The organism is Mangrovimonas sp. CR14 (assembly GCF_011764015.1).
GTDB classification, from domain to species: Bacteria; Bacteroidota; Bacteroidia; order Flavobacteriales; family Flavobacteriaceae; genus Mangrovimonas; species Mangrovimonas futianensis.
Genome location: NZ_JAAFZY010000003.1, coordinates 57,672 through 173,014 on the forward strand (window position 1 = coordinate 57,672; position 115,343 = coordinate 173,014).

Consider the following 115,343-nt stretch of genomic DNA (forward strand, 5'->3'; position numbering starts at 1 on the left):
GTTTAAGTAATTGAAAGCTGTCTCTAAAAGAAATTCTTTGCCCTTTTTTCCCTGAAAATTATGACCATCATGTTTATGATTCAAAAGTGATAAACCGTTTAAGGTCGATCCCATTGGGATTGGGTAAAGCTGGTCATTTGAATCTTGTACAAATTCTACCAAATCAGTTGAAAGGATAGAAGCTTCCGATTTTAGCTTGAGGTAATCCTCTTCCAAAATTTCAAGATATTGCTTGTTGTCAATCCAACCTTCATATTTATCATAAGAAATACGGATTCTGCTCCATTCTTTCCTTTGTTCGAGAACTTTAAAAAATTCACCGTACAAGACTTGTGATACCAATTCAGTTTTATCTGAAGGCTCCAATCTTAAAGGAACAATACCAAGGTTACAGATTCCGTACTTCATTCAATATAATGGCTTAATTTCTTTCTATAACCATTGCTGATGCACCACCACCGCCATTACAGATAGCAGCCGCACCAATTTTAGCATTATTTTGTTCTAATACATTCAATAAGGTTATCAGAATACGTACCCCAGAACATCCTAATGGGTGTCCTAATGATACCGCACCACCGTTCACATTGACTTTATCATCTGATAGACCTAAAATTTTCATATTTGCCAATCCAACAACTGAAAATGCTTCATTAAACTCAAAGTAATCTACATCATCTATAGATATTCCAGCTTTGGCAAGTGCTTTTGGCAATGCTTTAGCGGGAGCAGTTGTAAACCATTCAGGTTCATGAGCTGCATCAGCATAACTTTTTATGGTAGCTAATATTTTCAATCCTAATTCTTCAGCTTTTTCCTTACTCATTAGCACCATGGCTCCAGCACCATCATTAATGGTAGAGGCATTTGCAGCTGTTACAGTACCATCCTTTGAAAAGGCTGGTCTTAAAGCAGGGATTTTATCCAATTTGACATTAGTGAATTCTTCATCTTTAGAGACTACTAATGCGTCACCTCTTCGTTGCGGTACTTCAACAGGAACTACCTCATTATCAAATTTTCCAGTTTCCCATGCATCAGCCGATCTCTTATACGATTGAATTGCGAACGCATCTTGGTCTTCCCTTGAAAATTCATACTTCACAGCGCAAGCATCTGCACATACACCCATGGCATTATTATCGTAAGCATCTACCAATCCATCTTTTTGTAATCCATCTTCCAAAGTAGCTGGTCCGAATTTTGTCCCTGTTCTTGCATGATAATAATGTGGAATCATACTCATGTTTTCCATACCTCCTGCAACCACAATATCAGCATCACCTAAAGCAATAGCTTGCGCAGCATGCATAACACTTTTCATTCCAGAAGAACATACTTTGTTTATAGTGGTACATGGAACGGTATTTGGTATTCCTGCGTAAATAGCAGCTTGTCTCGCTGGTGCTTGTCCGGCACCTGCTTGAACCACATGGCCCATAAAAACTTCATCAACCATTTCTGGTTTTAATTGTATTTTATCCAAGGCTCCTTTAATGGCAACAGCCCCAAGTCTTGGCGCAGGTATAGTGGATAACGATCCTAAAAAACTTCCTATCGGTGTTCTAGCAGCAGAAACAATAACTACTTGTTTACTCATAATTAGTGATTTTTTTGTGTTGAGCAAAATTAATCAAATTTTACAAGAATATAGAACAAATCAGATTTTAGGACTTCTGACATTGGACAATATTTTTATTACATTTGAAACTCTGAATGTTATCAATGAAAGACCTTGTAAATTTCTTCTATAAGAACCATTCCTTACTGTATAAAGTTCTTCTTTTTGTATGTACCACATTTATAATCGTTTACCTATTTCCCAAGAGTGGAAAATTTAAATACGATTTTGAAAGAGGGAAACCTTGGCAATCAGAAAATCTTTATGCCCCTTTTGATTTTGCCATTAAAAAATCTGAAACGGAAATAGACCAAGAAAAGAAGCAAATTCAATCAGAGTCTTATTTGTATTTTAATTTAGATTCCAGTGTTAAAGAGTCTGTTTTAAACATTTATGATGAGGAATTTAAAGTAGATTTTCCAGATTCAATTTTGGTTGGTAGAAAAAGGGATGTTTACCAATTTGGAATGGACTTTTTAAACAATCTCTATGCTCATGGGGTCTTGAGTGAAGATTATGATTTTGCAGAAGAAAAACAAGCAATAATACTAGACGACAACGTAGAAAAGAAAACAGTAAACTATTCTGAATTGATTAAGCAAAGCCAGATAAAGGCAATGTTAAACAATCAATTAAATAAGAAAGGTTTATCACAGTTTACCACACAGTATGTAGCCTTGTTCTTTGATATCATTGAGCCTAACCTAACCTTCAATAAAAATTTGACGGAAAAGTCGCTTCAAAACGAACTCGATAAAATATCCTACACACGTGGCAGTGTGGAACGAGGTACTTTACTTATTTCTAAAGGTGAGGTCGTTGAGGGTGACAAGTTTCAGAAATTAAAATCTCTAGAAGCTGAATATGAATCGCAAGTATGGACGAAAGCCAATTATAACTGGGTTTTGGTGGCATACACCTTATTGGTCTCATTAGCCTTACTAATGTTATTACTCTTTTTGCGTAAATACCGGTTTGAGGTCTATGAAAACAACACTAAGGTTACTTTTATCTTTTTCAATATTTTATTGATGGTATTCCTTACCACCTTGGTAGTTAATTATAATTCACAGTATATCTATGTAGTGCCTATATGTATCCTTCCCTTGGTTTTAAAAGCTTTTTTTGATGCCCGCCTAGGTTTGTTTTCACATGTCTTGACGGTTTTGCTTTTAGGTTTTATAGTTCCCAATAGTTACGAATATATGTTTTTGCAAATTATTGCAGGAATAGTAACTATTTTAACGGTTTCTGAACTTTATAAAAGGGCCAATCTGTTTATTTCTGTAGGACAGATTACCTTAATATATTTAATAGCTTATTTCGCTTTTTATGTGATTCATGAAGGAAGTGTAGACGGTATTCAGTTGGTGACCTTTGGAATGTTTGTGTTATGTGGATTGGCGACACTATTTGCTCAACCCCTTATTTATGCCTATGAGAAGTTGTTTGGTTTGGTTTCTGACGTTTCACTATTGGAATTGTCTGACACCAATTCTAAGTTATTAAAAGAACTTTCTAACAAAGCGCCAGGGACTTTCCATCACTCCTTGAATGTTGCCAATTTGTGTGAAGCTGCAGCCAGTGAAATAGGGGCTAATGCTATGTTAGTAAGAGTAGGGGCGTTGTATCACGATATAGGTAAAATGTCCAATCCCACTTATTTTACCGAAAATCAGTCGACGGGAATCAATCCACATGATGAATTATCGGCTAGGGAAAGTGCAAAAATCATTATTGATCACGTCATCAATGGCATTGAAATAGCCAAAAAGAATAACCTTCCTGATCGTATTATTGATTTTATAAGAACCCACCACGGAACCAGTGTCGTTTATTTCTTTTATAAGAAAGAAAAAGAAGCTTTAATGCTGGATGAATTGGAGGTAGATGAATTTTCCTATCCAGGTCCTAAACCATTCAGTAAAGAAACAGCTATTTTAATGATGTGTGATAGTGTTGAAGCTGCTTCCAAAAGCTTAAAAGAACCGACTTCTACAAAAATTGATGCCTTTGTAGAAAACATTATTGATAAACAAATGGCTGACGGACAGTTTTTGAATGCCAATATTACCTTTAAAGAGATACAGTCCATTAAAAAGGTTTTAAAACGGAAACTGGCGAATATTTACCATCTTAGGATTGAATATCCTGAATAAAACAAAAAAGCCATATCAAATGATATGGCTTTTTATTGTGATCGCGACAGGATTCGAACCTGTGACCGTCTGCTTAGAAGGCAGATGCTCTATCCAGCTGAGCTACGCGACCCCTCAATCACGCTAGGGCGTGATGAAAATTTTAACTGTCGGGGTGGCAGGATTCGAACCTGCGGCCTCCACGTCCCAAACGTGGCGCGATAACCGGGCTACGCTACACCCCGAATCAGCGGAGAGACAGGGATTCGAACCCTGGCAACACTTACGCGTTGACAGATTAGCAATCTGCTCCATTACCACTCTGGCACCTCTCCTTAAAAACAAATAAAAGAACGTTCTTTAATTGCGGATGCAAATGTAACTTTTCATGCTTAAGAACGCAACTATTTTTTGCTTTTTTTCGTAAAAAATATTTAAAGTGCTGATATCATATTTTTTAGCCCTCTTGAATAATTAATGAAATTCCTTTTGAATCAAATCATGGTGTATTTCAGAATAATCTTTTATCACTTTATCAGCTTGTGTGTAATCTTGATCTTTTGAGTGGAAACTATCATAAGCTACGCAAAATAGTCCAGCCGCCTTAGCTGCTTTTATTCCGTTTGTAGAATCCTCAATAACCATACATTCCTGTTTTTGAAATAAAGTCGATTCATAGGCTTTAAGGAATATTTCTGGATGCGGTTTGGAGGCTTTTAATTCGGCACCACTAAACTTTTCTGTAAAATACTGGTTGAGTTCAAACCGGTCAAATACGCTGTTGATTGTGCTTCTATGTGCCGAAGAGGCCAAAACCAACTTAAGACCTTGAGCATGATAATTCTGAATTAGCTCTAAAACACCATCAATGAGACTCAATTCCTTATCTGTTACAAACAATTCTTTAAAACTATCCCTTTTGATTTGCACCAATTCTTGAGGGGCATGACTTAAATTAAAATCTCTGCAAACTCCCTTACAGGTATCTAGGGTTGAGCTTCCTGTCCAGGTGCGGTAATAATCGTCAGAAACTTCAATGCCTATTTTTTTGAACATGGAAAAATAAGCTTTGTGATGTAAAGGTTCAGTGTTTACAATAACACCATCCATATCAAAAAGTACAGCTTTTAGCATATAAATTGTTTTGTCGCGAAGATACAAAGTGCTGACTTATCTTGATGTTAAAAAGATTTAAAGCTTTTAAATGGAACCTACGAGGGTTTTTGACAAACAAGAATTATTTTATCACCTTCACAATTGGTGGTGAAAAATAAATAAGTTTCACCGCCATCTTTTATCTTAAACTTTTTACGCAATTGCTCTACGCTTTCAGGAAAATTTCTAGTGGTGATATTGGCCTTGGTTATTTTCAGTTGCTTCAAGGCCTTTTTATTATAGGTTAAAATTTGAAGGATTTTAAACGACCTACCAGGGAATTTTAATAAGGAATCTGAAGTGTATAAATGACTATGTTGGTGAAGTTTTTTTACGTTGAAGTATTTGGTCAATACTTTAAAACCACCGGATTTTAAAATGGCAGAATTAGGCTCATATACAAATGTTTTGGGCATTCCATAAAGAACTTCTTGTTCCGTTTCCTCGGACGGAAAGAATGAAAATGGAGAATTTTCATGACCTAAATTGATGGTTTGTATTTTTGGTTCATTTGTAAACCCTTTTTCTAATATCCAAAGGAGCTCTTTTACTTCATTGTTTACAGCCACTACATGTATTTCCTTGACATATTGTAATTCACTTAAGCCAATGGATATATCAAGTAGCGGTGAGGTTTTAATGAGTATTTGATTTGTTTTTGAAAAGAGTAAATCTAAATTCTTTGGGACGTTGGGTAGACAATCATCTAAAAGAAATACCTTGCCTTTAATCTCACTACGCCTAGAAGGATCAATGTAGACCCAATCATAAGTTTCATCTATTTTATCAAGGAAATCTAAGCCATCTCCACAAAAAGGTTGAATATTTGAAACATGGAGCTTTTCAAAATTATAGCGAGCTAGTTCTGATAAATATGGATTCATCTCACAATGAACAACTTGATTAATTTTTTTTGAGAAATAATAATCATCAACTCCGAGACCTCCAGTAATATCAATTAAGGAATCTCCTTCAATAATTTTAGATTTATACTCTGCTGTGACTTCTGAAGAGGTTTGTTCTACATTGAGTTTGTTAGGGTAGTAGATACCTGGTGTTTTAAACCAAGTAGGAAGTTTATTTTGACATTTTTTCTTGGCTTCAATTTGCTCTGCTAATTCTTTGATATCAACATCACTAAAAGGAGACCCTTTTAATATCAACTCATTAATGTTAGAGCTAATGTTATTTTTAATAAAGTCTTGTTTTTCAGTATGTAATATTGCTTTATTCAAACCATTACTAGATGTCTTTGGTAAGTTCTTTTACAATTTTATTATCAGCTAAAAACTCTTTTAAAATAACCTTGATACTTGAATAGGCAGGAACCGCAACAATTAAACCAATAACCCCAAAAAGGACACCTGCTATAAGAATAACCAAAAAGATTTCTAAAGGATGTGATTTCACACTTTTCCCGAGAATAATAGGCTGACTGAAGAAATTATCAACCACTTGTCCGATACCAACAACGATGAGTACATACAAAGCTTTTGGTAAAATAACCTCACTAAAACTGCTGTCCAAATAATTGGTCATGGTCAGTAAAATCATTAGTCCGCCACCTATCAAAGGTCCCACATAAGGAATCAAATTCAATAAGGCGCACAGAAAGGCAATTACTATGGCATTGTTGACCCCAATTATGAGTAAACCAATCATGTAAATTACAAAGAGTACCGATATCTGAGCAAAAAGACCAATAAAATATCTGGATAAAAGGTCCTTTATCTTGACTGAAGAATTTTTATAATGATCCTCCCAGTCGTCAGGAAGAATGATCAAAATAATGCGATCAAACATTTTACTATCCCTTAAAAAGAAAAAGGCTATAAACAGTACTGAAAATAGGCCAATCCCAAAACTCCCTAATCCTGAAACTAAGGCATTAAAAAAATCAGGAAGAAAGGTATAATCAATTTTATTCAAAAGCTGTGATTTTTCCAATTCTTCTTCTAGGGTAGTGGAACCAATATGGAAATGATCTGAAGTATAAGAATAAATCGTTTCAACTTTACTTCGTAATTGGTCAATGTCCAAAAGAGATAAATTACTTCCCTGTTCTGCAATCAATGGAATAAATAGACTAACCAACCCTAAAAAAAAGCCCAAAAAAATACAAATGGTAATGACAACAGCCACCGTATTATTAAACTTTAATTTCCGTTTCATGAAAATTATTAGGGGCCTACCCAAAAGGGAAAGCACCACGGCAATCACCAAATAGACGATAATGGAACTAATTTGGTATAAAACAAATAAAATCAAAGCTATGGCGCCAATGGTTCCAACCGCTCTTAATATACCTTTGGAAATGGTTTTTGCATTCATATTTGTAAATATATAAAATGCTTTACATTAATTGCTTAGTGATTTCATATAAAGCGATAGATGTCGCTTGAACCACATTCATACTGCTGTTTTGGCCAAACATGTCTATGTGTATGACGCTATCTGAAAGGTTAAGTCCTTCATTTGAAACCCCAAAATTTTCATCTCCAACAATTAAAGCCAAAGGGTGTTTGTGAAACTTTGAAGAAGATAAAGGTCTACTATTGTCTGTGATTTCCAATGAAATTATTTCATAGCCTGACGATTTTAAAATTTGAACCGTCTCTTCAATGTTCTCTCTAATTTCATAAGGAACCACTTTTTCTGTCGATCTGGAAGTTTTGGTCATTTTCCTTCCATTCGGTATAGGTCCTCCTATGAAAATAATCTTTTCAATTCCAAATGCATCAGCTGTTCTGAAAAGGCTTCCAATATTTGGAGCATTAGAAATATGATCGCAAACCAAAACAATAGGATGGGATTTCTTTTTAAACGTGGTGTTGTAATGCGTTAATTGCACTTTAAAGGTGTAGATTATTAATTGTCAAAAGCATATTTAATGATGTTGGCACCCATTTTCAGCGCCTTTTCCCTAACGTTTGAAGGATCATTATGCACTATTTCATCTTCCCAGCCATCACCAAGGTCACATTCCAAAGTAAATAAGAGAATTAGTCTTCCTTCATGGAAAATACCAAAGGCTTGAGGTCTTTTTCCATCGTGTTCATGGATTTTTGGCAATCCGTCAGGAAAAGCAAAGGCCGTTGAAAAAATAGGGTGGTTAGCAGGTATTTCTACCAAATCCTTATCAGGAAATACTTTTTTCAATTCTTTTGTTATGTATGGCTGCATTCCATAATTATCATCTATATGCAAAAAACCTCCAGAATAAAGATAATTTCTTAGGTTCTCAGAATCTTCCTCACTAAAGAAAACATTGCCATGGCCAGTCATATGAATGAATGGATACTGGAAAATATCCATACTCCCCACTTCAACGGTCTCTGGTTTTGTCTCTATAGTCGTATTGATGTTATTGTTGCAATAAGTAATAAGATTTGGAAGTGCTGTTGGATTGGCATACCAATCACCACCACCTTTATATTTTAAAAGAGCAATTTGCTGGGAATGACCTAAAAGAGCGCAACTAAATAATATTAAAAATAGATATTTTTTCATGCTATTCATTGACAAATGCAACCGAGTGACAAGCAACAATAGCAGCTGTTTCGGTGCGTAAACGAGTGTTCCCCAAAGTTACAGGAATAAATTGGTTTTGGATGGCCATTTCAATTTCATTAACACTGAAATCTCCCTCAGGACCAATAAGAATAAGAATATCTTCCTTGGGATTAAGTTCCTGTTTTAGGGATTTTTTATCCAATTCTTCACAATGTGCAATGTATTTCTTTTCTGAATAATCCTGAGATACAAACGTAGAATAGGGTATAGGAGGATTGAGTTTAGGTAGATAGCAGGATAGAGATTGTTTCATCGCCGATTGCAAAATCTTCTCAAAACGATCTGTTTTTACAACTTTACGTTCACTATGGTCACAAATAATGGGTGTGATCTCATCGATACCAATTTCTGTAGATTTTTCCAAAAACCACTCATAGCGATCATTCATTTTTGTAGGAGCAACCGCTAAATGCAATTTATAAGCTCTTGGAGCCTGTAAGGTGCTTTTAACAATATTGGCAACACAATTTTTTAAATCGGCCACAGAGATTTCTGCCTCAAATAAATAACCATTACCGTTGGTGATATGTAATGTATCACCAACGGATTTTCTTAAAACTCTTACAATATGTTTACTTTCTTCTTTATCAAAGAAGATTTGAGAAGCATTTTCTGAAATGTTTGATTGATAAAATAGTTGCATTAATCTTTTGGTTCAATCACGCGTAATACTTTTATTTCTGTAAGTTCCTTTGGTGCTTGAGTCATAAAAACCATATAGTATTTATCTTCCGCAGGAATATCGACTATAAAGATATCATTTTTAGCGTGACCACCATAAATAATAGCTTCTTCCAATTTGGGATGAAGTGAGCCTTCAGTAAACCAACCGGTGTCGCCCCCTTGGCTGGCATTTCTATCCATGGAATAGACTTGGGCCATTTTCACAAACGGGATGCCATTTTCGTAGGAGGTAAGGATACGTTGTCTCAAATCGTTCATTTTATCATAAGAAATCTGCTTGCCATCAAAAAATATGTAATTGACGCGATAGTTAGGCACAATGTTTTTCTCTAAAACTTTATAGTGTATAGACTCAAAACCTTGATCATCTGTTAAGGAGCCACCAATAGATTTGTCAAACAGTTGTTTGGCTAAGCTTGTTTGATGTTTGGCTTCATTAAAAGTGATGATTTTGCCTTTAAAGGCTTTTGTTTCTAAAAATGCTTCGGCTTGATTCATGTCAAAAATGGAATCCAATTGTTTGGTAGCATTTTGTGCCTGTAGCATGGAAGTGCCCACAAGTAGGGTGAGTAATGTTTTTTTCATTTGGGATTTAGTTTAGATTTTAAAATAAAGAAACTAAAAAATGGGGTGCCGTTTTACGACTCCTCAAAAGTTATCAACAGAGGTTTTAACAACTGAATTTATTGTATGGGTAATCGAGCTGCCGCAACAACCTCTTGAGAAGCAAAGTCAGCTTCCAAATATTTTAAATATCCTACTATGGCAATCATGGCAGCGTTATCTGTAGTAAATTCAAATTTAGGTACATAGGTTTTCCATCCAAATTTGGATTCAGCATTTTTAAGGGCAGCTCTAATCCCTGAATTAGCAGAAACACCACCCCCAATGGCAATATGCTTAATCCCTGTTTCTTTTGAAGCCTTTTTTAGCTTGTCCATGAGAATTCCAATAATAGTATACTGTATGGAAGCGCAAATGTCATTAAGGTTTTCTTCGATGAAATTTGGATTGGCTTTAATTTCCTTTTGAATGAAATAAAGTATGGCTGTCTTCAATCCGGAAAAACTAAAATTCAAACCATCAACTTTAGGTTTTGTAAATTGAAATGCTTTAGGATTTCCCAATTGAGCATATTTATCAATTAATGGTCCGGCAGGATAACCTAAGCCCAATATCTTACCACTTTTATCATAGGCTTCACCTACAGCGTCATCAATGGTTTCTCCTATGACTTCCATATCAAAATATCCTGACACTTTAACGATTTGAGTATGTCCTCCAGAGATGGTCATAGCTAAAAAGGGGAAGGGAGGTTTATCAAACCCTTCTTCATCAATATAATGTGCCAAAATATGACCCTGCATGTGATTGACATCTATGAGAGGAATGTCTAAACCAAAGGCTAAAGATTTTGCAAAGGAAGTACCTACTAATAAAGACCCCATTAAACCAGGACCACGAGTAAATGCTACAGCATGTAATTGATCGGCAGTCAAGCCAGCTTTCTTAATGGCACGGTCTACAACCGGAACGATATTCTGCTGATGGGCTCTTGAAGCTAATTCAGGAACCACACCACCATATTCTTCGTGTATTTTTTGACTGGCTACAACATTACTTAAAATTTTGCCGTTATGAATCACGGCTGCAGCCGTGTCGTCACACGAAGACTCAATACCTAGTATGTAAATATTTTCCGATTCCATTAATTAAAAATAGGCACAATAATTGTTAATTTTGACTCCAAAGTTATAACTTTAAAACGTATCAAAAAATATTTAAAAATACTCGCAAAGATTGCAGGCATTATTGTACTGCTATTTATCATATTAGTTTTGATACTTTCTATTCCCCCCGTACAGACCGCTTTAGGAAATTATGCAACCAATAGACTTAATGAAGATTTCGGAACAGACATTCATATTGGTAAAGTAGGGCTTCAATTTAATGGTGACGTTGAATTAAAAGAGGTTTTAGTAAAAGATTATACGAAGGACACACTTTTTGGAGCAGACGAAATCAATACCTCCATTATTAATTTCAAAAATGTAATGGATTCTAAATTGGCATTTGGGGACATTGATGTTTATGGCTTGGTGTTTAATTTAAAGACTTATCAAGGGGAAGTGGAAACCAATCTCGACCGATTTGTAGCTCTTTTTGACGAGGATCCACCTAGTGAAGAACCTAGCCATTTTTTGATGTCTTCTAGCGATGTGAGTATTTATGATGGTGTTTTTAGGTTGATTGATGAGAACAAGGAAACTCCTGAAATATTGGAATTCACAAATATTGGAATCAATACAACCAATTTCTTAATTAATGGGAGTAATGTAAGTATGCGTATCAATCAACTTACTTGCGATGATAGCAGAGGTTTACATATAGACAATTTAATAAGTGATTTCACATATACACCTTCCAATATTTTACTTGAAAATTTGAGTATCAAAACAACTAATTCTGAGTTAGAGGGTGAAGTTAAATTCCTATATAATAGAGAAGATTTAGCTTATTTTACTGATAAGGTCCAAGTCGATGCTACATTTGAAAAAGCAGATATTGCTTTAAATGAACTTAATCACTTCTATAATGAGTTTGGAATCAATCAAAGAGCTAAGCTGAGCGCCAAAATATCAGGAACCTTAAATGATATGCAGGTCCGTGATTTAAGAACTACAACTAGTTCAAGGAGTAAAATCTATGGGGATATAAATTTTAAAAATTTATTTAACGCCGCTGCTGACAATTTTTACATGAATGGTGACTTTACCAATTTAACTTCTAATTATAGAGATTTAAAGGCTCTTTTGCCTAATGTCTTGGGAGAAGCCATTCCATCGTCTTTTGATCGTCTTGGAGATTTTAGAATTGAAGGACAAACAGAAATTACTTCTACCATGGTCAAAGCTGACGTTGAGATTTTGACTGATTTGGGATTGATAGTTTCTGATTTAGAATTGCAAAAAATAAATGATATTGATAATGCATCTTATATAGGTAATGTGGTTTTTGATGAGTTTGATTTAGGTGTTTTTGTAGAAGATAGGTCCTTGGGAGTAACTTCATTTAATTTGGACATAGACGGAAAAGGATTTACGAGAGAGAATTTAAATACACACATCGATGGAGAAATTTTTAATCTTAATTATAACGATTACTCCTATAAAAAAGTTGCAGTTGCAGGAGACTTAACAAGTGACTTTTATAATGGATCTCTGGTTTCGCGTGACGAAAATCTAAATCTGGAATTTAACGGTTTAATTAGTTTTCAGGAAAAATCTAATTCCTATGATTTTGTAGCTGATGTTCAATATGCAAACCTTAAGGCCCTGAATTTTGCTAAAAATGATAGCATTTCCATATTCAAGGGATATATCGATATGCAAATGAATGGTTATGGGATCAATGATGCCGAGGGTGTTATTTATTTCTCAAACACGGTATATAAAAATGAAACTGATGAATATGTCTTTAATGATTTTGAAATCTCTTCAAGGTTCAATGGGCAAGAGCGTGTCATAACTGTTAACTCGCCAGATATCATTCAAGGAAAATTAAGTGGTGTTTTTGTTTTTGAAGAGATTCCCAAGCTTTTCAAAAATGCTATAGGTAGTAATTATTCAAATTTTAAACCCTACAAGGTAAAACCTAATCAGCATATTGATTTCAACTTTAATATTTATAACAAGATTATTGAAGTTTTTATACCTGATTTGAATCTAGGGAAGGATACCTTTATAAAGGGGCGTGTTGAAAGCAATCAGGAGGAGTTTCAATTGGTGTTCAAATCTCCCGAAATTAAGTTGTTTGACTATTTTGCCGAAGGTTTGGAACTGCAGTTGGATAACAAAAACCCAATCTATAACGCCTACATTGAGGTAGATAGCTTAAACACAAAATATTATAATTTATCTGAGTTTAGTTTGATAAATAAAACATTCCGAGATACTCTGCATATACGAACAGAGTTCAAGGGAGGGCAAAACAACAAGGATGAGTATAACATAAACTTCTACCATACAATTAATGAGGAGAACCGTTCAGTAATAGGTTTTAAACATTCTGATGTTACTTTTAGAAACAATAAATGGATCATCAATAAGGAAAATAATAATTTAAATAGGTTTGAGTTTGACCACGATTTTAAAGAGTTTCAAGTGGATCGTTTAAAAATGGTTCATGAAGAAGAGGAGATCATGCTAACAGGGAGCTCAAAAGATTCTACATTTAAGGATATTCAGCTGCATTTTAAAGATGTTTATTTAAGTCATATAACACCAGAAGTTGAAGATCTTTCCTTAGAAGGGAAAGTAAACGGTAGCTTGGATATTGATCAAATAAAGGGAAAATACTTGCCTTCTTCTTCGATAACTGTAGATGATTTGGTGGTTAATGAAATGTTTTTAGGTGCTTTTAATGCGAACATTGTTGGTAATGAAGACCTAAGTAAATACAACGTGCATGTAACCATAAAAGATGATATTAAAAAAACTTTTGAAATAATAGGGGTCATTAATTCAGATCAGAGGGATACCTCCATGGAGTTGGATTTGATATTTAATAAGTTTAAACTAGACCTATTAAATCCATTTTTAGATGATGTCATCAATAATATAAGGGGAGAAGTAACGGGTACAGCTATAGCCCGTGGAAGTTTAAGTGATCCTGATTTCTTTGGAGATTTAATCCTTAATAAAGGAGGAATGAATATCGTTGAATTGAACACCGATTTTCAATTTGCAGATCAATCAGAAGTGACGTTGGCTAAACAGAGTTTTATGTTTAATTCATTGGATGTTACAGATTCTGTTTATCAAACCAAGGGCAAGATAGATGGTTCCATTTCTCATACCAATTTTTCGGACTGGAGGCTTGATTTGGCTATTTCAAGTGACAATTTATTGGTTCTTAATACAGAAGCAAAAGAAGATGCACTCTATTACGGAACGGCTTTTATCGATGGATCTGCAACCATTAAAGGGCCATCTGATGAATTGGTTATTGATGTCATTGCAGAAACCAATCCTGGAACCGTATTTGTCATTCCTTTAAGTGAAACTGAAACAATTGGTGACAATTCCTATATTCACTTTTTATCTCCAGAAGAAAAGGCGGCCAAATTGAAGGGGGAAGAATTTATAGCTAGGGATGTAAAAGGTTTGGAACTGGATTTTGATTTGGATATTACTCGAGATGCCGAAATTGAAATAGTGATTGATCCTGTTTCCAAAAGTACTATAAGGGGTAGAGGAGAAGGAGCCCTTTTGATTGATATCAATACCAACGGAAAGTTTAATATGTATGGAGATTTTGTAGTGATTGACGGGGTATATAACTTTAGATACGGTGGTGTGGTTCAAAAAACATTTAATGTACTAGAAGGAAATTTAATATGGGAAGGGGACCCTTTAGACGCAAGAGTAGATATCAAAGCCTTGTACAAAACTAGAGCCAATCCTTCACCCCTATTAGATAATCCTATTAATAGAAGTATCGATGTCAATCTAGTCACAGCTTTATCAGGTAAATTAGAACGTCCTGATATCAATTTTGATTTCCAATTTCCAAATGTAAATTCTACCGTAAAATCAGAGTTGAATTATAGACTGGAAGCTAAAGAGGAAAGGGATAACCAAGCTTTATTTTTATTGGCAACAGGTTCTTTCTCTAGTAGAGGGGCTAACGTTAATTTCACTGGTACATTTGCAGAACGGCTTAATGGTATTGTCAATAATATATTGTCAAGTGATGGTGGTAAATTAAATGTAGGTGTTAATTATGAAGCGGGCCAAGTTACTCCAGAATATCAATCGGATGATAGGGTAGGGTTAACACTTCAAACCAATATTAGTGACCGCATTGTCCTTAATAGTAAAGTGGGGGTGCCGGTAGGTGGTGCGGAACAATCTGTTATCGCTGGTGATGTACAAATTGATTTTTTACTCAATGAAGAAGGAACTCTAACAGCTACGGTATTTAATAGAGAAAACAGTATTCGTAATTTAGGTGAAGAAATAGGGTATACACAAGGACTGGGAATTACCTACAGTGTCGATTTTGATACATTTAGGGAATTGCTTCAAAAAATCTTCACTGGCAAAGTAAAAACTCCAAAAGTTGAAGAGGAGAAAAAAGAGGAAGAAATTCAAGATAATGAAGTACTTCCTGACTACATGGGATTCAAAAAAGACAACGACGAATAATACCCCAATTTTGTTTTTTTGATCAATTTTTATAACAATTTCTAAAAAATTATTAACGAAAACGATTGAATTCAAAGAATGCTCTAAATAAATGATAAAGAGCATGTTTTAATTCCATTTTGTTTAGTAGTTTTACTTTCCGAAAGATAAAAATCATGTCAAAAAGCATAAAAAAAATTGGTGTTTTCACCTCTGGAGGAGATTCTCCAGGAATGAATGCCGCTATCAGGTCGGTAGTAAGAACCTGTGCCTACCATCAGATTGAAAGTGTAGGAATTTATCGAGGGTATCAGGGGATGATTGAGGGTGATTTTAAACCCATGAATGCTAGAAGTGTAAAAGATATCATCAATAAAGGAGGAACGATTTTAAAGTCAGCAAGATCCGATGAATTTCGTACTCCAGAAGGTCGAAAAAAGGCCTATGAACAACTTAAAAAAGAGAATATCGATGCCTTAGTGGCTATTGGAGGAGATGGAACTTTTACTGGTTCATTAATTTTCAATAGTGAATACAATTTTCCAGTAATTGGAATTCCGGGAACCATTGATAATGATATTTTCGGAACTTCACACACTTTAGGATACGATACCGCTTTAAATACAGTGGTTGATGCAATTGACAAAATTAGGGATACAGCTAGTTCTCACAACCGTTTATTCTTTATTGAAGTTATGGGACGTGATGCTGGTCATATTGCCTTAAATGTGGGAGTAGGTGCTGGAGCAGAAGAAATATTGATTCCTGAGGAAGATTTAGGATTAGATAGACTTTTGGAATCTCTTAGAAGAAGTAGACGTACGGGAAAAACTTCTAGTATCGTAATCGTAGCTGAAGGAGATAAAATTGGTAAGAGTGTCTTTGAACTAAGAGATTATGTAGAAGAAAATCTTACCGAATATGAGGTGCGTGTCTCTGTTTTAGGCCACATGCAGCGTGGTGGTTCACCGTCTTGTTTTGACCGTGTACTAGCAAGTAGAATGGGAGTAAAAGCAGTAGAGAGCCTATTGGAAGGAAAAAGCAATTTCATGGTTGGTCTTAATGATGATAAAATGTCATTGACTCCATTAGATCAAGCCATAAAAGGACAATCAAAAATAAACTTAGAACTGTTACGTGTGTCAGATATCATGACCACATAAAATTTAATTAAATAATATGTCAACACTAAAATTAGGAATTAACGGATTCGGAAGAATAGGAAGAATAGTTTTTAGAGCTACCGTTAACAGACCAGATGTAGAAGTAGTAGCTATCAATGATTTACTTGATGTAGATCACTTAGCATACTTATTAGAATATGATTCGGTTCATGGAAAATTCGATGGAACGATAGAAGTAAAAGACGGCCATTTAGTAGTTAATGGAAAAACCATCAGAATTACTGCTGAAAGAGATCCAAAAGCTCTTAAATGGGATGAAGTAGGTGCCGATGTAGTTGCAGAATGTACAGGTATTTTTACTACTTTGGATACAGCACAATACCATATTGATGCGGGTGCTAAAAAAGTTGTAATCTCTGCTCCAAGTAAAGATGCACCTATGTTTGTAATGGGTGTAAACCATAAAGAAGCTAAAGCATCTGATACGATTGTATCTAATGCATCTTGTACTACAAACTGTTTGGCTCCAGTTGCCAAAGTATTAAATGACAACTTTGGAATTGTTGAAGCTTTAATGACTACTGTTCATGCTACTACAGCTACACAGTTGACAGTAGATGGACCATCAAGAAAAGATTTTAGAGGTGGAAGAAGTGCTTTATTGAACATCATTCCAGCTTCTACCGGTGCTGCTAAAGCGGTAGGCAAAGTAATTCCAGAATTGAATGGTAAATTAACAGGTATGGCGTTCCGTGTTCCTACCGCAGATGTGTCTGTTGTTGATTTAACAGTGAAATTGGAAAAAGAAACTTCTTTAGAAGAAATCAAAAAGGCATTCAAGGCTGCTTCTGAAGGAGACATGGAAGGTGTATTAGGATATACAGATGAATTGGTAGTTTCACAAGACTTTGTGAGTGATGCTAGAACAAGTATTTTTGATGCTGATGCAGCAATCGAATTGAACTCTACTTTCTTTAAAGTAGTATCTTGGTATGATAACGAATTTGGATATTCCAACAAATTAGTGGATTTAGCCCTTTACGTTAATAAACTATAATTTAATTTATATACGAATTAAGGCCGCAGTAACATTTGGGCGACTGAACTTCTTACTGCGGTTTTTTTGTATCTTTATATAATTATGATTTTAATAGTTGATAGCGGTTCCACTAAGTGCGATTGGATGCCAGTTGACCTTAATGGAAACCAAATTTCCGAGAAAATCAGGACTAAAGGTTTAAATCCTGCCATTCTTGAACAAGATCAGCTTCGTGAACGAATTTTAGAGAGCGAAGAGCTGATGGCGTTTAGGGATAAAGCCACCCATTTATATTTTTATGGAGCAGGTTGTGGCACAGAGAAACCTAAGCAAGCGCTTAGAGAAGTTCTGAATGAAATTTTTCTTTCTACTCATGTAGAAATAGAAGAGGATACAATGGCAGCGGTTCGATCTACCATTAATCATGATGACGAAGCCGCAGTGGTTTGCATTATGGGTACGGGATCTAATTGTAGCTATTATGATGGAACTAAACTACATCAAAGAGTAAAGTCCTTAGGGTATAGCTTAATGGATGAAGCAAGTGGAAATTACTATGGTAAAGAGCTGATTAAGGACTATTACTATAACCACATGCCATCAAACTTAAGTGTGGCCTTTGAGCACAAGTATAATTTGGAAGCGGATCACATTAAGTACAATTTATACAAACAACCTAATCCTAATGCTTATTTGGCTGGTTTTGCTGAATTCATGATTTTGAATAAAGAGTCAGAATACATGAAGGAGCTTATTAAAAGAGGATTTAGATCTTTTGCAAGAAACATGATTATGCAATTCAAGGAGGAGCTTAAAACGGCACCAGTTCATTTTGCAGGATCCATTGCATTTTTTGCTAAGGATGAGATTATAGAAGTCGCTGAAGAAATGGGCTTTAAACCAGGAAATTTTATTAGAAGACCAATTGAAGGTTTAGTAGAATACCACGTAAGGAGTCTAAAGCACGCTTAATATAAAAAGCCTTGAGAAATCAAGGCTTTATTTTTATGTGTAAATTTGATTTTCCTGTTCAGAAACCCTTATAAAGGTTGTTCGCTTAGTAAGCTCTTTTAATCGTTGTGCACCAACATAAGTACAGGTGCTTCTAAGCCCACCTAAAATATCTTGCAAGGTGTTTTCTACCTCTCCGCGATAAGGAACTTCTACAGTTTTTCCTTCACTGGCCCGATATTCGGCTACACCACCCACGTGTTTCTCCATGGCAGTTGAAGAACTCATACCATAGAATTGTTTAAAAACTTTCCCATCCTTTCGAATAATTTCTCCGCCACTTTCATCATGTCCAGCCAACATACCCCCAAGCATGACAAAATCAGCACCAGCACCAAACGCTTTTGCTACATCACCAGGTGACGTGCATCCACCATCACTTATAATTTGTCCTCCCAAACCATGTGCGGCATCAGCACATTCTATGATAGCTGATAATTGCGGATATCCTACACCTGTTTTTACACGTGTCGTACAAACAGATCCTGGTCCAATTCCTACTTTTACCAAATCTGCGCCAGAGAGTAATAATTCTTCAACCATTTCGCCTGTAACGACATTGCCAGCTATAATGACCTTATCGGGGTACTGTTCTCGTGTTTTTTTGACAAATTCCACAAAATGCTCAGAATAACCATTAGCCACATCAATACAGATAAACCTTAACTCAGGAAGTGTATGAAATAATTTCTTAAGTTTGTCCGAATCCATTTGCCCTGTTCCCGTGCTGACAGCAATATGGTCGTAGATAGTAGTATGAGATGTTTGAATGAAAGACTGCCATTGCTCTAAAGAATAATGTTTATGAATAGCGGTGAACAAATTCTTCTTTGCCAAGGCTTGAGCCATTTCAAAGGTGCCAACAGTATCCATATTGGCTCCCATAATGGGTATGCCTTTCCATTTATATCCACTGTTTAGAAATGTGAATTCTCTTTCTAAATCTACTTCAGACCGACTTTTTAGTGTAGATCTTTTAGGGCGAAACATGACATCTTTGAATCCCAGCTTAATTTCATATTCAATACGCATATCTTCATAGGTTTATAGTACCTTTAAAAATACGAGTTATCAACCTCAAATGTTAGGTCTGAATAAAAAATTAAAGATTTTTTATCAACAATAAAGCTGATAAATAATAGCGTTGAAAATGTTATTCGGTTTTGATTGAAAAGATAAAGGACGTTCCTTGACCCAATTGGGATTTAACTCTTATTTTGCCACCCAAACTATTCACTAATTTCTTTACCGTTGAGAGTCCTATACCATGGCCTTTGTTGCCAAACCGGTCTACGTGCTCCAAGGTTGAGAATAACTCAAAAATCTGTTTCTTTTTTTCCTTGGGGATACCCATTCCATTATCAGTTACACTAATAATCACATGAGAATCCTTTCGTTCTTGATCTATAATAATTTCTGGATCGTCCTTATCATTGTATTTCAGACTATTGGTCAAAAGGTTTATGAGAATTTGCTCCAAAGCAGCCTTATTTGTATGTAATTCAATGTCTTCTTTGGGAATTTCAATACTGCAATTGATCTTAATATTTAAAATATCAATGACCTCTTCAATAAGTTGGTTTAAGGAGAAGGTCTCAGAAGGGAAAGTACTTTCAAAAGTATTACTCTCGTAATAACCCAATAGATTGTTGATATAATCACTCAAAGAGAGGGAAGAAGATTTTAAGTTGTTTAAATAACCTACTCCCTGACTATCCAATTGAGATTTGTATTTAGATTTTATGATGTCTGAGGTAACAATCATATTAGCCAAAGGCATTTTCATATCATGAGCCACCTGGCCAGCAAAATCTTTAAGTTGCTTGTTTTTCTCTGACAGTTTTTTTCTGGTACGTTTTAACCTTTTATTGTATCTGTTTAGTTCAATAAGTTTAACCGTTTGTTTAGCCAATAGCATCAAAACATCTTTTTGTTCCTTGCTAATTCTATTGGGTTTGCTATCCACGACACAAAGCGTACCAATTCGGTAATTATTTTTATCAATTAAACTTACTCCTGCATAAAAGATAACAGGGTTAGTTCCAGTTTGTGTAAATGGATTATTCAAGAATCGGGGATCGATGGTAGCGTCTTCAACAATAAAGATGTCCTCTGGATCTCCAATGGCATGATTGCAAAATGAAAACTCCTTTTGCGTACTGCAAATATTCATTCCTTTTGCGGATTTTATCCACACATCATTCTCATCGACAATGGAAATTAATGAAATGGGTAAATTGGTGGCTGCAATAGCCAAATCTGTGATATTATTGAAATCAGAGCTATTTTGGCTTCTACTTAATTGATAACTTTTAACGGCTTTCAGACGTTTTTTTTCATCAAAATTAACGATTGAGGTTTGCATGGTTTTTTTTAAGGGATCTAATTTTCTAAGATAGTGATTATAAAGTAATAAACACTATAAACCGTAGAAAACTAAGAAATTATATTTCCATCCACCATTGTCAATTTTCTGTCGGCCATATCAGCCAATTCTTCATTATGGGTTACGATCACAAAAGTTTGTCCGAATTCATCTCGAAGTTTAAAAAATAGATTGTGAAGATTTTCTGCTGATTCACTATCTAAATTACCCGAAGGTTCGTCCGCAAAAATAAGCCCAGGATTATTGATTAAAGCCCTGGCAACCGCAACACGTTGTTGTTCTCCCCCTGATAATTCGTTTGGTTTGTGGCCGTATCTGTGTTGCAAGCCTAAGAAGGATAATAATTCTTTAGCTCTTTTTTCAGCTTCTTCCTTCTTTGTTTTTTTAATAAAAGCCGGAATACATACATTTTCAAGCGCTGTAAATTCTGGCAATAATTGATGAAACTGAAAAATAAAACCTATATGTTCGTTTCTAAATCGCGCCAAAGCTCTTTCTTTCATTAAATGGACATTTTCTCCATTGATAATCAATTCGTAAGGATCTTTAGACGAACCTTTATCTAAAGTACCCAAAATTTGGAGCAAAGTAGTTTTTCCAGCCCCAGAAGCACCCACTATAGAAACAACAGATCCTTTATCAATATGTAGATCAACTCCCTTTAAAACATGTAATCCATCAAAATATTTATGGATATTTTTTGCCTGAATCATATTACTTTTAGTATGAGTGTGAAAATACCATTTTATGTTGATTTGGTGGTCAACTTTACTGAAATTTTAGGAATTTTCATTCTTTTTAAAAGCTTGCTTCAAATCGTTATAATCGATAAAATAAATGAGTTTAAGGGAAAAAACATGTTGGAAGGGCTCATCAAATAAATCCTTCATACTACGTCCATAGGTTTTTAAGGATTCTGAAGTGTAGCTAAACAATTGGTTTCTATAAAGAGCTGATAACTGACTACCAGGAGCAAACTGCCAAGAATAACCGAAATCTAAATTCCATGTGTTGAAGTTAATATCTGGGTCATTGATGTCTGATTTTCGCAGTCCCAATTCCTTGGATAAATGCCCATTGTCCTGCAAAGTAAATAATTCATCATTGTAGTTGACGGTTGACCAATAATTTCTAAAGGTGAGTGTCAAAGCATGGTAAGCATTGAAATTATAACTCCCAGAAAGACTGTTTACAATGGTGCGTTGGTCTCTTTGTCCAAAAACTATTTCTTCTTGATATTTGGTTGTGTAACCTCGATCACCATTAACATTGTCAAATTGAAAGTCGTAAACGATTAATAGTCGATCACTTAATTTAAATCTAGGACTAACACCAAACCAATAATTAAACATATCCCTTCCTGTCTCTATAAGGCCCGCACCACCAAAATTAGTGTCTAGCGCAAAGGTTTTGTTGTAATTTGATGAGTACCACAAATTGAAATTGTACCAGTTTTCATAGATAAAGTATTTCCCTTTGGTTCTGGCTTCAAAATAATCGTATTGTTTTCCTGGTTCAAAATTGATGTTGGCACCGTAAGAATTAATTTTTTTGTTTGTAGCATTAAAACTAGCACCCAAATTCATCCCTGTGTAGGTACCCGGGTCGTAAAGCCTATTGTAATTGGCCCATACACCAACGTAGAAATTATTGAGCTTTTCTGTTGGTTCAAATATGCGATAAGAAGCATCAGCTGAGAAATTGTTATAGTTATTTCTTAGGTTCACACCAAGATCATTAATGTCAAAATCATCATCTGCCATGGTATTGTATAGGCTGAACCTATAATTACCACTTATCTCACTAATTCCCAAAATGGAACTCCAACCCGTTTTCGTACCGTCTTCTTCATTGATATTGCTCATTTTAAATTGAGCGTCCACATTATATGTATTGCTTTTATTGGTATAGTTAAGGAGACCAGCAGTAACATTACCATCCCTAAAATGACCATTTCTAGTTACATTGGTGTTGATCAAGCTCACGGTTGAGTTTTTATTGAATTGTTGGTCTAGTACAAAGATGTTGTAATTAGCCAAAGGTTCTATCAATTCTTTTCTGGTTTCTCCATTCAGCACATTTTCGATTGTGGCATAAGTTTTTTCAGTGATGGCATTGAAGACTCCTATTCCCAAACCTTTTTTTGTTCTTCCTGATACCTTGAGGGCATTTAAGGTTTTAATTTTAGTTGGATACTCTCTTATTTGTTCGTTCTCTTCCAATTCTACATTTCCTACCGGAGCTCCACCAACACGACGGGAATAAAATAGATTCCCTTTATTGAATAAATCCACACCTTCTGTAAAGAATTGTCTTTGTTCGGCAAAGGTTTGCTCAAATGGCCCTAAGTTTAGAACGACATCATCAAAGGCGGCTTGACTAAAATCCGGAATCAATGTGGCATCCAATGTGAAATTCTCACTTATGCCATATTTTAAATCCAATCCTATATTATAAGTATCTTCAAATTCACCATCATAACTTTCTAAAATGGTAGAGGCAAAGGGGTAAAAACTAAGACGGGTAGGAGGACTAATGTTCTCAATACCGATAATCTCACCATGGTATAAACCTATGTTTCCTTTAGTAGGATCAACAGGATTCCAAGTGTACTGCTCCCTAGTAGTTCTAAAATGCCTATGAAATTGTAACCCCCAAGTTTGTACTTCTTTGTTGGCAAAACGCAAACATCTATAGGGAATTTTTATTTCGACAATCCAACCATCATCTACTAACTTTACGGCACTATCCCATACAGAATTCCAACTAAAATCTTCACCATTATATGGAGAGTAGGAGGCATCTGCTTGGTTTCCTGTTGGAAAAACAAAAAATTCAGCATCGTTTTGTGCATCATTGTTTGGGTTTAATACCACTCCAAAGAAATCCTGTTGTCCAAAATTATCCCTTTGATTAAATTGTTTCATTATTTCATCAGGGTGATCATACAGGTAGGCCGCAAAATAGATGGCGTGGTCATCATAAGTAACCTTGACTTGAGTTGTTTGGTAATCTTTTGGAGCATTACCTACATCAGGCCTAAATTGCACAAAATCTGTGGCTGCTTCAGCATTTACCCATGCAACATCATCCAAAACACCATCAATTTTAGGAGCAGTTTCAGTTCTTTGAATGTGCAATTGCTTTTTATCCTTGTTTTGAGCTTGGATGGTTAGTACTCCCAAAAAAAAGAGTACCCAAAGAAGGTTGGTTTTCATTGATTTGTAATTCGTCTTTTTGATTGATATTATAAAGACAAGTAACCAGTTTAATTGTTACAAAAATTTTGACAAAACTATAGGGTCATCCTCCTTCATGGTCTTAAAAAAAAGTTAAAACCTTCCATGCAACTGTTAAGGCAAATGGATTTCTGCGGGTTTCATTTTTTTGACTAATTTTAACCTATAATAACACACAGCTATGCTATACAAACATTTTGAAGAATATAATATGCAAGTCACAGATGATGTGAAGGCACGATATAAAAGTATTATTGCTGATTTGGGGGAAGATGTCACTAGGGATGGACTTGTAAAGACTCCTGAACGGGCTTCCAAAGCAATGCAATTCCTTACACAAGGTTACCATCAAGATGCTGCTGAAATCTTAAAGAGTGCCATGTTTGAAGAATCTTATAATGAGATGGTTATTGTTAAGGATATTGAGTTATATTCCTTGTGTGAACATCATATGTTGCCTTTTTTTGGAAAAGCACACATCGCTTACATTCCTAATGGCAGGATTGTAGGTTTAAGTAAGATTCCTAGGGTGGTTGATGTTTTTGCTCGACGACTTCAAGTACAAGAGCGTCTAACAGAACAAATTCTGGATTGTATTAATAACACCCTTGAACCACAAGGGGTTGCCGTGGTGATTGAAGCGTCTCATATGTGTATGATGATGCGTGGGGTGCAAAAGCAAAATTCTGTTACTACAACTTCTGGCTTTAGAGGTCAGTTTGAAAAGATTGAAACTCGAAGTGAGTTTTTAAAGCTCATTAGTGAAAAATTGTCCTAATCTATTTTGGTACACTTCTTGTTATAATAATAGTAACCTTTTAAACTGAAAATGATGAATTTAAGCAATTTAAGCAAGCATAAAAAATTAGCCTTAAGCATTCTTTTTGATGCTATTGGTATGGTTACATTATTTGATATTATTTGGGCTCCTATATCTGGTTATTTAATGGCCAATATGTACAAAGGAACCAAAGGTAAAGTAGCAGGGGTGATTTCCTTTATTGAGGAAGCGCTACCAGGGTTTGATATCATTCCTACGTTTACCCTTATGTGGCTTTACACCTATGTTATCAAAAAAGAATCTAATGAGGTTCAACCCATTAAAGTAAGGTCCAACAATTAAAGAAAAAAGCTCAGTAAAACTGAGCTTTTTTTTGTTTTATATTCTGTAAGATAAACCAAAGGTTAGGTTTCTTCCCATATTATAAATACCATCGGGTTTTAATCTTGAAAGATGGTTGATATAGGATTCATCAAGGAGATTGCTTCCAGAAATGGTTACATCCAAATCCCTTTTGAACACCTGTATGGTGCCTCCAAAACCAGCACTTAACAGTTGGTATCCTGCTGTTGTGGTTTCAAACGGACTTACATGGTTTTGATCAAAGGTCGTTTTTAATCTAACAAAAGCAAACCCTTTTTGAAGCCAACCTGTATTGTATTCTACACGAATGGTGTTGTTTAAAGAATTGGCTGGAATCAATGGTAGGTAGTTATCGTTCTGTTGTTTACCGGTTACGGTTTCAAAACTACTTTCAACATGCAACCAATCAAGTGGGTGTGGATGAAAATGGAAGCCAAATTCTCCTCCATATAAAGCAGCATCATCTTGAACATATTGATAAGCTGCAAACTCTTGTATTTCTTCTCCTAATGGAGATAAGAAAATGTAATTGTTGATTGTGTTATAGAAACCATTGGCAAATACCTCCCAGTGGTCATTTTTATATTCCAAATTAAGGTCAAACTGAATGTTTTGTTCATTCTTTAAATCTACATTACCAATCTCATAGCGGTAAGAACCATGGTGAACGCCATCAGAAGTAAGCTCTGCTAAATTAGGGGCTCTAAATCCAGAGGCTACATTGAATCTGGCTGTCACGTTTTTTGCCAAATTGGTTTTGGCACCAATAGCACCATTAAAACTATTAAATTCACGTTGCAAACCTTCTGGTAATTCGATAGATCGGTGGTCAAATCTGGCGCCCACTTGCACATCTACTTTTTCAAAATGAATGTGGGTCATTCCTAAAACGCCTACATCATTGGTAGTGGCATCTGGGATTAATTGTTCCTCTCCATAATTTGTATTGGTTTGGTGCATCCCTTGAACCCCAACAATGGTTTCCGTTCTTCCTATTTTGGGAAGATGATACTTAACATCATAATTAAAGGTTTTTAATTTCATTTGAAGTGCAGGATGTAGCTCTTCGTTTTCCTCATGCTCGTCATGTTCCTCTTCTTCATGGTGGTCTTCCTCTTCCTCGCCATGTTCCTCGTGGTGGTGCTCATCTTCAAATTCTTGACGGTTGTTATAAATGTAGCCTAGATTAAATTCTAAGCTCGATTTGTCAAAGAAAACCGTTGATTTGGAACTGAACACATGGTTTGTTAAATCTTGATAGGGTAGCATGGGGTATTTTGCTTTAGACTGTAACGTCAATTCTTCTGGGATACCCAATTTGCTGTGGTTGACATTGTATCTAAATTCAGTTTTGAAATTGGAATCCTGAAAGCCGACACCTCCTTTAAAATCCTTTTCATTCCATCGGGTATTCGTTACTCGATAGTTTGGTGTTTCATAATCGGAATGCTCTGCCAAACTTCCTCTGAACAAGAATTTGAACTTGTCACCAGACGCTTTATAAGCTGCAGTAGTGTTATAACCCAGTGTATTGCTAAAGTAAGTGGCACCCAAATGTCCTTCTGAACTGTTTTGAGAAGCAAATCTTTCTGGGTTAAGGTAAAGGACTCCTCCTAAAGCATCGCTTCCATATAAAAGTGAAGAAGGGCCTTTAATAACTTCTACACTTTCTATTCCAGCATCACTAACGCCCAGTCCATGTTCGCTACCAAACTGTTGGTTTTCTAATCGAACTCCTTGGGTATATACCAAAACCCGATTTGAACTAAGCCCTCTGATGACCGGTTTCCCTATTCCTGTTCCTGTGGTAACGCTTTCTACACCAGCTATGTTGGTAATCCCATCTGCAAGTGTTACGGCTCCCTGACTTTTTAAATCGGAAACATTTTGACGTTCCACCTTCATAACATTCTCACTTTGGAGTTTGTGAAAGGGTGTCGAAATGATTACTTCTTCCATTTCAATTGCCGACGATTTTAAACGTATTACTAAAGTTTCAGGAATTGGAATCTCAATGGTTTGGGAATAGGTTTCATAACCAACAATGGAGACAACGATTTTGTAATTACCTGTGGGTAGATTGTCTATTTTAAAAACTCCTTGTTCATCTGTGGCAGCTCCTTTTTCAAGTTGAGGAACATACACAGAGGCGTAAGGAATGGGTTCTTGGGTATCTGTATCGGTAATAATTCCTTGGACGGAATTTTGAGCATAGATTGATGGAATAACCATCATAATCAATGCTTTAAATAAAAATTTCATTTAAATAATTGGGTTTAATAGTAAATAATGATTCAAATTGATTTGAGGCGAATATTAACTATTAAAAGGTGGGCCGCGTAGGCTGATATGTGATTTCTGAAACTCACTTATGAACTGGTATTGCGAAAGAATCAGTTCGTGGTTGTGCTCTTCTTTAAGAAGATCATATTCAAATACTGAAAGGGTGAAAGTAGGAGTGATTTTAAACTTTTGAAAATCACAATCTACGTCCCAAGTATGAAAGTGCGCTTGTGGTTCTCCTTGACAAACTTCATGTTTGTGCTTAGATTCCAAACTGTGGTGTAACTTAATAGCAGCTGGCATCATCACCAAAAGGATCAGACCTAGGGCTGCTATTCTAAACATGATATGTTGCTTTAGTTTTACCACTTAATCCACAAATCGTTTTAAACCAAATCGTCTAAGCATTTTCTTTTCAAATTCCCAGAAGAATTTAAACTGGCCTAAGGCCCATCCAAAGAAAACCAACAGTATTTGGTAAAAAATGAGCCCAATGATAAGGTATAGTACCCAATACAGCAAGGGATTTAAGTTTTCTTTAGTAATTCCCATGAATTTGATAAGGGGTCGGCTAACAAAGACAGAAGAGGTTCCGGTCATGGCAAAGATGATAAACACCCTAATCATTTCCCAACGGTACTGCAAGATCCATTTTTTTTCCAATTTTTTAAATAAGAATAGGGTGACTCCTAGTAGTATGAAAAAGATAACTACAGTTGTACAAATAAACAAAAGAAGGTTTAAATGCTTAAAGAGTGCTGCAGCCAATTTATAGGAGCTATAGCCCAAACCAACCAAACCCAAAAACGGAAAAATGAGTTGCCAGTTCTTTTGAATTTCCCAATTTTTCTTGAATGTTTCCATAGGCTATATTGCGGTGCAAATATAGTCTAAATACGTGGAACTATTCCTGTTAATTGTTGTTTGTATTTTAATTGAAAGTAAATGAAATAATTATAAAGTTTGTAGTTTACATCATAGCCATAATCAATGCCTGGACTGTAATTGATTTGCATTTCATAAAGACTGGGATTATAAACTTGAGGTTGAAGTACCCTTTGGTTCCAAGCGGTCACATATTGAATGTTCCGACCTTCTAAGAAAGACTGCGTGTAAAAACCTTCAGGTCTGGCAGTAGATTGCAACCAAGTATTAAAACCGGGTTCAATAATAATGATTTCATATTCTACTTCCTCATTAGCAATTCTTACCGTATCATTATCAATAGTTTTTATGGAATCCTTGGTTACTTGGCCATTTGACTGATTAGAATTGGATTTGGTTGAACTACAAGCCCAAATGCACATAACAAGTATTCCTATGAGATACAATTGTTTCATAAGTTTAAAAATACGAAAATTAAATTTGATTTGAAGTAGTCAAATATAGTTTGAAAAATGATCTACCTTATGAATAAGTTGTTTGTGGCTAATTAAAAAAATTCAACACGTTACGTACTTCAAGAAAAATGGAGCTACCTAGGGTAGCTCAATAATGCAATAACTTTCTAATTGGAATTGGCACCTGGATAAAATGTTAAGGTACCTGTAAATACATGATCTGTTTGATGTTCAGCAATGAAACCATCAGGAAAATTGCTCCACCCTCCATCAATTAAATTCACCCAACTATCTGTGGTACCACTACCAGTTGCTCCAGCAAAGCGACCAGTACCTCCTGTAAATTCAAAGTCATCCCCAAACCATAATTCGTAGAGAGGGTCATCAAATACTTGGTAAATTTGTCCGATAACGTCTGTTGGTGGAATATTGAAATACAATTCATCCCCATTGGCCGCAACAAAAACACCTTCTCCTGCGCGATACTGGAAATTAGGTCCACCACAAAAAGAGATGGTTGTCATAAATTCACCTAAATGCGTTCCATTTCCACCACCGACTTGATAATTTCCGGGAGCACCAAAATCTTCATCTGGATTTTCAGACCCATAGGCAGAACAGTCAAGTGCAAACGAATAATCTCTAAGCGTATAGAATGTTGCCTTAAATGATACCGTGACGGCTCTAGGTTCAGCCTTTCTCAAGGATTCATTAGTTGCAACTTCATAAGAATCTAATTGTTCATGAGAACAAGAAAAGAAAATCAACAATAAGATAGGGGCCATCCAAATTAAATTTAAACGCTTCATTTTTTGAAAAATTTAAAATTGATAAATCGAATAGTACCAATAATGGTGATCGGGAAGGTAGTTGGTTAAGATTTATTCGGTACATAAAATACCTAGCCATTTTATACTCTAAATAAGGAGTAAAGCTTGTGCTTAAAGCATTTGAATTTAAGCTTTTAATTATGATTTTCGGATGATGGAAATCATAAGATATTAAGATAAAATTTTGTAACTTATAAGGTTAGTTTTAATAATTAGCTCTAATTCGAAGTACGATACCTCTAGAAATATTTTCCTGCTTAAAATTATATTAGTTTCCCTCTAAATGCATCCATAATATATTAGTAGTTAAAATGTGATAAATTAATGTATTTTTAGAGACAGAGAATGACTTCCTCCTATTTTGAGATTTTTTTTATCATATTATTGAGTCTGGTTATACCACAGTTCCTTTTTTCACAAAGGGAAATTGTTGGTAAGGTTGAATTTTATAAGTCGGCGGAAAGCGAATACAAAATTTTAGAATCCTTTCCAGACGGGACAATTCAAAATTTGACCAACCGAAAACACAAGATTAGGATAAAACAAAAAAACAGACTCTTTGAATTAGAAACAGACTCCAGTGGAATTTTCAAATTTAGAACGGATTTGAATGATTCCATTCATATTAATGTAAACCCCCATTCAACTATTTTTAATAAAGCTTTTAAGTTCGATTCATATGAACTTAACGATACTTTAAAACTTCGGATATCTGATAGAAAATTAGCTGTTTATCGCGATTCTATAGTTGAACCGGAGTTCTATAATAAGTACAGTGAGAAGCAGGCATATATAGACTTCAACAACGGAATCCGACGTCTTTTCAGTACAGGCGGTTTTTTATCCGACGATACCATTCAAAAAAATAAACTGTTAGCTGAAAAATACGATTTGAATTACGAATACCTTTTTGGTTGTATAGTAAACAGAACTGAAATAAGGATTGTATATCGATACAATCAAGTAATGAAAAAGTTAATGGGTATTAACGAAAAGGTTTGGTAGAAATCCTGATAATTGGTCTAAAGAAATCCCTAATAAATTGCAACTGTAACCATGAGTTATAAAAATGATATGACTTTCAAAGCCTATGTATTTCGTATTATGAAACATGAAATTTCCAATACGAAAATCTTAGCCTGGTCTGGATTTGTTTTCCTTGTCTTTGGAGTGATTTTTTATTACCTGTTTAAAAACACCTATTACTTCATACCTGGAATTCCTCCAGTTTGGACTTTAATTCTCATTGGGAGTTTGATTATGGTCTTTAGTCAGTTTTATCAGTTTTATGATTTTGAGAAAATCATACATGAGAAAGTTGGGTTTTTGGAATTGGGTTCAGATGAATTGATTTTAAACGATACAGAGAAAATAAAATATGAAGAGTTGACTGATTTTGAAATGTTTATTGATGCCTATTACAATGAAAAAATTAATATAGCCAATCGAGCTCCTGCGGAGAAACGAAGTTTAGGAATCAGTAATACTTTGAAAATTACCCACCTATCAAAAACACGAATGTTTAATTTTAAACTTGAGAATGAATCTCATAAAAATGTTTTGGAGCGAAATATTTATGAATTGGTCATTCATGAAAAATTGAAATATATTGATGCTAAAAAGTCCATCAAATTAATTCCAGAACGCTACAGGAAATATGAAGAGTATCGGGAATATGTTGGCAAACAACTGAAGGCTAGTAGAGTAAATTGTACGGAAGGTTTACTGCTAATTGGGTATAACACCTATGAGCAAGCCCAAGAATTAAAAAAGAAGTATTGCAATTAAATAGATTAGGTTTTAAACATTTAAAACAAAACAATTAAATGGGACTATTTGACATCTTTAAAAAGAAGAAAACTGGAAGCAGTTTTCCTGATAATGAATTAGAAAATACCTTAATGGAAGCTGCTACAAAAGCATCGGCTAGACCGCAGTTTTATCAAAAGTTACTATGGAATGACCTTATTGTTTTAACCAATGGCAACTATGGTATTTCAGAGGGAATGCAGACATTGGAAAAAGATAGCACCGTGGCTTTAGTTACATTTGAAAATGGACAAATTCCAGTGTTTACATCAACGAATCGTATTTTTGATAAAGACATCATTAAAGAGGAGGTGCCTTATTTAGCCATTAGAGGTCAGGATTTGTTTGGAATGACCAAAGGTGCCACCTTGATTCTAAATCCTTATTCTGACTATGGTAAGGAACTTATTCCTCAAGAAATCGAAAAATTGATGGATGGTTCCATTTTTGAAGAAAGTAACGATAAAGTGATTGAAGAGGATACCCAGATCCAAATTGGTCAACCAGCAGCCTATCCAACAGAATTGGTAAATGCTATGAGTGATTTGTTCAGGAGACAAGGCCTTGTTAAAGCGGCATTTTTGGCCGCCATACGCATGGGGCAAAGCGAAACGCGCCCACATTTAATGATTGCACTTGATATGGAAGGAACTATGAAGGCTGTTACCAATGAAGCTGGTCCTTTGGCTGAAAGAATTTTTAAAGAAGGGATTATTGACTTTATTCAATTGGATACTAATAATGATTTGTCTCAATATTTTTTAACCGAAACACAACCTTTTTACAAGAGATAGAAAACATGACCCTTTCAGAAGTCTATTTTTACATGATAATTTTCATTTGTATCGGTCTTACCTTTTTCGTGATTTTTACTTCAGAAGACTTAAAGGATGAAAAACGATACAATTGGTATAGGAAATATTTCTTATTTATAGGGTTTGGAGGTGTTACTATGGAATTATTGGGCTGGAATTATTTATGTCCTATCAATTGCGCCCTTCTCACTTTTTCACCGTTCCTGACGATAAACATTATAAAAGGGACTGCCATGATATTTAGAAAACTATTTGGTAATGAGCCGTATCAAACATATCGTCATGAATTGTCAGATGGGATTTGGGTTGATAACAAAGGTGATTTGAAGCATAAAAATTATTATATTATTTATAGTGTCTTTCTTAACTTTCTACCAGTGGCAACGGTCCTGTTAGCTTATAGTTTAATTAGAAATCACTTTTGTTGAAGTTAAAATTTTTATCTAAGTAAATATTAGCACCAATAAGAGGTTAAAATGATTTTTTATTAATCTTGTGATAAAGTAAAATAAAGAATATGAAAGTTTTCGGAAAGTGCCAATCGTGTCAATCTGAAATACCCTTTATCACTCAAGCTTATACTCGAGTTGAATTTGCTATGCGGATTGGAGAGTTTGTTACCTTGAAGTGTAAGAGTTGTAAAACTGAAACAAAGTTCCACGTCGATGAATTATTTGCTAACCCCTCTAAGTTAGCACAGATTTCTTCAGGTTTGGTTTTGTTGATAGGGACTCCATTAATATTTTTAGTGGTTAATCCTTTTTTGAAAACGGGAACAAGTCATTATTTAATTTATTCAGTAGGAGGGTTTTTACTAATTCCAGTATTCATATACGTCATTTTAAACCGCCAAGATCAGAATCGAGTAAGTAATTTTAATAGGCATAAATTGAAAGGAAGAATACATAATATTGGAAGCTAATTATAGGTTTCATTAAAATCAGCTAATTATCAAGCAATTCCTTTTCTTATAGAAAATTATTGGCTAGTTTTAAGCCTAACTCCCTAGAATAAAAAGTAGCTTTTTTGATTATGTATTGAATACACATTTTTTAAAGAACATTCAATACCGAAGCATTAATTCTCAAAACCATTACAAAAATGAAATACCTATTATTAATTCCTATTTTGGCATTTTTGTCGTGTAACAACCCAACACATAAGGCAGAAAACATAACACTTGATGATGATACTTATGCGACTCGTGAAACAGATTCGGTTGCAGTAACCCAGATGGTTGGTACTTTTTTCAAAGCCTTTGATGCTAGAGATTACGATCAGATGGAGGCAATGATGACACCTCAAACCAAATTGGTGCACCATAATGGCGTAACAACAAGTGCCAAGGAAATGTTGGATATCATTAAAACAACCGAACCTTGGTATCCCAGAGAACGGAAGTTGTCACAGTATGAGTATGAAGGCGGTGAAGATTGGGCTCTGGTAGGTGTGGTCAATGAGGCAACCTTTTTATTGCCAGAAGGGGAGGAGCTTTATGCTCCGTATAAGGAAACTTGGTTCTTTCAAAAAACAGATGGGAAGTGGCATTTGTTAAGATGTCATTATTCAAAGATCACTAAAGAAACACACACTGAAAGTGTAGAATAAACCTATTCTGAACTGAGTTTATGATGCAATTATTTATAATAATTTACTTGATTTTAAAAGTCTAATCAAACATGAGAGAAATCATTTTTGAAGTAATAGTATATGCGTTGTTTCAATATCCTGGTGCTGCGATAAGGTGGGCAATTTCAAGATTATGGGGTTCAGATAAAAGTTTCAAAGAATTTCTAAATGAGAGTATGGAGTTCAATGGTGCCATCGGTATTCTAGCAGCCGTGATAATTGGTGCCTCTTTAGCAATTATATTTTCTTAAGCTCAAGAACACCACATTCATTATTACATATAAAAAAGGAGACTCATAAGAGCCTCCTTTTTAACTTTAAATAGAGTAATGTTTATTTTCCAAATAAACCACCTAGAAGGCCACCAAGCCCACCTTTGTTTTTACTAGATCCCAAAACCATACCGGCTACATCATCAACCACACTGCCATCACCATCTGCATCTAAGATGGCTTCCAAGAAGGATTGTTCGTTATCACCAGAATTACCTTTTATCATGCCGCCTAATAAATCATCCAAACCATCCGCACTAGATACGTTGTTTTGCCGTGTTTGTTTTCCTAATAATCCCAATAGGATAGGGGCGGCCACTTTAAGGATTTCAGCTACTTGGTTGGCATCCATTCCTGATTTATCGCCAATCAATTTATTGACACCTTGTTGCTTGCTTCCCAAAACATGGTTCAGAATCTTGCTACCGTCTTCCAACATGTTATCATTGACGCCTCCTTCAAAAAAGCCTCCCAAGTTGTCCAATAAACTTCCGTCGTGTTTACTATTGTTAAGGGCACCTAACAAATTGGCAGCGCCTTCAGGAGAAGAAGCATTTCGTTTCATGGCCTGCATCATGACCGGTAGGGCCATGGTAAGCACGCTGGCGGTTTTATCTTGAGGTTGATTGGTTTGGTTGGCAGCACCACTGATGATGGATTGGCCTAAATCGCTATTCAGTATATCGAGTATTCCTGACATGTGTTTAAATTTTTGGTTATGAGAAAATAAGGTACAAAAAAAAGTCCATAAGCAGTTGTTATGGACTTTAAGATATAGTCAATTTTATTTTAAGCTTCCTGCCCTTTGAAAATGGCTATGATTTGACTTGCCAATTCTGTTCCAATACGGTCTTGAGCCTCATTGGTTGCCGCACCTGTATGAGGAGTTAACGACAAGGAAGGATTCATCAATAATTGGATTTCTGGAGTAGGTTCTTTTTCAAAAACATCCAATGCCGCTCTAGCAACTTTACCAGAGTCAATAGCATTAACCAAAGCCACTTCATCAATCACACCACCACGTGCTGCATTAACCAAAATAACCCCATCTTTCATGGTTTCAAATTCTGGTGCACCAATTACATAATCGTCTTGCGCTGGTACGTGAAGGGTAATAAAATCAGATTGCTTTAAAAGCTCTTCTTTAGAAATGGTTTTGATATTGAAGGTTACTGTTTGTCCGTCAAAAAACTCTAATCCCAAAGAAGCTTCTTCCATAAACGGGTCAAAAGCCACAACTTTCATCCCTAATCCTAAGGCCACTTTGGCAGTCGCTTGACCGATTCTTCCAAATCCTAATATACCTATGGTTTTGCCTTTAAGTTCGATTCCTTTGGAATAGCTCTTTTTAAGGGCTTTGAATTTAGTTTCTCCTTCCAAAGGCATATCTCTGTTGGCATTGTGTAAGAAGCGTGCTAGTCCCAACATGTGTGCAAAAACCAATTCTGCCACAGAGTGGGAAGAAGCCGCAGGTGTATTAATCACGTGAACTCCTTTATTTCTAGCATAATCCACATCGATATTATCCATACCAACACCGCCACGTCCAATCACTTTAAGATTCTTACATGCATCAATCAAGTCTTTTCTAACTTGGGTTGCACTTCGAACTAAAAGAACATCAATATCATTTTCGTTGATATAATCGATTAATTGTTCTTGAGCAACCGTTGTGGTGTTTACATTAAATCCGCCAGCTTCGAGTGCCTCGATACCGCTTTTTGAAATACCATCATTTGCTAATACTTTCATGCCTGTTTGTTTCTATATTTTAAATGTATATTATTATGCTTTTCTCTCTAATTCACTCATGACTTCCACCAATACCTTGACGCTATCAAGCGATAGGGCATTGTACATGGAAGCGCGATATCCACCCACACTTCTGTGACCGTTTAAGCCATTGATACCGGCTTCTTTCCACATGGTGTCAAAAGTCTCTTTAAGGTCTTCGTTTGCCAAAGTGAATGTGGCGTTCATGTTTGATCTATCGGCTTTTACAGCAAATCCATTAAACAATGGATTTAAGTCAATTTCAGAATAGATAAGCTGTGCTTTTTTCTCGTTTTCCTTTTCAATAGCAGCAATTCCACCAAGGTTTTTAAGCCATTCCATAGTCAACATAGACGTATAAACAGCAAACACAGGAGGTGTATTGAACATACTGCTTTTATCAATATGTACTTTATAATCCATCATGGAAGGAATCTTGCGAGATACCTTTCCTAGAATGTCTTCTTTAACCACTACCAAGGTTACTCCTGCAGGTCCCATGTTCTTTTGGGCACCGGCATAAATCAGATCGAATTTTGAGAAATCCAATTGTCTTGAAAAGATATCACTACTCATATCACAAACCATTGGGATTGGTGAGTTAGGGAATTCTTTTATCTGGGTTCCAAAAATGGTATTGTTTGAAGTACAGTGGAAATAGTCATACTCCTCTGGAATGTCGTATCCTTTTGGGATGTAGTTATAGTTGGCATCCTTAGAGGAAGCTACTTCATAAATATCGTCATAAATTTGAGCCTCTTTAATAGCTTTGGCGGCCCAAGTTCCTGTATTTAAATATCCTGCTCTTTTTTCTAAAAGGTTAAGAGCTACCATCAAAAATTGGGTACTAGCTCCTCCCTGTAAGAACAGAGCTTTATATCCCTTACCTTCCAAACCTAGCAATTCTAGGGCTAAGGCTCGAGCATTTTCCATTACATCAACGAATGCCTTACTACGATGGGATATTTCAATTAGCGATAAACCATTATCAAAGTCTAAAACTGCTTGAGCAGATTTTTCAATAACCTCTTGTGGAAGCACACATGGTCCGGCGCTAAAATTGTGTCTTTTCATGGATTAAATAGTTTTAAATTATGTGTTGAAACCGTTTATTTTCAACTGTTTTTTGAAATGAAATGAATACAAATTTGCTAATTAATTATGACAAACTTGTCACTTCTATGATAATTTTAAGAAGATATTGTCAACAAGAACTTCAAGGTATCCACTCCGTCGGCATAGTCTGTTAATGCTGGTCTTTGGGTCTGTCCGAAAGCGATATCGTTTGAATTCTGGCCTTTTGAAACAATGCATTGAATTTTCTCAGCGTCTGTATCCAATTTTCTTCTCAGGTCTTCCATACTTTCGTAGTGTTCATAAAAAACCGTAGCAATGGGGGAGGCGTAGCTTGTATCTTCCTTAATCATCAAAAAACCGTTCTCCAACATATCAAACTCGCTCATCAAATATACGGCCTTGTTATAGTCGTAATTGTTGGCATATTTGGTTTCATTGATAATGGGATGCCATTCATAGACACCTTGAAAAAAGGCATCAAAGTTATACTCTTTAGGTACAAACAATTTAGACACATTTCTGCAGCCCAATCCATAATACCTAAAAATATCTTCTGCCAGTTTTTCCAATTCTTCAGGGGATTCTTCACCTGTAAGAACCGCTACTGAATTTCTATTTTTTCTGATGATGGCTGGTTTGTCCTTAAAGTAATATTCAAAATATCGAGCTGTATTGTTACTTCCAGTAGCAATTACCGCATCAAAGTCTGATAATTTTTCTTCGGTAAAAGTGATTTTTCCTTTGAATTCAGGCTCAACGAATTCAAGATATTTTGCCAAAAAAGGCAACAATTGTTTATCATTTGAAGATTGTTTGACCAGCACATCATGACCACTAATTAAAACGGCTAAAAAATCGTGAAACCCAACCAGAGGAATATTTCCGGCCATGATGATAGCAATGCACTTGGGATCTACGGCTTGAAGGTCATAAGACGAAACCCAATTATTTAGGTTTTCTTCAGTGAGCAAATGTGACCAACCAGAAAGGGCATAGATTAAATTAGCACGGTTAAACCAACCGTTGTGTTCTTCGGCCAATTTCATTTGGTGCTTAAAGCCATCAAAAAACAGGTCATTATGTGGAATCTCCTCTTTATTAATAGGGGTTTCCTGAATAAATTGACTCATAAAGTCTCCCAATAATGTAAAAGCTTTAATTCTTTGATGTAAATCCATTCTGTGTTTGGTTATGAATTGTTTTGGCTTTATTTTTGCGCAACAAAGTTAGAAAAATGAACTTGAACACGGGTCTTTTTTATATAGAATAAAGACCTGTCTAAAATCTAAAATTCGCTATGGCAATTATTATAACAGACGAATGTATTAACTGCGGTGCTTGTGAGCCTGAATGCCCAAACACGGCTATTTATGAAGGGGCCGACGACTGGAGATACAATGATGGTACCAGTCTATCTGGTGATATTGTTTTGCCTAACGGCAAGCAAGTGAACGCAGAGGAAGCACAAGAACCAATCAGTGATGAAATTTATTATATCGTACCCGATAAATGTACTGAATGTAAAGGATTCCATGAGGAACCACAATGTGCTGCGGTTTGTCCGGTAGATTGTTGTATCCCAGATGATGACCATGTAGAAACCGAAGATGTGTTATTGGGAAAACAACGTTTTATGCATCCGGAGGATTAATATTCCGACAAAATAAACTTTAAGAACCCCAAGCAATCACTTGGGGTTTTTTATTCGTTTGAAATAGTTTAAATTAGACCATTATCAAAAACTGGATTATGTTCAAAAAGTTTGTGTTGTTTGTTTGTGTTGTTATGGTATTTGCAAGTTGCCAAAACCCTAAGAAGGTGAATAGCTCAGTAGATCCCGTGAACTGGAAAAAAAGACAAGCCTTTTCTCATTCTGGTTTGGACTCGTTGCAAACCGGAACTACCTATTTGTCTGTTTATTCGGAAATATATAGCCAGACCGAACATATTACACATGAATTAACCGTTACAGTAAGCATGCGTAATGTAAACAGGAAGGATTCCATATTTGTTGCAAGTGCCCAATATTTTGATACGCATGGGGAGTTAATCCATTCTTATTTTGAACAGCCCATTTTTATAGCACCCATGGAAACCGTTGAAATTGTTATTGATGAAAAGGATACCCAAGGAGGTACAGGAGGTAATTTTTTGTTTGACTGGAAACAACAAAGCGGTGTATTAGAACCTCTATTTGATGCTGTGATGATCTCCACCTCTGGGCAACAAGGACTTTCTTTCTCAACCCAAGGAAAGCGTATACAATAGTATGATAGCAAGTATTCTTTCAACCATTTTTTTTCTTATAGCTGTTATTGATCCTCTAGGGAGTATCCCAGTTTATCTTGAGGCAACTAAACATTTTGATGGTAAACACAAAAAGAAAGTAGCGATCATTGCCTCCTTTGTAGCTTTTGGTATTTTGTTGTTTTTTATCCTTTTGGGGCAACTGATTTTGGAAGGGATGAATGTTTCTTTAGATGCTTTTCAAATATCAGGAGGTGTCATTCTATTTCTGTTTGCTTTGACCATGATTTTTGGAGAAGGAAAGCCTGAGTCAGAGAAGCATTTAATAAAAGATTACAAACATGTGACTATATTCCCAGTAGCGATTCCATCTATTGCGTCACCTGGAGCTATTATGGCTGTAGTATTGATGACCGATAATCACATTTATGGTTTTCAGCATCAAGCTTTAACTACTGTTTTGGTATTTGTAGTGGTCATGCTAACTATGTTTTTACTTCTTGCTGCCAACCTTGTTCAAAAGCGTATAGGTGATTATGGTATTACCGTAATCAGTAAGATTATGGGCTTAATACTGGCAGCATATGCGGTTCAAAGTATCCTTACTGGATTAAAGGATTTCTTTCAGGTTCTGCGATAAGTAATTCTTCCAATTTTAATAAGAAATAACTTTAAATAACCTTTAGAGAAATAATTGATTTTCAGGAACGTTTAAAGACTGACTCCTTTTTTTAAAAAATTATGTACCTTAAAGTCATGAGATTAGCTAGTTGGTTATTATTAATACTTCTTTTTAGTTGTTCTAAAAGACAGAGTGATTCTGTAATTATAGGCGTACAGGCTTATGGGGAGGTCAATCCTGCTTTTTTAGATTCTATATCAGATGCATTAGAAACATCTTTTGCCAATGAGGTGGTTGTCTTAAATCAATTGTCTCTACCTGACCATGCTTTTGTTCATATCAAGAACCCCAGATACCGTGCTGATTCTTTGTTGCGCGATTTAGTAAGGAACAAACCGTGGTATGTAGACCATGTAATAGGCGTCACCAATCACGACATTTCTACCACTAAAAAGAACGACTTAGGAGAAATCAAAAAACCAGTTTATAAATATATGGATTGGGGCGTATATGGCTTGGGATATGTGGATGGGCCAAGTTGTGTGGTTTCAACCTACAGACTAGGAAAAACCTGCGAACCCCAATTTTATGCACGTCTCAAAAAAATAGCTATTCATGAAATAGGACATAATTTGGGATTGAATCATTGTGAGAATAAACTTTGCGTGATGCAAGACGCCGCCGAAACCATTGCAACCATTGATCGCGTGGGTTTCAACATATGTTCTGATTGTAAACGGATTATTAAATAAAAGAGCTGCCCATAAAGACAGCTCCAAAAATTATATTCTTTTGTTTCGTTTTAAGGTTGAATTACTGACATCTCAAACACAAAAAATTCCATAATTCGATCGACGTCACTGAATTCAGGATCGTAGTTTTCAGTATGAAAGGATGAATAAAAAACAGCACCATCTCCATGTAAAAAGGTGAATGCTAAATCCTTAGTTTCTGTAATAATATTATTTCCTGAATCTCTATAACTAACTTCTCCTTCAAGCCATGAAATAGTTGTTGTAGTGTCATAACTGTCAACTACCTGCCAAGAACTTAAAAATTCTTCTATTTCAATTGTATCTTCTAATACAATATCAAAATTCAATTCCAACCAATCGCTTAATGTAGTGTCTAAAAGGGTAGCCGTTGTAGTCAAAGATGTTCCGCTTTTTTCAGGATCATAGAATGTCATATAATCAGCACCGCCATTGGTAATATCATTTAAGTATCCAGCGGCCCAGTCTGTAGCATATAAAATTCCTCCGTTGTAAACATAATCCATCAAGACATCTCCCATATCTTCTAATGATTCATTCAAACCACAATTTAAAAACAGAATGTCATAACTGCCTAAAAGTGCCGGATCATTCATTAAATCTTCAAAATTGAAATCGACATTAGGCTCCAGTAAAATTTCATCCATCATACCCTTATTTTGGGACATATGAAGCGATTCCCTGTGGCCATGTGCGCCTGAAGGTCTTCCAAAATTGTTCCCTTCAATGATATCAAATAAAGGCTCTTGAGTTATTGGATCAACCAATCCAATATTAAGAAGAACATGCTCAATATGATCAAAATGTCCTGTAACAACCCCAATAGTTGGTAAAATATCCAATAAGGCATCTTCATTGGTTTTAGCTCCTTCTACATCAATTTGTAAAACGCCAGAAAATTTCCCCTTTGTGAATGTTAATTCGTAATTACCTTTTGGAAGTGATAAAGCATATTGACCTTGAACATCTGTAAAAGACTCAGCTACAACTGTGTTGTTGGAGCGAGCACTAACCATAGCATTGGGAATCGGGTCCGTGCCATTTGGAGCCAACAAACGACCGTTTATTGCAAATCCAGTAAGGTCATCGGTAGTTTTATCATCAGAACAAGAATAAATGAGCGTTAAAATAAGAAAGAGGCGTAAAATGTTTTTCATGAAATCTGTTAGTTTAAGTTTAGTGAAGTTTTAAATATATGGATATTCAATTATTTATGTTAAGGTTTTCGATAAAATACTGATTGAAAGCGGTTAATTGATATTTTATTGATGATTTTTGGGGTTGAACTAAGAATTATACAATATTCATAAAGTATTTAAGGAATAAGAACTCCTGTTCATTTATAGATTTTTAAATCATTGTAAAAATATTCTGATATTTTAATATATTTATGCTTCTCTCTATCAGAATGTTATAAACTTTAAAATATTCAAAATTATGATTCACACCTTCAAATGTTATTTCACCTGTTGTCTTGTTATAATGGGGGGCTTGTTATTTGGTTATTCCCAAACCATACCTGCGGATATCTATGTGCCGCTGGAATTTCAAAAAGCTTATCAACAAGGAACACGAATGGCCAATGGAACGGTTTCGCCTAAATATTGGCAAAACCATTCAGTATACAATATTAAGGCTACCTTAGAGCCATCAACCCGATTACTCACTGGAGAGGCCATCATTACTTATTATAATGAAAGCCCAGATAGTTTAAAAAGTATCACATTTCATACCTATCACGATTATTACAAACCGGATTCCAAAAAAGCAGGTTTTTTTAGGGCAGCAGATGCAAATGAAAAGCCACATGAGGGAATGGTATTGGGTCAAGTTTTGGTGGGAGGCACCCCCATTGATTTAAAAGACAGAAAACAGGCAAGGTATGGCGGTACTAATTACAGCATTGTTTTGGGCGATAACCCTGTTCCTCCTGGCGGACAAGTGAATCTAAGAGTTGATTGGCATTATGTCATTCCAGGAGAAGGATTTGAACGCAGTGGCGCCATAGACCCAACATCAATGTTTGTAGCATATTGGTACCCTGAAATGGCTGTGTATGATGATATTGATGGATGGGATCGGGTTGTTTATGATGCAGCCACCGAATTTTATCATGATTATTCCGATTATCACGTGGAGTTGACAATTCCTGATAATTTTATGGTTTGGGCCTCTGTAGCACCAGACAATCCCACTGAGGTTTATTCAGAAGAAGTGCAGAAACGTTTGGAAAAAGCTTCAAAAAGTACTGAAGCAGTATCTATAATTGGAGAATCAGATTTTAAAACCACGTCTACCAAAAATCTGACTTGGAAGTATACCGCTAAAAACTTCCCTGACTTTTCTTTTGCCTTGAGTGATCACTTTGTTTGGGATGCGGCTCATTATTCAGATAAAATGGGTGATTATTTCATCCAAGTAGCGTATCCAACCAGTCATCCAGAATTTGCTGCTGTTTTGGAAACTATTGGAATGTCTTTAGAGGTGTTTCATAACCAATTCCCGGTCTATGAATTTCCATTTCACTATTTCACCATTTTTAATGGGTTAGTAGGAGGAGGTATGGAGTTTGCCGGAATGGCCAATGACCAAGAAACCTCTGCAGAAAAATTAAAAACTTATGGGTATGAAGTGCTAAATGACACCGAAGCGCAATTTGGTTTGTCCTTGCATGAGATGTGCCATATGTATTTTCCATTTATGATGGGAATTAATGAAAAAAAATATGCTTGGATGGATGAAGGTTTTGCTTCATTTTCTAGCTTTTTTATGGACAACCCATTTAAGATGCCTGAAAGGGATTTACCATATCTTGGATCTCAAGAAGTGTTACCTATAATGGCTCCTTCTCATTTATTTGAAGGTAGCGGACTTAATTCCTATACCATAGGATCCCATTCCTACAAGAGCCTTTATGAGCTTTTGGGAGAAGAAACTTTCACCAAATGTATGAAAACCTATATGGATGCATGGAAGCATAAGCATCCAACACCGTATGATTTTATGATGACCTTTAATCGGGTATCAGGTGAGAATTTGAATTGGTTTTGGAAAGCATGGTATTTTGATTGGGGCTATATGGATATGGGCATAGAGCAGGTCAATGGGCAGCAGGTAACGCTTAAGAATTTAGGTGGTAGACCCATGGCAATGACCATTAAAGCAACTCTTGATGACGGAAGTGTCTTAGAAGAAAAAATTAATCCTAAGGTTTGGAAGGATAGCGACATATTTCAGTGGAAGCTATCTTCCACCAAAGGCTCCTTGAAAAAAGTTGAGCTTGAAATTCCTAGTTATGATGCCAAAGCCAGCAACAATACCTGGGAGAAAAGTTAATAATTCTATTAGAATGTAATTTTAAGACCTGATCATTTATTCATCAGGTCTTTTTAATTTGATTTTTCTATAAGTTCCCGTATTTCTGTATTTTTATTTTTATGTATGATATTCCTGTTTTTAAAACCCAAGATTCCCAAAAGGTAATTGATTTTATTTCCAAACATCCTTTTGCCATGTTAATAGGTGCCAATGACAGCAACGAACCAGTTGCTACACAAGTTCCCATGTTTTTGGAATTTGAAAAGGATCAAGCCTATCTGCGTGGACATTTAATGAAACATACTACCCATTATCAAGCTTTTGAAAAGAATCCGCAAGTTTTAGTCGTTTTTCAAGGAGCACAGACTTATGTGAGTGCGACTTGGTATCAAAATCCACAGTCGGCCTCCACTTGGAATTATATGAGTGTGCATTGCCATGGAAGCATGCAATTTCTTGATGAAACTGCTTTGGGAACTATTTTACAAAAAACCACCCTTCATTTTGAAAAGGGGAATCAGGATTCGCCAACGGTTTTCAATAATTTACCCAAAGACTACAAAGATCGGCTTATGAAAGCTATCGTTTCCTTTGAAATAGAGGTGACAAACATGGAGCATGTATTCAAGCTGAGTCAAAACCAAGATGCCCAAAGCTTTCAAAACATTATTTCCGAATTGAAAAAAGGGGATTCCCAAGCCCAAGAAATAGCAGGGGAGATGGAGAAATTGAAAAAGTGATTTTTCATTGAAAAGCAGTAACGATCATCTGCACAAAACTAGATTTAATTCTTCACCACTTTTTTGGTAAAAGTTCCTTGGTCTGTTGCAATTTTAAAAAAGTAAATCCCTGATTTTAAATTGAGTTCCTCTAGGGCAAGTTTGGATGAGTTTTTTAAATCCTTAGTGTACAAAAGTTTTCCAAAAACGTTATACACGCTCAAGATTGTAGAACCTAAATTCTGCGACAAAAAAAGTTTGGAGTTTTCCGTCAACGGGTTGGGATAAATTTTGATTCCATTTTTAATCGTAAAATCATCCAATGAGAGTTGGGGTTCTCCTAATGCTTCAACACAATCAATGGATTCTGTAAAAGCCGTTAAGAAATCATGTTGAAATTCATAGGTGCTTACAACCAAGGCCACTTTCATTAGGTCTTCATTTTGTGACGCAGGAAAAGCCATTTCCACTTCTGTTATGGAAGTATTCATGAAATCGACATCTTCAGTTGAGGGATTACTTAAAACAATGATATGATCTATAAAATCTGTTTTGTTAAAATCAGAAACAAGCATGTTTTCAGAAATTAACTTTACATAGTATCTGTAAAAACCATCTTCCCAAACTGGCGCTGGTTCATCTAGCGGTATGTTAGGGCAGGGGGCTTGAGCAAAAACGATTGTACTAATGCAAAGTAAAAGAAAGAATAATCGGGTTTTCATAGTATTTGCTGATTTAAAACTAGAAAGCTACAATAATAAGAAAATTATTAAGGGTTTTCCTTCAAAAATCCATTGTCTTTTTTAAAACAAAAAAAATTCTTGTAGGTTGTAGATATTGGAAGCTACCATAAAAATAGTATACAACCTAAAGAACAAAATGACTACATTTGCACCCGTAAAAAAATGTCTCATTCATGAAAGCAGGAATTGTAGGATTACCCAATGTTGGAAAATCAACCTTATTCAATTGTTTGTCCAATGCCAAAGCACAAAGTGCCAACTTCCCATTTTGTACCATTGAACCTAATATAGGGGTGGTAAATGTACCCGATCCAAGGTTGCGTAAACTAGAAGAGTTAGTTAAACCAGAACGTGTTATTCCTGCGACAGTGGAGATAGTTGATATTGCAGGTTTAGTAAAGGGAGCAAGTAAAGGAGAAGGATTGGGAAATCAATTCTTAGCAAATATTCGTGAGACGGATGCTATTCTACATGTGTTGCGTTGTTTTGACAATGATAATATTGTACATGTGGATGGCAACGTGAACCCTATTAGGGATAAGGAAACCATTGATATGGAGCTGCAATTGAAGGATCTTGAAACAGTAGACAAAAAGCTTGAAAAAGTTAAACGTGCAGCAAGAACTGGAAATAAAGAAGCTCAAGCTGAAGAGGCTGTGTTGTTAAAGATCAAGGAGGGATTGGAATCTGGGATTTCTGTTAGAGCATTAGAATTTGGAGAAGATGACTATGAGGACTATGTAAAACCAAGTCAGTTCATTACAGATAAACCTGTTTTATATGTTTGTAATGTAGATGAGGGATCAGCAGTTTCAGGTAATGCTTATGTGGAACAGGTTAGAGAAGCTGTGAAGAATGAAAATGCTGAAATTCTTGTCTTAGCTGTAGGTACAGAAGCTGATATTAACGAATTGGAAGATTTTGAAGAGCGCCAGATGTTTTTACAGGACATCGGGTTGGATGAACCAGGTTCTTCAAAGTTAATTCGTTCAGCATATAAACTATTGAACCAACAAACCTATTTTACAGCTGGTGTTAAAGAAGTTAGAGCATGGACCATAAACGTTGGTGCTACAGCGCCGCAAGCAGCTGGAGTGATTCATACTGATTTTGAAAAAGGTTTTATTCGTGCTGAAGTCATAGGTTATGATGATTATGTATCTTTTGGTAGTGAAGCTAAAGTTAAAGAAGCAGGTAAAATGCGCGTTGAAGGAAAAAATTACATTGTAAAAGACGGCGACGTTATGCACTTCTTGTTTAACGTTTAGAAATTAAAATATAAATATGACAGGCCCATGTTATTAACGACATGGGCCTTTTTATTGTTAATTACTTTACATCATCCAGGTTTCATTTTTTATGGGGTTATATTATATTAGCAACGATTCACTAACTTTTGCTCGTTTCTATGCCTGAAAATACCCAATATACCGAAGATAATATTCGTTCACTCGATTGGAAGGAACATATCCGTATGCGTCCCGGTATGTATATCGGAAAATTAGGTGATGGTTCCTCGCAGGATGATGGAATTTACATCTTGGTTAAAGAGGTACTTGACAATTCCATTGACGAATATGTCATGGGATCTGGAAAGACCATCGAAATATCCATTCAAGGCAACAAGGTGATTGTACGAGATTACGGAAGAGGAATCCCTTTAGGTAAGGTGGTTGATGTGGTATCAAAAATGAACACAGGTGGAAAATATGACACCCGAGCCTTTAAAAAATCAGTAGGATTAAATGGGGTAGGTACCAAAGCCGTTAACGCACTTTCCACTTATTTTAGAGTAGAATCAACCAGGGATGGTAAATCGGCATCTGCCGAATTTGAGCAAGGGGAATTAATGAATGAGGAAACACTTGATGAAACCTCTAGAAGACGCGGTACCAAAGTGTCTTTTATTCCCGATGAAACCATTTTTAAAAATTACAAATTCAGGAATGAATACGTAGAGCGTATGTTGAAAAACTATGTGTATTTGAATCCTGGATTGACGATTGTTTTTAATGGTGAAAAATTCTACAGTGAAAATGGACTAAAAGACTTATTGGAAGAAAACATCAATGATTCTGATAAGATTTATCCAATTATACACCTCAAAGGGGATGATATAGAAGTAGCCTTAACACACCATAAAACCCAGTATAGTGAGGAATATCATTCATTTGTCAATGGTCAAAACACCACTCAAGGAGGAACGCATTTAGCGGCGTTTCGTGAAGCATTAGTAAAAACGGTTAGAGAATTCTACGGAAAGAATTTTGATGCAGCCGATATTAGAAAATCGGTCGTTTCTGCTATTTCCATTAAAGTTATGGAGCCCGTTTTTGAAAGTCAGACCAAAACCAAATTGGGATCAACCGACATGGGAGGGAAGTTGCCAACGGTAAGAACTTATGTCAATGACTTTTTAAAGACCCATTTGGATAACTTTCTTCATAAAAATCCAGAAACGGCAGATAAGCTGCAACGTAAAATCCTTCAGGCTGAACGGGAGCGAAAGGAACTTTCAGGAATCAGAAAATTAGCAAAAGAGCGTGCTAAAAAGGCCAGTCTTCACAATAAAAAATTAAGAGATTGTCGCGTACATTTTGGTGACCTAAAGAATGATAGAAGATTGGAAACTACTTTGTTTATTACCGAGGGAGATTCTGCATCAGGAAGTATAACCAAATCTCGAGATGTGAACACCCAAGCCGTATTTAGTTTGAGAGGGAAGCCCTTAAACTCTTACGGGATGAGTAAAAAAATTGTTTATGAAAATGAAGAGTTTAATTTGCTTCAAGCTGCATTAAATATAGAAGAATCCATGGAGGATTTAAGGTACAATAACATTGTTATTGCTACGGATGCCGATGTGGATGGCATGCACATTAGATTACTATTGATTACCTTCTTTTTACAGTTCTTTCCAGAACTTATTAAAGAAGGGCATTTATATATTTTGCAAACACCATTATTCAGAGTAAGAAATAAAAAGAAAACCTATTACTGTTATACAGAACAAGAACGTATTGATGCTATTGAGGAACTAAAACCTAAACCAGAAATCACTCGATTTAAGGGGCTTGGTGAAATATCCCCAGATGAGTTTAAGAACTTCATTGGAGAAGATATCCGTTTGGATCCTGTTATGTTAGATAAGGATATGTCCATTGAAGAGCTTTTGGCTTTCTATATGGGCAAGAATACGCCAGACCGCCAAGATTTCATTATTAATAATTTGAAAGTGGAGTTGGATGTAGTGGAGGAGAAGGCATGAGAACCAACAATGCTAAAGTGAGGAATGTTATTGTTTCTGTATATTTTATACTGATTGTTGTAGGCATTCTTCTCGCTGTAGTTTTTAAAGCATTTAGTGATTTGTCAAAGAATCCTTTGATTACCTCTTTGGTAATAACGGTGGTTTTTAGCCTTATTTTCTTTTTGTTTCATTTCATTTCAAAATATTTTGAATACGACAGTGATGGTATGAAGGTTGTAATAACAAACAAAGGATTGCTATTGGCAGATCATTTTAATTACCGGGAAAAAACCGTAGATTTTGATAAACGCCAATTAGCAGGTTTTAAATTCAGAAATTTTATATTTTATAAAACCTTGGTTGTTTATTTAAAAAGTGATCGCGGTAACCATAAATCGGAAAGTTTTAATGTGACTTTAGTCGCTAGAAAAAAACGGAAATATATTAAGCAATCTTTAAGCAAGATTATTAAACTTAACGCTAAAGCCCTTGAATCAGAAAAAAATTAAAATATTTATTGTTTTCGCCACCTTTGTTTTGGCAGCGGTATATATCAGTCGAATCAATTTTGATGATTTGGGTTGGGATGAAAATTCCACGCAATATATCGGCATTACTGCTATGTTGTTGGTAGGGATTGGCAACCTTATTCCGTTAATAAAAAAGAAAAACTAACTTACAGAAATATCAATACAATCAATGAGCGAAGAAAACGATGATTTGCTGAATGAGCCCAATGACAACCAAGAAACCATCACCAAAGTTACTGGGATGTATAAAGATTGGTTTTTGGATTATGCTTCCTATGTCATTTTAGAACGCGCTGTACCAGCTATTGAAGATGGTTTTAAGCCTGTTCAACGCAGGATCATGCATTCGATGAAGGACTTAGATGATGGACGTTACAACAAGGTAGCTAATATCGTGGGGCATACCATGCAATACCACCCTCATGGGGATGCCAGTATTGCAGACGCCATGGTTCAGATTGGTCAAAAGGATTTATTGATAGACACCCAAGGTAACTGGGGGAATATTTTAACTGGAGACAGTGCAGCAGCTTCGAGATATATTGAAGCACGCCTTTCCAAATTTGCCCTAGAAGTTATCTACAACCCAAAAATCACAGAATGGCAAGCTTCTTATGATGGTCGAAGAAGAGAACCCATTAATTTGCCTGTGATGTTCCCTTTGCTATTAGCTCAGGGCGCAGAAGGTATAGCTGTTGGTTTATCCACCAGGGTATTGCCGCATAATTTTTTGGAATTGATTGATGCTTCCATTAAACATTTAAAAGGCAAACGATTTACCATTTTTCCAGATTTTCCAACTGGAGGAATTGCTGATATGGGAGATTACAAGGATGGAAATCGCGGTGGAAAAGTAAGGGTGAGAGCTCGTATTTCGCAATACGACAAAAATACCTTGGTCATCACTGAAATTCCTTTTGGAACTACCACTTCAAGTCTTATTGATTCCATCCTTAAGGCCAATGACAAAGGGAAGATCAAGATTAAGAAAATAGAAGATAATACAGCAGCTCAAGTAGAGATTTTAGTGCATCTGCCAGCTGGTATTTCACCAGATAAAACCATAGATGCCCTATATGCCTTTACCAATTGTGAGATGTCTATTTCTCCGTTAGGTTGTGTTATTGAAGATAATAGGCCTTTGTTTATTGGAGTTTCTGAAATGTTACGTCGCTCCACCGATAACACAGTGCAATTGCTTAAAAGCGATTTGGAAGTCCAGTTAAGTGAATTGGAAGAACAATGGCACTTTGCATCATTGGAGCGTATTTTTATTGAAAATAGAATATACAGAAACATAGAAGAGGAAGAAACCTGGGAAGGCGTTATTAAAGCTATTGACGATGGTTTAAAACCTCACATTACCCATTTAAAAAGGTCAGTAACTGAAGAGGATATCGTCAGGCTAACCGAAATCCGAATTAAAAGAATTTCCAAATTTGACATTGATAAGGCACAACAAAAAATTGAAGCTTTGGAAGGTCAAATTGCTGAAGTTAAACACCATCTGGAACATTTAATCGATTATGCAATTGCCTATTTCAACCGATTAAAAACCAAGTATGGTGAGGGAAAAGAGAGAAAGACCGAAATTCGCGTGTTTGATGATGTTGACGCCACCAAGGTAGTTATAAGAAATACCAAGCTTTATGTTAATAGAGAGGAAGGATTCATAGGGACATCACTCAAACGTGATGAGTATGTGTGTGATTGTAGCGACATAGATGACATCATTGTTTTTACCAAGGAAGGAAAAATGATGGTCACCAAAGTGGACTCTAAAACCTTTGTAGGGAAAGATATTATTCATGTAGCTGTCTTCAAGAAAAAAGACAAACGTACTATTTACAACATGATTTATCGCGATGGCAAAAGCGGGCCGACTTACATCAAACGTTTTGCTGTGACTAGTATCACAAGGGATCGGGAGTATGATTTAACCAATGGAAACAAAAACTCAATGGTTTGGTATTTTTCTGCCAATCCGAATGGAGAGGCCGAAGTTGTCACTATATTCTTAAGACAAGTAGGAAGTATTAAGAAATTGAAATGGGACATGGATTTTGCCGAAATCCTTATCAAAGGAAGAAATTCCAAGGGTAATTTAGTTTCTAAGTATGCGATTAAACGCATAGACCTAAAAGAAAAAGGTGTTTCAACTTTAAAACCTAGAAAGATTTGGTTTGATGACACCGTACAAAGACTTAACGTGGATGGAAGAGGGGATTTACTGGGTGAATTTAGAGGAGAAGACCGAATATTGGTAGTTACCCAATCTGGACTAGTAAAAACCATTATCCCTGAAATGACAGCTCACTTTGAAGATGACATGATTGTGATTGAAAAATGGATACCTAACAAACCACTTTCTGTTATTTATTATAATGGCGAACGCGAACTTTATTACGTTAAACGCTTTTTGATTGAAAATGAAGGTAAGGAAGAGAGCTTTTTGCCAGATCATCCAGAGACTAAATTAGAGATTGTTTCGACTGATTGGCGTCCTTTGGCTGATATAGAATTTACTAAAGAACGAGGAAAAGATAGAAAACCTAACTTAGAATTAGATCTTGAAGAATTTATTTCAATAAAGGGAATTAATGCCATTGGAAATCAACTTACTAAGGAAAAAATAAATCAAGTAAGCTTATTAGAACCTTTGCCTTATGAAGCTCCAGAGGAGGTTCACGCTGATGATCTTGAAGTCATCGATGAAGAGGAACTGAATAATAATTCAGAAACAGGTACTGCTAGTAACACCAACAACTCTGTAAATTCAGAAAGTGATTCGGATGCAGATGAGGAGGGGCAAACTAGTCTTTTCTAGGATTGGATTTGGATTTCTTTTGAATTCTAAAGTTGATAAATTCCACCAATAGCGAAAAGGCTATGGCAAAATAAAGATATCCCTTAGGTATAGCTCCCACTTCCTGATCAAAGAATGTCGTTTGGGAAAGATGTGCGGCCTCGGTAATCAGCATAAAACCTATCAATATCAAGAAAGCCATCGCAAGGACCTGCATGCTAGGATGATTATCAATGAATTTTCTAATGGGATTGGCAAATGCTATCATGATGAAGATAGAAATCATCACTGCTATAATCATTAGGGTTAAGGCGTAATTGTGATTGGGATGAATGCCATTGGTCATTCCTACAGCTGTTAAAATAGAGTCGATGGAAAAGATAAAATCGATTAATAGGATTTGTGTTATGGCTTGTTTTAGAGAATTAACTTTCTTTTCTTTTAATTCGGAAGTATCGTGTTCAGGAGATTCAACTTTTTCTTTTATCTCTGAAGTACTCTTATAAATCAAAAATAGGCCACCCACAAAAAGAATGATGGCTTGCCAGCTAACTCCCATATGTAACCATTCCAAATCAAGAGTGTAAAATGGCTCTTTTAAACCAATTAAAAACGAAACACAAAAAAGAAGAATAATACGCTGAACCATTGCTAAAATAAGTCCAATATTGGTTGCTTTAGCTCTTTGGTTTTCTGGCAATTTATTGGCTGTTATTGAAATAAACACGATATTATCAATACCCAAAACTATCTCAAGAAAGGTCAAGGTCAATAACGCTATAATAGCATCTCCAGAAAACAAGAATTCCCACATATTATTCTATTTTAAAGGCTACTCCACGCTGTTTCTGTCTTTCTCCTACATAAGAATACTCGAAGGTGTAGCTGCTATCGGTGGTTGTCAAAATTTTTAGGTGGATATCCTTTCTTTCTGCCATATTTTTGGGGTTAATGGTTTTAAAAACAACTTCACAATCATTAATCCACCTGACGTTGGAAGAGTCTATCTTATTATCGTAGGTTTCCACCTGAAGTGTTTTGGTTCTAGTAAATTCAGATTTGAAAGTTTTTCCATTTAGAATAATCTCACTTCTAAAAGTGCCAATTTGAAAATCGGAGCAATGTCTTTCCGTTTCATAACAACCTGATAAGGTTATCAATATCAAAAGAAGGGAAGAGTAAAAATAATGTTGTTTAATCATTTGCCAAAAATAGCAAATTTCGGTATCTATGTGAATATTGATTCCTTGAAAATCCGTTAACTATTTTCTTTATAAATCTATCTTAAAGTTTTTTTAACTTCTTTTGATTTATGCTATTTTGCAGTGAAATAAGTTTTGAACTTTACCTTAAGAAATTTCCGTTTTTTATGCGATCTATATCCCATCTACTGTTTGTAGTCTTTTTGTTTTCACATACTGTTTTTTCCCAAACCAAATTGCCTCTTTTAACACAAGATGCAGAGGCACAACAAACATGGGTAGATAGTGTTTATCAACAGATGACTTTAGATGAAAAGATAGGCCAATTGTTTATGGTGCAAGCATTCTCAAATAAAGGGGAAGCTCATGAAAAAACGATAATCAACCAAGTCAAGAATTTACATATTGGCGGTATCATTTTTTCAACAGGCGACCCAAAAAGTCAAGCCGTTTTTAACAATAAATTACAAGCAACTGCCAAATTACCTTTGCTTATTGGAATGGATGCCGAATGGGGTTTGAGCATGCGATTAAAAGAAACTTATGCCTTTCCGTGGAATATGACACTTGGGGCGATAGAAGATAATACTTTAGTCAAATTGACTGGTCGCCACATTGGGGAACACTGCAAACGATTAGGGGTACATTTCAATTTTGCTCCCGTTGTTGATATTAACACCAACCCCAAAAACCCCATTATTGGAAATCGATCATTTGGTGAAGATCGTGACAATGTAACAACCAAGGCACTTGCCTTTATGCAAGGAATGCAAAGTGCTGGAGTGCTAGCCAATGCCAAACACTTCCCTGGTCATGGCGACACAGAAACCGATTCCCATAAAACGTTACCGAGTATTAGTTTTTCAGAAAAACGAATTGATTCGGTAGAATTATACCCTTACAAACGATTGATTAAAGAAGGTCTAGCTAGCGTTATGGTTGCTCACCTGAATGTACCTTCTTTAGAGCCTCGAGATGGGTACCCATCTTCCATATCGCACAATATTGTTACGAACATCCTAAAAAATCGATTAGGGTTTGAAGGTTTGATATTTACCGATGCTTTAGGAATGAAAGGTGCTTCTAATTTTAGTAGTCCAGGTGATGTAGATTTAGCAGCATTCTTGGCAGGGAATGATGTGCTTTTAATGTCTGAGGATGTTGGGAAAGCAGTGGAGAAAATTAAAGAAGCTTTAAATCAGAAAACAATTTCCGAAGAACGTTTGGCTTACTCAGTAAAGAAGATTTTAATGGCCAAGTATAAAGTAGGTTTAAATCATTTTAAGCCTGTTGAATTGGAGCATTTGAATGAAGATTTAAATCGATTAGAAGATGATCTTTTATCTGAAGAATTATTTGAAAATGCGATTACTGTAGTTAAAAATAAAGCTGATCTTTTACCATTAAGACAGTTAGAAACCAAATCTGTAGCCTACGTCCCAATGGGTGATGAGTCAGGCTCAGATTTTTTAAAAGAACTACAAAAATATACCAAGGTTCATGAAATTAAATCAGACAATTTAGATGATTTAATCACCAAGTTATCTGGCTATAATACCGTGATTATTGGATTTCATAGATCTAATGATACGCCATGGAAAAGTTACAAATTCACAGACAAAGAATTGGTTTGGCTGTATGAGATTGCTAGAACTAATAGGGTGATTCTAGATATTTTCGTTAAACCATACGCACTTTTAGACTTATCTACTATTGAGAATATCGAGAGTATCGTGGTAAGCTATCAAAATAGTAGGATTGCTCAAGAAAAATCAGCCCAACTTATCTTTGGATCCGTCGGGGCAAAAGGACATTTACCAGTATCCGTTGGAAATGGCCTAAACGTAGGAACCGGTATTGAGTACAACGACATTCTAAATTTAAGTTATGGTTTACCAGAGCGTGTTGGAATGAGTTCTGAAAAATTGGAAAAAATAGATTCCCTAGCTCAGTACGCTATTGACAATAAAATGACACCTGGAATTCAAGTGCTTGTTGCCAGAAAGGGAAAGGTGATTTACAATAAAAATTTCGGGAATCACACCTATGCAGCCGATTCAAAAACAGTGGCTTTTGATGATGTATACGATGTAGCTTCGTTAACCAAAATTTTAGGAACTTTACCCCTTATTATGGAACTCGTGGAAAAGGGTGTCATAACCTTAGATACCAAACTTTCTAAGTTACTTCCTGAATATGAAGATTCAAACAAAGCTAACATCACCATTAAACAAATGCTATCGCATTATGCCCGTTTAAAACCTTGGATTCCGTTTTATTACGCTACCTTAGATCCTGATACAAAGCGACCTAGTCACAAATATTATTCAACTAAATTTTCTAAAGGATTTACCGTAAAAGTGGCTAATGAGCTTTACATGAGAACGGATTACAAAGACAGCATACAAGGAATTATAAAAGACACAGAACTATTAAACCGTTTGAAATATAGGTATAGTGATTTGCCATATTATATACTCAAGAAGTATTTAGAAACCTACTACGATAAAGGATTAGATGAATTGGTACAGGATCATTTTTATCAATCTTTGGGAGCCAATTACACTACTTACAATCCAAGTGTCAAGTTTAGTTCCAAAAAAATTATCCCTACAGAAGTAGATGACTACTACCGTTATCAAGAAGTGCATGGGTTTGTCCATGATATGGGAGCTGCTATGGAGGGGGGTGTTGGTGGACATGCTGGAATATTCAGTAATGCCAATGATGTAGCCAAAATCATGCAGATGTATCTTCAAAAAGGATTTTATGGTGGGAAACGTTATTTTAAACCAGAAACAATTGATAAATTTAATACCTGTTACTATTGTGATGATGATAATAGAAGAGGAATTGGATTTGACAAACCTCAATTGGGAGATGAGGGTCCAACTTGCGGCTGTATTTCAATGACCAGTTTTGGTCACTCAGGATTTACCGGTACTTATGCATGGGCAGATCCAGAGGAAGAAATTGTATATGTGTTCTTGGCAAATAGAACCTACCCAAAAGCAGATCAAAATCTGCTATTGAGAGCTAATATTAGAACTGACATTCAACGCTTCATATACGAAGCTATAGAAGATTAATCAATGAATATAGGTATTGTATGCTATCCAACTTTTGGAGGCAGTGGCGTAGTAGCTACAGAATTAGGAATTGAATTATCCAAACGCGGACATGAAGTCCACTTTATTACATACAAACAACCCGTAAGGCTTGAATTATTAGGCAACAATGTACATTTTCATGAAGTTAATGTGCCACAGTACCCTTTGTTTCATTATCAGCCTTATGAACTGGCTTTGTCCAGTAAGTTAGTAGACATGGTCAAGCTCCATGGTATTGATATTCTTCATGTGCATTATGCCATTCCACATGCCTATGCGGCATATATGGCGCAAAAAATGTTAATGGAAGAAAATATTTATGTGCCCATAGTTACAACGTTACATGGCACAGATATCACCCTAGTAGGGAGTCATCCCTTTTATAAACCAGCGGTTACTTTCAGCATCAACAAATCAGATGCTGTAACTTGTGTTTCTGAAAGTTTGAAAGAAGACACCTTGCGTTTGTTTGACATTAAAAATGACATACAGGTTGTAACCAATTTTATTGACATTGATAAGGAACGTCATGCCTTCACTGATTGTCAAAGAGCGATGATGGCAAGGGATAATGAAAAAATAATTACCCATGTGAGTAACCTAAGAAAGGTGAAGCGAATCACGGATGTTATTCAAGTTTTTTATCGCATTCAAAAAGTAATTCCAGCACGTTTAATGTTGGTTGGAGAAGGTCCTGAAAAGGAAAATGCCGAAAATTTGGCAGATGAATTAGGTATTGGACCGAAAGTGGTGTTTTTAGGAAACAGCAACGAGGTAGACCGCATTTTAGGCTATTCTGATTTGTTCCTTTTACCTTCAGAAACTGAAAGTTTTGGTTTGGCCGCCTTGGAAGCTATGGCAGCTGGAGTCCCTGTTATTTCAAGTAATTCTGGAGGAATTCCAGAGGTTAACAAGCATGGATATTCTGGTTTTTTAAGTGATGTAGGGGATGTAGATGACATGGCCAAACATGCACTTACCATCTTGAAAGACCAAAAGACACTGGATAAATTTAAACATCAAGCTGAAATGCAAGCTAGTCAATTTGACATTCACAAAATTGTCCCTCAATATGAGGGGATATATGAGGAAACCCTGTCAAAATGCATGCTTTTAAAATAATTTGATTTATGGCGATACTTGGTAATATTATAAAAGGAGTAATTGATTTAAAGGATACTTTTTCTTCAGAAACTAATCACGTCGAGGAGCAAAAAAAAGTTCTAAAAAACTTACTTGAAAAAGCCAAGGACACCGCCTTTGGTCAAGCATATAATTTTGATTCCATTTTGGATTCTGAAGATCCAGGCACATCCTTTACCAAAATACCATATCATGATTACAATAAAATCAATGAAGAATGGTGGCATAAGCTCCAAGAAGGTGTCGAGAACGTAACATGGCCTGGAAATCCAGAATATTTTGCATTGAGTTCTGGCACCACCGGGAAAGTAAGCAAACGTATTCCTGTTACTAATGAGATGATAGAAGCCATCAGGGCTGGAGGCGTTAAACAAGTTTTTGCTCTGACCAATTTTGATTTACCTCCTGACTTTTTTGAAAAGGAAATCATGATGCTGGGAAGCTCTACCGACTTAAGGGAGCGAAAGGAACATTTGGAAGGTGAAATTAGTGGCATTAGCGCTAGCAACATTCCTTTTTGGTTTAGAGGGTATTACAAACCCGGAGAAGATATTGCCAAAATAGACGATTGGGACGAGCGTGTCCAAACTATTGCAGAACGTGCTGCAGATTGGGATATTGGTGCTTTAAGTGGTATTCCTTCTTGGATGGAATTAATGATGGAAAAAGTTATTTCACATAACAAGTTGAACAATATTCATGAAATCTGGCCCAATCTGCAAGTTTATACCTCTGGAGGAGTTGCATTTAAGCCGTATGAAAAAAGTTTTAATGCCTTATTAGGGAAACCCATAACAGTCATAGATACTTATTTGGCTTCAGAAGGGTTTATAGCGTGTCAAACAAGACCTGAGACTCAATCTATGGAATTGATTACAGATAATGGTATTTATTTTGAGTTTGTGCCGTTTGAACCTGAGTACATTCAGCAGGACGGTTCGCTTACAGAAGATGCACCTTCCATAACCTTGGCTGATGTTGAAAATGATAAGGAATACGTCTTAATTATTAGTACCGTAAGTGGGGCATGGAGGTACATCATTGGAGACACCATTGCCTTTACAGATAAAGATCGTGCAGAAATTAAAATTACGGGACGTACCAAATTCTTTCTGAATACAGTAGGGTCTCAGCTTTCTGTCAACAAAATGGATGATGCCATGAGGCATTTGGAAGAAGTTTTTTCTGCAAAAATTCCAGAATATACAATTTGTGCCAAACGAGAAGCGGACGAAGAATTTTATCATTGCTGGTATTTGGGATGTGATATTTCTTCTGAAAAAGCTCAAGAAGTTTCTGAGAAATTAGATGCTTTTTTAAAGGATGCCAACAAAAATTATAAAGTAGCTAGGAGCAAAGCTTTAAAAGGTGTTAAGGTGACTTTGATTTCTCCAGAAAGGTTTTACGATTGGAATGAAAGAAACAAGAAAAAGGGAGGACAAGTTAAGATGGAACGTGTTATGAATGAGGAAAAGTTTAAGACTTGGGAAGAATTTATAGCTGATTATTGATCTCTCTCAGCAACCAAAACCATGATTTCCTCAGGGGATAAATAATATTTTTTGATCCTATTCTTATAGGTTTGATTTATTTCGGCGTGATTTAAAATGAAATTTTTAGTTTTTAAAATATAATATTCCATTCCGTGGTTTACGGCATAAGTATCTGCCATCCTTTCGGCTTCTTTGATGTAGTTTTCCGAAGTGATATATTTTAATCCAAACCAAAGGAGATCCCATTTCGACCGATTTTGATAATCGACTATATGGCCTAATTCATGTCCAATCCAACCTATCAAGACCTCTTTTGGCACTTGAGTAGTCAAAAATTCTTTACCTGAAATTTTAAACCTTCGGCTTATTAAAATAATATATTCTCGCTGTTCACGGTCCTTAAACATGCTCCCAAAAGTTGGTCTGGCCTGCATGGTAGACTTTTTGATATGTTCTTTAAATTTAATTTGAATTTTAATATCCTTTAAGGAAGGATAATAGGATAGCGCTTTTTCAACTTCACTCTTAATTGGATCAGGTGCAGTAATATGGGCATGCATAGTTAATGGAATCAGAATAAAAATAAAAAGATATTTCATATTAACATGGTAATAAAAAAAATGTAAATATGAAAATAAAAATGCACCTCTTACGGGTGCATTTTTATATAATATTATCGGTTTAGAATTGATATCTAACACCTAGTCCTACATCAAAATCTAGGTCGTTATTATCATAATAACTATCCCCAAATCCTAGTTCTGGTCTTAAGTCTAATGACAGTTGTAGCGGGAAATCAAATGAATATTCAATACCCACCGTACCTGCTAAGATGATAAATGCATCTTTGTCATCATGATCATGGAAATTCGGATGATTATAATAATGGTCGTGATCAAAACTATAGGCTGCAAATCCAGCACCAGGACCAGCATACCAATTAAAACCTCCATCTATATTCCAAACCCATTGGTACAAACCTATTAATTTCACACCGTCATAATAATTTCCAGTTCTCCAGCCCAAATCAAATTCCAAACGATTGTTATCACCGATGGCACGTTGGTAGGAAACTTCGGCACCAAAACCATTACTGTCTCCAAGACGGAGTCCGATGGCATTTTTAGAAATTTCCTGAGCTTGAGTGTAACTTGTAAAAGCAACAAAGGCTAATGCAATTAAAATTAGTTTTTTCATAAAATTCGATTAAATGTTTAATGTCAAAATTAAATTATTAAACAATAATTGTGTTAAAAAAAGTGACAATGTTTTGTTAATATTCGTTAAGTAGTCTTAATTTTAAACAATGTAAAAACGCTGAAAGGCCAGTTATATTCTATGATAAAAGAGTATTTAAAAAATCATTTGAAGGGAGAGTACTTTGAGGACAGCTTGATGAAAGCCCTATATGCAACTGATGCTTCCGTGTATAGAAAAATACCTTTAGGGGTAGCATACCCTTTGGAAACGAATGACCTACAAATTTTAATAGAGACTGCTAAAACCTATAAAACGTCGTTAATTCCAAGGACCGCTGGAACCTCTTTGGCGGGACAATGTGTGGGGGAAGGTATTGTGGTTGATGTCTCAAAACATTTCACAAAAATCCTTGATCTTGATCTTCAAAAAAAGCAGGTCACTGTACAGCCAGGTGTGGTAAGAGATACTCTCAATTTATATTTAAAGCCTTATGGTTTGTTTTTTGGCCCCAATACTTCTACTTCTAACAGATGTATGATTGGAGGCATGGTAGGTAATAACTCTTCAGGAACTACTTCCATACAATATGGCGTAACTAGAGATAAGGTCATAAGATTAAAAACCCTTTTGAGTGATGGTTCTGAAGTTACTTTTGAATCTTTATCACCTTCAGAATTTCAAGAAAAATTAAAATTAGAAACATTAGAAGGTGAAATATACAGAACGATTCATTCGGAGTTATCCAATCCTGAAAACCAAACTAGAATAATTGCAGAATTTCCAAAACCTCAGATACATCGAAGAAATACAGGCTACGCCATTGATGAGCTTCTAAAATCGCATGTTTATACCGAAGAAGGAGACATGTTTAACATGTGTAAATTACTGGCTGGTAGTGAAGGCACCCTGGCTTTTACAACTGAAATCACCTTGCAACTTGATGATATACCTCCCAAGGAAAGCGTTATGATTGCCTGCCACTTCAATAGTATTTCTGATTGTCTTAATGCTGTGGCACCTTTAATGAGTCATAATCTCCACACCTGTGAGATGATGGATAAAACCATCCTTGATTTAACTAAACACAATAAGACGCAGCAGGAAAATAGACGTTTCATAGTAGGAGACCCCATGGCTATTCTTATGTGTGAACTCCGAGCCACTTCTAAGGAGTCATTGGAACTTCAAACAAAGGAATTATTAGACCTCATTGATGCACAAGGAATAAGTTATGCTCATCCTATTCTGCAAGGAGAAAATATAGATAAAGCCTTGGAATTGCGAAAAGCCGGATTGGGATTGTTGGGGAACATGGTAGGTGATAAAAAATCTGCTGCATGTATTGAAGATACAGCCGTAGCTTTGGAAGATTTATCAAGTTATATTGAAAGTTTCACCAAATTAATGGACGGATTTGGCCAGAAAGCTATCTATTATGCTCATGCTGGTGCCGGAGAATTGCACCTAAGACCCATTTTGAATCTAAAGAAAAAAGAAGATGTTGTCCTTTTTAGGGAAATCACCACCGCTGTTGCCAAATTGGTTAAGAGCTACCAAGGCTCAATGAGCGGCGAACATGGTGATGGTATCGTGAGAGCTGAATTTATACCCCTTATGATTGGCGAATTAAATTATGGCATTTTAAAGAGAATTAAATCAGCGTTTGATCCAAATCACATATTTAATCCTGGTAAAATAGTGGATGCCTATCCAATGGATGCCTCGTTAAGATTTGAAGCGGATAGGGTAGAACCCGAAATCAAAACCATTTTGAATTTCGAAACTTCTCAAGGCATATTACGTGAAACTGAAAAATGTAATGGTTCTGGAGATTGCAGAAAACCACAGGATTTTGGTGGGGTGATGTGTCCTAGTTATCGTGCCACTAGAAATGAAAAGGATACGACTAGAGCTAGGGCTAATGCTTTACGAGAGTTTTTAACCCAATCAGAGCAATCAAATAGATTTGACAATAAAGAACTAAAAGATGTATTTGACCTTTGTCTTAGCTGTAAAGCTTGTACTAGCGAATGCCCGAGCAGTGTAGATGTAGCTAGTTTAAAAGCCGAGTTTTTATACCAGTACCACCAACAAAACGGTTGGTCTCTTCGGGATAAGGTATTTGCGCGAAACAACCAATTTAACCAGTTTGGAAGTATATTTCCAAGGATGACCAATTGGATGTTTTCTAATACAATTACCTCTAGTTTTATTAAATCAAGCTTAGGAGTAGCTAGAGAACGAACACTTCCTGAAATATCAACTAAAAGTTTATATAAGTGGTTTCAAACAAATAAAAATAAAATAGTTACAGAAAATTATATTAAGGAAATTTATCTGTTCAACGATGAATTCACGAACCATTTGGATACTTCCATTGGGATAGACGCTATAGACGTTTTAACTCGTTTGGGATACAAAGTGAACTTGGTTCAAAATGAAGAATCAGGACGAGCCATGATTTCAAAAGGATTTTTAAAAGAAGCTAAAAATCTGGCTGACGGAAATATTTTGTTATATAAAAATTTGGTTAGTGAAGAGAAGCCGTTAATAGGTATTGAACCCTCAGCCATTTTAAGTTTTAGGGATGACTATTTAAGACTTGCAGATGATTTGGATACCGCAAAGACCTTGGCAAAACATACTTTTTTATTGGAAGAATTTCTAAGTAATGAGATAGCTATTGGTAACATTAGTCCCAATCAATTTACCAAGGAATCCAAAACTATCAAATTTCATGGGCACTGTCACCAAAAGGCCTTAAGCAATCAAATTCACTCTTTTAATATCCTTAATCTTCCAGAGAATTACAAAGTCACCATTATCAATAGCGGGTGTTGTGGTATGGCCGGAAGTTTTGGATATGAGAAGGAACACTATGAAACTAGCATGAAAGTAGGAGAGAATTCATTGTTTCCAACTATTAGAAGAAGTGATGAGCAGGTGGTTATTGCCGCAAATGGCACAAGTTGTAGACATCAAATTAAAGACGGAACTAAAAGGGAAGCAAAACACCCAATAAGCATTCTAAAAGAAGCCCTAATCTGATTTTTTATCTTTTTTAGGGTTTTTAACAACCGTAATGGCGGCAATTAAATCTGAGAACTCCATTTCTTTGACATCTTCATCCATGAAAAAGGGCGTTAATTTGTCATGATTGTAGTTATAAATTTTCCAACGTTTAAATTGATATTCTAAAGCAGTAAAATTTTCCACCCAATCACCAGAATTCAGGTAAGTAGTCTGTCCTAATTTATTCTCCTTAACTAACATTTTAGGTTGATGAATATGTCCGCATATCACATAATCATAACCATTTTCAATAGCCAAATCAGAAGCCACAGACTCAAAATCCTGAATATATTTGACGGCTCTTTTAACAGAACTCTTGATCCTTTTTGAGAGGGAGTATTTTTCTTTTCCGACATGTTCTAACCCCCAATTAACCAATCGATTTATCAATATCAGTAGGTCATAACCGTAACCTCCCAGTTTGGCGAGCCATTTAGCATTTTGAATAGAAACATCAAAAACATCACCATGGAAAAACCAAGCTTTCTTCCCATCAAGGTTCAAAACGATTTTATCAACTATGGATATATTTCCAATACTAGTCCCACTAAATTTCCGGAGCATTTCATCATGGTTTCCTGTAATATAGATGACTTCGACACCATCAGATGCAAAATCCATGATCTTCTTGATTACTTTTAAGTGGGATTTTGGAAAATAACGTTTACTAAACTGCCATATATCAATAATATCACCATTAAGAATAAGTTTCTTTGGCTGAATACTGTTGAGGTAAGTGAGTAGGTGTTTGGCATGACATCCATAAGTTCCCAAATGGACATCTGATATGACTGCTATTTCTACTTTCCGTTTAAGTTTCAAAAGGGTGTATTATTTTATGTTACAAATTACTTGGTCTAATATTAATTAATCATTATGCGTCAATTAATTAACTGTGAGTAATTTGTTAAGGAATTGTAATCTAAAAACGCTTTTTGTAGTGATGTTAGGTATCAGAGTGTTTTTGTAATCTGTAATAATACCGTTACATTAGCAAAAATTAAATTGTATGGCAGGAAATTCCTTTGGAAACGTATTCAGGATTACCACCTTTGGAGAATCACATGGAGTCGCAATAGGCGGAATCATAGATGGTTGTCCTCCGGGAATTGAATTGGATTTTGAGGCAATTCAAAAGGAGTTGGACAGACGGAAACCTGGACAATCTGATATTGTAACTCAAAGAAAAGAACCAGATGCGGTAACATTTTTGTCTGGAATTTTTGAAGGTAAAACGACAGGAACCCCCATTGGATTTTCAATTGAAAACACCAATCAAAAATCTAAGGATTATTCACACATCAAAGATGTATATAGACCAAGTCATGCCGATTATACCTACGACCAAAAATATGGTTTTAGAGATTATCGAGGGGGAGGTCGCAGTTCTGCAAGAGAAACTGCCAGTAGGGTTGTAGCCGGAGCCATAGCAAAACAAGTCCTTAATCAAGTAAAGATTAATGCATATACCTCTTCTGTGGGCAACATCTTTCTTGAAAAACCCTATCAAGCTTTAGATTTTTCTAAAATTGAAGACAATGCAGTGAGGTGTCCAGACCCAGAGGTAGCCCAAACAATGATTAATAGGATTAAAGAGGTCCGTAAAGCTGGAGATACCATTGGAGGAACCATTACCTGTGTTCTTCAAAATGTACCTATTGGATTGGGAGAGCCCGTATTTGATAAATTACATGCCGAATTGGGAAAAGCAATGCTTTCAATCAATGCTGTGAAAGGATTTGAATACGGAAGTGGTTTTTGTGGCGCGCAGATGTTAGGTAGTGAGCACAATGATGCATTTAATGTTGATGGCACAACCAAAACCAATTTATCAGGTGGTGTTCAAGGCGGTATCAGCAATGGGATGGACATCTATTTTAGAGTGGCTTTTAAACCAGTGGCGACACTCATCCAGAAACAAGAAACCATAGATAATGAAGGTAACTTAGTAGAAATGCAGGGGAAGGGAAGACACGACCCATGTGTTGTTCCAAGAGCTATCCCCATTGTTGAAGCCATGGCAGCTCTTGTTTTGGCTGATTTCTATTTACAAAACAAAGTTTACAAATAAGATTTTATGAAGAAACTAGCATTGCATTGGCAAATCCTTTTAGGAATGGTATTAGGTGTTGTATTTGCCCTAATTATGACCAATTTTGAATGGGGTAGCCAATTTGTAACCGATTGGATTAAACCCTTTGGGAATATTTTCATTAACCTTTTAAAATTGATTGCTGTTCCGTTAATACTTGCGTCACTTATCAAAGGTGTTTCAGACTTAAAGGATATTTCAAAATTGTCTAAAATGGGAGGTCGAACGATTGTAACCTATATTATTACAACCGTTGTTGCAGTTTCAATTGGGTTAAGCATTGTAAACATCATCCAACCAGGAAAGACCATTACCGAAGAAACCCGTACTGAGCTTACTGAAAGTTACAAAGGTGATGCAGATTCAAAGATTTCTGCAGCCAACGAACAAAAAAATGCGGGTCCTTTAAAAGCTCTGGAAGATTTGGTCCCAAGTAATATTTTTAATGCAGCAAGTGATAATGGCAATATGCTTCAGGTTATTTTCTTTGCTATCTTTTTTGGCATTGGACTTATTCTTATTCCAGAAGAACATTCCAAACCTGTTAAAGCCTTTTTTGATGGCTTTAATGAAGTCATTCTAAAATTAATTGATATTATCATGCTGGGGGCGCCCTATGGCGTTTTTGCCCTTTTGGCTGCCTTAGTTGTAGAGGCTCCAAGTGCCGATTTGTTTAAAGCGCTAGCATGGTATGCTTTATGTGTTGTTTTTGGTTTGTTTTTAATGTTGTGCTTTTACACGTTAATTGTATGGATTTTCACCAAAAAAACACCTTCCTTTTTTATAAATGGTATTTCACCCGCCCAACTTTTGGCCTTTTCAACGAGTAGTAGTGCCGCAACCTTACCTGTTACCATGGAAAGGGTAGAAGAGCACTTGGGAGTGGAAGAAGAGGTTACTAGTTTCGTGTTGCCCATAGGAGCCACAATTAACATGGATGGAACCAGTTTATATCAAGCTGTAGCTGCTGTATTTATAGCTCAGGCTTTTGGTATGGATTTAAGCTTTAGTGTTCAAATGGGAATTATTGCAACGGCCACTCTTGCATCAATAGGTAGTGCAGCAGTACCTGGAGCCGGTATGGTAATGCTTGTTATTGTTTTGGCTCAAGCAGGAATCCCTGAAGCAGGTTTAGCACTTATATTTGCTGTAGATAGACCATTAGATATGTGTAGAACCACCGTTAATGTAACTGGTGATGCTGCTGTTTCAATGTTAGTAGCTAAATCAGTTGGAAAACTTGGTGAGCCTCATGAAAAAAAATGGGATGACAATTACAAATCCGAATAGATAGTTTATGCTACAAGTTTCATCTCCATTAGTTTCAATAAAATGGCTAAAAGAACATTTGAATCATCCTGATTTGGTGATTTTAAATGCTTCCTTAGGGAAACCACAAACTGATTCTACAAATATCATCTCTGAAATGCAAATTCCTAAAACTCGTTTGTTTGATATAAAAACGAGATTTAGTGATGGTACCGCTCCCTTTCCCAATACGTTTCCAAGTTTGGAGCAATTTGTAACTGAAGCAAAATCTTTAGGGATTAGGGATAACAGTTGTATTATTGTTTTAGATGAACAAGGTATCTATTCAAGTGCCAGAGTCTGGTGGATGTTTAAAGCTTTTGGACATACTAATGTGGCCGTATTAAATGGTGGATTACCTTCTTGGAAAAAAGCTGGATTTGGGTTGGAACCATATGAAGATTATACTGGAACCATTGGCGATTTCTCAGCAAAACTCGATCCTTCTTTCATGGCCTTTTTTAAGGATATGGAAGATATGGTTCATAATAAATCACATACTATTGTAGATGCCCGTTCTGAAAGTCGATTTCTTGGCTTAGAAGAAGAACCAAGGGCTGGGTTACGTGCTGGAAATATTCCTACTTCGAAAAATTTACCATTTGAAAATCTTTTGGAGAATGGAGAGTTTAAATCTAAAGAGGTTCTGAAAAAGTTATTTGATACAGTGGCCGAACAAGACAAACCCATGGTTTTTAGTTGTGGATCTGGTATTACTGCTTGTATATTAGCTCTTGGGGCAGAAATGATTGGTTATAAAGAATTATCTGTATATGATGGCTCTTGGACAGAATGGGGAACTTTGGTGAAATAGGAAATGAAAAGCCTCAGAGTATGTCTTGTCTAACAGCACTTCTCAACACTGTAACTCAAATCAAGGGTAGACTTTCAAGATTTGAGAATTGGTTCTATCCTAACTAACGGAAGTTAGGGGCCAATTAACTTATGCTCTAAGGCTTTATTTCAATTCTAATTTACTTTTGAATCTTAAATTTTGAAACCATAATTGAGGGAATTGGACCTTTGAGTTAGGGAAGTGGTAAATTTAATGAGTAAACGTGGTTTATAAATAGAACTTTCAAAACCAGATCATTAATGCATTTCACGGAATTTTTTTGCACAAAATTTTAACAAAACAAATTTTTTGGTCACTTTATCGAAAATTACGCAATATTGTGAGGATGTTTGCTATGTTTGATACCGGTTAGTAAAATAAACTTAGTGCTATAACTACGTATTTTAGTTTTAATTTTTTGGTAAGTTATTAAGTTTAAAAAGGTCTTGCATATCCCAAGACCTTTTTTTTTATTCTATAAATTTGGCTTTTAATTCTGGTGTAGGAATCATACAAGATTCTTTTTTTCCAAACCAAGTGTACCTGTTCCTGGCAATAAAATCATAAACGGTATCCCTTATGAGTTTTGGAAGAATGATAAAGCTTGCAAGAATATTTATTGGAAATTTTAGTTTGGATGCTATTTTAAGGGCAGCCGTTGATTTGTAAAATACCCCTTCATTCTTTCTGAATAAAATAATGGAGTCTATTTTTTGAGTATCAATACCAAACTGTTCAATGATACTTTGAGAGAGTTCACTTTGTAAAGGTGTAAACAAAAACGTATTATGTTTGTCGTGCTTAATGATAAACTGTATGGAGCTATCGCAAAGGTTACAAACACCATCAAATAAAATCAACTCTTTATGTTCTGGGATTTCAATCATTTTGCTTTTACGGCCTCAACCAATTCCAATTGTTCCAAACTTACATTGGTCGTGAAAAGCCCATAATTAACAACTGCTTTATTCTTTTCTATTTTATCAATGCTACCAACGGCCCGTCCATCTTCTAATCTAACACGGTCCCCAACCTTTAATTTTGGTCTAGCTTTTGGTTTTGAAGCTTCTACTTGGGCCTTTTTCTTTTCCTCTTTTTTCTTTTGTCGAATCACTTCAACTTTCTTTTCAGCCTCTTTTTGAACTTTTTGGGCTTTCGATTTTTCTACTTGAGCCTCTTTCTTTGTTTTCTTTTTACGTTTGGAATTTTCAATTTGAACCAATTTAAACAATTCGTTCATTAAATCTCTTTTCTGTTTGTTGTTGAAATAGGTTTCAGCCAAACCATCTAGCTTTTGACCTAAGTAAATCAAGCGCTGATTTGTATCGTATAACTCTTGGTAGTCCTCCAGTTTTCTCTGAATTCTCTGGTTGGTCTCTTCAAGCCTTTCTGCTTCATTAAGTTTTTTAATTTCATTTTGCTTCAGGGAACGTTCCGTTTTTTCCAATTTGGATCGCTCCTTTTGAAGTTTGGCAATGGTTTGATCAAATCGCACCTTTCCTCGCTCAATCTTTTTCTTGGCTTTATTAATAAGGCTATATGGGATACCATTTTTTTGAGCCACTTCAAAGGTAAAAGAACTCCCAGCTTGCCCTATAACTAATTGGTACATGGGCTCCAAGGTCTTTTCGTCAAAAAGCATGTTGGCGTTTTTCATGTGAGGTAACTCATTAGCCAATATTTTTAAATTGGAATAGTGTGTTGTAATAATTCCAAACGCTTCTCTTCCGTAGAATTCTTCTAAAAATGTTTCAGCCAATGCTCCTCCCAATTCAGGATCACTCCCAGTTCCAAATTCATCAATCAAGAAAAGGGTGTTATCGTTACACTTTTTCAAGAAATAATTCATTTGTTTCAAGCGATAGGAATAAGTACTCAGATGATTTTCAATAGACTGATTATCGCCAATATCACTCAAAATCCTATCAAAAATACATACAGAGCTTCTTTCATGGACGGGAATAAGCATCCCACTTTGCAACATAACCTGCAAGAGACCAATTGTCTTCAATGTGATACTTTTTCCTCCTGCATTTGGTCCGGAAATGACAATTATTCGGCTTTCCTGATCTAAATAAATACTCTGTGGATATGTTTTTACATCCTTTTTTTTATTGGTAAGATATAATAGCGGATGATAAGCATCCTTGACATCGTATACTCTTTCTTGGTTTATGGTTGGCAGGACACCATTCATGGATTCTGCATATTTAGCCTTAGCAGATATGACGTCCATTTCAGTTAAAAAAATCTGGTATTGAATTAAAAGCTCTCTGTAAGGTCTAATAAAATTGGTGAGTTCCTTCAAAATTCGAGTAATCTCTTCTTTTTCTTCATACTCTAAATTGTTGAGTTCCCTCGTAAATCGTAACGTATCTTCAGGTTCAATGTAAACAATGCTTCCAGTTTTACTTCCTCCCAGTATGGATCCTCTTACCTTTTTTCTATGCATAGCCTTAACAGCCAACACTCTTTTGTTATCAACTACAGTTTCCCTAATATCATCCAAAAGATCTTGGGAGCTATAGTTATTAAGAGCTGTTGTAAAGCTTTGATTGATGCTTCCTTTTACTTTATTAATTTGTTGTCTTAAATCATAAAGTAGGGGTGATGCTGAATTTTTAATATCTCCAAATCGATCAATTACGGCATCTATTTTATTAATAATTGCTTTTGTAACCTCAATTTGAGAAGCCTTGGCATTTAAATGAATATAATATTCATGGAATTTATCTAAGAATACAATGATACTATTGGAAGTAGCTGAAAGGGAACTTATTTTTCTAATACTGCTAACCTCCAGAAAGGAATTTTCAATATTTAATAGTCTTATTTCTTTTGTAATAGGCTCAAATCCATGATTGGGAATGCGGTTTTCATTTTCATAGGATGCTAAAAATTCATTGGTCAGATTCAGACTCTCCAAAACCGCTTCTTGAGTTTTTTCTGGAGATATGGCCATACAAGCTTCCCGGCCAAGAGATGTAATAGCATAATCACTGACTTGTTCTAGAACTTTATAATATTCTAAATCCTGTAATGTTTTTTTATGGATATGAATCATTGAAATCTTAAGTATACAATGATGCAAAAGTAAGACTTAAAGGTAAAAAAGTTAACTTTTGGAAAAAGTAATCCGTGAATTCTAAACTAGAATTTAAAAAAAGTGCTTTAAAGACCTTAAAAAAGGTTTAGGCATTATCAACAACCAATAAAGGCGGATAACTTTCCTCTTTATGTTCCCTAATAATAAGGGGAGGATTACTTTTTTTTCTTTTAGTGTTAGTTTTGTTGGAACTAAAAAATAACAATAAAAAATTAATGCCTACTAGCATTAGTAGAGTTAGGGTAATGATTAATAGCATAGCTTATTCTTTTTACAAAGAATATCAAAAGTAGACGATTTAATTTAAAATTGCTAAAGAAAAGTTAAAGAATTGATTTTCATTCTGAAAGCAAATGAATTATTAAAATAAATAAATGGAAGCTATTAACCATAACATAGTGATTATCATTAAAATAAACAACAGAGGCAAGCAAAATTTCAACCATCTATCAAAACCAACTTTAACAATGGCTAAAGAAGCTAAAATCAATCCTGTCGGATTTATAAATGCAAATAATCCCATGCCATATTGGTAGCAATTTACAATTACTTCTCTTCCAAATCCCACATTATCAGCTAAAGGTGACATGATAGGCATGGTCAAGACTGCCATTCCAGATGAACTTGGGATAAAAAATGACAGACCGCTATAAATAAACAGCATTACATTTGCAAAAACGCCTTTGTTCATACCACCAGTAACATTACTGGCATGGTAAAGTAAAGTATCTGAAACTAATCCTTCATCTAATAAAACAGAGACTCCTCGAGCAATTCCTATAATTAAAGCAACTCCCAATAAATCGGAAGCGCCATTGACAAAGGTTTCAACAAATTCAACCTCCTTCATTTTTGAAATGAAACCAATAATAATGGCTCCAGCTAAGAAAACGGCAGTCATTTCTTCAAACCACCAACCAAAAATGGAGACACCTAATATCATAATGATAAAGCAAAGTGCAAAAACAGCCAAAATAAAAAGTAATCTAGGCGTTAGTTTCAAGTCTGAAGTTGATTTGATTGCGAAAAGGGCACTTATTTCTTCCCTTTGATCTGAAATTATGGAAAGTTGGGGATCATTCTTCACCTTTTTGGCATATTTAAGAATATAAAGAATGCAAATCGTAGTTCCTATCACCCAAAATATAGCTCTTGGGATGAGTCCTGTTGTCCAACTGATACCCGCAGAATCTGATGCTATAATGGTACTAAAAGGATTGATTGTGGAACACATAGTTCCTATGGAAGTCCCTAAATAAATAGCTGCTAGGGGCACCATAGCATCGTATTTTGCGGCTAAAAACATGGGGATTAAAATGGGGTAGAAGGCAATGGTTTCTTCAGCCAATCCGAATGTGGTTCCACCAATAGAAACTAGGGTTGTCACTAAAATTATTAAAACATATTCATGTCCTTTCAAGGAATTTGCTAACTTACTAATTCCAGCATCAAAAGCACCTGTCTTATTCATTATGCCTATAAGACCTCCTATTATTAGGACTAAAAAAATAATATCTGCACCTTGAATAATCCCCTTTACCGGAGCCATTATAAATTCAATTGGTCCTTGAGGATTAGCGATTACTTCTTTATAAGTTCCAGGAATAGCAATAGGTTTGTAAATATCTCCAGAGGTGAACTTTTCAATAGGAATTTTTACATTTAATTCTTCAAGCGTACTCTGAGAAGCTTCCAACTGGGTGGTTTTAGTTAATCCTATTTGGCTAAAAACGCCTTTTTCTGAATCAAAAACCAACGTATCATATTTTCCAGCTGGAATCAACCAAGTTAATAAAGCAGAGAACGCACAGATAATCAACAAGATGGTCTGAGCTGTTGGGAATTTAATTTTTTTCAAGGTTGGATGTTTTTAATAAGTTTAAAGATAGTATTAATTTAGTTTCCTAAAATAAGAGGACTTAAAAATGACAGTTCAAATTGAATCCAGCTGGAACGCCTATTTAAATGAAGAATTCGACAAGCATTATTTTAAGGATTTGGTGCGTTTTGTAAAAGACGAATATGCCCATAATACATGTTTCCCTCCAGGAAATCAAATATTTAATGCTTTTGATTTATGTCCGTTTGATCAAGTAAAAGTGGTAATTATTGGTCAAGATCCTTATCATGGTCCAAATCAAGCCCACGGACTTTGTTTTTCTGTAAATGAAGGAATTGTTCACCCACCATCGCTAATTAATATTTTTAAAGAAATTGAATCCGATTTAGAAGTGCCTTATCCTCAAAGTGGAAATTTAACCAAATGGGCTAATCAAGGTGTGTTATTGTTGAATGCTACTTTAACGGTGCGAGCTCATCAAGCTGGAAGCCATCAAAAGAAAGGTTGGGAGTCATTTACCGATGCTGTAATCCAAACAATCAGCAATCACAAAAAAGACGTTGTATTTTTACTATGGGGTGGATTTGCTAAGAACAAAGCGAAACTAATTGATTCCAAAAAACACCATATTCTAACCTCTGGTCATCCATCTCCATTAAGTGCCAATAGAGGCTATTGGTTTGGAAATAAACATTTCAGTAAAACTAACTCCCTGTTGGAGCAAGCTGGCTTTGCGCCTTTGGATTGGTAATTTTAGGTTTGGATAGTAATACAGTAGGTTGATCTGGTGCTTCAGCAGAAACAATTTCTTTTTTTGTGGTTTTATTACAGCTAACTATGAGAAGTAGAAAGTTAAAAGCAACTAATCCCGTTAAAATCAAAACTATCGTGATCAAAATCCCTGTTATTTAAATAAAATAATGTTTACAAATATAATAGATTCATTGAAAAAAACTAAATTTTTTAGACGTACAATTGATTAATCATTAAAACATTGTCCGTTATTCCTTTAAATTGTATAGAATTATCAAATATTAGTTACAATCTTATCATATTCCAAGGTGTCTTCTATGATGTTTAGTGCCTTAAGTTTTCTTTGCACATTTTCAACAGTTTTTTTATCAATAACACTTTGAGACCACTCGGTTAGGGCTAGCCATTCTCTAACATCCTCAATTTTTTGTTCATATCGGTTTGCTATCATTCTATCAATACTGGGAATATCTTTAAATTCTGAAGTGGTATTGTTTATGATATTTAAAATAGTTTGTACATCCGATTTATTTTCTTCCAAGAATTCATTTCTAACAGCAATAACAAAACAAGGCCAAGGAGTAGGGCATTGTCCTATTCTTCTGAAAACACCTTGGTCTACTATAGGCTTTGTTGTAAACTTCTCCCACATAAAATAATCGGCCGTCTCATTTGTCAAACCCTCAATAGCGCCATTCAGATTATCAATAACTTCAAACTGTAAATCGTTTTGAATATCCCATTGATTGTTTTCTGCATTGATATAGGCCATCAAATGTGATCCTGAACCATATCTACTTATTGCAGCTTTAGTGCCTTTCAATTCATCTACTTGATGGAACCTTGAATGACTTGCCACATGAATTCCCCATAACAATGGTGTTTCTACAAAAGTCTGAATGATACTACTAGGATTTCCCTCTACGATATCTTTGATTATACCCTCAGTCAAAATAACAGCTAGGTCCACATCTTTATTTCTCAGGGCTTGACACATATCACCCGTACCTCCGTAGTAATCTTTCCACCTTAGATTAATACCGTTACTTTTATATTCACCATTTTTAAGAGTGAGGTACCAAGCTAAATTGAAATGCTCTGGCACACCACCTATATTAATTGTCTTCATTCACTATTTGATTAAGGGTATATTCAATTAAATTGTTAATTACTTGCCTTGGGTTTTCTGTGAATTCTCCGGTAGCTCGATTAGCGATAATAGCATTTAAGGATACAGCCCTATGACCTAAAAGACGTGCCATTCCATAAATAGCTGCCGTTTCCATTTCCATATTGGTTATTACTAAACCATTATAGTCAAAGGTTGCTAATTTATCATTGAAGGAAGCATCTTGCAATGGTAAACGGAGAACCCTTCCTTGTGGACCATAGAAGCCAACATTGGTTGCCGTAAAACCATCAAAGGTTTTATTTGAAGACAATCTAGTGAACAATTCCCTATGACATTCCACAATGTAAGGTTTCGATTTGTTTTTATCCCAATTTAGATGAGTCATCAAATGCTGAGAAATTTCCGGAAATAAGATATTTTCAGACTGATAAAAATACATCAAACTATCAAAACCCAATCCGAATTCACTGATAACAAAACTATCTACAGGAATATGCTCTTGAAGCGATCCAGAAGTACCAATACGAATGATATCCAAGGACTTTAATTCCTCTTTTACGGTCCTCGTATTAAAATCAATATTGGCTAATGCGTCCAATTCATTTATAACGATATCAATATTATCAGTTCCTATTCCAGTGGAAATAACGGTAATTCGCTTTCCTTTAAACGTACCTGTTTGAGAATAAAACTCTCTTTTATTGACCTTAAATTCGATGTTGTCAAAATGTTGCGCTACCCGCTCCACACGGTTTGGATCGCCAACTACTATTACCGTATCAGCTAATTGTTCTGGTTTTAAATTGATATGGTAAATGCTTCCGTCTGGATTGAGAATGAGTTCAGACTCTTTAATAGGCATTTATAGGAGTTTTTATAAGTTTATTTTCTTTGGTGCTAAATTGAAAATCCAATCTATTGACACCTCCGTAATCTATATTATTGTTAACTTCAGAAGAAAAATTGGTCTGTCGAAGTAAAGCAACATGTCCTTTTCTATTTAGTTTTATTCGTGTTTCTGTTTCATCAAAAAATATCTTCAAATTTTCTATAATCCGATGAAATTGTAAATCTCCATAACCATAGTAACCTTGGTAATTTAGAATATAACCCAACAAATGATGTCTTGATTTCACTTCATTGTCTCTAATGATCACTAAAATATTCTCTTCGATAATACTCAAACCGCTTTTTGACTCAGGGAATCTTTGCAGATGTGCTTTAAGACAATTGGTTAAGTATTGAAAATTTGTGTCGTTTTTTATGATATAAGGTTTGAATAAATTGTGATCCTTACCGCAATAGGTTTTCCATAGGGTAGAAGCCACTTCCATATCATTTTCAGTCAATTTGACCTTATTCTTGTAGTGTTTTAAAAGCTGACTGGCATTCAATTCTCCCAAACCTTTCAAATTGTCCTCGCCTTCAATACGTCCACTACATACCAGATAAAGGGGTAATTTTATTTTCTTTTGCCTAATCACATTGATTGCTGCTAGCATGTTTATATGACAGAAGAGGTCATATTCAAACCACAATACAATTTCTGAATAGTTTTCAGTATTCGATAGTTTATTGATGTCTTCATGGAACTTATCCTTATCCAATTCCAAATTGTAAAACTTGTTAAAGAAATCACTCCTCAACTCCAAAAACTCCTTAGAATCAATTTTTTCAGTTGTAGGACCTTCACATAACATTTCATCCCATGTTAAGTAATCTCCTTGTACCTCTAATTCTAATAATTTTTGAGTTAAGACTGAACCATTTGTGATATGTAGTGTTTCCATTTTTATCCCCCAACTCTTTTTACATTAAAACCTTTATCTTTTAAAATCACCATAATTTTATCGCGGTAGTCTCCCTGAATAATAATTTTATCATCCTTAAAACTACCACCCACACTTAAGGCTGTCTTCAATTCTTTAGCTAGCTTTTTAAAATCTTCGGTAGCGCCTGTATAGCCCTCAAGAATGGTAATAGGTTTTCCTTTACGTTTTTCATATTTGCAGATTATGGGGTCATCTTGCATCCAAATATCAGATTCTTGATCTACGGAATCCTCTTGATTTTCGGGGACATGATCTGGAAACAAATTCTTTAATTGATCTTGTAAATCCATCTGTTTTTATTTCTTAATAAGGCCTAACTCAATCAAACGCTCAGTTAGAAATTCTCCAGCTGTGGTATCCTCATAAAGTTTTGGGTTTTGATCATCTAAACAATTATCCAAAACGTCCAATTTCATACTACTAATAGGGTGCATGAAGAACGGTATGGAATAACGTGATGTTCCCCAAAGTTCTTTAGGAGGGTTTACCACTCTATGGATGGTTGATTTCAACTTGTTATTGGTGTGTCTTGAAAGCATATCTCCTACATTGATCATCAACTCATCTGGTTGTGCGATGGCGTCTATCCATTCACCTTTATGGTTTTGTACCTGAAGACCTTTCCCTTGAGCACCCATTAACAAAGTGATTAAATTGATATCACCATGTGCCGCAGCGCGAACAGCCTCTTTAGGTTCTTCTTTAATAGGAGGGTAATGAATAGGTCTTAAAATAGAATTTCCGTTTTTAATGAAATTATCGAAATAGGTTTCTTCTAAACCTAAATGTAAAGCTAAAGCCCGAAGCACATATTTAGCAGTTTCCTCCAACTTTTTATAGGTTCTTTTACCCACTTCATTAAACTCTGGAAGCTCTTCAACCGAAACGTTTTTTGGATATTCCTTCTCTAATTCCGGATTGTCTTCCACATATTGACCAAAGTGCCAAAACTCCTTTAAATCACCTTCTTTTTTACCCTTCGCACTTTCTTTTCCAAAAGAGACGTAGCCTCTTTGACCTCCAATTCCTGGAATTTCATACTTCTGTTTAGTTTCTACCGGGAGATCAAAAAAGGATTTGATTTGTTTATATAAATCCTCAACCAAATTGTCATCGAGAAAATGCCCTTTCAAGGCCACAAAACCTATTTCTTCATAAGCCTTACCAATTTCATCAACAAATTTTTGCTTTCGCTCAGGGTCTCCAGATGTAAAATCCTTAAGATTTACACTAGGTATGTTATTCATATTGAAAAATTTAAGTCTGTCTCTTACAAATGTACGAAAACATTAGTAAGAATGGAATTCTATTTTGGCTCCTAGGGTCATATTTTAAAGACTCATTTTATATATATTTGAGAAATGAATTTTTATGATTTCAAACCCGTCTTCCTTATCAAATATGCAGTATCAAACTGATCAAATAGACCAAACCACCTTATTACATCTTTACAAAAACATGTTGAAACCTCGATTAATAGAGGAAAAGATGTTGGTTTTACTTCGTCAAGGTAAAATTTCAAAATGGTTCTCTGGAATAGGGCAAGAAGCCATATCTATTGGGGTAACTATGGCAATGAAAGATGAGGAATATATTCTTCCTATGCACCGAAATTTAGGGGTTTTTACGACAAGAAACGTTCCTTTATTTAGGCTTTTTTGTCAATGGCAAGGAAAAATGAGTGGCTTCACCAAGGGCAGGGATCGTTCATTTCATTTTGGAACTCAAGAATACAAACTGATTGGAATGATTTCCCATTTAGGTCCACAATTGGGTGTGGCCGATGGTATTGCTTTAGCTAGCAAGCTAAAAAACCGTCAAGAAGTAACAGCAGTTTTTACAGGAGAGGGAGGAACAAGTGAAGGAGATTTTCATGAAGCCTTGAATGTGGCTTCTGTGTGGCAATTGCCCGTGTTATTCTGTATAGAAAATAACGGTTATGGTTTATCAACCCCAACTACAGAGCAGTATTTTTGCGAAAATTTGGCAGATAGAGGAGTGGGTTATGGGATGGAATCCCATATTATTGATGGGAATAATATTGTTGAGGTTTACCAAAAAATTTCTGAAATAACAGAAAGTATGCGTCAAAACCCAAGACCCGTTTTGATTGAATTCAAAACCTTTAGAATGCGTGGTCATGAGGAGGCAAGTGGAACCAAATATGTGCCACAGGATTTGATGGATTTTTGGCAACAAAAAGATCCTCTGAATAATTTCAAGTCATTTTTAATAGAACAGGGCATACTTACGGAAACTAATGATGACGTCTTTAGGTCAAAAATAAAAGCCGAAATAGATACAGCCTTAGACATGGCTTTTACTGAAGATACTATTGTACCCGACATGGAAACCGAACTACGGGACGTTTATCATCCATTTGAATACGAACATGTAGCCCATAAAGAAAAAACGGAGGAATTAAGATTCATAGATGCCATTTCAACTGGCTTGAAACAGTCTATGGAAAAACATCCGGAGTTGGTCGTAATGGGGCAAGATATTGCTGATTATGGTGGCGTCTTTAAAATTACAGAAGGATTTGTAGAGGCTTTTGGGAAAGATCGTGTAAGAAACACCCCTATTTGTGAATCCTCCATAATTGAGGTAGGAATGGGCCTATCTATTGCCAATATCAAATCTGTGGTGGAAATGCAATTTGCAGATTTTGTGAGTTCTGGTTTTAACCCGATTGTAAATTATCTTGCTAAGGTGCATTATCGTTGGAACCAAAAGGCGGACGTGGTCGTCCGAATGCCCTGTGGAGCAGGAGTGGCAGCGGGCCCTTTTCATTCCCAAACAAATGAAGCATGGTTTACAAAAACGCCAGGATTAAAAGTGGTTTATCCTGCTTTTCCTTATGATGCCAAAGGGCTTTTAGCAACAGCTATAAATGACCCAAATCCTGTGCTATTCTTTGAACATAAAGCATTATATAGAACCGTAAGACAAGATGTGCCAACCGATTATTATACGTTGCCATTTGGAAAAGCAGCCCTATTACAAGAAGGTCAAGAAATTACTATTATATCTTATGGAGCTGGCGTGCATTGGGCTATTTCTGTATTAGAAAAACACCCAAACATTCAAGCCGACTTAATTGATTTAAGAACCTTACAACCCTTAGATACGGAAGCCATATTAACTTCTGTCAAAAAAACTGGAAAAGCCATCATTTTACAAGAAGATTCTTTATTTGGAGGTATTGCTTCAGATCTTTCTGCTATGATTATGGAACAATGTTTCGAATCTTTGGATGCCCCGGTAAAAAGAGTAGCAAGTATGGAAACACCTATTCCTTTTATAGGGCAGCTTGAAGAACAGTATTTACCGAAATCCAGATTTGAAATCGAGCTATTGGAACTTCTGAAATATTGACGTTATGACATACTAATCAAGGCTTTAAACTGAAAAATTGTCTTAAAATATAGTCGAAAAACTGACATTTTGGTATTGGTATTTTTTTTGTTTGGTGTTATTTGAATTTAAACTTTAAACATTATGTATAACACAAATAAAATCATTATGAGTAATTTGATTCCAACAAAAAGAAACGGTTTAAGAACCTCTCAGAGAGAGCAAGGAACCTTACCAAGTTTATCTTCTTGGATTGATGACATTTTCAACAGAGACTTTGGATCAGATTTCTTAGCCAATTTCAACACAGGCATGACTTTACCTTCTGTAAACATTAAGGAAAATAAAGATGCCTATGTGGTAGAAATGGCAGTACCTGGATTCAATAAATCTGATTTTGAAGTGAATGTGGACAACGAATTATTAACCATTTCCGCTGAAACTAAAACAGAAAAAAATGAAGAAGAAGAAAACTATACCAGACGTGAATTTGGTTATTCTTCTTTTAAAAGATCTTTCACTTTACCAGATTCTGCAGATGCTGAAAAAATCAATGCAGAATATGTGGACGGACTTCTTAAAGTTCAAATTGCGAAACGCGAAGAGTCCAAACGCAAACCCGCTAAAAAAATTGAAATTTCTTAATTTGATTGATTAATGAATTTTAAAAAGAGCGCCATAAGCGCTCTTTTTTTTATATTAGTCCATGCGATTTTCCCTTTATGTCCTTTTAGGATGTTTTTTTCTTTTTGCATGTAACCCTTCTAATAAAAAGGAGGAGAAAGAATTTATTAAGTTCTGCGTTACGGCAACTGCCTATAATTCTTTGGAATATCAAACTTCACCCAATCCGCATATAACTGCTTTTGGTGATAGCTTATTCCCTGGAAAAAAATACATTGCTGTTTCTAGAGATTTATTAAAATTTGGTCTTAATCACAACACTCCAGTACAAATTGAAGGCTTGGAGGGTATTTATTTGGTAAAGGATAAAATGCACTACAGAAAACGGAACCAAATAGATATTTATATGGGCACCGATGTGAAAGCCGCTTTGAAATGGGGGAGGCGTAAGGTTAATATTTCATATCCATGGGTTAAGGATTCTGTAGCCATCTTAAATTAAAAGGATTATTTAGATATTTCAGCTTCAGAAACTACGAAAGGATAGGCTTCTTTTGCCAAGGCAATGTCCTCGTCATTTAGTACTTCTGGTGATTTCTTCAAAATATTACGCACATAATTCTCCCTGAGCTCCAAATAGGCTTTGGTTAATTCATCCTGTACTGCCACGTAAAATTGATACGATGTTTCTCGGTCATTTTTTAATGAAATCACAGCTTTATTGGGATTGTCTGAAGATGAAACAGATTGAATACCTTGGCAATAATTACAACTACCATCACCATTGTTATCTACAAACAGCTTGATTTTGTTTTTTATTTCAGAAATGGAAACCAATTCGTCATTGACCATTAATTGATTTTGGCCGTTAATTGAGATTCTCAAGATATTTCGCTCATTTATATCAGATGAACAATTCACTCCGGGGGGACAATCTCTGGGTAATTTTCTGCTAATACCTGCGTCATTACTCATGGTAGTAGTCACCAGAAAAAAGATGAGTAATAAAAAGGCAATGTCTGCCATGGACCCTGCATTTACTTCTGTAGATTTTCTTGTACGTCTCATAATGTAGTTTTTTAAGATTTAAAATCGAAATACAAGAACAATACCATAAATGAAAAAAGTCGGCAATTGCCGACTTTTATACAAACTAACTAATTCAAATTAATGTGCTAACCTATTAATTCCTGTCCATAAAGTTTCATGATCACTATCCCACTTGTGGTAGTTTCTCCACTTGTCTTTAGATAGCTCCTTCATTCTAAAAAAGGAATCTCTTGATGTTTTAATAATAGCTTTCATGATACTTATTTTTTTGATTCATGATTGATGTTGTTTTTGATTGATTTTTTTTTCAGCAGTTGGTATACCAACTATCTGTAGCGTCTTTTACAATTCCAATTGTAACCTTTTCTGTCACTAAAAGAATTTGAAATTTGATTGTTGTCTAAAGTTCTCATGATGATGTTTTTTGATTGATGATTGATTGTCTAAGTTCTTACAGTTTATCTGTAACGTCTTTTACTGTTCCAATTGTAACTTTTTGTGTTACCTAATGTGTTCGAAATTTGATTGTTGTCTAAAGTTCTCATGACTATGTTTTTTTGATTGATGATTGATTGTCTAAGTTTTTACAGTTTATCTGTAACGTCTTTTGCTGTTCCAATTAAAACTTTTAGTATTACCTAATGTGTTTGAAATCTGATTGTTGTCTAAAGTTCTCATGATAATTATTTTTTGATTGATTGTTTATTAGATAGACGAGGAAAAAAAAGATTTGTTACAGTACTGTGCATTACAAAGTAGTGATTTAACAAATTTTAACATTTTATTACGTAAGTTTACAATCCTTATATAGTCAATAAATACATAAAATTTCATTAAAAAGTTGTTTGGTTATATTATAGGTACGATTTTTGAACTTTCCGTCGGGATAACAATAAACAATGAAACACCTCTTTCTACTTTTATTCAGCCTTGTGTCCATTTCCATATATTCTCAAATAGATGGATCGGAAACCAATGCTACGGTTATTCCTGCTAAAGAAAATGCCAATGGGCAAGAAAATAAGGTTATTGAAAATAAACCCATTGAGAATAAAGGTCTTTTAAATTCCAAAGCTGGTATTAATGGATTATCGGTTCCTGAGCAGAATACAAATACTGACTTTAACACCAAAAAGGAGTTTTCCATGTTGGGAGGGGAGAAGTTTGGAGATCCTGGAGAGCTATATAAAGGAAAGGTTGACCAACATTTAAAAAATGTAAGGCAACAGTATGATGAAGATCGTTTCTTTTCGCGTGTGGAGCGTGGTGGTTCCAAAACAGATCAATTTTTAGGTGAATTCCGAACCAAAGCCAAAAGTGTCAATGTAGTTTATCGCGACCATGCTGATCCTGACGGCGATAGAGTGAGGGTTGTAATAAATGGTGAAGTTGTTAAATATGATGTTACTTTAACTACTTCTTTTTCTGGTTTTATCTATAATTTGGAAGATGGCGTCAATCAAATTGACTTTATCGCTCTTAATATGGGTGAAGCAGGTCCTAATACTGCCGAGTTGGTAGTTATGGATGAAGAAGGCAATATTATTGCATCAAGTAGCTGGAATTTAGCTACAGGAGTCAAAGCTAGCATCTTTATTATTAGAGAACCTTTTTAAAAGGATTTCACACGTAGCTCTTCAACTTGACCAGGTAGTAATCCTTCAAAAGTATATTCTCCAATACGATATCTAACTAAACGTAATGTAGGAAATCCTACGGCAGCTGTCATTTTTCTAACTTGTCTAAATTTACCTTCGGTAATGGTTATTGAAATCCAAGAGGTTGGTCCATGTTTGTCATCCCTAACAAATCGTTCTGGAATATGACTAATGTCTTTTAAAAAATCTACTTGGCAAGATTTTGTTTGATAAGATTCCTTACCAACTGTAATGGGAACTCCATGTTTCAAATTTTCTATGGCTTCTGAAGTAATTAAACCATCTACCATCACATGGTATTCCTTTTCTATGGCACTACTTCTTATGAATTCACTATATTTTCCATCGGTTGTTAAAAGCAATAGACCCTCCGATTTTTCATCCAGTCTACCAATAGCCATCAGGTTTTCAGGAAACGCTCCCAAGCTCCCTAATAGCTTCTTATTTCGCCTTTTAGTCTGATTATTAATAAATTGACTTAAGTATCCGTAAGGCTTATATATCTTATAGTAATGTTGCAAACCGTATAATTTAGAAAACAATACGCAAATTTAAAAGGATTTTTTAAAGCGTTTATCAACTGTAAACTGTTAAAAAAATAAGCTAATATTTCAGGGCCAATACCTTGTATAACCTTAGAAACACGTTATTTTTGCACATTAGCTTTTTTTATGACCAATATTAAGATAGATACACAAGAATTAGAAGATAGAAGAGTAGGTAAGGACTTATATAGTTACCAAAGAGGAGCCATTAATAAAATTTTTAAATGTTTTGAAGAAGCTCCTGAAGATTACCATTTGCTTTACCAATTGCCAACCGGAGGTGGAAAAACGGTTATATTCTCTGAAATTGTACGTCAATACTTAAAACATCATAAAAAGAAAGTTTTAGTCATGACGCATCGTATTGAGCTTTGTAAACAAACTTCCAATATGTTGCAAGAGTTTGGGGTGGTCAATAAAGTGGTTAGTAGTAAAGCTAATTTAGATGATCAATCTCAATATAGTTGTTTTGTGGCTATGGTTGAAACCCTGAACAATAGACTTCATGATGGCAAACTAGATATATCTGATATAGGGTTAGTCATCATTGATGAAGCCCATTATAACTCTTTCACCAAATTATTCAAGTTTTTTGAAAAATGCTTTATCCTTGGTGTGACTGCAACCCCATTAAGTAGTAACATCAAATTACCTATGAAGGATAATTACGATGAGCTAATTGTAGGAGAGAGCATTGAGTCGTTAATCAAAAATGAATTCTTAGCACGTGCGGAGATTTTTTCATACAATGTCGGGCTAACATCTTTGGTGGTTGGTGCCAATGGGGACTATACAGTTAAATCTTCAGAAGATTTGTATACCAACAACGATATGTTGTCAAAATTGATGCAGGCTTATGAAGAGCGTTGTAAAGGCAAAAAAACCTTAATCTTCAACAATGGTATTAATACCTCGTTGCATGTCTACGACACCTTTAGAAGGGCTGGGTATCCAGTCGCTCATTTAGACAATACTAATACCAAAAAAGAGAGAAAGCGCATTCTAAAATGGTTTAGAGATACTCCAGATGCGGTTCTTACTTCTGTTAGTATCTTGACTACAGGATTTGATGAGCCCACCGTAGATAATATCATTTTAAATAGAGCAACCAAATCCTTGACTCTTTATTACCAAATGATTGGTCGTGGATCACGTATTCTAAAAAATAAAACTAAATTTTCGGTAATTGACCTTGGTAATAACTTCCATCGTTTTGGTCCGTGGGGTGCAGAGTTGGATTGGCAACGCATATTTAAATCGCCAAACTTCTATTTAGATAATATTTTAAGTGATGAGGATATTGAAAACAACTTTAGATATGAAATGCCAGAAGATTTACGTGCTGAATTCGGCAATTCAAATAATGTTTATTTCAACATTAGAGAAGCCTATACCAGTGCTGTAAGAAGTGGCGAATCCTCCAAAAAAGTATTAGAGCGTTCGATAGAACATCATGCCAAAATCTGTATTGAAAATAGTGAAGATTTATATGATGCATTGGATCTAGCTAAAAAACTAGGGGATGATATTGATTACAGAATCCACCAATACACCAAATGTATTAGTAAAAGCACTTTTAATTTTGTGGAATGGTTAAAGGATGACTACCGTAAAAAACTGCGTACTTTCCTTAGGGTAAATTTTGATGAAGTATTTGAAGAAATTCATGGCCGACCTGCTGCTAGCTAGCTGAAATTAAAGGTTTAGAATTGATTACGGGTATGTAGTTTGGGAGTCTTATAAAAGACAAATGACAAAAGTCACTCCTGATTTTGTAAATAAACCCTATCTTTAGATTAAAATTTAGGGATACACATGAAACACATTCTTTTACCTACAGATTTTTCAGAGAATTCTTGGGAAGCTATTCAATATGCCATGAATTTGTTCAAAAAACAAAGGGTCACTTTCTTTTTAATGCATTCCTATGAACCTCATGTATCGGCGCCATCAACAGCCGTGACTTCCAAACGTGCCAATTCCATCATAATGGATTCTATAAAGGAAGAAGCAAAAAATGGATTACAGGAAACGCTCAAAAAAGCTTTGGAAGTAAATACAAACAAAGAGCATCAATTTAAAACCATTATCATAAATGACTACTTTTTAGGAGCAGTACAAAGTACTGTGAGCAATATGAAAATTGATGCGGTTGTAGTGGGAACAAAAGGAGCTTCTGGCTTAAAAGAAGTTACCATAGGAAGTAATACTGCCAATCTTATTGGTAAATTAAAATGTCCCATAATCGCAGTTCCAAAAAATGTGGTTTTAAAATCCTTAAGTGACATAGGTTTCGCTTCTGATTATAGTATAAGTGAGTATCACCATGGATTGGATTTATTGATTGAGTTGGCTTCCAATTTTAAATCTAAAATTTCAGTTGTTCATGTCATGAACCATTCTAAAGAATTATCTTCTGAAATGCGAGCAAATAAAATGATTTTAGAAGCTGAATTAAAACCTATTCCTATCGACTTCTATTGCATCACAGATGTTTCCGTTGAAGTTGGAACCCGCATTTTTAGCGAAAGTCGGCAATTAGACATGATGTGTGTCATAGCCAAACAACATGGTTTCTTTGATAAGTTATTGCACAAAAGCCAGAGTAAGTCCATCAGCCATCATGCCAAAGTTCCTTTGATCATTTTTAATCATGCCGCTTTTGCTTAATAATTCTTAGCCTTAGAAACAAATCCCGTTTTTGCTTTTACACAGTATTTACCAAATAACATATATTTATTGCATAAAAAAAGGTTGCCGAGGGAGGCAACCTTTAATGGGATACAAGTGTATCCATAAGGATTAAGTTCAATGATATTATTTTTCAGATGCCGCTAGCTCCTTAGTTTCAGCGCCCATTAAAGCGAAGAACTTATTAATATTAGGTAGAATTATAATATTTGTTCTTCTATTTTTTGATCTGTTCTCAGCAGAATCGTTTTCTGCAATTGGTTGATAAAAACTTCTACCAGAAGCAATCATTTTTTCTGGTGCTACACCATAATCATCTTGTAATTTTCTCACTACTGAAGTAGCTCTTAATACACTTAAGTCCCAGTTATCCGAAACCTTAGCTGTACTAATACTTCTAGAGTCTGTATGGCCTTCAACCATAACTTCAATACTTGGCTCAGAATTGATTACATCAGCCAACTTTTTTAAGATACCATCTGCTTTGTTGCTTACTCTGTAACTAGCAGTATTGAACAACATTTTATCAGAGATAGAAATCATAACTACTGTTTCATCAATATTGATGGCGATATCTTCATCTTCATCAATTTCTGTGGTATTCATCGACTTTTTCAAGTTGTAAGAAACAGCTAAATTCATTGAATCCTTTAAAGTTTTGGCTCCGGCAAGTGCCTCTGCATCTACATTTTTTAAAGTTTCATTCATTTTTTCTCTTACATCGTTAGAAATGACAAGGTCATCACCAACTGTGACAATTTTGGAGTCATTTTCTTCCGTAAGAGAGCTGATTTTACTGTTGTAAGTATCTATTCTCGCTTGAATTTCATCAAATTTAGCTTCTAAATCTTCCTTTTCAACACGAGTTTTGGCTAGTTCGCTTTTAATTTGTCCGTTTTCCTCTTGAAGAGCTACGTATTTCTTTTTAGAAACACAGGAAAACATAAAAACACCGGTTAATAGTAAAATTGAAATTTTCTTCATAATATTTTGATATTGGTTAAATGTTCTATTGCATTTACGCACAGAATTAGATGTTAGACGCCTTCTTAACATTTTTTATGATTTTTATTTTAAAACAAGGGAGCTATCTTAAAGTCTGTTAATTATATAGTGTATCTTTCTTTGGTTTGTTAGTACCACTGATTATTTCTTACTTTTACATTATTAATTTAAAAATCATATGAGTAAGTATACCATAGCTGTTATTCAGTTAAATTTGAACAACACCCCTGAAAATAATTTAGAAAAATGTCAGGAATGGGTAAGGAAGGCCGCCGGTCAAGGTGCCGAAGTTATTTGTTTACCAGAACTTTACAGCAGTCATTATTTTTGTCAAAGTGAAGACGTTGATAATTTCGCTTATGCCGAACCTCTTTATAGCACCTCTTTTCAAGCATTCAGTGCTTTAGCCAAAGATCTAGGGGTCGTCATCATTGTTCCGTTTTTTGAAAAACGTATGGCTGGTATTTATCATAATAGTGCCTATATCATTGATACGGATGGAAGCGAAGCTGGATTATACAGAAAGATGCATATTCCAGATGATCCTCATTTCTATGAGAAATTCTATTTTACTCCCGGTGATTTAGGCTTCAAAAACAACCGTACCAAAAAAGGAAATATTGGAACCTTAATTTGTTGGGATCAATGGTATCCCGAAGCAGCTCGACTTACAGCTTTAAAAGGTTCTGAAGTCTTGTTTTACCCGACAGCTATTGGTTGGCATCCTAAAGAAAAAGATCAATATGGTCCAAACCAGTATGGTGCTTGGATGAATGTTATGAAAGGACATGCTGTGGCTAATGGTGTTTACGTAGCAGCTGCCAATAGAATAGGGTTGGAACAATATTTACCTGATACAGACGGTATTGAATTCTGGGGAGCTTCCTTTATAGTAGGCCCGCAAGGTGAAGTTTTAGCTCAAGCATCTCATGATCAAGAAGAGATTTTAATGGCTGAAGTAGATTTAGAATTACAAGAGAATGTTCGTCAAAACTGGCCATTCTTTAGAGACCGTAGAATTGATGCTTTTGAAGATATAACTAAACGCGCTTTGGATTAATGGCAAAGACAAACCGACGCATGCCCGCAGAATGGGAGCCTCAAGAAGGCGTCCTCTTATGTTTTCCTCATAATGGAAATGATTGGCCAGGGAAGTTTAAAGCCATTCAATGGGCTTTTGTGGAGTTCATTAAGAAAGTAAGTGCCTTTGAAACGGTGTTTTTGGTTATTGCTGATGAAAAACAACAGGACCGAGTAGCCACCATGCTTGATATTGCTCATGTAGATTTAAACCGTATTCAATTTATAAATCACAAGACCAACAGAAGTTGGATGCGTGATTCTGGACCCATCATTGTAAAAAATGGCAATCAAAGAGAGGCCTTAAACTTTAACTTTAATGGGTGGGCTAAATACCATAACTATCAATTAGATAGACACGTTCCAGAAAAAGTGTCTAAGACCTTAATAACACCTTTAACACAAGTAATGTATAAAGGTAAACCCGTGGTTTTAGAAGGTGGAGCGCTTGAAGTTAATGGTCAAGGAACCTTGTTAACTACAGAAGAATGTTTATTGGACCCAAAAATTCAAGTGAGAAATCCTGGATTGACCAAAGCCGATTATGAAGCCATTTTTAAAGAATATTTGGGGGTAACCAATACTATCTGGTTAGGTCATGGGATTACTGGTGATGACACACATGGACATATAGATGATTTGGCCCGTTTTATAAATGAAGATACTATTGTTACAGTTATTGAAACCAATCCTGAGGATGTTAACTTCAAACCCTTACAAGATAATCTTAAAAGATTAAAGGAGGCCAAACTTGAAAATGGTAACTCACCTAATGTGGTAACACTTCCTATGCCGAAACCTGTTTATTTTGACCACATTAGATTACCTGCCAGTTATGCCAATTTTCTTATCATAAACCAGTGTGTTTTAGTACCCGTGTTCAACGATGTTAATGATCGTGTGGCGCTCAACATTTTGGCGGAATGTTTTCCAGACCGCGAAGTCATAGGTATTCATGCCATTGATTTGATATGGGGATTTGGCACTCTACACTGTTTAAGTCAACAAATACCTAAATAAAAGTATAAAGAGCCTATCGAGGCTCTTTTTTATTCAGGTACTGTTGATATGACATTAAACAAATTTGCTTTGGAATTTAGGTAGTCATTCTCAACTGAAATGGCTTTTAAAACCGTTTCTATAAGCTTAGATTCCCTGCTATTCACCACAAACAGAGAGCTTTCTCCCAAGAAAAATTTACGTTCCTCAGCTTGTACCAAGGTTTCATAATTTGTCACTAGTTCTTGAGCCACTTCATTTTGAATGCCGTAAGATTCAATTTCATTTTTTAAAGCTTCAATCTTATTTTTGAGCGTCAAGTTGGTTGATAATATTTCATACTCAAGATCCTGAAGTTTCAATTTAGCCAATTCAAAAGCACCACGCTCTTTCCTTAGGAAAAGAGGCAATTTCAAAGACAATCCCGATTTGTAATTGCGGCCATTAAAACTATTAATCTCATCGGGAACTTCAGAAAGGAAATTATAATCGAAGGTAATGTCTGGTAAAAGCGCATTGGCTTTTAAGCGCTTATCAACTTCTCGGTTTTGGAATTTGTAATCAAGTGAAATCAATTTGGGATGATTTTCTATTTGAAAACTCTCCAGATCCAAATCGGTCAAACTCAACACCTGATCAATAAGGTTTAATGTTTCTTCATCAGGAATAATATGATCTTCTAACTCTACAGGTATATTATTTTCTAACCAAAGATAATTGGATAACTCCAGAGTTGATTTTACAAATCCAATACGTGCTTTTTCCAAATTTAGCTTTCTTGAGTCTAAATTGATACGCGCCTCCAAAGTATCCACTGCAGGATATTCTCCTTCCTCATATCCTTTTTTAATACCTTCAAACCGAATTTGTGCATTTTCTAAAAAGGACTGATATGTTTGATAATTTCTATAATTTTTCAACCAGATAAAATACGTTTTGGAAGCTTGGTATAGAATATCATTTACCATCATTTGCAAGTCGGCCTTAGCTTGTTCCCTATACAATTTTGCCTGCTTTAAGGTGGCCATCCGTTCATTCATAAACAACCCTTTGGCTAATGAAACAGATACACCCACCTGATAAACACCATCATCTGGGGTATTGTTTTCAGGATTTAAATAATAGCCTTCATTATTATCTACTGCCGCTTTAAAATTGACACCGTACCAGGTAGGTATTTTAAAAGAGCCATTGAAAAGTTTATAATAATCGGTGTCCTTGAAATTCTTTTTGGAATAATCCAGCTCAATTTTAGGATCAAATCCGCCTCGTGCTTTTATTAAATTGGCTTCACTTGCATCCAAAACCAAATTAGCTTGTTTCACTAAAGGGTGAAATTGCTTTACATAAGCCAAAAACTCCTTAAAAGTCATCACATCAGGGTTGGGTTCTTGACCATAGGAGGGAAGTGCTATCCCTACCATGAGTACTATTAGAAAGCACTTTATTCTCATGATTTCTTTTCTTTAGTTTCGGTCTCACTTTGAGGTTGGTAGTAGTTAGGAGGGAAGCTGTTTAACTGCCTCCAAATTTCAAACCAAATAGGCACATCTTCTAATAAAGCCATGGTTCTAGCACCAGACCCCACACGAATCGCCTCAGGCCAAGGGTGATCATTTTGATCGGGACCTAAAAGAATACGATATTTTCCATTCGGACTGATAAAATTTTCAATAGCGACCACCTTCGCACCATACGTACCGTAAGATACATTTGGCCAACCACTAAATACGATTGCTGGCCATCCGTCGAATTGCACCCTCACTTCTTCACCTATGTGAATTAAGGGTAAATCAATTGGTCTTACATAAGTTTCTACCGCCAAATCATGTTGTGCCGGCATGATACTTACCAACGCTTCACCTTCTTTAAAAGTTTCTCCCAATCCGCTAACAATGGCCTTATTAACAAAACCACTTTGAGGAGCGGTGACATAAAGCAAATCGCTTCTTCTTTTATAATTGACATAGGAGTTCTCTAACTTAGAAACTTGAACTTCGGTATCCATTTGAGCAGATTGTGCCGTGTACATGTCACTTTCTGCCTTAGAAATTTTATCGGTATACTCTGCATTGATTCTAGAGAGTTCCACTTGTGCATTAATCACTTCATTCTGGCTTGCCAAGTATTTATTTTCTTGGGAAATCAACTTAGCCTGCGTTTCCTGAAGTTTTAACTTCTTTTCTTCAACATCTTTTACTGCCTTTAAACCTTCTTCCTGAAGTGTTTGAACCCTTTGAAACTGTCTTTCGGCAATTTGAAAATTGGTGTTGGCAGCCTCCAGATCAATACTATCACTTTTTACTTTCAAATGGGCCTGTTTCAGTTTGTTTTCGGCTTGTTTATATTTCAACTGACGTTCATTTCTAAGTGCAGCAATTTGTCTGGATAAAGCAGAAACTTTCTCTTTGTAAGCTCCTACAGAGGATTCCTTGGCTATTTTCTGTGTATTGGTTCTTTCAACCAATTGGTTGTCAAAATATTCACTTTTGATTTCAGAAATATGGAGAATGGTATCACCTTTATTAACATAATCACCTTCCTTCACAAACCATCTTTCAACCCTTCCAGGGATTTGGGATTGGATTGTTTGCGGACGTTGTTCCGGTCGCAAAGTGGTCACGTTACCTTGACCCGTAATGGTCTGTGTCCAAGGTAAAAATAAAACAATCAGACCCACCAAAGCAAAGGCCAATAAAAATCGGTTAAATTGCTTGTAATAACTCACATTAAAAATGTGTTTTCCCGATTTATATTCTCTCAAGGAGACTTTTTTATGTAATTGATTATTTGAAATGTTCAGCATGGTTTAAGCATTTTTTACAATGGCACCTTCTTTTAACCTAATTATTTGTTTACAAACTCGTTTCCAATACTCGTGATTGCTCACAACCACAAGGGTCCACGGATGTTCTGGTTCGCCCAAAAAGTCAATTAAATTAATGACATCTTGTTCGTCAAACTTTTCCATGGAATCTTCAAGAATCAACAATTTTGGTCGCTTAACGATAGCTCTCGCCAAAACAATTTTTTTCGAAACTGTTTCTGATAAATGTTTTCCTTCAGGATATATCACTGTATTTAAACCTTTAGGTAACTGCTTAAAAAATGGTGTTAATCCTAATTTGTTCAATGCCCATAAAATATGTTCATCTGTGATGTCTTTATCCCCAAAGGTAATGTTGTCTCTCAAGGTTCCTTCAAAAGGAGTTTCTTCAGATAAAGATAAACCTAAATGACCACGGTAATGATTAATACATAAACTCTCCATGGCATATGAGTTAACATTTAATTGACCGCTAGTAGGAAGAATAATTCCAGAAATCAAGCGCATTAAACTGGATTTACCAGCGCCACTTTCACCAGCAATAATGGTGTGTTGCTTATGTTTAATAGAAAAGTCCAAATTATTTAAAATAGTGGTATGCCTATTATCAACCGTATAGGTTGCCTGATTAAATTCTAAATCGATACCATTAGAAAAATCAGGGGTTTCTCCTTGTTGTGGTTCTAGTTTTTTGTCTACCAATTCTCCTAATTTCTCTATAGAAGTAAGAACATCATATAAGGTTTCTAAGTTGACTATAATTTTTTCAACGGAATTGATAACCAAAAGAATAATGATTTCTGCAGCAACAAATTGTCCAATGTTCATTTGTTGATTTAATACCAGAGCACCTCCAATAAATAAAAGACCAGCCGTAACCAACACTTTAAACCCAATCATTTGGGAGAACTGAATAACCAGAACTCTAAAGTGATTTTCTCTAGCATTCAGATAATTGGCTACCAAAGTGTCATTTTTATCCAGGGCATGACGGGTATTTCCAGCCAATTTAAAACTGGTGATGGTTCGGGCAATTTCTTCAATCCAATGCACCACCTTATATTTATGCTTGGACTCTAAAATACTCGTATTCAAACCCTTTTCGGCTGTAAATTTGAATATCAAGAAGATCAGAATCAATAAAAGAAATCCGAACACTATAAAAAATGGATGGTAAAAGCTTAAAAGAATTAAGGCAAAGATAATTTGGAGTAGAGCAGCGGGTACATCTACTAAAATCTTGGCCAATCCCTTTTGAATGGTAAGTGTATCAAAAAAACGGTTCGCCAATTCTGGCGGATAGTAATTTCTGAATTCATCCATTTTTATTTTAGGAAAGCGGTAGCTAAGTTCAAAAGAAGCCCGCACAAAAATACGCTGTTGTACGGTTTCAATAATACGTAACTGCATGAGTTGTAATAAACCAACAAAGACAACCCCTATGGTAACCAAAATCACGAGGACTACCCAAGAACTGGATACTTGCGCACCTTGTACCATGTTAATAATGGCTTGAATTCCCAAGGGTAACGACAAACCTACAATACCAGCAAAAATAGCGTAGTAAATGATTTGAAAAATTGCCTTACGCTCAAGCCTAATCAGACCAATAAAACGTTTCCAAGTGGTCATAGAATTTGGGTTTTAGAGTTAATAGTATTAAGAACTAAATGTTGAAAATATTTGGTTGATGATTCTTCTTCACCAGCATTTGTAAGGGTTTTGAAATGGTCTTTGAGAAAATGTTGGTGTAAAGCCCCTTCAACAACGGTACTAGAAAGACTTTCGGGAAAAGGATAATCGGCGTTCACTTCATGAATCATATCTCTAATACGTAGCACTAAATTTTTATAAATATTGAAAACACCATCTTTATTTTCCTGATCGACTTGTTTGGTTAAGAAAGACTTAGAGTTTTCATTGATTACAATACGATTCAAGGCCACCTCATTGATGTGGGAAAACGTCGAATCCTCAGTAGTACTTCTGGTGATAACTTGAATACCTTTTAATAATTTTTCTTCAGGATCTGTTAAACTATGTGTTTCAAAAACCAGTTGATACTCCAACCAGGCCCAATACCAGGAGGTCAAATAGAGCAGGAGCTTGTGTTTACTTTCAAAATAACGATACATGGAACTCTCATTGGAACCCAGTTTTTCGCCTAATTTTTTAAAAGTAAAACATTCAAATCCCATTTCGTCAATCATCAGGATGCTTTCAGAAACAATACGCTTTCCCAAATCAGAAGTTTCAGGATCCTTTATATAAACCTTTTCTGATACGGTAATCTTTAAATGATGTAATAATGATTTCATAACTCAGACTTATGTATTACAAAAATAATAGTATTACTATTAATAAAGAGATTTTAACTTTTATTTAGTAGCATTTGATGGCGATTTATGGAATTATCAAAAGAAGGAGGTTTAAAATGTGAGGTTCGTAATGAATTTTAAAGCATAGGCACCAAACCCTTATAATTATTCTTGGAGTTCTTAGAGCAACATAATTATTTGAAATAGGTAATAATTGGCAGAAGGGGAAGTTCTTGAAATTTTCTATTTTACATAATATAAATTATAGTACAAATGTGTTTGTATGATTGTTTATCCCAAATGTACATTTGATAGCTATAATTCTCTATTATGTAAAATATCCCAGAACGTTTAGAAATATGAATGAAACATTGTACTTGGGTCATTAAACTTTTTTAATCGGTCTGCTACGCAGTGTTAATTTATTTGTATCTATAATTTGCCGTTATGTAAAATAGCCGCTACCAAGCGCTCGATTGTTTTATAAAATTAAATTGTTACCACAATTTATTTTACACACAATTATCCATCGCTTGCCAACGCCATATAAAAGCTTCACTTTTTACATTGTTTTAAAATTCGCGTATTTGATAAAATGTACGTCAAAAAAAATTTTATGAGATTCTCGTCAAGTTGCCACAAGAGTATAAAATTTCTCTTCGAGTAAATTTCTATACACTTGTTCTATTTAGAACTCTAATTCAAGTTTTTCCTTTTTGTGCGTTATCTTTTGCCTTGATGCAAAAGAAACAAAAAATCAAGGCTGCATATAATTTTGGAAACAATTAACGTCTCGTTCCACTATATTTTAGGAAACATTACAACTTTTTAAAACTATGTAGAAATATTATGTAAAATAGAAATATTTAAGAAACCGTATTCCTGAACTCCTAAAATATTGTCGTTACACTCGCCTATTGTTTTAGCCAAAATTTTATGAGGTCTTTTTATTATGAAATGTAGACAATAATCCGTTGTACAATAATCGACAAATTCACAACTTTAAAAAATGAATGTTAAAGTGAAATTTGGTAAAAAAATTAAGGAGTTAAGGCTTAAAAATGGTTTATCACAAGAAGCATTAGCAAACCTTGCTGATATTGATAGAACTTATTTACCAAGTATTGAAAAAGGAGAAACTAATGTTTCTATTGTTATAGCAGAAAAGCTTGCAACAGCTTTAAATGTTGAACTTAAAGATTTATTTTAAATATATTATGCCTGAATATACTCACAATATTAAGTTTTCAAATAAAGGCACTCGCAATGAAATAAGAAAAAATTTAATTGATATTTTCTTAAAAGAAATCCCAGGTACTGGAAAAGGTGTAGATGCTTCGAGAAATACCTATTTTGTAGAAACATTAGATTCAGGTAATAGAATATTTTTAAGACGACCTGCTTGGTTAAAGAAAGGGTTTGATTTTGTTATTCATGTTGAAAATGTTGATTTTGGAAAAGGATTAGAAAGAAGAGTAAGAACAAATCCAAAACATACAGAGCTTTTTGAAGATTTAGAACAAAAAAAGATAGAAAACCCTAAAGATTATTTAGATCTTTACGATTTTTTAGAACGCGTTTATAACTGCGAAGATGTTTCAAAAGCAGAATATAAACATTTAGTATTTAAATCTGGTTATGATTTAGACTTAATAGTTTTAATTTTTAAATGGTTTTTTATTGAGCAAGATATTAGAGATTGGAGTTATTCTGGTAGAACAATGTGTTTTACCGGAATACCAAAAAAATAATTGATATGGAAGATAAAAAATATAAATTATTCCTAAACGCCTTGAATTGGTCAGCTTTAGTTATAATACTATTATCACTAACATCGTTAGTTGTAATAATCTTTTATTTAACTTTTAGTGATAATTCTCCTGTTATTAATAATGTAGATGTTATCTACAGTTCAAGTCAAAATGATTCTATTCAAAAAATCACATTCGAATCTTATGAAAAAATATTAGAAAAAAAGATTTCTGATGTTAATGAAGTTGAAACTATTATTGAAAAAAAGATAAGTGAAGTAAATTCTTTTTACAAGTTTATAGGAACAATATTAGCCATAATTATTGCTGTAACGGGCTTTTTTGGTTTTAAGTCTCTACAAGAATTAAAAAGAAGTACTCTCGAAAAGGTTAAAGAAGTATCTGAAAATATTGCAGTTAAAGAAATTGATAAAGAAAAGCAAAACCTTAAAGATATTACCAATAAAACTATAAGTGAAGCAGCTCTGGAGCAGAAGCTCAAATTAATAAGTGATTTTCATGACTATGAAATTAAATTAAATACACTTAATAGTGATTTAGATGAAGTAAAATCTAGAGATTCTAAAATTGAAGAATTAGATAAAGAAATTAGTGATTTGAAGAGAAAAGTGAATTTATTATTTGACGCAGCTACTAAAGTAGAAAGATCAGAAGAACAAGAGATTCCTGTTAAAGAGGATATGGATAAAGATATCAATCTAGGAGATTTAGAAGATAATGATGAATTTGATAATAATTAAAAGTCACTTATGAGTTTTGAATATACAAAAATAGAATTCTCAACAATATCTCAAATAACTAAAGGAAAGTTGGGTTTTTCTGCAATTAAGTTTTCTGAACTAGAACCAATAGTGAGTTTTACAGCTAGAAAAGAAGATGGTGGTGATCCATTATTAAGTGAATCTGAAAAAGAAGAAGTTGTAAATGAAAATAAACGATTTTACCAAAGGCTTGTAAATGACAATAGAACATATGGAATACAGCAGTTCATTATAAAAGAAGCAATTAAAGAATATAGGTTTAAGAAAAACTTATCAAGAATTGAATCTTTAGGTATGTTCCCTACCTCTACTCTAATAGCTATTAATACTTTTCAAACTGACAGTATAGATGATTATGAAAAATCATATTTGGAAAGCGAAATTCAAAATGGTAATCAGATATCTTTAGCATATTTGAATGATAATATGTTACAATTACCTAAAGATTATAAGATAGCTTTAATTGTTGATGGTCAGCATCGAATAGCTGCATTAAAGGAATTATTACCAAAGATAAATACTAATTTAAAATTAGGTCGAAAAAAAGTTATAGAAATAGTCGATGAATCTTTTTTACCTTTTCTAAAAGACAGGATTAAGAACTTTGAATTTCTATGTACAATTCTAATTGATTTTGATATCTATCAACAAGGCGAAATATTTGCTTCAGTAAACTTCAATCAAAAACCAGTAAATCGTTCACTTTATTATGATATTTTTGGTTCATCTCCTAATACAGACAGAAATGAGTTAAAACTTGCCCATGATCTCGTAAGGCATCTAAATTATAATACTGATTCTGTCTTATATGGTAAAATTGACATGTTAGGAAATGGAGATGGAATTATTTCACAATCAGCACTCATGGAACTAATAATGAAGTTGTTTGGAAAAAGAAAAGCTTGGCACCTATTATATATGGATTATTTAAATGAAGGTAAGTTATATAAGATTCTTGGACAGTTTTTAAGACTATATTTTTCTCAGATAAAACAATCATTTAACACCTATTGGCCAACTGATGAAGAAAATAATAGAAGAGAATATAAATTTGTTTTGGCTAAAACAACGGGAATGGGTGCTTTAGTTAGATTGATTAATGATATTTATTTAGATATTAACCCAAGAAATAATAAAACTGTTGAAGAACTAAAATTAGCATTAAAAGAAAAATTTGAATTAATAGAAAACAATTCTGATCTATATTTTAGTCCTTCTAGTAGTTTTGTCAAAGGAGCAGGACAAGGATTGCAATCAAAACTATATAAACAAATGGCATATGATTTAGGATATAGAACTAGTCCTGATTAGATTATAATATTTAAATCTAAATTTTGGAGGTATTCTGTCTTTGGCTCTTCAGCTAAAAACAAACTTAATTGTTTTCTGTGATTAAAACCTCTGATTTTAGATTTATAGAGTTCAATCGTTTTAGGGTTTAGAATTTCTTTTTTTCTAGCTTTACTTATATCTAAATATTCTGTTTCCATATCAATTCCTAGATATCTTCTTCCAAGAAGATTTGCAGCTATTCCAGTAGTACTACTTCCTGCGAAGGGATCTAGTATCCATGCGTTTGGTTGAGTAGATGCTAAAATTATACGAGTTAAAACTGACAAAGGTTTTTGAGTTGGATGTTTGGTACAGCTTTTTTCCCAAGGAGCTAAAGCTGGCAATTTCCAAACATCTTTCATTTGTTTGTTTCCATTGAGTTCTTTCATTAGTTCATAGTTAAAATAATGAGGAACTTTAGGAAGCTTTCTTGCCCAAATAATTTGTTCGGTTGAATGTGTAAAGTATCTACATGAAAAATTTGGTGGTGGGTTTGATTTTTGCCAAGTCACCACATTTAATATTTTAAATCCCAATTCCGTTAAAATTTGGCCTACGCTAAAAATATTATGCATTGTACCACTTATCCAGATAGTACCATTATCTTTCAGTTTCTCTCTTGCAAGAGCTAACCATTCTCGGTTGAAATTATTAATGTATTCCGTGCCTAGTGATTTATCCCATTTTCCTTTATTCACAGAAACTATTTTTCCGCTTTGGATAGACAAACCATTATTTGATAGGAAATAAGGAGGATCGGCAAAAATCATATCAAACTTATGTTCAAACTTTTGGAGTAACTCATTTGAGTTTCCATGTAACAGATAAAAGTTTTTATCTTTAGACCTATAATATGGTTTTATCTTTGCCATTAAATAAAAAGAAGTAAAACAATGATTAATTAAAAAATTACTATGTTTTCATTTTTCACTTTATTAATGAACTCTTCCAATGACGTAAGGTTGTAAAGATTTGGTATAATGTTAAATGCTTCTTGAAGTTTGCTTTTAGCTTTTAACCAACCTTGACCATCTGTAATCCAAACGAACTCAAAATCTTTGTATTGATTAATTTTGGGAGCTAAATCTGAATAAGACCTTGCTGTTTCATTTAATTTTGAACCTCCTGAATTATAGTAGTTTACTTCTATTAAATAGAGCTTTTTACTGGTTTTGACTACAAAGTCCACTCTTTTTAAATCATCACCCAAACTCAATATTTCGGGGTAATCTGTTAAATAAACCTCTCTCTTATAAAAAACATTATGTCTATCAAAAAATCGTGACACTGCTTTTTCCATGTTAGTTCCACCTCTATTCTTTCGAGCATTTGTATCTAGGCCAACTTCTACTCCAAACACATAATCCACTAGATTTGTTATATTCTTATTTTTAAAAACATCTGCCAAACCTGTTTCAGATATAAATTCGAATATTTTGTTTGGATCATTGAAGTAAGAATCAATTGCTACTATCTCTCCATCAGAATCAAGAGTTTTCTTAGAGTCTTTACCTCTCACTGCAATCAGTATATCCAATACCTCAAAAGCCTTTGGGTTTTCATTGTAAACTTCAATGACAGCTGTTTTTAAATCTAGTTTGCCAATTAAATAATTTAACTGATTTAATTTTAAAGAAATCTTATTAACATTTCTTTTAATTTTAGTGAAATCAGTAAAGTAATCCAATGTTGCGTTTGTTTCACTTAACTCGTTAAGGAAATCATCAAATTGCTTTGGCATAATCAACTTCTGTGGTATAATTAGTTATCAATAATTCGTTAAGCTTTCCTCTTTTTTTAGGATTTGCATTTATATTCCTTCTAGCTTGAACTCTATTAATATTAAAGTTTGAGTATAAATCATCAAAAAAATTATCATCTGGGTTTTTACCTTTAACATCCGAATTACTCAACATCCAAAAATGTCCTTTTGCATTTAATTTTTTACAAAAATCTCTCAACCGTATTTGTTCATGGTCATTAAATTCATCCTTCGCGTAAGAATTAAAGCTTGAAGTATTACTTAATGGTTTATATGGTGGATCAAAGTAAAAGAATGTATCTTTTTCAGCATAAAACAAAGTATCTTCAAAATCACCATTTGAGATCTCTACTTTTTCAAGTAATTTGCTAACCTCCATTAAATTTTCTTTGTCACAGATCAATGGAGTTTTATAACTACCTATTGGCACATTAAATTCATTAGATTTATTTACCCTATACAATCCATTAAAACATGTTCTATTCAAAAAAATGAACAAAGATGCTTGTACTACACTATCAGATTCACGAGTATTAAACAAGGCTCTTTTTTCATAATAATATTCCTTTCTCTCATCAACATCATTTTTAAATTGATGATATTGAGATTGCCATTCATTCAACTGTTGAATTACTGCTTCAACATTCTTTTTAATAGTGATATATGTATTTGTAAGATCTGTGTTAATATCATTAATAACAGCTTTTTTAATATTAGGGTATTTATTAAGCATCCAAAACATAACTGCTCCACTTCCAACAAAAGGTTCAATGAATGTAAATTCTTTTTTATTAAAATCTTGTGGTAAAGAGTTTTCAATTTCACTAATGAGTTGACTTTTTCCACCAGCCCATTTAAGAAAAGGTTTAGCTGTTTTCAATTATTAAGTTTTTTGATTTATCAAATATAGCAAGTATAAATACAATATGAATTGATGAGTTATCAAAGTTTTTTAACATTCTTCAAATAATACCATTTCACACACATTCTACTTCTCTCCTATCGTCGTTCCGTAAAAAGAGTGTTTCATTAACTATAGTAAAAAAAGCCTTAAAGAAGAAAACTTTTAAAAGAAAAATCAGCAAATGAAATTATTGCTTTTACCAAAGCAAAGTAACATAATGCTGACCATTATAGGACAAACAAACCATGATAACAATTTATTTATAGATGTACTATTTTAATAGCCTATGTAAAAATCCCAGAAGCTAATTAAATGACTAAACCGAAAAATATCTTATCTTTATAAAAGTGTTAATTAATTAGAATTTATAATTATGAAAGCTAAAAGTTTCATTTTAATTTTATCTATTCTTTTTGCCGGACAAGCCATTTATGCTCAAAGTGACTCAAAGAATGATTTTTCTGGGAAATATCAATCTGATATGCAATTTGTACAATTGATTCCTGAAGGCATTAATAAGTATATTGCCAAGTTTACAGAAGACTGTGAATTAACAACAAAAGTTGGAACTGTAAATGATAAAGGTGTTCTCGAGATTCCATTTCTTGGAGAAAATCAAATGCAACATATGTTTATCAAAAAAACGGGTAATGAAATAAAAATTTGGAATTCTGATAATTCACCAATGATGCAAGCGTGCAATGGAGCGACTCTTGCAGGTATTTATGAAAAAAGAAAATAAACCTTAACGGTATTTAAAGTATAATACAATTAGCTATAACGAATCATGATCATTTCTCTGATTGACCAAACCGATAGTTAACCGAGAATACAAATTTACCAGATGCCTTATTATCCAGAATTTCAAAATTGTTTTCTTTAAAAATATACATGACTTCAACACCAAAGTGATCACTTACTAAGGCTTTGGCCGAAATATAGGGTGTTTCCAAATTCCAAATATAACCTCCCCTTAAGCTATAATCCTCACTAAGACCAAAAGCACTTCCCACACTTGAACGCATATATAAAGTTGGGTATGGTGATGGCATTAGGAATCCATAATTAAAATCGGCATCAAAATATTTTCTGGGTCCAACCCTAAAATAAAATTCTGGAGTGATATTATAATCCTTATCGGCATCTTCAATAGACCCAGAATCAACTGTTAAATCTTTATTTATTCTAAGACTACCCACTTGAATACCGCCTCCAACACCTATCCATTTACCATCAATTTTAAAGTATGGGTTGATGGCATACACAAAATCAGACCGGCTTTCATTGGTTCTTAATCGGGTACTTTTAATATTGCCTCCAGACAGATTGGCACCAACGGTGTAGGTTGTTTTCTTTTTTGTGACGACCTGAGAATACCCCAATCCAAATACCTGATAGACCTGTTTGTAATATTCATAATTATAGGTTGTTCCGCAAGTTCCTTGATGTGGATCAAACATGACTTCATTGATATAGTTTCCAAAAGAACCACCCACATCAAAACGATGGTATTTAGTAGTTTTGATTGAATCCTTTGGCAATGTTTGGGCGAACACTACAAACGGTGCTATTAAAAAAACGCTTGTTATCCAACGATATTCCCTTAACTGAACTTCGGTAAAGAGACTGTAAACCAACAGAATAACCACCGGAATAAACTTCATCCAAACCACCATTAATTCATAACCCGTAAATAAATCTTTAACGGTATAGATTATCATGGAAATTAAAATGGTAACCATGAATTCGTTTTGGAAGGACAAGGCATTTTTGCGTTCTGGAAACCATTCCAGTGACCTTCTTTTTTCATACCACAACAGAATCAAAACCACCAAAACACCATAAATCAACATACTCCAATGGAACATACGCATTCCAAAAACATACCAGGTATTGAATTGTGAACTATTAGGATCTCTTAAAAATTCAATGCCAAATCGCATCAAAAAAAACAATCCCACAGAAAACAATAAGCTGCTGGCATTCTTTTTCCAATACTTTTGACTTTTGTAAACCAAAAAAGCGATAAAAAACAGAAACAAACTATCATATATTTGAACCGGATGGACGCTTGCAGAAATAAGTGATTCCACATCAATTAAACCTGAATACCAATGATGCAAATGTGCTTGAGTTCCTTTTGGATATTGCACGCTACCAAAGCCCGAATAAAGCTGACCGTAGCAACACCCATTAAAAAAGCATCCCAATTTAACGATCCCCAGAGCCATTGGAGCACCCCAAGCATACAAATTCAAAATCGATTTATTAAACCCCAATAGGCGTTGTGCGATTAAAAGTCCTAACAAACCAAACAATAAGCCTCCCACTGCCGAACGATTTGAAAACTGCTGGGAAGAAGTCGTCAAGGCATCCAACCAATCAGAAACTGGTATGGTAAATAATCGGGATCCTGTAATTGCAAATAAAGAAACGATACTTAAGATCAATAAAATAGATCTCATTCTGTAGCCTTGTTTTAAACTTTTATAAACGACTACTCCGAACAAAAAACCAAATGCGATAAGATAACTGGCTTTAAAAAACAATTGGGGATTACCTATTGAAACTTCCATAATGTACAGAGTTTAAAATAGGAAATTCGATGGTTAGTGCGGGCAGAAAATGCCTATACAATTTAACGAAAAAATGTTGATTTTTGAAGAAAAAACTGATTAAAAAAATTAACGTATCTTGATAATACCGTTAGCTTCAGAGGTATGAAATCTATTTTTTATATTTTATTTGGATTTGTTGCTGTTCAGGTATGGTCTCAAAATTATTTTAACCTGGGGCAACTAAGTTATACCAACACCCCTCAAAATAAATTTGATACTGGTCGTGGTCAAACACAAGTGGAAGAATTAGCTCTTCAATTTGAAATCCCCATAGTAATCAACGAGCGTACTACCCTCCTAGCCGGATTCTTCACGAATCAGACCGCTGTTAAGCTAGATCCTCATAATCCTGAAACCAAACTGAAGGTGCTAGGACTGGGATTAGGTGTTCATAAAACATTTAATCCTACATGGTCAGCCACTTTTATGGGATTTCCAAAAATAGCATCCGATGTGATCACTCTTTCGGGAAACAACACCCAATTCGCTTTTTTAACCTTAATTTCCCAAACCAAGAAAGCCAACCTAAAATACCGGTATGGCATCTATGCCAATACAGAAAAATATGGCTTGATAATCGTGCCTATTTTAGGGCTTTATTACCTTAGTCCCAATTCCAGATTGGATGCCAATTTGAACCTGCCTATTTTGGCAGACATCAACTACCTATTAAGAAAAAATCTATGGCTTGGTATTAAATTTGACGGCTTGGGAACCACCTATTATTTAAACAATCAGGCCTACTCCCCTTCCGGTGCTTATGTATCCAAAATATCCAATGAGATTTCCACGTATTTAAGATTTGCACTCACCAAATCCCTCTATTTTAACACCAAAATAGGCTATGCTCTTGGTAGAAGCTATGATGTCTATCAAGCAAACGATAAGGTAGATTTAAACCTGATTGCCTTTTACTTTGGTGACAACAGAACTCGGATAAATGACCGGTTTAAGGACGGTGCTATTTTTAAAGTGGAACTATTATACAGGCTCCATTTTTAAAAATAATTAGCTCTTCAGACTTGACATATCGATTACAAAACGGTATTTGACATCACTTTTAAGCATGCGATCATAAGCGTTATTAATATCCTGAATTTTTATAACCTCTATATCAGACGTTATATTGTGTTCTCCACAAAAGTCAAGCAATTCCTGTGTTTCTGCGATACCTCCAATCAAAGAACCAGCCACACTCTTTCTTCCCATAATCATGGGAACCGTTACCAACATGGGATCTAAGGGTCCCAAATAACCAACTACCACCAAAGTACCATTTGTGTTCAACGTGTTTACGTATGGGTTTAAGTCATGTACATAAGGAACGGTATCAATTATAACGTCAAATTTACCCATGACTTGTTCCATGGCGGCTTCATCCGTAGAAATGACTACATCATGTGCTCCCAACTTTTTGGCATCGTCTATTTTTCCTTTTGACCTTGAAAACAACGTAACATGAGCTCCTAGGGCATTGGCTAGTTTAATAGCCATATGTCCCAAGCCACCGAGGCCCACAACAGCTACCTTACTATCTTTCCCAACATTCCAATGACGCAATGGCGACCAAGTGGTAATACCAGCACATAAAACAGGCGCTATTCCTGCTAAATCAAGATTCTCTGGCACACTCAACACAAAAGCTTCATCAACCACTATAGTTTCAGAATACCCACCATGGGTATTAGTTTCCAAATGTTTGTCATAGCCACCATAGGTGCCCACCCATTCTGGGCAATATTGTTCCAAATCGTTTTTACAGTTTTGACAGGTTCTACAGGAATCTACCAAACAACCTACCGCTACAATATCATCTACTTTGTGTTTGGATACCTTTGAACCTACCTCTACTACCCTACCTACAATTTCGTGTCCGGGGACAACAGGATACTGTGTCATGCCCCAATCATTTTTTGCAAAATGCAAATCAGAATGGCAAACACCACAATATAAAATATCGATTTTCACGTCCGTATTAGTGACGGTTCTTCTGTCTATTTGTAGGGGCAACAAATCAGTTTCTGCGGATTCAGCTCCGTAAGCTTTAACACTGTAATGATTCATTGGAATAAGTTTTAAATGATGTGTTCTAAATTTACGAAAAATTAATCTCAATTTATTGATAGCCAATAAAAAACCAAGACTAAAGATCCTTACACCTTAGGAAATAAAGAATGCTACCATTTGAAATATGAAAAATGAAGCAAATAACCCTATCTGTTAATTTATTTTTTAATTAAAATTAATTTTAACAGATTATTTCCATCTAATCATCTAAATTAGTTCATTTAATTCAAAGCACTCATCATGAAAACTTCTAACTTAAGTAGGCGTGATTGGTTAAAAAAAGGCGCTTTAACATTGGGAGGATTGGCCTTAATGCCTTCCGATATTTGGGCCCATGCTGTAGAGACAGCACAAACCAACCAAACCAAATACCTTTTTCCAACTACCAACAGCTTCAATGAATTTACGCCTCCCAAGTTTTTGGATCCCGAATTAAAAGCCATTTTAAGAGCCAATGAAAACCCATATGGGCCTCCACCCCTTGCTGCTAAAGCTTTTCAGGAAAACGTTTTTTCGGGAAATAGATATGCTTGGAAGACTCTTAATAATTTAATAAGCATGATTGCTGAAAAGGAAAACGTCTCACCCAAACAGATTTTAATGGCTCCTGGCTCTTCTGATATTCTCGAAAAAGTAGCCATGGTCTTTTTTCAAAATGGCGGCGACGTGATAAGTGCCGACCCTAGTTATATGTCTTTGATCAACGTTTCAAAATCAGTTGGAGGTCAATGGAAGTCCTATAAGTTATTGTCCGACTCCCAACATGATTTAAAGGCAATGGAAAAAGCTGTGGACGATCAAACCAAATTGGTATATATCTGTAACCCAAACAACCCAACGGGTTCTATTACCAATGCTGAAGATTTAAAAACCTTTTGCAAAACAGTATCCAAAAAAGTTCCTGTATTTGTAGATGAAGCATATATAGAACTTTCAAATAATGGCATAGCTGATAGTATGGTATCCTTAGTGAGTGAAGGCCATGACGTTATGGTGGCTAGAACTTTTTCAAAAATCCATGGAATGGCTGGATTACGAATTGGTTACTTGGTTGGAAAAGAAGAGACCATTAACCGCATTAATGAGATTACCCGTGGCGGTATGGGGATCACTGGCCCATCCATTATGGCTGCGACCACGAGTTTAAAAGGTCAAGAATTTTTAGATATGACCAAAACCAAAATTGCTGAAGCCAGAGCATATACTCAGAATTATTTGGAGAAAAAAGGATTTAAATACCTACCATCGCAAACCAATTTTATGATTTTTGAAATCGATATGGATGGAAATTCATTTCTAAAAGAAATTTATGGCAGACAGGTTGGTGTAAGAGCCTTTAAGTTCTGGGATAAAAACTGGTGTCGTGTGAGTATGGGAACCATGAAAGAAATGGAAATATTCACCAAGGCGATGGATGAAATTTTTGTCTAATGTCTGAAGCCATCATTAAAGCACTTTCATTCGTTACTTTTATCATTATTGGATTGCTATTAAAATCTAAATTCAATAATGCCGAGGAAGTTAACGGATTAAAGAAGATTATTTTGTTGGTGGCTCTCCCCTGCACCATTTTCGTAGCCTTATTAAAGATTTCATTGCATTTAGAGTTGTTTCTTCTGCCGCTTTTTGCCTTAGGCTTTAATCTGTTTTTATTTGTCATTACACCAGCCTTATTAAACGTGGTTGGAATAAAAAATAAAGCCATTGCAAATACAGCCAAATTGCTAATTCCTTCTTTAGCTCCCGGATTATCGTGCTTTCCGTTTATTTTAGAATTTTTAGGTGAACCTTATTTGGCCAAGGCTGCCATGACCGATTTGGGAAATAAGTTCTTTGTTCTTTTTATTTTATATCTAATTGCCATCAAATGGCATTACCGTAATAAGAATAACAAACAAGAATCTGATTTAACACGATTAAAAACCTTGGTGAAGGTCATGTTATTTGAACCCATTAATCTTTTGATTATCCTAGCCTTGATTTTGCTCGTTTCTGGTATTTCACTTGCTGATTTACCCTTGTTTTTACAAGAAAACTTAAACCGATTGAGTTTGATAATGACACCCTTGGTCTTATTGTTTATTGGTTTGGCTGTAAAAATTAAAAAGAAACAACTAGGACAGGTTTTTTCTTTACTTATGCTGCGCTATGGCATAAGTTTACTTCTAATTGCCGGTGTGGTTGCAGCATTAAAAATCCAAACAAGTCAAGATGTATTATTTATGTTAGCCTTTGGCTTGAGTGCCTGCAGCTTTTGGCCTTTTGCTCATATTTCATCTATATCTGCTAAAGAAATGGATTTGCCCGACCATCAAAAAACTTTTGACAACCAATTTGCCTTAGGACTATTAGCAATGTCCTTACCGCTTTCGGTTCTACTAATACTAATCATTTTTACAACTGGAGACACGTTTACAAATCCATTGTTTATCATATTCTTAGCAACAGGTTTAATCACTATTGGCTCCCTTTTTACCATCTTCAAATGGATAAAGAATCAGGTTATATTGAAAAGTGATTTGAGAAAAATAAACTAATTCATTAAAAATAGGACATAAAAAAACTTCTTAATTTTCATTAAGAAGTTTCACGTCATCATAATTATTAAACAAATCTATTTAAATAATTCTGTGTTTTCCTTTAATACAATATCCTTATTAGCTACATACATATCACCCATTTTTTCAGTTTTCAGGATAATATCCAAGTTCTTTTTTGCCAATTTTTTACGGCACATTTTAGTTAAATAGGGATCATCATCAAATACAAAAGAAGGTAACCCATAAGCTTCTTTTCCCTCTTCTTTAATAGTAGGATGTATCAATCGTAATTCTTTACTATGAGGGTAAGAACCTGGAATAAAGGTGTAAAAGGTATAAGAACCATTGGCGTCTGTTTTTACCCAACCTCTGTGCTTCACATACTTTTTTTGTCTATCGTAATTGACATCATACATACCAGTTTCATCGGCCTGATAAATAAAAACAATGACATCTTGAGCAGGGGTCACACCATCACTTTTATAAACAGTCCCTGTAATTTTTAATGGATTTTCCTTGGATTGAAAATCAGGGATACTGTCGGTATTGCTCAACTGACTTTCGGTATAATCATAGATAGGATTTCTGGTCATGTAATCAAATGGAACTTCTTCCAAAACTTGAGCCCTATCTTGCGCATGAACCGTCTGAAAATTAGCAGACAAAGTGATGGAAACAAGGAATAATAATAACTTTTTCATGAGGTATTATTTAATTAATCGGTTTAAAATTAATTGATTAACTAAACGCCACATAAAAAATCTTATGAACTAAAAAAATACACGATTAACCGAAAATAGGTTCAAAAAAATTCGATAAAATACCGTTTATCAAAATATGAATGCAAAAAAAATACCATCAGAAAAAAATCAGATGGTATTTTAATAATTATTATAAGACCTTTAAGATGCTACCTGTTCGCTTGCTTTTGGATAGTCGGTGTATCCTTCACTTCCAGGCGTATAAAAAGTATCTTGATTCCATTCGGCCAATTCCAAATTATTAGCGAAACGTTCCACTAAATCCGGATTTGATATAAAAGGTTTTCCGTATGCTACTAAATCCGCATCCCCATTTTCAATGACCTGATTTCCCTTTTCTTGATCAAAATTAGAGTTAATAATCAAGGTTCCATTATAAAGTGGTCTAAAATGTTTGGCTATTTCGGTCACCGCATATGATATATCTGAAACATCTGTAAACGGTTCTGAAAGGTGTATATAAGCCAAGTCATAATCGTTTAATTTTTTCATAATATATTCAAAGGTTGGTATGGTTTCTTCATCCATTGTCATTCCGAAAACACCATTTAAAGACGGATTAAAGCGGGCCCCTATCTTTTGCTCTGGCATAACTTCTTTAATGGCATCTAAAACCTCGAAAAAGAAACGCGCTCTGTTCTCAATACTTCCACCATATTCGTCTATACGCGTATTGGATGTGGCATTGAAGAACTGGTGAAATAAATATCCGTTTGATGAATGTATTTCTACGCCATCAAATCCAGCTTCCATAGCATTTTTTGCTGCCTTCTTAAAATCATTAATGGTACGTAGTATATCCTCCTTGGTCATTTCCTTGGGGGCAACTGTGTCTTTAAATCCTTCTGGGGTGTAAGATTGGGCATTCGGATTGATAGGCGATGGTGCCAATGGCAAATCTCCATTATGAAAATCTGGATGAGACATTCTACCTACATGCCATAACTGAATAAAAATCTTTCCTCCTTCATTATGAACTTTATCTGTTACCAATTTCCATCCCTCAACCTGCTCTTTACTATGTATACCTGGTGTGTTTATATAGCCAACAGCCTCCTCAGACACCTGAGACCCCTCAGAAATAATTAGACCAGCACTTGCTCGTTGTTGATAATAAAGCCCTTGAAGATCTTCTGTTGGCTTTTTCTCTGGATTATTGGCTCTACTGCGTGTCATTGGAGCCATCACAACTCTATTTTTTAAATCTAAATTATTTGATTGATATGGCTGTAATAATGGTTGTTTACTCATATTATATGTTGGATTTAAGTATTAAATTATTTTGATTTTTTAAAATTAGTAAACATGGTATTATTTTCCTAGGCAAATTAATTGTTTAACATCAATTTAATAGAAAAGTAAAAAGCGACCTAAACCTCCATTTAGATCGCCTTTCAACAAACAATAATCATTAATCAACTATTCTATAGGAAGAATAACCCCATCAATCACATGAATAACTCCGTTTGAAGCTGTAATGTCTGCAGCTTCTATATTAGCTGAATTACCTATGGCTATAATTTCAAGGTTAGGCGTCACCTGAAACGTTTCGCCTAGTAAAGTTTCAATAGTTTTATTATTTTTTTTGGGAACCACACTGTTAGAAGATCTTCTACCCTCGGTGACATGATATAACAACACATTCAATACTAATTGGGCATCAACCTCGGTTATATCGGAAACACTCAACGCATCATATAAGGCAAAAAAAGCATCATCGGTGGGAGCAAATACAGTATATTGGTCGGTACCGTTCAAAAATAGATCCACCAATCCTGCATCAAGTTCAGAATCAACGTACATTAAAGCATTTACCAATTCATTGAATCCGGCATCTATAGCTATGGCTGCTATAGGAGTATTACCAGGGGCATTTCCCGATCGAGCTGTTATAAGCGTCTCATAAATACTAGTCTGCTTTGATTGCTGATCCAAAGAAGTATCTACAGAATCTGTTTGGCAAGATACAATCAACATACTAATCATCATAAATAACCATTGGGGACTTAGAACTTTGAGAGATTTCATAATATTTGGTTTTAATTAAACTAATTTGTGAACACAAGATACAAATTTTGTTTAACTTTTTAAAATATTTGTTAAACAAAATTACTTATTGCTTTTACATCTTCCATTCCGATTCTATATTTCTAAAATTGTTCTCATTTTTTATATTTGTTTCTATGGAAATATATAACCCAAAAGAGTGGTTTAAGGCTGTATTTTATGTCCATAAATCAGATACGTTAAGAAAACTGACTCCCTATTTGTTTATTACAGCCGCCTTTTCATATGGTGTTGCCTACTTAGAATTGGAATATTTTAATCTATCAGCCAAACACTGGGTAAAGAACATTACGGTAGTACATAATTTATTGGGTTTTGCATTATCCTTACTATTGGTTTTTAGAACCAATACGGCATATGATCGTTGGTGGGAAGCCCGAAAGCAATGGGGCGCCCTTACCAATACAAGTAGAAATTTAGCCCTTAAAATGAATGCCTTACTCCCTAAAGATGACAAAGCAAATCGTCATTTTTATAGAAAAGCGATTCCCATGTATTCCCAAAGTTTGTATGCATTCTTAAGGTCTGATTATTCAACCTTCATGTTGGATGAAAATGAGCACCCAGAACTTGGAGATGCCTTCAGTAAAAAGAAGCACGCCCCCAATCAAGTAGCCTCACTCCTATTTAAAAAAACGAATATCTTATATCAACAAGGGATTATCTCAGGTGAACAGTTATTAGCTGTAAATAATGAATTGGAAGGATTTACCAATATCTGTGGTGCTTGTGAACGAATTAAAAATACACCTATCCCCCATTCTTACAGTACCTTCTTAAAAAAGTTTATTGTTTTTTATGTCGCTACTTTACCCATGGGATATGTGTTTTCTTTAGGGTATTTTGTCGCTTTAGCAGTACCTTTTGTTTTTTATGTATTGGCTTCATTAGAACTTATTGCTGAAGCCATAGAAGATCCGTTTGGTTGGGATTCAGATGATTTGCCTATTGAAAAAATGGCTGAAAATATGAAAAAACATACCCACGAGGTATTGCATCCCTAGAAGATTTACTGGAGTTAATCCAGACTACTTAGATTGCACAAATCTATTGATATCCTTCTTAGCGCCGTAGACTACCAAAATATCTTCTTTATGAAGGACATAATAGGGATCGGCCACTCCGTGAACTTTGAAAACTTGCTTTGAGGTACCTAATAAATTCTTTTCTTCGGAAGCAGACATGGTGGTCAATATGAGCAGATTGAAATTTTCTCTAATATTTATATCCTTTATGGTTTTTCCATAAAATTGTGTTGGCACATTAATTTCAACAATACTGAATTCCTCACTTAACTCAAAGGAATCCAAAATTCCCTTTAGACATAATTTTTTGGCCCATCTTTCCGCCGATTCTTGTTCAGGATGAACAATTTGATGTACACCGATGGCATACAATACTTTTTCATGAAGGGAATCAATAGCTCTACTAACCAATTTTTTCACATTCATGTTTTTAAAAAGAGCTGTTGCCATTACATTGGCTCCCCTGTTCTCACCAATGGCTATAACTACCATATCAGTATCTTTAAGAGGCAATCCAGACACGGTAAACTCATCTGTGGCATCCATGCAAATGGTATGGGAAATTTTCTCCTTATAACTCTCCACTTTATCCATACTAATATCAATACCTATAACCTCATTGCCTTGTTCTGTAAGTTTGACGGCTAGAGCCGATCCAAAACTTCCTAATCCAACAACAATATATTTCATAACAACATCTTTTTAATTGATTGTAATTTCCTCTGTAGGATATCTGTAATTCTTCTGTTTCACCTTTTTAAATAGTGCGATAAGAATAGTCAACATACTTACTCTCCCAATAAACATAATCGCAATGATGACAAATTTACTAAGAGGACTCAATGCAGCAGTAATACCGAGACTTAAACCAACCGTACTATATGCTGAAAAACATTCAAAAGCGATATCCAATAATTTCATGTCCTTGTCGAAAATGGAAATTAAGATAATCCCGGTTCCAATCACCATAAGCGATAAAGAAATGGCTGCAAAGGCTCTTCTCACTGAAATTTCTGCAATCTCTCTCCTAAAAATTTCGATTTTGGTTTTTCCTTTTGCCAAACTCAAAAAATTTAGGGTTGCTATGGCAAATGTATTGGTTTTAATACCTCCTCCAGTAGATGCTGGTGATGCTCCCACCCACATCAGAAAAAAGATTAACATGACCGTAGAAAAATGTAATTCGGCCATATCTATGGTATTGAATCCTGCCGTTCTAGGTGTAGTTGCCCCGAATAATGCGGTTACAAACTTTCCAAATCCGCTATGTTCTGCCAAAGTATTATTATATTCATCAATAAAAAAAGCTATAGTCCCGACTATGGTTAAAATGGCCGTTGTCACCAAGGATATCCTACTATTAATGTGTAATACCCAGGGTTTATACGTTTCTTCCATCCCTGACAAATAGAATACCTTTCTATTAATGAAATACTTAATATACTTCAAAAGGTTTACCACTATAGGAAAACCCAATCCTCCCAAAACAAAGGCTACAATTAATACAAGTTGGAGCATATAGTTGTACCTAAATCCTTCTTCATAAATACTATTCGACAAGGTGGAAAAACCAGCATTACAAAAAGCTGAAATACTGTGAAAAACTGAAAAAAAGATCCTTTCAAAAAAACTTTCAAATAGATCCTTTCGAACACTAACAAAAATGAGAACCGAAGCCACAATTTCGATAGAAAAAGTAATGGCCAAAATCCGCTTAAAGGTTGTAAATACCTCTCCCAGCTTATTGGCTCCTGTCATGTCACTTAACGTTTGCTGGTTTTCATAACTAGAGCCTCCTTTAAAAAAGTAACTAAAATAACTGGCCACTGTCAATATCCCAATACCACCTGCCTGAATAAGTGCTAGAATAACAGATTGTCCAAATACAGTAAAATAACTACCTGTATCTACCACAATTAACCCCGTTACACATACAGCACTTGTAGAAGTAAACAAAGCATCTAAAAATGACAACCCTTCATAAGTTGCATTCGGGAGCATAAGTAATAAAGTCCCAACCAAAATGATTCCAAAAAAACTCATGATAAACAACTGAGCGGGATTCATCAAGGTTTTTTTGTAACTAATATTTTGTTCTGAAAATTCTCTTATAAAGGTTAGTAGTATGGCAAATTTCACCCAATTGTCGTTGTATAAAAAAGAAATATGCTTGTGAGCCTCTTCTCCCAAAAAGTGAGCGTATAGGATATTTAGGGTAATCAGGATAGTAACTACGTCAAAAATGATCACTGACCGTTTGATTTCTTTTAGCTTTTCAATATATCTCAGAATGGTCACGCCAATTCCCAAACCAATAACCACAAAATAAAACGTATTGAAAACTCTTTGGATCTCCAATGATTTGTCATAACCAAAATCCAGCAAAAACATCAACACACCTAACACGCTTGAAAGGAAGGCTAATTGATAAAGAAGTTTTGAAGTAAAAAGATTTTCTTTTTTAAAGGGACTCAAAGCATCTATTTTTATTTGTCATATAATTTGGTGTCTTATAAAAACAGAAAATAATTATGACTTTGAACAAACAAAAGTTCAAAATAAAAATGACAGATTCAAAGAAATATCAATATTCTTTTTAAAAAAACAAAAGCTTTAAAATTTGACACAAGGATTTTAACGATTGCCTTAAAAACTCTATAATAATTGGTATTTTAGTCTCATGGAAAAAACAGAAAAATCAATAAACAAAGAAACACCCGTATCCCATGATATCCATCCATTAATAAAAAACAGATGGAGTCCTAGGGTTTTTGATGAGCAAATGGTTAGCGAAGAAGATATGAAAACGCTTTTTGAAGCAGGTAGATGGGCTCCAAGCTCCAATAATCTGCAACCATGGGCCATTATTTGGGGAGAAAAAGGAAGTGAAACGTACGAAAGAATTTATAATGTTTTAAGTGATTTTAATCAAGGATGGGTTAAAAATGCCCCTATCCTTCTTCTTACAGCTTACAATACCAAAAACCCAAATGGCAATGAAAATTTTCATGCACTTCATGATGTAGGATTGTTTATGGCTACTCTAAGTATTCAGGCACAATCCATGGGAATTGCGGTACATCAAATGGGAGGTGTAAAACATCAAGATGCAAAAAAGGAATTTAATTTACCTGAGGATTATCATATAGCTACATCTGCAGCCATTGGATTTTATGGTGGAGATCCTGATAAACTTCCAGAGGACTTAAAAGAATCCGAATTAGAAGAAGTTAGAAAGCGTAAAGATCAAAAGGAATTTATTTTTAAAGGGGATTTTAAATAATAGTAACCCATTCCTAATTTGATCAAGTTTATTTGGAGGGA

Annotated in this window: 106 protein-coding genes and 3 tRNA genes (1 of these 109 only partly in view); 50 read left to right on the plus strand and 59 right to left on the minus strand. The window is 35.0% G+C overall.

The window, feature by feature from the left end; translation table 11 throughout:
* On the minus strand, positions 1-408 hold the 5' portion of the coding sequence (locus tag GZ212_RS06225) for a C40 family peptidase (RefSeq protein WP_166958265.1). It extends 342 nt beyond the left edge of the window; only the first 408 of its 750 coding nucleotides appear in the window; its start codon is at positions 406-408; its stop codon lies off the left edge, out of view.
* A 13-nt stretch (positions 409-421) separates the two neighbouring features.
* Positions 422-1,600: an acetyl-CoA C-acyltransferase gene (locus GZ212_RS06230; protein WP_166958267.1), complete on the minus strand. Its 1,179-nt coding sequence runs from the start codon at positions 1,598-1,600 to the stop codon at positions 422-424.
* 125 nt (positions 1,601-1,725) lie between these two features.
* On the opposite strand from GZ212_RS06230, the gene GZ212_RS06235 reads away from it, so the two are divergent.
* Entirely contained in the window at positions 1,726-3,780 is a 2,055-nt protein-coding gene (locus GZ212_RS06235; RefSeq protein WP_166958269.1) for an HD family phosphohydrolase, read from the plus strand.
* 38 nt (positions 3,781-3,818) lie between these two features.
* Here GZ212_RS06235 and GZ212_RS06240 read toward each other — a convergent pair.
* The 11 genes from GZ212_RS06240 to tsaD all read right to left on the minus strand — a co-directional run bounded on the left by GZ212_RS06240 (position 3,819) and on the right by tsaD (position 10,880).
* Positions 3,819-3,892: transfer RNA gene (locus GZ212_RS06240), tRNA-Arg, on the minus strand.
* Between the two features lie 37 nt (positions 3,893-3,929).
* Positions 3,930-4,004, minus strand: a tRNA-Pro gene (locus tag GZ212_RS06245).
* Positions 4,005-4,010: 6 nt separating this feature from the next.
* A tRNA-Ser gene (locus GZ212_RS06250) sits at positions 4,011-4,094 on the minus strand.
* Between the two features lie 139 nt (positions 4,095-4,233).
* Positions 4,234-4,893: an HAD family phosphatase gene (locus GZ212_RS06255; RefSeq protein ID WP_166958271.1), complete on the minus strand. Its 660-nt coding sequence runs from the start codon at positions 4,891-4,893 to the stop codon at positions 4,234-4,236.
* Positions 4,894-4,970: 77 nt separating this feature from the next.
* Positions 4,971-6,149: a class I SAM-dependent methyltransferase gene (locus GZ212_RS06260; RefSeq protein ID WP_166958273.1), complete on the minus strand. Its 1,179-nt coding sequence runs from the start codon at positions 6,147-6,149 to the stop codon at positions 4,971-4,973.
* Positions 6,150-6,156: 7 nt separating this feature from the next.
* On the minus strand, positions 6,157-7,245 hold the full coding sequence (locus GZ212_RS06265) for an AI-2E family transporter (RefSeq protein WP_166958275.1): 1,089 nt from the start codon (positions 7,243-7,245) through the stop codon (positions 6,157-6,159).
* 22 nt (positions 7,246-7,267) lie between these two features.
* Complete coding sequence (locus GZ212_RS06270; protein WP_166958277.1) at positions 7,268-7,765, minus strand: TrmH family RNA methyltransferase; 498 nt, start codon at positions 7,763-7,765, stop codon at positions 7,268-7,270.
* Positions 7,766-7,782: 17 nt separating this feature from the next.
* On the minus strand, positions 7,783-8,424 hold the full coding sequence (locus GZ212_RS06275) for a DUF4159 domain-containing protein (RefSeq protein WP_053970004.1): 642 nt from the start codon (positions 8,422-8,424) through the stop codon (positions 7,783-7,785).
* Position 8,425: 1 nt separating this feature from the next.
* Positions 8,426-9,130, minus strand: coding sequence for a 16S rRNA (uracil(1498)-N(3))-methyltransferase (locus GZ212_RS06280; RefSeq protein ID WP_166958279.1), 705 nt, complete (start codon positions 9,128-9,130; stop codon positions 8,426-8,428).
* The gene (locus tag GZ212_RS06285; protein WP_166958281.1) at positions 9,130-9,756 is read right to left on the minus strand and encodes a peptidylprolyl isomerase; all 627 of its coding nucleotides are present in this window, start codon (positions 9,754-9,756) and stop codon (positions 9,130-9,132) included. Before GZ212_RS06285 ends, GZ212_RS06280 begins: the two co-directional genes overlap by 1 nt.
* Before the next feature lie 98 nt (positions 9,757-9,854).
* Positions 9,855-10,880, minus strand: a complete 1,026-nt coding sequence (gene tsaD / locus GZ212_RS06290) for a tRNA (adenosine(37)-N6)-threonylcarbamoyltransferase complex transferase subunit TsaD (RefSeq protein ID WP_166958283.1) — start codon at positions 10,878-10,880, stop codon at positions 9,855-9,857.
* A 129-nt stretch (positions 10,881-11,009) separates the two neighbouring features.
* On the opposite strand from tsaD, the gene GZ212_RS06295 reads away from it, so the two are divergent.
* The 4 genes from GZ212_RS06295 to GZ212_RS06310 all read left to right on the plus strand — a co-directional run bounded on the left by GZ212_RS06295 (position 11,010) and on the right by GZ212_RS06310 (position 18,494).
* Positions 11,010-15,380, plus strand: a complete 4,371-nt coding sequence (locus GZ212_RS06295; protein ID WP_240923771.1) for a translocation/assembly module TamB domain-containing protein — start codon at positions 11,010-11,012, stop codon at positions 15,378-15,380.
* Positions 15,381-15,535: 155 nt separating this feature from the next.
* A complete protein-coding gene (gene pfkA, locus GZ212_RS06300; protein ID WP_166958285.1) occupies positions 15,536-16,522 on the plus strand; it encodes a 6-phosphofructokinase in 987 nt (328 codons plus the stop codon).
* A gap of 16 nt (positions 16,523-16,538) precedes the next feature.
* The gene (gap, locus tag GZ212_RS06305; protein WP_053969882.1) at positions 16,539-17,540 is read left to right on the plus strand and encodes a type I glyceraldehyde-3-phosphate dehydrogenase; all 1,002 of its coding nucleotides are present in this window, start codon (positions 16,539-16,541) and stop codon (positions 17,538-17,540) included.
* A gap of 84 nt (positions 17,541-17,624) precedes the next feature.
* Positions 17,625-18,494, plus strand: a complete 870-nt coding sequence (locus GZ212_RS06310; RefSeq protein ID WP_053969883.1) for an N-acetylglucosamine kinase — start codon at positions 17,625-17,627, stop codon at positions 18,492-18,494.
* 33 nt (positions 18,495-18,527) lie between these two features.
* Here GZ212_RS06310 and GZ212_RS06315 read toward each other — a convergent pair whose 3' ends face one another.
* The 4 genes from GZ212_RS06315 to GZ212_RS06330 form a co-directional block, all read right to left on the minus strand.
* Positions 18,528-19,565, minus strand: coding sequence for a GMP reductase (locus GZ212_RS06315; protein ID WP_166958287.1), 1,038 nt, complete (start codon positions 19,563-19,565; stop codon positions 18,528-18,530).
* Positions 19,566-19,686: 121 nt separating this feature from the next.
* Complete coding sequence (locus GZ212_RS06320; RefSeq protein WP_166958289.1) at positions 19,687-20,898, minus strand: ATP-binding protein; 1,212 nt, start codon at positions 20,896-20,898, stop codon at positions 19,687-19,689.
* Between the two features lie 71 nt (positions 20,899-20,969).
* The gene (locus tag GZ212_RS06325) at positions 20,970-21,632 is read right to left on the minus strand and encodes an ABC transporter ATP-binding protein (protein ID WP_166958291.1); all 663 of its coding nucleotides are present in this window, start codon (positions 21,630-21,632) and stop codon (positions 20,970-20,972) included.
* Between the two features lie 66 nt (positions 21,633-21,698).
* Positions 21,699-24,137, minus strand: a complete 2,439-nt coding sequence (locus GZ212_RS06330) for a DUF5916 domain-containing protein (RefSeq protein WP_166958293.1) — start codon at positions 24,135-24,137, stop codon at positions 21,699-21,701.
* Between the two features lie 202 nt (positions 24,138-24,339).
* Between GZ212_RS06330 and folE the strand changes: the two genes are divergently transcribed.
* Complete coding sequence (gene folE / locus GZ212_RS06335) at positions 24,340-24,936, plus strand: GTP cyclohydrolase I FolE (RefSeq protein WP_053969888.1); 597 nt, start codon at positions 24,340-24,342, stop codon at positions 24,934-24,936.
* Positions 24,937-24,990: 54 nt separating this feature from the next.
* On the plus strand, positions 24,991-25,281 hold the full coding sequence (locus tag GZ212_RS06340) for a hypothetical protein (RefSeq protein WP_166959031.1): 291 nt from the start codon (positions 24,991-24,993) through the stop codon (positions 25,279-25,281).
* Positions 25,282-25,317: 36 nt separating this feature from the next.
* Here GZ212_RS06340 and GZ212_RS06345 read toward each other — a convergent pair whose 3' ends face one another.
* From GZ212_RS06345 to GZ212_RS06365, 5 genes are all read right to left on the minus strand, one after another.
* Entirely contained in the window at positions 25,318-27,564 is a 2,247-nt protein-coding gene (locus tag GZ212_RS06345) for a TonB-dependent receptor (protein ID WP_166958295.1), read from the minus strand.
* A gap of 54 nt (positions 27,565-27,618) precedes the next feature.
* Positions 27,619-27,930: a hypothetical protein gene (locus tag GZ212_RS06350; protein ID WP_157492013.1), complete on the minus strand. Its 312-nt coding sequence runs from the start codon at positions 27,928-27,930 to the stop codon at positions 27,619-27,621.
* 24 nt (positions 27,931-27,954) lie between these two features.
* Positions 27,955-28,449 carry a DUF6787 family protein gene (locus tag GZ212_RS06355; RefSeq protein ID WP_166958297.1) on the minus strand — a complete coding sequence of 165 codons (495 nt, stop codon included), beginning with the start codon at positions 28,447-28,449 and terminating at the stop codon, positions 27,955-27,957.
* 26 nt (positions 28,450-28,475) lie between these two features.
* Positions 28,476-28,925 (minus strand): DUF6146 family protein, encoded by a 450-nt coding sequence (locus GZ212_RS06360; RefSeq protein ID WP_166958299.1) that lies wholly within the window; start codon positions 28,923-28,925, stop codon positions 28,476-28,478.
* 167 nt (positions 28,926-29,092) lie between these two features.
* Positions 29,093-29,734, minus strand: coding sequence for a hypothetical protein (locus GZ212_RS06365; RefSeq protein WP_166958301.1), 642 nt, complete (start codon positions 29,732-29,734; stop codon positions 29,093-29,095).
* A gap of 366 nt (positions 29,735-30,100) precedes the next feature.
* On the opposite strand from GZ212_RS06365, the gene GZ212_RS06370 reads away from it, so the two are divergent.
* The 6 genes from GZ212_RS06370 (at position 30,101) to GZ212_RS06395 (ending at position 34,259) form a co-directional block, all read left to right on the plus strand.
* Positions 30,101-30,760, plus strand: a complete 660-nt coding sequence (locus GZ212_RS06370; RefSeq protein ID WP_166958303.1) for a hypothetical protein — start codon at positions 30,101-30,103, stop codon at positions 30,758-30,760.
* Positions 30,761-30,811: 51 nt separating this feature from the next.
* The gene (locus tag GZ212_RS06375) at positions 30,812-31,543 is read left to right on the plus strand and encodes a hypothetical protein (RefSeq protein WP_166958304.1); all 732 of its coding nucleotides are present in this window, start codon (positions 30,812-30,814) and stop codon (positions 31,541-31,543) included.
* A gap of 38 nt (positions 31,544-31,581) precedes the next feature.
* Positions 31,582-32,358, plus strand: a complete 777-nt coding sequence (locus tag GZ212_RS06380; protein WP_166958306.1) for an enhanced serine sensitivity protein SseB C-terminal domain-containing protein — start codon at positions 31,582-31,584, stop codon at positions 32,356-32,358.
* A gap of 32 nt (positions 32,359-32,390) precedes the next feature.
* Positions 32,391-32,807, plus strand: a complete 417-nt coding sequence (locus tag GZ212_RS06385; protein ID WP_166958309.1) for a hypothetical protein — start codon at positions 32,391-32,393, stop codon at positions 32,805-32,807.
* Positions 32,808-33,480: 673 nt separating this feature from the next.
* Positions 33,481-33,987 carry a DUF4440 domain-containing protein gene (locus GZ212_RS06390; protein ID WP_166958311.1) on the plus strand — a complete coding sequence of 169 codons (507 nt, stop codon included), beginning with the start codon at positions 33,481-33,483 and terminating at the stop codon, positions 33,985-33,987.
* Between the two features lie 71 nt (positions 33,988-34,058).
* The gene (locus GZ212_RS06395; RefSeq protein ID WP_166958313.1) at positions 34,059-34,259 is read left to right on the plus strand and encodes a hypothetical protein; all 201 of its coding nucleotides are present in this window, start codon (positions 34,059-34,061) and stop codon (positions 34,257-34,259) included.
* Positions 34,260-34,341: 82 nt separating this feature from the next.
* On the opposite strand, the gene GZ212_RS06400 is transcribed toward GZ212_RS06395, so the two are convergent.
* From GZ212_RS06400 to GZ212_RS06415, 4 genes are all read right to left on the minus strand, one after another.
* Positions 34,342-34,980: a DUF937 domain-containing protein gene (locus GZ212_RS06400; protein ID WP_166958315.1), complete on the minus strand. Its 639-nt coding sequence runs from the start codon at positions 34,978-34,980 to the stop codon at positions 34,342-34,344.
* 89 nt (positions 34,981-35,069) lie between these two features.
* Positions 35,070-36,032, minus strand: a complete 963-nt coding sequence (locus tag GZ212_RS06405) for a D-2-hydroxyacid dehydrogenase (RefSeq protein WP_166958317.1) — start codon at positions 36,030-36,032, stop codon at positions 35,070-35,072.
* Positions 36,033-36,065: 33 nt separating this feature from the next.
* The gene (gene serC, locus GZ212_RS06410; protein ID WP_053969906.1) at positions 36,066-37,127 is read right to left on the minus strand and encodes a 3-phosphoserine/phosphohydroxythreonine transaminase; all 1,062 of its coding nucleotides are present in this window, start codon (positions 37,125-37,127) and stop codon (positions 36,066-36,068) included.
* 116 nt (positions 37,128-37,243) lie between these two features.
* Positions 37,244-38,308 carry an acyl-CoA reductase gene (locus tag GZ212_RS06415; RefSeq protein ID WP_166958319.1) on the minus strand — a complete coding sequence of 355 codons (1,065 nt, stop codon included), beginning with the start codon at positions 38,306-38,308 and terminating at the stop codon, positions 37,244-37,246.
* A 119-nt stretch (positions 38,309-38,427) separates the two neighbouring features.
* Here GZ212_RS06415 and GZ212_RS06420 point away from each other — a divergent pair, with 119 nt between their 5' ends.
* The 4 genes from GZ212_RS06420 (at position 38,428) to GZ212_RS06435 (ending at position 40,751) form a co-directional block, all read left to right on the plus strand.
* Positions 38,428-38,781: a 4Fe-4S dicluster domain-containing protein gene (locus GZ212_RS06420; RefSeq protein ID WP_053969908.1), complete on the plus strand. Its 354-nt coding sequence runs from the start codon at positions 38,428-38,430 to the stop codon at positions 38,779-38,781.
* A gap of 98 nt (positions 38,782-38,879) precedes the next feature.
* Positions 38,880-39,398: a DUF3124 domain-containing protein gene (locus GZ212_RS06425; protein ID WP_166958321.1), complete on the plus strand. Its 519-nt coding sequence runs from the start codon at positions 38,880-38,882 to the stop codon at positions 39,396-39,398.
* A 1-nt stretch (position 39,399) separates the two neighbouring features.
* A complete protein-coding gene (locus GZ212_RS06430; protein WP_206080400.1) occupies positions 39,400-40,017 on the plus strand; it encodes a MarC family protein in 618 nt (205 codons plus the stop codon).
* Positions 40,018-40,133: 116 nt separating this feature from the next.
* Complete coding sequence (locus GZ212_RS06435; protein WP_166958323.1) at positions 40,134-40,751, plus strand: matrixin family metalloprotease; 618 nt, start codon at positions 40,134-40,136, stop codon at positions 40,749-40,751.
* 50 nt (positions 40,752-40,801) lie between these two features.
* Here the strand turns inward: GZ212_RS06435 and GZ212_RS06440 are convergent, their stop codons facing one another.
* Positions 40,802-41,929, minus strand: a complete 1,128-nt coding sequence (locus tag GZ212_RS06440; protein ID WP_166958325.1) for a carboxypeptidase-like regulatory domain-containing protein — start codon at positions 41,927-41,929, stop codon at positions 40,802-40,804.
* Positions 41,930-42,209: 280 nt separating this feature from the next.
* Here GZ212_RS06440 and GZ212_RS06445 point away from each other — a divergent pair, with 280 nt between their 5' ends.
* Positions 42,210-44,108: a M1 family metallopeptidase gene (locus GZ212_RS06445; protein WP_166958327.1), complete on the plus strand. Its 1,899-nt coding sequence runs from the start codon at positions 42,210-42,212 to the stop codon at positions 44,106-44,108.
* A 101-nt stretch (positions 44,109-44,209) separates the two neighbouring features.
* On the plus strand, positions 44,210-44,830 hold the full coding sequence (locus tag GZ212_RS06450; protein ID WP_166958329.1) for an FMN-binding negative transcriptional regulator: 621 nt from the start codon (positions 44,210-44,212) through the stop codon (positions 44,828-44,830).
* A 44-nt stretch (positions 44,831-44,874) separates the two neighbouring features.
* On the opposite strand, the gene GZ212_RS06455 is transcribed toward GZ212_RS06450, so the two are convergent.
* On the minus strand, positions 44,875-45,531 hold the full coding sequence (locus GZ212_RS06455; RefSeq protein WP_166958331.1) for a T9SS type A sorting domain-containing protein: 657 nt from the start codon (positions 45,529-45,531) through the stop codon (positions 44,875-44,877).
* Positions 45,532-45,725: 194 nt separating this feature from the next.
* Between GZ212_RS06455 and ychF the strand changes: the two genes are divergently transcribed.
* From ychF to GZ212_RS06480, 5 genes are all read left to right on the plus strand, one after another.
* A complete protein-coding gene (gene ychF, locus GZ212_RS06460; protein ID WP_166958333.1) occupies positions 45,726-46,820 on the plus strand; it encodes a redox-regulated ATPase YchF in 1,095 nt (364 codons plus the stop codon).
* Positions 46,821-46,960: 140 nt separating this feature from the next.
* Positions 46,961-48,820, plus strand: a complete 1,860-nt coding sequence (locus tag GZ212_RS06465; RefSeq protein WP_166958335.1) for a DNA topoisomerase IV subunit B — start codon at positions 46,961-46,963, stop codon at positions 48,818-48,820.
* 209 nt (positions 48,821-49,029) lie between these two features.
* Positions 49,030-49,311: a hypothetical protein gene (locus GZ212_RS16125; RefSeq protein WP_240923772.1), complete on the plus strand. Its 282-nt coding sequence runs from the start codon at positions 49,030-49,032 to the stop codon at positions 49,309-49,311.
* Entirely contained in the window at positions 49,292-49,477 is a 186-nt protein-coding gene (locus tag GZ212_RS06475; RefSeq protein WP_053969921.1) for a hypothetical protein, read from the plus strand. The genes GZ212_RS16125 and GZ212_RS06475 overlap by 20 nt, the downstream gene beginning before the upstream one ends.
* A gap of 24 nt (positions 49,478-49,501) precedes the next feature.
* Complete coding sequence (locus GZ212_RS06480; RefSeq protein ID WP_166958339.1) at positions 49,502-52,159, plus strand: DNA gyrase/topoisomerase IV subunit A; 2,658 nt, start codon at positions 49,502-49,504, stop codon at positions 52,157-52,159.
* On the opposite strand, the gene GZ212_RS06485 is transcribed toward GZ212_RS06480, so the two are convergent.
* Entirely contained in the window at positions 52,146-52,952 is an 807-nt protein-coding gene (locus GZ212_RS06485) for a TerC family protein (protein WP_166958341.1), read from the minus strand. The genes GZ212_RS06480 and GZ212_RS06485 overlap by 14 nt on opposite strands.
* Before the next feature lies 1 nt (position 52,953).
* Positions 52,954-53,340, minus strand: a complete 387-nt coding sequence (locus GZ212_RS06490; protein WP_166958343.1) for a DNA topoisomerase IV — start codon at positions 53,338-53,340, stop codon at positions 52,954-52,956.
* Positions 53,341-53,507: 167 nt separating this feature from the next.
* Between GZ212_RS06490 and GZ212_RS06495 the strand changes: the two genes are divergently transcribed.
* Genes GZ212_RS06495 through GZ212_RS06505 form a run of 3 tightly spaced genes read left to right on the plus strand, consistent with a single transcriptional unit; the run spans position 53,508 to position 59,104 of the window.
* Positions 53,508-56,429, plus strand: coding sequence for a glycoside hydrolase family 3 N-terminal domain-containing protein (locus GZ212_RS06495; protein WP_166958345.1), 2,922 nt, complete (start codon positions 53,508-53,510; stop codon positions 56,427-56,429).
* Between the two features lie 3 nt (positions 56,430-56,432).
* Positions 56,433-57,572, plus strand: coding sequence for an N-acetyl-alpha-D-glucosaminyl L-malate synthase BshA (bshA, locus tag GZ212_RS06500; protein WP_166958347.1), 1,140 nt, complete (start codon positions 56,433-56,435; stop codon positions 57,570-57,572).
* A gap of 8 nt (positions 57,573-57,580) precedes the next feature.
* A complete protein-coding gene (locus tag GZ212_RS06505; RefSeq protein WP_166958349.1) occupies positions 57,581-59,104 on the plus strand; it encodes a GH3 auxin-responsive promoter family protein in 1,524 nt (507 codons plus the stop codon).
* Here the strand turns inward: GZ212_RS06505 and GZ212_RS06510 are convergent.
* Positions 59,098-59,685, minus strand: a complete 588-nt coding sequence (locus tag GZ212_RS06510; RefSeq protein ID WP_240923773.1) for a hypothetical protein — start codon at positions 59,683-59,685, stop codon at positions 59,098-59,100. The two genes, GZ212_RS06505 and GZ212_RS06510, sit on opposite strands and share 7 nt — an antisense overlap.
* An 82-nt stretch (positions 59,686-59,767) precedes the next feature.
* On the minus strand, positions 59,768-60,283 hold the full coding sequence (locus GZ212_RS06515) for a hypothetical protein (protein WP_166958351.1): 516 nt from the start codon (positions 60,281-60,283) through the stop codon (positions 59,768-59,770).
* Positions 60,284-60,424: 141 nt separating this feature from the next.
* Here GZ212_RS06515 and GZ212_RS06520 point away from each other — a divergent pair, with 141 nt between their 5' ends.
* On the plus strand, positions 60,425-63,334 hold the full coding sequence (locus GZ212_RS06520) for an FAD-binding and (Fe-S)-binding domain-containing protein (protein WP_166958352.1): 2,910 nt from the start codon (positions 60,425-60,427) through the stop codon (positions 63,332-63,334).
* Here the strand turns inward: GZ212_RS06520 and GZ212_RS06525 are convergent.
* The gene (locus tag GZ212_RS06525) at positions 63,326-64,180 is read right to left on the minus strand and encodes a UDP-2,3-diacylglucosamine diphosphatase (protein WP_166958354.1); all 855 of its coding nucleotides are present in this window, start codon (positions 64,178-64,180) and stop codon (positions 63,326-63,328) included. The two genes, GZ212_RS06520 and GZ212_RS06525, sit on opposite strands and share 9 nt — an antisense overlap.
* A 187-nt stretch (positions 64,181-64,367) precedes the next feature.
* On the opposite strand from GZ212_RS06525, the gene aroC reads away from it, so the two are divergent.
* Genes aroC through GZ212_RS06540 form a run of 3 tightly spaced genes read left to right on the plus strand, consistent with a single transcriptional unit; the run spans position 64,368 to position 67,572 of the window.
* A complete protein-coding gene (gene aroC / locus GZ212_RS06530) occupies positions 64,368-65,429 on the plus strand; it encodes a chorismate synthase (protein WP_166958356.1) in 1,062 nt (353 codons plus the stop codon).
* 6 nt (positions 65,430-65,435) lie between these two features.
* Positions 65,436-66,740, plus strand: a complete 1,305-nt coding sequence (locus GZ212_RS06535; protein WP_166958358.1) for a dicarboxylate/amino acid:cation symporter — start codon at positions 65,436-65,438, stop codon at positions 66,738-66,740.
* A gap of 7 nt (positions 66,741-66,747) precedes the next feature.
* A complete protein-coding gene (locus GZ212_RS06540; protein WP_166958359.1) occupies positions 66,748-67,572 on the plus strand; it encodes a sulfurtransferase in 825 nt (274 codons plus the stop codon).
* Positions 67,573-68,063: 491 nt separating this feature from the next.
* On the opposite strand, the gene GZ212_RS06545 is transcribed toward GZ212_RS06540, so the two are convergent.
* The 3 genes from GZ212_RS06545 to GZ212_RS06555 all read right to left on the minus strand — a co-directional run bounded on the left by GZ212_RS06545 (position 68,064) and on the right by GZ212_RS06555 (position 72,557).
* Positions 68,064-68,480: a thiol-disulfide oxidoreductase DCC family protein gene (locus tag GZ212_RS06545; protein WP_166958360.1), complete on the minus strand. Its 417-nt coding sequence runs from the start codon at positions 68,478-68,480 to the stop codon at positions 68,064-68,066.
* The gene (locus tag GZ212_RS06550) at positions 68,477-70,657 is read right to left on the minus strand and encodes a DNA mismatch repair protein MutS (protein WP_166958361.1); all 2,181 of its coding nucleotides are present in this window, start codon (positions 70,655-70,657) and stop codon (positions 68,477-68,479) included. Before GZ212_RS06550 ends, GZ212_RS06545 begins: the two co-directional genes overlap by 4 nt.
* Before the next feature lie 403 nt (positions 70,658-71,060).
* Positions 71,061-72,557, minus strand: a complete 1,497-nt coding sequence (locus GZ212_RS06555; RefSeq protein ID WP_166958362.1) for a YfcC family protein — start codon at positions 72,555-72,557, stop codon at positions 71,061-71,063.
* 67 nt (positions 72,558-72,624) lie between these two features.
* On the opposite strand from GZ212_RS06555, the gene ung reads away from it, so the two are divergent.
* Positions 72,625-73,290, plus strand: a complete 666-nt coding sequence (gene ung, locus GZ212_RS06560) for a uracil-DNA glycosylase (protein WP_166958363.1) — start codon at positions 72,625-72,627, stop codon at positions 73,288-73,290.
* A 276-nt stretch (positions 73,291-73,566) separates the two neighbouring features.
* Here the strand turns inward: ung and GZ212_RS06565 are convergent, their stop codons facing one another.
* From GZ212_RS06565 to GZ212_RS06585, 5 genes are read right to left on the minus strand one after another with little or no spacing between them, the layout of a single operon-like run.
* A complete protein-coding gene (locus GZ212_RS06565) occupies positions 73,567-74,421 on the minus strand; it encodes a substrate-binding domain-containing protein (protein ID WP_053969938.1) in 855 nt (284 codons plus the stop codon).
* A complete protein-coding gene (locus GZ212_RS06570) occupies positions 74,408-75,286 on the minus strand; it encodes a nucleoside phosphorylase (protein ID WP_166958364.1) in 879 nt (292 codons plus the stop codon). Before GZ212_RS06570 ends, GZ212_RS06565 begins: the two co-directional genes overlap by 14 nt.
* Positions 75,276-76,214 carry a DUF1835 domain-containing protein gene (locus tag GZ212_RS06575; protein WP_206080401.1) on the minus strand — a complete coding sequence of 313 codons (939 nt, stop codon included), beginning with the start codon at positions 76,212-76,214 and terminating at the stop codon, positions 75,276-75,278. The genes GZ212_RS06570 and GZ212_RS06575 overlap by 11 nt, the downstream gene beginning before the upstream one ends.
* Positions 76,215-76,216: 2 nt before the next feature.
* Complete coding sequence (locus tag GZ212_RS06580; RefSeq protein WP_053969941.1) at positions 76,217-76,546, minus strand: translation initiation factor; 330 nt, start codon at positions 76,544-76,546, stop codon at positions 76,217-76,219.
* A gap of 6 nt (positions 76,547-76,552) precedes the next feature.
* On the minus strand, positions 76,553-77,503 hold the full coding sequence (locus tag GZ212_RS06585) for an isopenicillin N synthase family oxygenase (RefSeq protein ID WP_166958365.1): 951 nt from the start codon (positions 77,501-77,503) through the stop codon (positions 76,553-76,555).
* A gap of 154 nt (positions 77,504-77,657) precedes the next feature.
* Here GZ212_RS06585 and GZ212_RS06590 point away from each other — a divergent pair, with 154 nt between their 5' ends.
* The 3 genes from GZ212_RS06590 (at position 77,658) to GZ212_RS06600 (ending at position 80,739) form a co-directional block, all read left to right on the plus strand.
* Positions 77,658-79,634, plus strand: coding sequence for a thiamine pyrophosphate-dependent enzyme (locus tag GZ212_RS06590; RefSeq protein WP_240923774.1), 1,977 nt, complete (start codon positions 77,658-77,660; stop codon positions 79,632-79,634).
* A 123-nt stretch (positions 79,635-79,757) separates the two neighbouring features.
* The gene (locus GZ212_RS06595; protein ID WP_240923775.1) at positions 79,758-80,258 is read left to right on the plus strand and encodes an Hsp20/alpha crystallin family protein; all 501 of its coding nucleotides are present in this window, start codon (positions 79,758-79,760) and stop codon (positions 80,256-80,258) included.
* 61 nt (positions 80,259-80,319) lie between these two features.
* Complete coding sequence (locus tag GZ212_RS06600; protein ID WP_240923776.1) at positions 80,320-80,739, plus strand: 3D domain-containing protein; 420 nt, start codon at positions 80,320-80,322, stop codon at positions 80,737-80,739.
* A gap of 5 nt (positions 80,740-80,744) precedes the next feature.
* Here the strand turns inward: GZ212_RS06600 and GZ212_RS06605 are convergent, their stop codons facing one another.
* Together GZ212_RS06605 and GZ212_RS06610 are read right to left on the minus strand one after the other, a co-directional pair.
* Positions 80,745-81,305 (minus strand): biopolymer transporter ExbD, encoded by a 561-nt coding sequence (locus GZ212_RS06605; RefSeq protein ID WP_166958366.1) that lies wholly within the window; start codon positions 81,303-81,305, stop codon positions 80,745-80,747.
* 99 nt (positions 81,306-81,404) lie between these two features.
* Positions 81,405-81,542, minus strand: a complete 138-nt coding sequence (locus tag GZ212_RS06610; protein ID WP_157492018.1) for a hypothetical protein — start codon at positions 81,540-81,542, stop codon at positions 81,405-81,407.
* A gap of 644 nt (positions 81,543-82,186) precedes the next feature.
* Between GZ212_RS06610 and GZ212_RS06615 the strand changes: the two genes are divergently transcribed.
* Positions 82,187-82,903, plus strand: a complete 717-nt coding sequence (locus GZ212_RS06615; RefSeq protein WP_166958367.1) for a hypothetical protein — start codon at positions 82,187-82,189, stop codon at positions 82,901-82,903.
* Here the strand turns inward: GZ212_RS06615 and GZ212_RS06620 are convergent.
* Positions 82,900-83,466: a pseudouridine synthase gene (locus GZ212_RS06620; protein WP_166958368.1), complete on the minus strand. Its 567-nt coding sequence runs from the start codon at positions 83,464-83,466 to the stop codon at positions 82,900-82,902. The two genes, GZ212_RS06615 and GZ212_RS06620, sit on opposite strands and share 4 nt — an antisense overlap.
* A gap of 150 nt (positions 83,467-83,616) precedes the next feature.
* Between GZ212_RS06620 and GZ212_RS06625 the strand changes: the two genes are divergently transcribed.
* Complete coding sequence (locus GZ212_RS06625; RefSeq protein ID WP_166958369.1) at positions 83,617-85,179, plus strand: DEAD/DEAH box helicase; 1,563 nt, start codon at positions 83,617-83,619, stop codon at positions 85,177-85,179.
* Between the two features lie 126 nt (positions 85,180-85,305).
* Positions 85,306-86,160, plus strand: coding sequence for a universal stress protein (locus tag GZ212_RS06630; RefSeq protein ID WP_166958370.1), 855 nt, complete (start codon positions 85,306-85,308; stop codon positions 86,158-86,160).
* Positions 86,161-86,307: 147 nt separating this feature from the next.
* Here the strand turns inward: GZ212_RS06630 and GZ212_RS06635 are convergent, their stop codons facing one another.
* Positions 86,308-87,165, minus strand: a complete 858-nt coding sequence (locus GZ212_RS06635) for an OmpA family protein (RefSeq protein ID WP_166958371.1) — start codon at positions 87,163-87,165, stop codon at positions 86,308-86,310.
* Between the two features lie 199 nt (positions 87,166-87,364).
* Here GZ212_RS06635 and GZ212_RS06640 point away from each other — a divergent pair, with 199 nt between their 5' ends.
* Positions 87,365-88,246, plus strand: coding sequence for a carbon-nitrogen hydrolase (locus tag GZ212_RS06640; RefSeq protein ID WP_166958372.1), 882 nt, complete (start codon positions 87,365-87,367; stop codon positions 88,244-88,246).
* Positions 88,246-89,286: an agmatine/peptidylarginine deiminase gene (locus GZ212_RS06645; RefSeq protein WP_166958373.1), complete on the plus strand. Its 1,041-nt coding sequence runs from the start codon at positions 88,246-88,248 to the stop codon at positions 89,284-89,286. The genes GZ212_RS06640 and GZ212_RS06645 overlap by 1 nt, the downstream gene beginning before the upstream one ends.
* A 29-nt stretch (positions 89,287-89,315) precedes the next feature.
* Here GZ212_RS06645 and GZ212_RS06650 read toward each other — a convergent pair whose 3' ends face one another.
* Genes GZ212_RS06650 through GZ212_RS06665 form a run of 4 tightly spaced genes read right to left on the minus strand, consistent with a single transcriptional unit; the run spans position 89,316 to position 94,410 of the window.
* Entirely contained in the window at positions 89,316-90,719 is a 1,404-nt protein-coding gene (locus GZ212_RS06650; RefSeq protein ID WP_240923777.1) for a TolC family protein, read from the minus strand.
* Positions 90,716-92,071, minus strand: coding sequence for an HlyD family secretion protein (locus tag GZ212_RS06655; protein WP_166958374.1), 1,356 nt, complete (start codon positions 92,069-92,071; stop codon positions 90,716-90,718). Before GZ212_RS06655 ends, GZ212_RS06650 begins: the two co-directional genes overlap by 4 nt.
* 3 nt (positions 92,072-92,074) lie before the next feature.
* Complete coding sequence (locus GZ212_RS06660) at positions 92,075-93,724, minus strand: peptidase domain-containing ABC transporter (protein ID WP_166958375.1); 1,650 nt, start codon at positions 93,722-93,724, stop codon at positions 92,075-92,077.
* Entirely contained in the window at positions 93,721-94,410 is a 690-nt protein-coding gene (locus tag GZ212_RS06665; RefSeq protein ID WP_166958377.1) for a TetR/AcrR family transcriptional regulator, read from the minus strand. Before GZ212_RS06665 ends, GZ212_RS06660 begins: the two co-directional genes overlap by 4 nt.
* Positions 94,411-95,419: 1,009 nt before the next feature.
* On the opposite strand from GZ212_RS06665, the gene GZ212_RS06670 reads away from it, so the two are divergent.
* Genes GZ212_RS06670 through GZ212_RS06685 form a run of 4 tightly spaced genes read left to right on the plus strand, consistent with a single transcriptional unit; the run spans position 95,420 to position 98,254 of the window.
* Complete coding sequence (locus GZ212_RS06670; RefSeq protein WP_166958379.1) at positions 95,420-95,620, plus strand: helix-turn-helix transcriptional regulator; 201 nt, start codon at positions 95,420-95,422, stop codon at positions 95,618-95,620.
* A 7-nt stretch (positions 95,621-95,627) separates the two neighbouring features.
* A complete protein-coding gene (locus GZ212_RS06675; RefSeq protein WP_166958381.1) occupies positions 95,628-96,161 on the plus strand; it encodes a DNA adenine methylase in 534 nt (177 codons plus the stop codon).
* 5 nt (positions 96,162-96,166) lie between these two features.
* On the plus strand, positions 96,167-96,922 hold the full coding sequence (locus GZ212_RS06680) for a hypothetical protein (protein WP_166958383.1): 756 nt from the start codon (positions 96,167-96,169) through the stop codon (positions 96,920-96,922).
* A gap of 9 nt (positions 96,923-96,931) precedes the next feature.
* On the plus strand, positions 96,932-98,254 hold the full coding sequence (locus tag GZ212_RS06685) for a DGQHR domain-containing protein (protein WP_166958385.1): 1,323 nt from the start codon (positions 96,932-96,934) through the stop codon (positions 98,252-98,254).
* Here the strand turns inward: GZ212_RS06685 and GZ212_RS06690 are convergent.
* The 3 genes from GZ212_RS06690 to GZ212_RS06700 are packed head-to-tail and all read right to left on the minus strand — an operon-like array spanning position 98,251 to position 100,917.
* Positions 98,251-99,147 carry a site-specific DNA-methyltransferase gene (locus tag GZ212_RS06690; RefSeq protein ID WP_166958387.1) on the minus strand — a complete coding sequence of 299 codons (897 nt, stop codon included), beginning with the start codon at positions 99,145-99,147 and terminating at the stop codon, positions 98,251-98,253. The genes GZ212_RS06685 and GZ212_RS06690 overlap by 4 nt on opposite strands.
* Before the next feature lie 29 nt (positions 99,148-99,176).
* On the minus strand, positions 99,177-100,016 hold the full coding sequence (locus tag GZ212_RS06695) for a type II restriction endonuclease (RefSeq protein WP_166958389.1): 840 nt from the start codon (positions 100,014-100,016) through the stop codon (positions 99,177-99,179).
* The gene (locus tag GZ212_RS06700) at positions 100,000-100,917 is read right to left on the minus strand and encodes a DNA adenine methylase (protein ID WP_166958390.1); all 918 of its coding nucleotides are present in this window, start codon (positions 100,915-100,917) and stop codon (positions 100,000-100,002) included. The genes GZ212_RS06695 and GZ212_RS06700 overlap by 17 nt, the downstream gene beginning before the upstream one ends.
* Positions 100,918-101,314: 397 nt before the next feature.
* Between GZ212_RS06700 and GZ212_RS06705 the strand changes: the two genes are divergently transcribed.
* Positions 101,315-101,683, plus strand: a complete 369-nt coding sequence (locus GZ212_RS06705) for a hypothetical protein (RefSeq protein ID WP_166958392.1) — start codon at positions 101,315-101,317, stop codon at positions 101,681-101,683.
* Positions 101,684-101,732: 49 nt separating this feature from the next.
* Here GZ212_RS06705 and GZ212_RS06710 read toward each other — a convergent pair whose 3' ends face one another.
* The gene (locus tag GZ212_RS06710) at positions 101,733-103,517 is read right to left on the minus strand and encodes a prolipoprotein diacylglyceryl transferase family protein (RefSeq protein WP_166958394.1); all 1,785 of its coding nucleotides are present in this window, start codon (positions 103,515-103,517) and stop codon (positions 101,733-101,735) included.
* 144 nt (positions 103,518-103,661) lie between these two features.
* On the opposite strand from GZ212_RS06710, the gene GZ212_RS06715 reads away from it, so the two are divergent.
* Complete coding sequence (locus tag GZ212_RS06715) at positions 103,662-104,561, plus strand: DUF6268 family outer membrane beta-barrel protein (RefSeq protein WP_166958396.1); 900 nt, start codon at positions 103,662-103,664, stop codon at positions 104,559-104,561.
* A gap of 6 nt (positions 104,562-104,567) precedes the next feature.
* Here GZ212_RS06715 and GZ212_RS06720 read toward each other — a convergent pair whose 3' ends face one another.
* The gene (locus GZ212_RS06720) at positions 104,568-105,623 is read right to left on the minus strand and encodes an NAD(P)-dependent alcohol dehydrogenase (protein ID WP_166958397.1); all 1,056 of its coding nucleotides are present in this window, start codon (positions 105,621-105,623) and stop codon (positions 104,568-104,570) included.
* 243 nt (positions 105,624-105,866) lie between these two features.
* Here GZ212_RS06720 and GZ212_RS06725 point away from each other — a divergent pair, with 243 nt between their 5' ends.
* Both GZ212_RS06725 and GZ212_RS06730 read left to right on the plus strand, forming a co-directional pair.
* Positions 105,867-107,057, plus strand: a complete 1,191-nt coding sequence (locus GZ212_RS06725) for a histidinol-phosphate transaminase (RefSeq protein WP_166958399.1) — start codon at positions 105,867-105,869, stop codon at positions 107,055-107,057.
* Positions 107,057-108,163 (plus strand): permease, encoded by a 1,107-nt coding sequence (locus tag GZ212_RS06730; protein ID WP_166958401.1) that lies wholly within the window; start codon positions 107,057-107,059, stop codon positions 108,161-108,163. The genes GZ212_RS06725 and GZ212_RS06730 overlap by 1 nt, the downstream gene beginning before the upstream one ends.
* 77 nt (positions 108,164-108,240) lie before the next feature.
* Here the strand turns inward: GZ212_RS06730 and GZ212_RS06735 are convergent, their stop codons facing one another.
* From GZ212_RS06735 to GZ212_RS06745, 3 genes are all read right to left on the minus strand, one after another.
* On the minus strand, positions 108,241-108,867 hold the full coding sequence (locus tag GZ212_RS06735) for a hypothetical protein (RefSeq protein WP_166958403.1): 627 nt from the start codon (positions 108,865-108,867) through the stop codon (positions 108,241-108,243).
* Between the two features lie 201 nt (positions 108,868-109,068).
* Positions 109,069-110,178 (minus strand): alkene reductase, encoded by a 1,110-nt coding sequence (locus GZ212_RS06740; protein ID WP_166958405.1) that lies wholly within the window; start codon positions 110,176-110,178, stop codon positions 109,069-109,071.
* A 168-nt stretch (positions 110,179-110,346) separates the two neighbouring features.
* Entirely contained in the window at positions 110,347-110,955 is a 609-nt protein-coding gene (locus tag GZ212_RS06745; RefSeq protein WP_166958407.1) for a fasciclin domain-containing protein, read from the minus strand.
* Between the two features lie 155 nt (positions 110,956-111,110).
* Here GZ212_RS06745 and GZ212_RS06750 point away from each other — a divergent pair, with 155 nt between their 5' ends.
* Positions 111,111-111,998: a bestrophin family protein gene (locus GZ212_RS06750; RefSeq protein WP_166958409.1), complete on the plus strand. Its 888-nt coding sequence runs from the start codon at positions 111,111-111,113 to the stop codon at positions 111,996-111,998.
* A 24-nt stretch (positions 111,999-112,022) separates the two neighbouring features.
* On the opposite strand, the gene GZ212_RS06755 is transcribed toward GZ212_RS06750, so the two are convergent.
* Together GZ212_RS06755 and GZ212_RS06760 are read right to left on the minus strand one after the other, a co-directional pair.
* Positions 112,023-112,709 carry a TrkA family potassium uptake protein gene (locus tag GZ212_RS06755; protein WP_166958411.1) on the minus strand — a complete coding sequence of 229 codons (687 nt, stop codon included), beginning with the start codon at positions 112,707-112,709 and terminating at the stop codon, positions 112,023-112,025.
* 12 nt (positions 112,710-112,721) lie between these two features.
* Positions 112,722-114,410, minus strand: coding sequence for a TrkH family potassium uptake protein (locus GZ212_RS06760; RefSeq protein ID WP_166959047.1), 1,689 nt, complete (start codon positions 114,408-114,410; stop codon positions 112,722-112,724).
* A gap of 289 nt (positions 114,411-114,699) precedes the next feature.
* Here GZ212_RS06760 and GZ212_RS06765 point away from each other — a divergent pair, with 289 nt between their 5' ends.
* Complete coding sequence (locus GZ212_RS06765; protein ID WP_166958413.1) at positions 114,700-115,302, plus strand: nitroreductase family protein; 603 nt, start codon at positions 114,700-114,702, stop codon at positions 115,300-115,302.
* Positions 115,303-115,343 lie beyond the last annotated feature (41 nt).

Coding starts and splice junctions, on each gene's coding strand:
- GZ212_RS06730 (WP_166958401.1), top strand. CDS start 107,057: ATGTCTGAAGCCATCATTAAAGCACTTTCATTCGTTACTTTTATCATT.
- bshA (WP_166958347.1), top strand. CDS start 56,433: ATGAATATAGGTATTGTATGCTATCCAACTTTTGGAGGCAGTGGCGTA.
- GZ212_RS06755 (WP_166958411.1), bottom strand. CDS start 112,709: ATGAAATATATTGTTGTTGGATTAGGAAGTTTTGGATCGGCTCTAGCC.
- GZ212_RS06740 (WP_166958405.1), bottom strand. CDS start 110,178: ATGAGTAAACAACCATTATTACAGCCATATCAATCAAATAATTTAGAT.
- GZ212_RS06265 (WP_166958275.1), bottom strand. CDS start 7,245: ATGAATGCAAAAACCATTTCCAAAGGTATATTAAGAGCGGTTGGAACC.
- GZ212_RS06550 (WP_166958361.1), bottom strand. CDS start 70,657: ATGATTCATATCCATAAAAAAACATTACAGGATTTAGAATATTATAAA.
- GZ212_RS06280 (WP_166958279.1), bottom strand. CDS start 9,130: ATGCAACTATTTTATCAATCAAACATTTCAGAAAATGCTTCTCAAATC.
- GZ212_RS06765 (WP_166958413.1), top strand. CDS start 114,700: ATGGAAAAAACAGAAAAATCAATAAACAAAGAAACACCCGTATCCCAT.
- GZ212_RS06715 (WP_166958396.1), top strand. CDS start 103,662: ATGAAATCTATTTTTTATATTTTATTTGGATTTGTTGCTGTTCAGGTA.
- GZ212_RS06615 (WP_166958367.1), top strand. CDS start 82,187: ATGAAACACCTCTTTCTACTTTTATTCAGCCTTGTGTCCATTTCCATA.
- GZ212_RS06710 (WP_166958394.1), bottom strand. CDS start 103,517: ATGGAAGTTTCAATAGGTAATCCCCAATTGTTTTTTAAAGCCAGTTAT.
- GZ212_RS06580 (WP_053969941.1), bottom strand. CDS start 76,546: ATGGATTTACAAGATCAATTAAAGAATTTGTTTCCAGATCATGTCCCC.
- GZ212_RS06660 (WP_166958375.1), bottom strand. CDS start 93,724: ATGACCACTTGGAAACGTTTTATTGGTCTGATTAGGCTTGAGCGTAAG.
- GZ212_RS06355 (WP_166958297.1), bottom strand. CDS start 28,449: ATGGAAACATTCAAGAAAAATTGGGAAATTCAAAAGAACTGGCAACTC.
- GZ212_RS06320 (WP_166958289.1), bottom strand. CDS start 20,898: ATGCAAACCTCAATCGTTAATTTTGATGAAAAAAAACGTCTGAAAGCC.
- ung (WP_166958363.1), top strand. CDS start 72,625: ATGACAGTTCAAATTGAATCCAGCTGGAACGCCTATTTAAATGAAGAA.
- GZ212_RS06745 (WP_166958407.1), bottom strand. CDS start 110,955: ATGAAATCTCTCAAAGTTCTAAGTCCCCAATGGTTATTTATGATGATT.
- GZ212_RS06590 (WP_240923774.1), top strand. CDS start 77,658: ATGCAGTATCAAACTGATCAAATAGACCAAACCACCTTATTACATCTT.
- GZ212_RS06665 (WP_166958377.1), bottom strand. CDS start 94,410: ATGAAATCATTATTACATCATTTAAAGATTACCGTATCAGAAAAGGTT.
- GZ212_RS06485 (WP_166958341.1), bottom strand. CDS start 52,952: ATGTGGGAATTCTTGTTTTCTGGAGATGCTATTATAGCGTTATTGACC.
- GZ212_RS06275 (WP_053970004.1), bottom strand. CDS start 8,424: ATGAAAAAATATCTATTTTTAATATTATTTAGTTGCGCTCTTTTAGGT.
- gap (WP_053969882.1), top strand. CDS start 16,539: ATGTCAACACTAAAATTAGGAATTAACGGATTCGGAAGAATAGGAAGA.
- GZ212_RS06630 (WP_166958370.1), top strand. CDS start 85,306: ATGAAACACATTCTTTTACCTACAGATTTTTCAGAGAATTCTTGGGAA.
- GZ212_RS06495 (WP_166958345.1), top strand. CDS start 53,508: ATGCGATCTATATCCCATCTACTGTTTGTAGTCTTTTTGTTTTCACAT.
- GZ212_RS06420 (WP_053969908.1), top strand. CDS start 38,428: ATGGCAATTATTATAACAGACGAATGTATTAACTGCGGTGCTTGTGAG.
- GZ212_RS06440 (WP_166958325.1), bottom strand. CDS start 41,929: ATGAAAAACATTTTACGCCTCTTTCTTATTTTAACGCTCATTTATTCT.
- GZ212_RS06735 (WP_166958403.1), bottom strand. CDS start 108,867: ATGAAAAAGTTATTATTATTCCTTGTTTCCATCACTTTGTCTGCTAAT.
- GZ212_RS06520 (WP_166958352.1), top strand. CDS start 60,425: ATGATAAAAGAGTATTTAAAAAATCATTTGAAGGGAGAGTACTTTGAG.
- GZ212_RS06360 (WP_166958299.1), bottom strand. CDS start 28,925: ATGAAACAATTGTATCTCATAGGAATACTTGTTATGTGCATTTGGGCT.
- GZ212_RS06455 (WP_166958331.1), bottom strand. CDS start 45,531: ATGAAAACCCGATTATTCTTTCTTTTACTTTGCATTAGTACAATCGTT.
- GZ212_RS06720 (WP_166958397.1), bottom strand. CDS start 105,623: ATGAATCATTACAGTGTTAAAGCTTACGGAGCTGAATCCGCAGAAACT.
- GZ212_RS06645 (WP_166958373.1), top strand. CDS start 88,246: ATGGCAAAGACAAACCGACGCATGCCCGCAGAATGGGAGCCTCAAGAA.
- GZ212_RS06685 (WP_166958385.1), top strand. CDS start 96,932: ATGAGTTTTGAATATACAAAAATAGAATTCTCAACAATATCTCAAATA.
- GZ212_RS06670 (WP_166958379.1), top strand. CDS start 95,420: ATGAATGTTAAAGTGAAATTTGGTAAAAAAATTAAGGAGTTAAGGCTT.
- GZ212_RS06350 (WP_157492013.1), bottom strand. CDS start 27,930: ATGTTTAGAATAGCAGCCCTAGGTCTGATCCTTTTGGTGATGATGCCA.
- GZ212_RS06705 (WP_166958392.1), top strand. CDS start 101,315: ATGAAAGCTAAAAGTTTCATTTTAATTTTATCTATTCTTTTTGCCGGA.
- GZ212_RS06655 (WP_166958374.1), bottom strand. CDS start 92,071: ATGCTGAACATTTCAAATAATCAATTACATAAAAAAGTCTCCTTGAGA.
- GZ212_RS06515 (WP_166958351.1), bottom strand. CDS start 60,283: ATGAAAAAACTAATTTTAATTGCATTAGCCTTTGTTGCTTTTACAAGT.
- GZ212_RS06405 (WP_166958317.1), bottom strand. CDS start 36,032: ATGAAAGTATTAGCAAATGATGGTATTTCAAAAAGCGGTATCGAGGCA.
- GZ212_RS06375 (WP_166958304.1), top strand. CDS start 30,812: ATGAGTTATAAAAATGATATGACTTTCAAAGCCTATGTATTTCGTATT.
- GZ212_RS06640 (WP_166958372.1), top strand. CDS start 87,365: ATGAGTAAGTATACCATAGCTGTTATTCAGTTAAATTTGAACAACACC.
- GZ212_RS06230 (WP_166958267.1), bottom strand. CDS start 1,600: ATGAGTAAACAAGTAGTTATTGTTTCTGCTGCTAGAACACCGATAGGA.
- GZ212_RS06415 (WP_166958319.1), bottom strand. CDS start 38,308: ATGGATTTACATCAAAGAATTAAAGCTTTTACATTATTGGGAGACTTT.
- GZ212_RS06680 (WP_166958383.1), top strand. CDS start 96,167: ATGGAAGATAAAAAATATAAATTATTCCTAAACGCCTTGAATTGGTCA.
- pfkA (WP_166958285.1), top strand. CDS start 15,536: ATGTCAAAAAGCATAAAAAAAATTGGTGTTTTCACCTCTGGAGGAGAT.
- GZ212_RS06310 (WP_053969883.1), top strand. CDS start 17,625: ATGATTTTAATAGTTGATAGCGGTTCCACTAAGTGCGATTGGATGCCA.
- GZ212_RS06445 (WP_166958327.1), top strand. CDS start 42,210: ATGATTCACACCTTCAAATGTTATTTCACCTGTTGTCTTGTTATAATG.
- GZ212_RS06725 (WP_166958399.1), top strand. CDS start 105,867: ATGAAAACTTCTAACTTAAGTAGGCGTGATTGGTTAAAAAAAGGCGCT.
- GZ212_RS06490 (WP_166958343.1), bottom strand. CDS start 53,340: ATGATTAAACAACATTATTTTTACTCTTCCCTTCTTTTGATATTGATA.
- GZ212_RS06235 (WP_166958269.1), top strand. CDS start 1,726: ATGAAAGACCTTGTAAATTTCTTCTATAAGAACCATTCCTTACTGTAT.
- serC (WP_053969906.1), bottom strand. CDS start 37,127: ATGAAAAGACACAATTTTAGCGCCGGACCATGTGTGCTTCCACAAGAG.
- GZ212_RS06390 (WP_166958311.1), top strand. CDS start 33,481: ATGAAATACCTATTATTAATTCCTATTTTGGCATTTTTGTCGTGTAAC.
- GZ212_RS06695 (WP_166958389.1), bottom strand. CDS start 100,016: ATGCCAAAGCAATTTGATGATTTCCTTAACGAGTTAAGTGAAACAAAC.
- GZ212_RS06610 (WP_157492018.1), bottom strand. CDS start 81,542: ATGAAAGCTATTATTAAAACATCAAGAGATTCCTTTTTTAGAATGAAG.
- GZ212_RS06540 (WP_166958359.1), top strand. CDS start 66,748: ATGCTACAAGTTTCATCTCCATTAGTTTCAATAAAATGGCTAAAAGAA.
- GZ212_RS06435 (WP_166958323.1), top strand. CDS start 40,134: ATGAGATTAGCTAGTTGGTTATTATTAATACTTCTTTTTAGTTGTTCT.
- GZ212_RS06395 (WP_166958313.1), top strand. CDS start 34,059: ATGAGAGAAATCATTTTTGAAGTAATAGTATATGCGTTGTTTCAATAT.
- GZ212_RS06365 (WP_166958301.1), bottom strand. CDS start 29,734: ATGAAGCGTTTAAATTTAATTTGGATGGCCCCTATCTTATTGTTGATT.
- GZ212_RS06565 (WP_053969938.1), bottom strand. CDS start 74,421: ATGAAGACAATTAATATAGGTGGTGTGCCAGAGCATTTCAATTTAGCT.
- GZ212_RS06600 (WP_240923776.1), top strand. CDS start 80,320: ATGCGATTTTCCCTTTATGTCCTTTTAGGATGTTTTTTTCTTTTTGCA.
- aroC (WP_166958356.1), top strand. CDS start 64,368: ATGGCAGGAAATTCCTTTGGAAACGTATTCAGGATTACCACCTTTGGA.
- GZ212_RS06690 (WP_166958387.1), bottom strand. CDS start 99,147: ATGGCAAAGATAAAACCATATTATAGGTCTAAAGATAAAAACTTTTAT.
- GZ212_RS06385 (WP_166958309.1), top strand. CDS start 32,391: ATGATAATTTTCATTTGTATCGGTCTTACCTTTTTCGTGATTTTTACT.
- GZ212_RS06535 (WP_166958358.1), top strand. CDS start 65,436: ATGAAGAAACTAGCATTGCATTGGCAAATCCTTTTAGGAATGGTATTA.
- ychF (WP_166958333.1), top strand. CDS start 45,726: ATGAAAGCAGGAATTGTAGGATTACCCAATGTTGGAAAATCAACCTTA.
- folE (WP_053969888.1), top strand. CDS start 24,340: ATGCTATACAAACATTTTGAAGAATATAATATGCAAGTCACAGATGAT.
- GZ212_RS06345 (WP_166958295.1), bottom strand. CDS start 27,564: ATGAAATTTTTATTTAAAGCATTGATTATGATGGTTATTCCATCAATC.
- GZ212_RS06380 (WP_166958306.1), top strand. CDS start 31,582: ATGGGACTATTTGACATCTTTAAAAAGAAGAAAACTGGAAGCAGTTTT.
- GZ212_RS06340 (WP_166959031.1), top strand. CDS start 24,991: ATGAATTTAAGCAATTTAAGCAAGCATAAAAAATTAGCCTTAAGCATT.
- GZ212_RS06255 (WP_166958271.1), bottom strand. CDS start 4,893: ATGCTAAAAGCTGTACTTTTTGATATGGATGGTGTTATTGTAAACACT.
- GZ212_RS06450 (WP_166958329.1), top strand. CDS start 44,210: ATGTATGATATTCCTGTTTTTAAAACCCAAGATTCCCAAAAGGTAATT.
- GZ212_RS06625 (WP_166958369.1), top strand. CDS start 83,617: ATGACCAATATTAAGATAGATACACAAGAATTAGAAGATAGAAGAGTA.
- GZ212_RS16125 (WP_240923772.1), top strand. CDS start 49,030: ATGAAGGTTGTAATAACAAACAAAGGATTGCTATTGGCAGATCATTTT.
- GZ212_RS06585 (WP_166958365.1), bottom strand. CDS start 77,503: ATGAATAACATACCTAGTGTAAATCTTAAGGATTTTACATCTGGAGAC.
- GZ212_RS06370 (WP_166958303.1), top strand. CDS start 30,101: ATGACTTCCTCCTATTTTGAGATTTTTTTTATCATATTATTGAGTCTG.
- GZ212_RS06760 (WP_166959047.1), bottom strand. CDS start 114,410: ATGTTTTTGCTGGATTTTGGTTATGACAAATCATTGGAGATCCAAAGA.
- GZ212_RS06595 (WP_240923775.1), top strand. CDS start 79,758: ATGTATAACACAAATAAAATCATTATGAGTAATTTGATTCCAACAAAA.
- GZ212_RS06465 (WP_166958335.1), top strand. CDS start 46,961: ATGCCTGAAAATACCCAATATACCGAAGATAATATTCGTTCACTCGAT.
- GZ212_RS06330 (WP_166958293.1), bottom strand. CDS start 24,137: ATGAAAACCAACCTTCTTTGGGTACTCTTTTTTTTGGGAGTACTAACC.
- GZ212_RS06505 (WP_166958349.1), top strand. CDS start 57,581: ATGGCGATACTTGGTAATATTATAAAAGGAGTAATTGATTTAAAGGAT.
- GZ212_RS06285 (WP_166958281.1), bottom strand. CDS start 9,756: ATGAAAAAAACATTACTCACCCTACTTGTGGGCACTTCCATGCTACAG.
- tsaD (WP_166958283.1), bottom strand. CDS start 10,880: ATGGAATCGGAAAATATTTACATACTAGGTATTGAGTCTTCGTGTGAC.
- GZ212_RS06315 (WP_166958287.1), bottom strand. CDS start 19,565: ATGCGTATTGAATATGAAATTAAGCTGGGATTCAAAGATGTCATGTTT.
- GZ212_RS06325 (WP_166958291.1), bottom strand. CDS start 21,632: ATGATTCAGGCAAAAAATATCCATAAATATTTTGATGGATTACATGTT.
- GZ212_RS06425 (WP_166958321.1), top strand. CDS start 38,880: ATGTTCAAAAAGTTTGTGTTGTTTGTTTGTGTTGTTATGGTATTTGCA.
- GZ212_RS06430 (WP_206080400.1), top strand. CDS start 39,400: ATGATAGCAAGTATTCTTTCAACCATTTTTTTTCTTATAGCTGTTATT.
- GZ212_RS06650 (WP_240923777.1), bottom strand. CDS start 90,719: ATGAGAATAAAGTGCTTTCTAATAGTACTCATGGTAGGGATAGCACTT.
- GZ212_RS06635 (WP_166958371.1), bottom strand. CDS start 87,165: ATGAAGAAAATTTCAATTTTACTATTAACCGGTGTTTTTATGTTTTCC.
- GZ212_RS06400 (WP_166958315.1), bottom strand. CDS start 34,980: ATGTCAGGAATACTCGATATACTGAATAGCGATTTAGGCCAATCCATC.
- GZ212_RS06570 (WP_166958364.1), bottom strand. CDS start 75,286: ATGCCTATTAAAGAGTCTGAACTCATTCTCAATCCAGACGGAAGCATT.
- GZ212_RS06575 (WP_206080401.1), bottom strand. CDS start 76,214: ATGGAAACACTACATATCACAAATGGTTCAGTCTTAACTCAAAAATTA.
- GZ212_RS06545 (WP_166958360.1), bottom strand. CDS start 68,480: ATGATTGAAATCCCAGAACATAAAGAGTTGATTTTATTTGATGGTGTT.
- GZ212_RS06675 (WP_166958381.1), top strand. CDS start 95,628: ATGCCTGAATATACTCACAATATTAAGTTTTCAAATAAAGGCACTCGC.
- GZ212_RS06750 (WP_166958409.1), top strand. CDS start 111,111: ATGGAAATATATAACCCAAAAGAGTGGTTTAAGGCTGTATTTTATGTC.
- GZ212_RS06510 (WP_240923773.1), bottom strand. CDS start 59,685: ATGAAATATCTTTTTATTTTTATTCTGATTCCATTAACTATGCATGCC.
- GZ212_RS06605 (WP_166958366.1), bottom strand. CDS start 81,305: ATGAGACGTACAAGAAAATCTACAGAAGTAAATGCAGGGTCCATGGCA.
- GZ212_RS06480 (WP_166958339.1), top strand. CDS start 49,502: ATGAGCGAAGAAAACGATGATTTGCTGAATGAGCCCAATGACAACCAA.